The following is a 95,424-nucleotide window of genomic DNA, read 5'->3' on the forward strand; positions in this document are numbered from 1 at the left end:
AATATATCGTACAAGGAATCTTTGCGCTAGCAGGAATCGTCTCCCTGCTGGCGTCATTGCTGAACTGGGACTGGTTCTTTACAACGCGCAACGCACAAACCATTGTCCGGAATGTAGGACGCAACCGGGCAAGACTCTTCTATGGGATACTGGGAATTATCATCATTGGAATGGCTATATTCTTCTTTGTGGAAACACGGAAAGCCATCACTCTTTGACACATTTTTTTTAGACAAAAGAACATAAGTACAAAAGACTACAAAAATATGTTCTTTTGTTCTTATGTCTAAAGCAACTGTCGTGACTTCATCTCCAGATACTTATTAATCACATCAATTGAAAGATTCTCCGGTGTAGTTAATAAAGAATAGATGCCATGTTGTTTCAAAGTAGATACAATCAGCCGCTTCTCGTAAGCGAACTTTTCTGCAATCACGTGCCGATAATACCCTTCCGTATCTTTTGCCGGTTGGGCGATATATTCCTTCAAATCGACATCTTCAAAAAAGACTACGAGCAAACGGTGCTGGCGGTTTAGTTGTTTCAGGTAAGATAATTGACGGTTCATTCCTCCTATGCTCGAGAAGTTAGTATATAGTACCAGCAGGCTACGTTTACTGACATGTTTGTTCAAATGAACGCAAAGAGCCGAGAAGTCTGTCTCCCCAAAAGTGGTCTGCTGGCTATAAAGACTTTCCAGCAATGTCTGCATATATCCCGATTGCTTGGAAGCAGGCACAAAAGTATCGAAGTGTTCATCGAAAGTCACTAATCCGGCTTTATCTTCTTTCCGCATGGCAACATACGAAAGCACCAGCGAAGCATTAATTGCATAATCCAGCAAGGTCATTCCACAGAAAGCTTGCTGCATCACTCTACCTTTATCGATCACATTATAAATCTGCTGTGAGCGTTCGTCCTGATACACATTCACCATAAGTTCATGCCGACGGGCACTTGCTTTCCAGTTAATCGTACGGTAATCATCCCCCTTTACATACTCTTTAATCTGCTCAAACTCCGTATGATGCCCAACCCGGCGAATACGTTTTATTCCCAGTTCTGTCAGATTATCACTTATTGCCAACAATTCATATTGATGGAGCATCAGATATGACGGGTACACTTTGATATCCAAAGGTTCTGCACAAGTATAGCGCCGGGATATAAAGCCGATTTTTCCGGTCACAAAAACTCTAATATGACCGAAAGAGTAAACACCACGATGAGTAGGTCGAAGACGATAGGTAACTGTTTTTCCCTCGTTTGCTCCAAGCTTCACCTGAAAGTCGACATCACGTTTCTGAAAGATAAAAGGGATCTCATCTATGATTTCTAAAGATACAGGATGCGGATAACTACTTTCTACCCGAATACTTACTTCATTTTCGTCGCCATTAGAGAAACGGTCGGCACACTGGCGGAAAGCATGGATTCCACGAATACGATAAAGAGAATATACGTCTGCCAGTACCACCAAAAGCAAGACAAAGAGTGCCCACTGCCCGATAACAAAGAACGGAGCAAAAACATATCCGCTACCCAACAACAGGATAACCAGGACAAGGGCAATATAGAAACGACGAGTTAGAAACAAATGATTTATGAATTATGAATTATGATTTATGATTTATAATTTCTTCAACTTACAATTTACAATTTACGTACAGTTTATAATTTACGATTTATGATTTCTTCGATTTATGTTATGAATAGGGTCAGACATCCAACGCGCAGCCCAAATCATAAATCAGAATTCATAAATCATAAATCTTTTCATTTTGGTACTTCCACTTTATCAATTAAGCGTTGCGTCACTTTCACTGGAGAATAGCCTTCCATTTCAGCTTCGGCAGTCAGGATCAGACGGTGCTGAAGTACATAAGGAGCTACAAACTTGATATCTTCCGGTGTCACAAAATCACGTCCCTGCAAAAGAGCATACGCTTTCGACGATTGCAGCATGGCTACAGATGCACGTGGAGAAGCTCCCAAATATACAGCTTTGCTGGTACGGGTCTGCTGTACAATCAATGCGATATATTGAAGTAACGTGCGGTCTACAAATACCTGATTCATAAAAGCACGAAGCGACAGCAGTTCTTCTTTGGTAATAGCGGGAACGATGTCGTCCAACTTCACCAATGCGGCATTGGTATGATGACGTTCCAAGATATTCACTTCCTCTTCCAATGAAGGATAATCCATCGTTATCTTCATCAGAAAACGGTCGAGCTGTGCTTCGGGAAGTTTGTATGTTCCCTCCTGCTCTACCGGATTCTGGGTAGCCAAAATCGTATAAAGATCTCCCATCCGGTGAGTCGTTCCATCAATACTGATCTGGCGCTCTTCCATTACCTCAAACAAGGCAGCCTGTGTCTTGGCAGGAGCACGGTTGATTTCATCGACCAATACAATATCTGCAAAAATCGGTCCCTGATGAAAATCAAAACCATTGGTTTTCATATTAAACACAGTCGTACCTAATACGTCACTCGGCATTAAGTCCGGAGTGAACTGGACACGACTGAAGTCTGCATCAATCAGACGAGCTGTCAAACGGGCCAACAGTGTCTTCGCAACTCCCGGAACACCTTCTATCAATACGTGTCCATTAGCCAAAATCGCTGTCAGTACCAAATCGACTGTCTGCTCCTGCCCAACTATGACGGAAGCAATCCGGTCTTTCAACTCTTGTATCTTCTCGGAAAAGAGAGTTAAATCTACTCGCTGTTCTGTATTCTCTTCCATAAATTTCTTCTTTAGATATGATTGATTATTTCATTCATTTTATCGATATATACCTTCATCTGCTCCGCATCAATAACACGTCCTCCGTAAATCACGGGTCTGACTTCGCGGATAAATTTAGCAATCTCTCCGGCATCCATTCCGGTTTTCCGGGCAATCCGGTGAAAAGAGCGTTCATCGTCGGCCACTTCTTCAATATCCACCTGAATCTCTCTCCGAAGTTCTTCGGCTAAATAGGAAAACTTCTTGCGAACTAAATCCGCATGGTCTTTCTTCTGAAAGTAAAGCGTGCCTATCAGTTCGGTAAATTCAAGAGATTTATTGGCCGGCTCGTGAACAACAGGGATCACCCGTTGCCGCCTCTTCGCTGTGAATATCATAAAGAGTATGATGGTAATCATCGTCAGATACAAAGCCCAACGAAGCGGTTCATGTGCAAGAAAATAACGGAAAGGTGATTGCTGCACCTGTGCAGTTTCTTTCATGTACCCCTCCGTGCGAACGATGGGAAGCTTCCCCATCTGCGACAACAAACGGAAGATATAGGTTGCATTTTTGCCGTCCAACATTCCGTAATTGGTAAAAATCAAAGGAGTGGAAACTAAAATAACTTCTCCTTTCCCCCACCGACGGGACATCGCTACAGGCATATAAACAAGACTATCCGTTGTCAACGAGTCCGCCTCTGTTTCATACCGGAACTCATTCGACTCAAAAACTCTTTGTGCCAACACCCTTTCCGGAAGTGAATCTCCCCAAAAATAAGAGGAGCACAACTGGGGATAAAAATAGAAAGTCTGACGGGGATAAACCGTCGAATCTCCTATCCAATGCAAGCTATCTTTTTTCAAAAATGAAGTTGCATATTTCTTCAAAGCCATCGGACTGAAGTAAGAATAGTAAGACCTGAACTGTAAGGTATCTTCCAAATATCTGCCGAACAAGGTACTCACCAACATGACCTTATCTCCGCGTTCCGCCATTTTCAACAGAGCGTTTACATCGACGTCCGACAATCGCAAATTATCAGAGATAACCAATATACCTCTGCGTTGCGTCGTATCTTCCTGCTCCAATTGATAGAGACTTTTCCTCGAAAAAGTGTAGCCCTGTGGCAAAGAAGAAGACAATACACTATCGAATACTGCACATCCGAAAGGTTGCTCATCATGATGTCCGAAAGTGGGCTTCCACACAAAATTCTTCGGCAAATGATATTCTATTGCAAACATGATGAATAGAAAAGCGACAATAAAGACAATGAACCAGCGACTTCCTTTCATGAGACGCCTCCTTTCCCTATTTCTTCCTGCAAGGTCTGCATTGTCCGGAAGAGTTCTTCCGTCGCCTCAAAGTTGCCATAACGTACCCGCAGGAAATGATTGGTCAGTTGCCTGAAAGCCGGTAGCCGGACTTCATTGATATACTGGGTAGGCGTTTTATAAAGTTGCCAGTCAATACGTTCAGCGTCACTAAGTTGTTTCAAAGTTTGCAGATAGAGCAAACGTACTGCTTCCCGGTAATTCTGACGGGAAAGCGCTTCCGCAATCCCTCCCGGAAAATCTACTCCGTAAATGGTGTCTTCTTCAACTGTATAAGGCAACGCATTTTTATGCGAGACCATAAACAATTCCGGGCGTTTCCGATAGACGAACCAAACAATCAGCAACAAAAGAAGAATGGCAATACATACCAGGATAAGCCCTGAATACTCTTCAGCAAAATGACTGCCGAATATCTTACGCATCAATTCCCCAAACTGTCGGCTGATCCACTCAAAGACATTCATCTCCGGAGTAATCAGTTCACGGTTATAGTTGTATGCCGGATCAGACTGCCAGAGGGCAATCTGCGCCGTATCACAGACTAGTGTATCAGCCGGGGAAGTGAGATTCATCTAGTGGAGATTTGGTTTAGAGTTTATCAAAATTGTCAATATCACTTTCTACCGTTATGCTGTCCACCACTTCCGATGCATGACCATACTGATAAACCAGACCGACGATACCGAATATAGCCGATAAGTAAGAACCATACAACATCAGGATAGAGAACAAATACTGCGCAAAGTTCAGTCCGACTGATGAAGAGGTGGCACCTCCGTCACTCATCGTAAAGATCATTTTTACAATATAGATCACATACCAGGGTATAGAAACGATTCCTTGTAACACACTGGCAATAATCCCCATCACAATTAAAATTAGAAAGACGCCTCCCCAGGTAGCAAATCCCAACCGGAATGTTTTTGCAAATGCCTCACCCAACGAAATGTCTTCAAATAAGTAGATGGGAGCCATTAATGCCAAAGGAACCATAAACGCGAATAAAAGCGGGATGGTCAGAATGAGTGTGAAAGGTGTCAATACAGCCAATAAAACAATAAAGATCACCGCAAAGATGAATAAAAAGCTGCAGGCGATCCCCATCAAAAACAGTCTTTTAATATTACGGAGCAACAACGATTTTATATCGCCGAATACAACCCCGTTCAGGCGTTCTTCCCGTTCATTATACAATCGTACCATCGCATAAATCAAGGAAGTCATCAACAAAGCTCCCAAACATGAAAAAAAGATAACTCCTGCATAATTCAGTGCAAATGAAGGTCCCAGAGCAGCTAAAGGATTATCACTTATTCCTCCGGACGCCTGCATAGCAGTAATATCTGTCATACTTCCCATTAAACCGCTAAAGTTTGCGGCTTGAATTAAGCATATAGGGAGTATCAGATAAGTTGAATACTTAAACAATTGTTTCCAATTCTCTTTTATAAAATCAAAAGAAGCGTTCAACTTCTCACCGAAAGGACGTTTCACGTACATCGCAATCTTAGGTTTCTGTGATTCCATGTTTTTTTCTATTTGGTAAATAAATATAGTAGAATATAATAAATGCCAGAGAAGTGAATATCACGCCAAGCCTCAACACATCGGGAAGCTCTGTGTGCCGGGTAAGAAAACCTTCTATAAAGCCTGCCATAATGAACACCGGAACAGTGCCGATCACTATTTTCAAGCCTCGCTTCGCTCCTCTTCTGAAAGATTCCAAGCGGGAATAGGTGCCGGGGAACAACCAGCCGTTGCCCAAAGCCAATCCGGCGGCACCGGCCACGATAATTGCCCAAATCTCAAGCGTTCCGTGCAACCAGATGGCTAGACTGGATTCCCACAACAAATCGTGTTGATAAAAGAATGTTTGAAAAGCTCCTACCATGATACCATTGGAGAGAAGCATATACCCTGTTCCAAAACTAGTCAGCAATCCCATTGCAAAGCAGTTGAAAGAGACCATCACGTTATTAAGTGTAATGCCCAAGAACATCGGCACTTCGGAAGAACCATTATATACGGCCATCGGCTCCCCATTGGCAATATTGTCGAGTGTCATATCCACATAACCGTTTCCCAATATCAGCCGGACAAAATCCGGGTCATTCGCTGCTGATAATACGCCGATTAATGCGCTGGCAACAAAAATCAAAAAGGAGGTCAGTAATTCGCGCCGTGCATCGTGCATGGTTCGTGGCACTTCCTGTGTCCAGAAGGTAATAATCCGTGTCCACTTCTCGCGTTTATTGCGGTAGATTTCGTTGTGCAACGCTGAAGCCAGATTATTCAGATAAATAGTAATACGGGAAGTTGGGAAATGTGTTTGGGCAAATGCCAGGTCAGCTGTCAAGTCCGTATACGTATCGGCTAGTTGGTCGGGGGACAGACTTGCCGCCCGCTCCACAACTTTCTCTGTCTCCTTCCATTTTTCAATGTTCCGACGAATAAACGTTACTTCTTTCATGCTTTTCAATAGATTTCGGATAAGTTTTGTCCGAAACCGGAAGCAAAAATAAGAGAATTATGATATATTTGCAACGGAATCCTAAAAATGTTTAACCTGAAATGGCAGAATCTACGATAATAACCGGACAATTCGTTCGTATCAGCCAAACGCCCGCCAGTATCGGCGAACGACTGATGGCTTTAATCATCGATTATTTTCTGATCGGGCTTTACATCTTGTCCACTATTACGCTCTTGTCTAAATTAAGTTTACCGTCAGGATTCAGTTTGTTCTTTTTTCTGTGCGTCGTTTATTTACCGATTCTCGGTTATTCTTTTCTTTGCGAGATGTTCAATCACGGACAGAGCTTTGGCAAAAAACTCATCAATATCCGTGTCGTAAAAGTAGACGGTTCTACTCCAAGCATCGGCTCTTATCTGTTACGATGGCTTCTTTTCCCAATTGATGGTCCCATCACAAGTGGCCTTGGACTTCTGGTCGTTTTATTGAATAAGAACAACCAACGATTAGGGGATCTAGCTGCCGGCACTATGGTAATTAAAGAGAAAAACTATCGTAAGATACATGTCAGCCTGGATGAATTCGACTATCTGACCCAAAATTATCATCCGGTATATCCCCAGTCGGCTGATTTATCTCTCGAACAAGTGAATGTAATTACCCGGACTTTGGAATCCAGCGAAAAAGACCGGGCAAGACGTATCACGGCACTTGCCAAAAAAGTACAGGAATTACTTTCCGTTACTCCTCGTGAGGGTAATCAGGAAAAATTTCTTCAGACGATACTTCGCGATTATCAGTATTATGCATTGGAAGAAATATAACCAGAATACGCTGTTTCAGACTATTCAGGCAAGGGATTATTCTCACTGTAGTGAGAATTAATTCTCATAGCAATGAGTATTTTTTCTCATTATAGTGAGAACTTTTTCTCATAACATAAAACTGTTTGAGAAAAAGCCCGCAAAAAAAAAGGGGTATACTCACAGAGCACACCCCTTATCTTAATTTTATCTGCAATGAGACCGGACGTCGTTTAGTCCACCTGTCCCAGAGAGTTTCCGTATTCCATTTCTCCCTGAACCACAAAGAGGACTTCTTCAGGATCGTATTCCCCTATTTCATCCTTTTTGGCTTCTTTTACAATGTAAGCCACAACCTCTTCCAAATCGATGTTGACATAGCCGTCTTCATCGGGTTGAGCGTCGAGAATGCCACTTTCAGAGTAATACTCGTCGATTAAATCGAGAAAATAATACAATTCATCGTCCGAGAACTTCTCTTTCAGTTCTTGAGGCAGATAGTTTTTGATAAACTCGATGGTCTTTTCGTCATCGGCATCTGCTAATAAAAAATCGTCTTCCAGTCCCATTTTTTTAAGTATTAAGTGATAAGTATTAAGTATTATCGACTATAAAAGCTTCTTCACCTTTTCTGCGAATACCGGTTTGCCAACTGCACCTACCTGTTTGTCTACTATTTCACCGTTCTTGAAAAACAATACAGTAGGAATATTACGGATACCATATTCAGCAGCCATATCACCATTTTCGTCTACATCGCACTTACCGATGATTACTTGTCCTTCAAACTCCGCAGCCAATTCTTCAATGATAGGAGCCACCATCTTGCATGGGCCACACCAAGGAGCCCAAAAATCTACAACAACCGGTTTTCCTTCTGCAAGAACCTCTTTATAGTTGCTGTCTGTAATTTCTAAAGCCATTTTTTTAAGTATTAATTATTAAATGTTATTTCGTTAGCTTATTCTCGCCACAAATATAATCAATTTATCCTATTATGATAGACTTTAATTGGAAGTTTTATAATAATCATTGAGAATCATCCATTTACTGGAAAAGTCTAATTTCACCCCTAAAAATGAACCTTAAATAATTAACTATTATGGTAAATATGAAGCAATGACAAGCATATCATTCAGATATCAGCCAACTATCACTGAAATAATAAATCAATCCTTTCTACAACAACTCCCTTATTCTTCTGATTTCCGATATTGTACAATTCCTCTCGAAGTGAAACTTGAACAAATTCGATAATCTTCCAATCCAACGCAATACCATTATTCTCTTGTGCAGAAGCCGGATACCAATAAGGATTCACTCCCGGCCAATCCTGCGGTAACATAGCCGCCTTAGTCGGTACAAGGTCGGATACCGGAATCAGAATATCCGATGCTTCAGCTTTCAAATTAAACGCAGCACCATATCCTCTTCCCTCTTTATCTACAAAATTGCAAATGGCTTTATCAGTATTGTTCAATCCATAAGCGCGAATACGAATATATGCAGGAGCCGTCTTACCTTTACTCCGACAAGTTATCCGATCACCTATATAATGGGAAAAAGTCACATCACAAGGAGCTATATAATCTCCCTTTTTCTCCAAATCAGGAACAGAAAGCTGAAAGGCAGGCAGCAATTCCGGTCCTGATATTACCGAGCTGAATTGTGATTCAGGGCTCCTGAACGTGCGTGTACGACGGATATGCTTCCAATTGTCCTGTGGTCCTAAAAGAGACAAAGGAGTTGTTTCGTTTATCAGACGCATGGCGTAAGTAGCTTGTTCATAATAGTCCCACCGTTCGGGAGTGCAATACGTCTTTTCCGGAAACAAGATTGTATCATCTCCCGTATCTATGCCAAAATGATACTCATAATCCCCCTTAGCAAGCCAGCTTATATCGGCTTTCGCCGTATAGAAGAAGCCGTCTTCCGCTGTCATCGGTATGCGCTTGCATCCCCAAGGTTTCAGCATCAGATAAACATCTACCTGTTGAGGACGTTTGGGGCCGAACACCTCACACCGGAATGTCACCTCTTTATCAGCTGTAAACTCCGCCCATGTATGATTGGCTATTTTCCACTCTTTCATCGGAGTCTGATAGAAATCTTTGGCAGGAAGTTCTTCCCTGCTAACTATCTTTCCATCTGACAGCAGATATTTTCCGGGCAATACAATCATTTCAGTTTCCAGACCGGGAAGCTTTATTTGAATGTTCCGTTCATTGTACGCTGATTTTCTTGACACCCTGTGTTTATTCAGCATTTTATAAGGATCATCTATATCCATTATATCAGGGTAGATTTCCAGTTGCCAAGTATTATTATCCTGTTTGTCAAGAAAATAAATACCTGTTCCCGAGTAACGGACTACCGGAGAAGAGCCGACTCCGGCAATATGCTTCAATGCTGCCAGATTTTTGGGACGGGTAGACGTAGTATTTGAATAATAGAACATATCTCCGGAATTTAATTCGCTCAACTGCTCATCGTAATTCACCCGGAAATCACCGAAAGTTCTGTTGTCCGGATAATACCCGAAGTGTTTGCCACGCGGGATACGACGCATCACTTCAGCGGCAATCATGCTGCTTACCGCCTTTGAAGGAGTAAAGACCATATTGAAAAAATGAGTCTGCCAACCTAAATTCATCGGGGCTGTACGCAGCATATCATAAGAAAAGATGGCAGCAAACTGGATACCGCCCCTACGGAACTCACGCACCATAGCCGGGAACATAAAACCGGAAGCCATATCCGTTGCATCAAATTCATAAACAATTTTTGCTTTTCCGCGTAAATCAGGATGAAGCATTTGCTCGTAACGGTCAACGAACAACAAACCGTTTCCTTCAATGGAATAATTGTTATTCAACGCACTCGGATACCAAGCGTGAGTAGAACCTTGTATATCCGATTTCCGAATAGCAGGAGCCACACGGAAGTCTTGACTGACATTATAGAAAGTCAGCTTCTTACAACCGGTACTCCGGATTGCCTTGCACATCCGGTTGATATAACGCACCATACCTGGAATGTCTTCCGGAAATTGGGTAGGTTCGTTGATAAGCTCAACAAACAATATGTTCGGCTCATCCTTCAGGGAGCGACCAGTATAAGGATTACGATGATTGAGCAGTTGCTTCATGTAGTTTTCCTGTGCACGAATAGCTTGCTCATCGTGTATAAGTGTATTTTTAGGATAATATTTAGCCAGACCGATATTTGTCGTATCACTCATTTCCGGCCATTGTGAATTATAGGTCACGATAGGGCTAAGCAACATATAAATATCCCGTTTATCCGCTTCGGCAATCAGATAGTCCAACAGATGCAAATGTTCGTTCTCTTGCAGATTACCCTCACGATCCGTATTCTGATAGTCTCCCCAAAAGCAGAGACGTAATCCGTCCCAGTTCATTCGCTTGAAATGTTCCAGGTCTTCCACAATCATTTGCTTACGTTCACCGCCAACATAACCTGCCGCACGAAAATCGCAAGCAGAAGGCAGGCAATAATTGGCACCGAATAAGGCTACTTCCTTTTTATTCTCCGTCCAACGTATCACGCCCTGCTTGTCCATATATACCTTCTCGGCACAATATCCCATTGTGCCGAGAAGAGTTATTAATAATGTAAATAAGCTTTTCCTCATGATATTTATGATTATGATACTAATTTCAGGGCTACAAACCCATTACAAATTGTTCTCCCCAATGCATTAACAGATTATGACCGGCGTTATTAAGATGAGCATTGTCATCTTTCCCTTGAAAATAGCGTGACCGGAAAACCGGGTCATTGGGATTGATACCACTAGTATATGCAGCATTTAAAACTTTGACGTCATTTTTACGGCATATTTCCTCTATGATGTTTATTGTCACCGGAAATCCTTCATAGGCTACATTCCAGGGAGTGACCCAACCAATTTTGGCACCGGAATACTTCCTTTTCAACCCTTTCAGCAGTTCATCCAAACGTTGGCACAACACTTTTTGCCGATCAATATCTCCGTTTACCAAATATGCATCATTATGACCGGCAATGATGAGTATATAGTCAGCGTTTTCCGGAATAATACTGTATCGCTTATATAATGGTGCTCCATATATACTGTCACGCTCGAATGCGATACTGTTGCCGTTTTGTCCGAGATTCTGATACTTCATGCCATGCTTTGTTGCCAGTTTATAATGCCAAGTCTCTGAAACAGGACAACCATGGTTATACACATAACTATCTCCAATAACGCACATCGTTTTTCCTTCAAGCGTTTTTTCCTTCATATAACTCACTGCGACCGGTGCTCCATAAGGATTGATATCAATAGTAAGATAATCCCCCCGATATGATACTTGAAGGTTTTTGCCGCCCTGAACAGCTTTCATGCATCGATTCTTTTCCATTCCGGCAACCTTCAAGGTGAGTGGCATACGGAATATTTTGCTATCAAGACTCAAGACTGGAGTAATTATAAAGGTGTTATTACACCAACGAGTTGTTAGAGTGACAGCATTCCGTTCTTTCACATAAGCTTGAATATTCGAGAAAGTATCAACCCATACCGAGTCTTTCTTGAAAGCAAGTTCACGAAAAAAACTCCATAGAACCCACGGCTCATTCCACTGATCCCACGCTGTATAAATCCCGTGGGCCATGGTCACCCCCCACCGCCGATCATGAATAAGTTGACGTAACCAAGTATCTATTGATGCCGCAGTGCAACCTGAATTCCGTTGTCCGAGACCGAACTGTTCAAGGCGTGCCCCCACCTTCCCTTCCTCGCAGACAGCTCTCACTTGAGGTGTCATTGCATTGAAAGGGTAAAGAATGCTTGTGGGTTTTACTCCTGTCTCGGCCTCAATAATGGAATCATTCTTTCTAATTTCCATTAAAAGAGTACGCCTGTCTATAGCTGTCAAGTTAGGATGACTCCATGAATGGTTACATATCTCGTGACCGTCAGCCACCATGCGCCTACATTCTTCCCAAGTGAGTCGAGGGGCAAAATGGTCATCAATATCCCCCATAAATTTGCCATTTATCCCGAACGTGCCCCGAAGTGCATACCGATTCAAATGGGGAGCTACTAAAGTATAATGTTCCTGGATACCATCATCAAAAGTAAGGCTCACTGCGGCTTGACGATCACCCAAGAAATCAGCAACACTTACTGTTTGTGACTTGACAGAAAGAGACAAAAAAAGAAAAAAGATTGTCATGCAGAAAAACTGCTTATTTCTTGTTATCAAGTACTCCGTTCTACAATCTGGCATATCGCTGCACATTTTTTTGATTTTCATGATTGGATACGAATCAGTAGTTGAAAGTTCGGTTTCGATTTACATTCAACTACTGATTCACATGAACTATTTATTTATCTCCACTTGATATTGAGGAATAATCTCCACGTTCTTAATTTCAAGCACCTGGTTATTTCCTTTAAAATCAGGAATAGCAGACTGGGGCAAATCTTGCAGACAAGTAGCATCCGAACGCAAAGGACGGAAGTAGAACGACATAGCTTCTTTGTTCATCATCTCTTTATGGCGGTTAAGACCAATCATCCATGGTTGGGCATGCCAGAATTCATCCTGTACCATCTTTCCGCCGAGGAAGGCCATTGCCACATCACCCGTGTAATCTATCTTCATGAAGTATTCATTCACTTGCGGGGTATGAACGGTATCACTGAAAGCTACGGTAATACGACGAGTGGTTATCTTCTCTACACGACATTCGGGGCTGACAGGCTGAACCTGTACTGTTTGTGATTGCCATCCTTTTGCCGAAGGGTACAAAATATAATCAAAGGCGTTATTTCCAAGTTGTTGCAGGGTGATACCTTCTGCCGTCGGTAATACGGTAGCTGTCGTTATCAATAGTTGCCCGTCCACCTTGATGGCATTAAGTGCCTGTTCATGATTCAGTGTCGTTATTTTTATTTTCTTACCGTTACGGGGTGTGACAGTAATAGTACTTTTCAGACCGCTTGTGACGGTGTATTTAGCCTTACCTTTGACGGTGCGGGCATCAAAACAATACTCCGGTTTCATACCTTCCGGGGCGAAGAAAATATAATGGTCGATACCGTTATCATTGATTTTCATCAGAGGTTGTGCCGTAGCATAACGAAGTCTGGCACTTCCGAGCATCAAGTTAAATGGCAGAATCATGCTTTCATCTTTCGGCAATGTAAAAGTTCCCTGTTCAGGTATGCGTAGTGTTTCATTCCGAAGATTCAGTTGCAGTTGCAGACCGTCCATATCATGCCGCAATGTGTCATGGTCCTGAAAGTTTATCATGAAAATGAATCCGCTGTCGTCTTTCATCCGGGCAGCATAACGCAAGTCATCACGATTTTCGGGTGTCATTTTATCCCAACCTTCCGGTAATACGGTTTCCATGGGAGCAAGATTACTGCCGAAATCGGCAAGAAACGAATGGATGGTGCGCAGGTAACGATAAGACGGATGTTCCAGTCCGAATTCGCCAAGAGGAGCCTGGAAATCATAGGAGATTTTGGGCATCCCCATCGGTTCGTCCTGATAACTTCCTATATTATCCTGACGTAGTGGAGTGCTTCCTCCGTGATACATATAATATCCGATGCCGTTGCTTCCGCTACCGAGCGTACGAATCATCAACGCCTGTGCTGCACGTGCCGTAACGATAGGTCTGCGTCGATAAATCATCTGTATTCCTGCACCCATTTCCGCACAGAACGAGGGGAATCGTTCCGCATCATAACGCACCGGAGCATAATCAGGCACACGGTGTATATCTTTGAACATACAGAAAGGCGACATTCTCGGTTCTTCCCAAAAAGGATAGGTGTAGGCGGATGTCACAGGAATTGCTTCATTGTCAATAACAGCTGCGTTTCCCCAGCCGGTGGCTGTATAGAACGGAGTGATAATACCTTCTTCCTGTGCCATTCTTTTAAGGGTACGCATGTGTTCCTCCCCAAGTTCGGCGGTAGTGACTTTCTTATCCATTACACTTACGCCAATCATAGCATAGTCAATGTCATAACTTGCCACAGTAAAATCCAACGGTTCACCGGGATAATTCACTCCCCAAGGAGATGCAGAATGCTGCATCTCATTTTCCAACTGGCAACCGATGATCGGACCGCCATCCTTATAATACAATCCTTGCAGTTGCCGGCCTATCTCGCCATAAAGTCTTTTTACGTAAGAGAGGTATAGAGGCTGATTGCTGCGTACATCCACCGGACGGGCGAAAAGCCAGTCGGGTATGGAGCCGTTACGTATTTCACCGTGACAGAAAGGGCCGATACGTACGATGACCGGCATGTCATGCTTCTTGCAAAGTTCTATGAAATGGCGTAGGTCTTTATTGCCGCTCCAGCAGAACTTGCCTTCCTCTTCCTCATGTAATCCCCAGAAAATATAGGTTGGCAATACATTCACCCCACCGGCTTTCATCTTTACAATCTCCTGTTCCCACTGTGCACGGGGATAACGGGTAAAATGGAACTCTCCCATAACAGGTATCACAGGCTTTCCGTCGATAGACATATAATAGCTGTTTACGGAAATATTTCCACCCGACGGGTTACTGCCCCCCATCTTGAGGTGTCCCGTATATATAGTCTTCTCTTTCACCGGAGCGGAAAGCTCATAAATCTGCTGTGCATGAAAAGTGGTTGCATATAGAGCAAACGCTAAAGCTGCATAAATTTTCTTCTTCATAATATGTGTTTTTAATGATGTAATTCTTATTTAATCAGAGTCAATACTTGATTCGCAATTGTTTCCATTCCTTTTACAGTAGGATGCCCGCTTTCTTTCTCGATTCCTTGCAGTTGTACGTATTTTATTCCGTAATGTTCGCAAACAACCTTGGTCGATTCCACAATCTCCGTTTTCAAGTCATCACTGATGATAAAGTAAAGCGTCACATTGGGATAATGCTCTTGAGCCAACTCTATCAATTTAGCCAATGCAGGACGATAGGTATACAGATCGGCACGCTTGAAATCTTCATATTTGTACTCACCGATAGGAGTGTTTGCCCAATTGTCATTGATTCCACCGAAGATGAGGATGATATCAGGATTCCCCAAACGGGGAACCCTTGTAATAAATGAACGGTCGGCATAGTCCTCGTCATTATATCCCGAATAGGATACAGTAGCCCCGCTATAGGAGTCGTTTGCTCCCAACTTGAAACCGGCTTTCTTGATGACCTGCCACCACCACGTCTGTTTCACATTCACTACCCCTGTCTTAGACCAATCGGTAGTTGTGTAATACGTTTTATTGGTGTCCGGTATATACTTCTCAAAGGTAGAATATGAATCGCCCAAGACCGCAACAGTCGGTCTGATACTTTGCGCTACCGCATTTACCGTAAACAGGCAGGCAAGGATATATAAGAATATATATTTCATGGTTTATCTACTTACTACTATTTACTATCTATCATAATTATTTTGCTTGATAGCCCCTTTGGACTCATCAATGAAACTCTGCGGAATCCAGAAACGGTTGTGTCCTTCGTGTACATTGAAGTAGCCGCGTCCTTCGGATTTATTAATGGCATCAATGCGGTTATTGGCATATTCCACATACTTTCCAAAGCGAATCAAATCTTGACGGCGAAGCCCTTCGAGATAGAACTCATGACCGCGTTCCAGAAGGATGGCTTCATTGAAGGCTTCACCGGAAGCTGTTTGAGCGTCATCCAGTTCCGACAATCCGGCACGCTTGCGTACACGGTTTACCAAACCAATGGCTTCCGTTGTAGGACTGCCCTCATTACGGTTGATACACTCGGCAAGTGTCAACAGCACATCAGCGTAACGATAGATAACCACGTCAATGCCGCTTTGCCCGTCTTTCATATCCGGATCCATACCGTATTTCAAGGGTAGTGCACCCTTTGCCAACTGACTGCTATTTGAGCGGTCTATCTTTTCTCCATTTTTATTCGTATAAGCAGTCACTACGTTTTTCAGACGCAAATCGCCTTCTTCAAATGTGTCATAAAAATCCCAAGGCATTACATAGCCACCCCAACCGGTTGCCTTTTCAGCCCAAGGATAATCGGCGGGAAGCACTTCGGCAGTCATGTAGTTGGAGTACCAACTGGCGGTATTGTTGCAAGCCAGTTGCAGAATCACTTCATTGTTACCTATTCCCTCTTTGGAGAAGATATAGTTATAATCAGGTTGCAGGCTATACACACGTCCTTCCATCTCCAACAATTCGCGGGCTAAAGTTTCCGCTTTATCAAAGTAGCCTTTTATCATGTAATATTTCAACAGAATCATACGTGCCGCCCCTTTCGTCATACGTCCGCGTGCCTCCGCCACTTCGGGTAAATCACGGATTGCATCGCGCAAGTCCGCTTCCATCATCGCGTCATATTCTTCTTCTGTCAGACGGGGAAGATAGACAAAAGTCTGCGGGTCGTCCAACACCTCATCCGAAGCCACCGGCACAGGACCGAACATATCATAAAGGTAAAGCCCCATCCATCCGCGCAAAGCCTTCGCCTCACCCGAATAAAGCGTTTTTGCGTCTTCACTTACCGGAGAGTTTTCAATACGACGAATGGTATTACGTGCTTTCGAAAGAAAATTATAACGCTCGAAATTTGAATAAGCATGATTCTGAATACTGCCTCCCACAGTAGCATACCACTGCTGGAAATAAAGTTCATCCGACTCCCACGCCCAGCAACACCAAAGCACATCTGTCGTCATATCACCTATTACTTGATATCCCATATAATCCGCCGAATAAACAGCCTTGAAATCACCGGGATTAAAATCATAGTAAAGCGAGTTTACCGCCAGTTTCAAGTCTGTCTCCGTCTTAAAGAAGTTTTCTGGAGAGATTTCGGTATAGTCCAAGCGTTCCAGTTCACAGGAAGTCATCGATAACAGCATCAAGGCTGTTGCTATATATTTCATTGTTTTCATACCCAGTATATATTAGAATTTCACATCCAGACCAATAGCAAATGAAGACTGATTCGGATAAGCTCCGATACCGTTTCCGGTTTCAGGATCCATTCCCTTATAAGGAGTAAATACGGCTAGATTGCGCCCCGCGGCATACAGCCTGACTGAACGAATCTTATTCTTAAACCATTGGGCAGGGAAAGTATAACCGATTGACACATTATCCAAACGCAGATACCAAGCCTTTTCGAGGAAAAAGTCACTTTTCTTGGGGTCAACGCCCGAAGAAGCCTCCGCCACACCCGGCAATGTACCCATAGGATTGGCAGGCGACCAACGGTTCTTCACCTCATCCAAAACATTGACGCCATACGTTATGTCTTCGATACCATAGATGGACTGTAACTTAATGTCGTTCACCTTCCATCCATTCAGCGAACCATAGATGTAGATGTTGGCATCCCAGTTTTTCCAGCGGAAAGTATTATTGATACTGAAAGGAATCGGGGTACTATTTGCCAATACCACCATGTCAGCTTCGTCGAGCACGCCATCCTCTCCCGCTGTTCGGATATAACGTCCTTCACTATCTCGCATCTTTTCGCCCTTCTCATCGAGTTGGTAACCATTCAAATCCTGATACAGAATAGCTCCGGCGCCGGATTTCTGCAGATGGTTATAAGTCCGGTCCATCTGAATCAGGCCATTCGTCCTGTATCCGTAGATGTTGTCCCATCTTTCCACATAATCCTGATAGACAGCAGGAATGAAGTCCGGGTCACGTTTCGTTGTGTGATTGCGGTAATAGGAGAAATTGATGTCGGTAGTCCAGTCAAAGTTCTTATTATCGAAATTTACACTGTGGATACCGATATCTATACCACGGGCACGGTAAACGGTCGCTGAATTGTAATCTATCGTCTTCACTTCCTGATAGGACATCAAATTTTTCTCTAAAATGACATCCTTACGCAGACGTTGGTAGAGGTCGACAGACCCGGACAGACGGTTGTTGAAGAAACCGAAATCAATACCGAAGTTATAGTCGGTCAGTGTCTCCCATTTCAATTTATCATTGCCCAGTTTGGAGATAGCCATACCGTTTACCAAGCTTCCGTTAGGTGCAAATGCGCCTTGTGAAACTTTATAATAAGTATTGATACCGGTGAGGTTGCCTGCATTACCGGTTTGTCCCACACCTGCACGGAGTTTCAGGTTGCTCAACCAACCGATATCCTTCAGCCAGTTTTCTTCATTCATACGCCAGGCTGCCGATACTCCCGGGAAAGTGCCCCATTGATGCTCCTTTGAGAAGTTGGACGAACCGTCTATGCGGAGATTGACAGTCAAGATATATTTAGATGCCAGCGAATAATTCAAACGTGCAAGGAATGAAGCCATTTCACTAGCTCCCTTATACGAGCTGATAGTCGGTTTTTCCTGCTCACTTGTCCCGATATTGTTCATCAAAGAGCCGTCGTATGGGAATTGTGAAGCGACGATACCCATCCCTTCCCAAGACGACTTCTTGTATTCAAAACCAGCCATCAGGTTCACGTCATGTATTTCATTGAACACTTTCGTGTAATTGGCAATCACATTGAACAGGTTCATTTGCGATTTCGCATTTTGCTTGGAAGCCTGACCGTCCACACTATATCCCTTTTTGGTCGTGGTGGGAATATATTGGTCGGCCTGCACATCTTTCATATCGAAACCGACAGTAGCCTTTATCAGCAAATCTTTGATTGGTCGGAATTCCAGATAACCACTGACAAAAAGGTCGCGGCTCACTGTCTGGTCGGTAATATCCAATAATGAAACCGGATTCGGATAGATGTCACGAATCGGATTTACGGAATATTTACCCTCTTCATCACGTACCGGTACGGTAGGAATAAATGTCATAGCCGAATATATCAGCGCTGAATTATCCTGCCGTCCATCCCCCAACGGTACGTCATGATACTTTATCTGCGAGAAAGTGGAATTAATGCCGGCTTTCAACATACGGTTGATAGTTTGGTCAACATTCAAACGCCCAGTGATACGATTCATCGAGTTATTCTTGGCAATTCCCTGATGGTCATAATAACTCAATGAGAACAAGTATTTCGTGGCGTCCGTACCGGCAGAAACCGAAAGATTATGTTCATCAACGATACCTACACGGGTTACTTCATCCATCCAGTCTGTTCCGTCGCCTACGAAATTAGCAATCTGCCTATCAGTATATTTCTTTTCATCCCCACGCCCCAGTTCATCAAACACTTTATTCTGTTCAATCATAAAATCACGCGCATTCAGGAAATCCGGTGCATCCTTGATATACTGGAAAGCAACCGAACCGGAATAAGAGATGTCGGGCTTACCTGTTTTTCCTCGTTTAGTGGTAATCAGAATCACACCACCCGAAGCATCCGAACCGTAAATAGCCGCTGCTGATGCATCTTTCAGAATATCAATCGTCTCAATGTCATTGGGATTGAGGTTAATCAGAGCATTGTCTTTCTCACCACCACTATATGCCGTTCCTGTTGTCACTGTTTTTGTTGACAACTGCGGCACACCGTCAATGACAATCAACGGACTTTGTCCTGAAAGTCCACCACGAATGGAGATATTCATCGAACCACCCGGATTGGCACTGTTTTGTGTGATATTCATTCCTGACGAACGTCCACGCAGCATGGAACCTACCGAAGCTGATGCAGCCGTCGGTAATTCATCAGCTTTTACGGAAGCCACCGCACCAGAGATACTGCTCTTTTTAGTCGTACCATAACCGACTACTACAATTTCATCCAATGTTTTAGCGTCTTCTTTCAGAATAAACTCCATGGGTGTAGCGGATACTTTCTTCTCTTGAGAGAGGTAACCGATATAAGAAACGGTAATCGTTGCTCCCGAAGGTACGTCAGACAGACTGAACTTACCGTCCAAATCCGTAATGGAGCCGTTGGTAGTACCTTTCACCACTACACTCGCACCAATAATAGCTTCACCAGCCGGGTCTTTCACCAGTCCCTTCACTTGGATATTTTGTGCCATCAGTGAAGTTGCCAACAACAGGAAGGTAAAAAAGAATCCTGTCCTCACACATATTGAATATATTGTTTTCATAGTTGCTCTCTTTTTATTCTGTTATTTTCTTGATTGTAGCCCAAAGAATAGCTGTATCGAAGGTGATTTGCACCACACCGTCATAATCGCTTGCATAGCTTGCCACTCCACCACCTGCGCTTGTGGTATCTTCCCACCAGCCGCATCCAGTCGCATCACCCCAATAGCGGAGAACATATCCCCAGTCGGACACACGGGCTGCATAGTATTGGCGCGTACTTGAATAACTGCCGATTTGATGCAAGGTAGAAGTATAACGATATCCATTGCGCGCCATCTCTGTAGCAGGCGTACCCCAATCGGCAAAATCACTGAAGCCACAGCCGGACACGGTGAGCGATCCTGTATAGGTTGTCGCTGAAGGTTCCAGTTTCCACATGCTATAAGTATGTGCCTGTAAATCAATCCAAACACCATAATAGCCTGACTCAGCAACCGTAGCAGGCACCACATAACCATTGTTATTCATCAGTTTTGAATTAACGTAAGGACTTACACCGAAAAGGTCACCGTCCATCGTCTTCTCCGCCGTAAAGTAGATTTGGAAGTTCGCCTTGTCTGCATAAATTTTTCCTTCATATTGGTACTCTCCCTTGCGGGTCATCGGTGCATAGTAGCCGTCGAGGTAGTCGTCAGCTTTCTCGGAAGCATTAACCACCCACATTACAGAGTAATCTTCGAATGGATCTTCCTCCTCTGCTAGCATAACAACAACCGTAGTAGTGACAACAGTTTCATTGCCTCCGGCATCCGTTATAGTCAAAGTGACAGGAAATTCTCCCGTAGTAAAATCAATAGTACGTTTCAATTCTCCATTACGCCCGGTTACTTTTACCGTCTCATCTATTTGCATACTAGGGATTTGAAGACGAACATCTTTCAACTCGCGATCATCGGTGAACTTCACATTCAAATTCCAGCTTCCTTTATTTGCAACCGCGTCAAAATCCACTGCTATCCGCGACGGAAGTTGGGTTTGCATAATCGGGCTCTCCATATCCGCTACATAAGTCAGCAACACATTCTTCTTGCTTTCCCGACCGTCTACGTCACGGATAGTAATCAATAAATATTCTTCAAAACTAGCGTTTTTCGGTACAATGAGTTGATAATCATAATTAAAGACTTTAGGCTTCTGCCCGCCCAATTCATATACTTTATGAATCCCCCATTGTTCACAACTTAATGTGACGCTTTCCAATCCTACATAATTAGATGCGGTTCCTGATACCAAAACGGTGTCACCGGGAAACGTCTCTATCTCATCACTCATTACATAAAGACCGGGAGCCACATCTTCCTTATCATCATCGCAACCGACAACAAAATACATAAGTGCCAGCAACAAACTGATTTTTCCGAATCTACTTAAAATATTCTTCATGGTATCTTCCTTTTAGTTGTTATATTTGAATGCATCCAATACTTCCAATCTATTTCCTTCATAACCAAACAAGGTGGTATTGCTCACATAATTCTTGGCACCCAGTTCCCATCCCATGCCTTCTACTTCGATAAAGATAGGATCCCAATAAAGAAAACCAAGTATGCGGCAGTCTTTCGCTTGCTTTATTTCTTTTATTTGTTCAAGCATGAAGTTTTTCTGTCCAAGCGGGGAAAAATCCAAATACGGCCCGTTGTCCGACAGTTGCCCCTGAGTTCCGTCAGGCAAAGTCTTGTCCCAGCTATATCCAGTTTCCATAATTAAAATATCCTTATCAAATTTAGCTGTGATATAATCCGCCCATTCACGCATTTGTGCTACCGTATTTTTCGTCCAGAAAGGATAATAAGAAGTACCGATTATATCATATTTCGTATTTCTTTTTTTCAGTTCACCATAATACCAGTTATACAAGTCTTTATCTCCGGCACCTGCCGAGTGAATAATGACCTTTGAATCCGGTGATACAGCTTTCACCGCATCATAACCTGTATTGAATAGTTCGGAAAGCTGCGCAAAATTGTCACAACTTCCATCCGGATATAACATGCCGGCTTGTACTTCATTACCCAACGAGACAAATTCGGGAGTCGTCCCCTGTGCTTTCATCTTATTCATGAAATCAAAGGTAAAATCGTAGAGTGCTTTTTTCAGTCCATCAAAGTCGAGCCCTTCCCATTCGTGCGGTTTGTTCTGGTCTTCTCCATTTGTCCAGTAATCACTATAATGGAAAGTCAACTGTATCTGCATACCGGCTTGTTTAGCTCTTTTTGCCAGCCGCAAAACATCTTCCGGTCCTGAAATACCTGCAGGCAAACGGTTGGAAGGAGAATAGTCCGGATTTCCCGGATCATTGTACAGACGGAGACGAACAATGTTGAAACCATTATTCTTCAAGATTTCGATGCAGTCTTTTTCTTCACCGTTTTCATAGAATTTGCCACCCATCTGCTCCACGTAAGTCAGTTGTGAGATATCACCGCCTTTCAGCAGATTAAATTCCTTTTCTGTTTTCTTCAAACGCAGTCCGTCAAAGCGGCTCCAGTTTGCTTCAGCCGATTCGCTATGGATTTCAATATCACATTTACCGCCTTCCACTTTTATCCCGCGCACATAGGAGCGAATCCAGGTAGAAGGAGATGCTTGTAATGAAGTCATTTTCTTAGTATCGGTGCCGGCTGCCACATAACAAGAGGCTTGTCCTCCGGTACTCTTATAATAAAATTCAAGGTCATAAATACCATCTTCCAAACCGTTGACAGTTTGACAGGTGGATACCGTATATGACGAAGTTGCTCCATAATGTAAAGCATAGTTGCCTTCACATCCCCCTTGTACCACTTTTGCGGCAGAATAGTCCCCGCTTACTGTCCAGCCTTTAGGAGAAGCTGTTTCGGCAGCGTCTTCTTCAAAACTTCCGTTAGGTACTTTCACCACTGTAACAGCAGGGTCGAGGTTAGCGACTGCTGCCGGATCATCCGAACATGCAGCCGTACTGCACATAACGGAAAAGCCAATTGCAATAAAGCCTGTAATTTTCATGATTAAACTGTTTTTAATATTTCTCATGTCATTGTTATTTAAGGTTTATGTAAAAAGGAGCTTGTGACGATGCTTAAAATTAAACATCGCCACTAAGTTGTCCTACCCTATCAGGCTTCTAAAAGCCTGAATCCCCTGATGATTAATATCCAATCTTTCTACCTCACTTAATAACCGGACGGATTTCTCCTTCTGGTTCAGTCCCCAATATCCTAATGCCATCATATATTTGCAGTGAATTACGTTCCTTATCGTCAAGTCATCCTCCCAAATCAACAAGTCGGGTAGCGACACTGCAAAATAATCCATTTTAATCTTGTCAAACAAGTGTTTTTCTCCATAAGAAGTCAATTTATGAAAGCGGCCGTTAGCCTCATCCATACGCCCGAGCTTCAATAATGCCAGACCTTGATAGAATATCTTATCGGGTTTCGCATCGTTGTAGTACATGGCGGCAGCCGGCTCGGTAGGTCCGATGATTGCCTGTTCCCAACATTCCACAGCCTTGTCATGTCGTCCCAATCCTTCATAAGCGCAACCCAGGAAGTAGTAAAAGTCGTTTTCCTGTGCACCATACAATTTGCCTTCACCAAGATGATGGGGATATTCCAGACATTCTTCCAATAATGATATTGCTTCTTTATTCTCACCGGCAGTTAATGCTTTCTTTGCCAATTCCACACGAGCCAGTTGATATTGGGCAGGCACTTTTCCTTCGCCACCCTCCCAGGGATGGAAGTTGTGTGCATCCAATACCGCTTTCGCCTTTTCGTACTCTCCTGTCTGATTCAACAAGGTGATTTCTTCCAGTATCAGGTCATCACGCTGCTTAATAAGTTCAGGATATTGTTGCAGGAAAGCTAGGCGCTCTTTGTGCGAACGACGGACACGCTTGTAAAGTTGATCGAGTTCCATCAAGATACGTGCATCGGTTGTGTCAAGGCGGAAAGCACGTTCCATACATTCGATGGCTTTCGCTTCCTCATTTTTCTTGTTGAAGAATGCCAAAGCCAGGTTACGCCATACGGTCGGAAAGCTACCGTCCAGTCTTGCGGAAGTTTCCCATGCTTCCATAGCCAGGTCGTACTGGCGCTTGTCGTAATACAGATTACCCAAATAGTAAGGAGCTCTTGCATCGTCCGGATTCTGTACCATGGCACATTGCAAGGCAAGAATTGCTTCCAAACGGTTGGGAAAACAGTAGTCGGGGCAAGCTTTGACTGCATCGGCAAATGCCTGTTTCACTCCGGAAAGTCCCCCCTGGTGCAGGCACCAACCCAAGTAATAGTAAGTCATCGGAGTAACAATACCCTCGGCAATGGCTATATTCCATAAGGAAGCAGCTTCCTGCCAGCAACCTGCGGCACAATAGTCGAGAGCTATTTCATCATAGTTGTGAGGTTCGCCACGCATCATCTCTTTCATGACAGACAATTCGTCGGCTACGTTCGTAATCAGGTACTTCTCGTAACGACAGCCAAAGTTGAATTTATCAATAGCCAATGAATCTTCAATCAGTTGCAGAGCTTCTTCGGTGTTGTCCATCCGGCGGAGAATTGCAGTTTTTAAAGCACGGGCTTTATGATTATGCCAGTTGCGGATAAGCGAGCGGTCTATTTCGTCCAGTGCATCCTCCAAACGATTCTGCAGGATAGAAATCTGCGCGCAGGCAAAGTACCCCGCATCCTGCCAGGCGGCATTCCAACAAGATTTATAGAAACGGTCGTAAGCCTCATTGTATCGTCCCTGGTATTTCAAGGCAAGACCGAGATTATAGATCGGTTCTCCGTCGTATGGATTCGGATTACGTTTCTGTAAGGTCTTTACGGCTGTAAGCAAGTATTGCTCCGCTTTATGGAAACGGCCTTTACGGATATACCACAGACCAAGCGCATTGTTATTACGCACATCAATCGGATCACGGCGCAATGCTTCTTCGTAGTATTCTACGGGATTGTATGTGGCATGTCTGTACTGTTCCAAGTGTAAGCCGGTCAGATAAAGCTGTTCAGTAGTCTTTATTTCTTCCGGGAGCAGGGCTGTTTCAGCAGCGTCGGGAATAGGTTTCACTTCTTCCGGTTCTGCATGCCAATAAAGTAATTCCCTTCCGTTTGCCGTGATTTCAAGAATCAGTTTGTCGAGCTTCTCACCATTCACATTTACCGTTTCATCCAGCAATTCTTCCGGAGTGATAGTCACTTCCTTGCTATAATATATTTTCCCGTCTTCACCTTTCAAGACAACATTTACCGTTTGGCACGAAGTAGCAAATATCTTGAAGCGAACGCTGTCCTCCCCTTCCGGTTCAATATTCATCAGCAAATCCCTGCTGGCATTCTTCACCACTCCCAATTCCCGGTAAGGCAGGAAATATTGAACGAAGCTCTTTTCTTCGTAAGGTTGGAGCCAGGTAAAGTCCGGTTGATTTTCGGTATAGACACCTGCCATCAGTTCAATGTACGGCCCGTCTTCGTCCGTCAGGTTGCGGTCCCATGCGCGGCCAAAGTCGCCGTTTCCCCACGTCCACTGTTTCTTGCCCGGAGAAATGTGGTGGTTCGCTACATGAAGCATACCGGCACGAGTATCATTCTCATATCCACCCTCAAAGTTAAAGCGGGAGTTGACAGCCATATAGGAAGTAGGAACCTTGATATTCTTATAGTTCGAGATATCTACTCCGGCAGAATAATCCATCTTGTAGTAAGTACCCGTTGCGATGGGGAAACTGGATACGGCACGCTTTCCATGGTCGAAAACGGCATTGATATCGGGCGGAAATACGCTCTGATAGTAGTCGTTCACCGCTACGGCAGGGTTTGCCCACCACAGGAAGGTCTGCGGTACTTCAGTACGATTGTAAAGTACTCCCTTGATTTCAAGAAAAGCATGTCCCGGACGAAGCGTAAAACCTGCCATTCCTTTCTGATGAAACATACGTTCCATTTCATTCACCCATACTGTAACACTGCCGTCGGCATTTTCTTCAATAGTAGTATCTACGGGCATGTAGGTGCTGGGGCGGTGATGTTGAGGCCAGTTAAACTCAATGCCACCTGAAATCCACGGTCCGGCAAGCCCTACCAAAGCAGGCTTTATCACATGATTATAATAAATGAAATGACGTTCTCTAATTTTATCATAAGCCATCTGTACACGTCCGCCTAATTCGGGCAGAATCATGACCTTAATGTATTCATTTTCGATAAAAATAGCATTGTATTCCTTATCCACTTTCTCATTGGACATCGATTCAATCACAGGATAAGGATAAACTACCCCGCTGCTGCCTTGATACACACGCTTCTCCAAGAAGATCGGATTCTTCTCCGGTTTGCCTACTTCATAAGTAGGGATAACCAACTTTTCTTTCCATGCTTTTACCATCGTATTATTGATTATAAATTTGTTTTTTTATTCGTTGACAAAGAGATCAAGAGACAAAGAGGGTCAGGGGCAGGGAGATTTTACATTCTCCCTGCCTGATTGATGATGTTATCCAATACCTATTTACTTACTTGCTAATTTGCCAAACTGTTATTTTTTTATTTGATTAAATCCTTTTCCAATGCTTCCAGTGATTTGCCTTTCGTTTCGGGCAACGCACGGAAGAAGAACAAATAGCCGACAGCACAAATGACTGCATAAATCCAGAATGTACCACTGCTTCCCAAGAAATTATTCAGTAACGGGAAAGTGTATGTCAGCGTGAAACTACCTACCCACAAAGCAAATGTACAGGTTGCCATTGCAACGGCACGCACCCGGTTCGGGAAGATTTCGGCAAGCAGCACCCAAGTGATAGGCCCCAGGGACATTGCATAGCAAGCGATAGCCAGCACAACAAGTACCACCATAAAGAATCCGCTTACCTCGAAGAAATAGCAAGTGCCGAGAATGAGATAAATGCCAGCCAGCCCTCCGGCACCGAAAAGCATCAGAGCGCGACGTCCCAAGCGTTCGACTGTATAGATAGCCACAAAAGTAAAAACTACATTCGCCACACCTGTCACCACAATATTAAAGAGAACATCTCCCAACGAATACCCTGCAGACTGGAATATCTCCTGCGCATAATTGAAGATTACATTCGTACCGCACCATTGCTGGAATACAGCCACAATAATGCCTAAAACAAGTACCTTGCGGAACGGACGGCTAAACAATAACCGCAATCCTCCTTCCGACTTCGAAGAACCGGTTTCTTCCACCAAGCGAAGTTCCTGATCGGCATAATCATCACCACCCATTTTACTAAGCACATTCCATGCTTTCTCTTCTTTTCCTTTCATCGCCAGCCAGCGGGGACTTTCGGGGATGAAACATGCCAACAACAAGAATATCGCAGCAGGGAAGGCAGCCGCCCAAAACATCCATCGCCATCCCATCTGCCCGTTCCATGAAGCACAAATATCCACAGGAGAAAAGTCTGCAGGAATAGGTTCTGCAATCAGCCAGTTAGTGATTTGAGCGCCCAGGATACCGAGTACAATCGTCAATTGATTCAGCGAAACGAGTTTTCCCCTAATTGACGTAGGAGCTACTTCGGCAATATACATGGGAGAAAGTCCCGAAGCAATTCCGATTCCGATGCCACCTAAAAAACGGGCTGCCAAAAACCAACTAAATGCGGAAAACGCTCCGGTAGCATAAGCTGAAGACAAGAATATGAAAGCAGAAATTATCAGGAGAGGCTTACGTCCATAACGGTCTGCCATCATGCCTGCCACCATAGCGCCAATCAAACAACCGAGCAAAGCCACGCTCATGGCAAGTCCCTGCATGGCGGGTACATCGGCAATATCGAAATAGAGTTCATAGAAAGGCTTCGCTCCCCCTATCACCACCCAGTCGTAGCCAAAGAGAAGTCCGCCCATCGCAGAGACTAAACATATAAAATAGACAAACTTTTTATTATAACTTTTCATACCATTAGAAGATTGATTAATTGATACTGCAAAGATAGAGCATGTCAAGAGCATAAAAAATAGAATTTCATTCGATAAAGATGGACAATCTTATTTTTTGCAGTTTATTTGATAGATAAGATACATTGTTATATATTTGCGCAGAACAGTCGAATCATATACTATGAGATTATGGTAAAGTTGAAAGATGGATTTACCGGAGAAAGAGCTTTAGTGCTTCCCCGCATTATCGTTGACAAAATGGAAGAAGACCCTCTTACCTCCATGCTACACATTACTGACATCGGATATTATCCGAAAGCCAAGCATCACTTCCGGGAACGGAAAGAGCCTATCAACCAGTATGTATTCATCTATTGCATAGACGGGGCCGGATGGTATCGCATCGGCAATCAGGAATATACCGTATCCGCCAACCAGTATTTTATCCTCCCTGCGGGAGTTCCCCATGCCTATGCTTCCGACAAATCGTATCCATGGACTATTTACTGGATACACTTTAAAGGTATTCTCGCTCCCTTTTACGCTCAAGAGGCAAGCCGCCCAATGGATATCCAACCTGAATCGCATTCACGCATCAGTACACGAATCAATTTATTTGAAGAGATATTCAATACTTTGAAGAATGGTTATAGTAATGAGAACCTGCGTTATGCATTCTCTATGTTTCATTTTTATTTGGGAACATTGCGATATATACAACAATTTCGCAATGCAACTGCAAATAATGATGCAGCAGAAGATGAAAATGTAAGCGAACTGGCTATTCATTATATGAAAGAGAATATGGAAAAGCATCTTAGCCTACAAGATATAGCCGATCAGATCGGATATTCTCCTTCCCACTTCTCCCTGTTGTTCAAAAAGAAAACAGGCCATAGTCCTTTGACCTATTTCAACTTATTAAAGATACAGCAATCCTGCCAGCTACTCGACACTACTGATATGAAAATTAATCAGATATGCTATAAAATAGGTATAGAAGATACCTATTATTTCTCCCGGTTATTCAGCAAAATCATGGGGATGTCTCCACGTGAGTATCGTAAATCGAAAAAAGGATAACAAAGATTGAAAAAATAGCACACAACTATATAAATAAAAAGAGACTATGTTTTCTACAACATTGTCTCTTTTATTATTTTTCTAAATTTTAAATTAACCTCCTTATCTTTGTTCCATAAAGAAATAGACAAAGCAAAATTCTTATTTCAAAACGCCATAAATCACCAATAATCAATTTATATGAAATCCCAGTTCCGGACGTTCCTTTAAATATGTTATTAAATCCCGCCCCACCGAAAGCTTAATCGGACGGGAAATCAAATCAATTGACATGTGGCTTACATCGGCATCATCCGTCACTTTAAAATACAATTCCGTATTTCCCGGATGTTCCTTAGTCAGAGTGGCAAGTTCAGTAACCAAAGCCGAGTTCAAGACCGACAGAGGAATGATAATCGTGATCTTCTGCACCAGTTCTTCTTTCACATCGGGAAGAAGCTCCATAGAGGTGATTTTCACTTCCAATTCATCCTGCCGCCATTGTTTGGCTTGACAGCGAGCCTTGATATACAAGAACGTTCCTTCATTGAGATATCCCTGATAAGTCACCCAGTCGTTTCCCCAGAATGGAATCTCGGTAGAACCGGAATAGTCCTCAATCTTGGCAATACCATACGGATTTCCGTTCTTGCTAACTCCACGACGAACACTGGTCACAATTCCTCCCATCGTTATTTCACGACCAACAAGTGCAGCTTTATCTTCCAAATCCGCCATCCGTGTATTGCAGACATGTTCCAATACGATAGAAAATTCATCCAACGGATGAGCAGAAAGATAGATACCGACCAAATCACGCTCACGATTCAGACGATCAAGATCACTCCAACGTTCTACACCTTGAGGAATTTCAGGAGTTGCAACATCAATAACGTTTTCACCACCGAACAAAGAATTGACAGCAGCTGCCTTATCTGCCTGATAGCGGTTACCATAACGCATCAATGTCTCCAGGAACACTTCCCCTTTAGAGTTTACAGCAAAATATTGTTCCCGTTTCAGTTCCGGGAAACTATCAAATCCTCCGGCCAATGCCAGACATTCCATATTCTTCTTGTTGCAGGCATTCAGGTTGACACGTTGCACAAAGTCGAATATACCGAGGAAAGGACCATTTTTACGCCGTTCCTCCATTATGCTTTGTACAGCAGCTTCACCTACACCTTTGACAGCACCAAGTCCGAAACGAATATCACCGTCATGGTTTACGGTAAACTTCAGGTTACTTTCATTCACATCCGGTCCCAGCGTCTGAATACCCATTGCTTTACATTCGTCCATCAGTTTCGTGATATCGGTAATGTTAGACAAACTTCGGCTCATGACAGCTGCCATATATTCAGGAGGGTAATTTGCTTTTAGATAGGCTGTTTGGTAAGCTACCCACGAATAACAAGTAGCATGTGATTTATTGAAAGCATAAGACGCGAATTTTTCCCAGTCTGTCCAAATCTTCTCAAGCACTTTCGGGTCGTGTCCATTCTTACGCCCACCTTCAATAAATTTAGGTTTCATGTGATCCAACTTGTCACGCAACTTCTTACCCATCGCTTTACGGAGCGCATCAGACTCACCACGAGTAAAGTCTGCCAATAAACGTGACAGAAGCATCACCTGTTCCTGATAGACCGTAATTCCATACGTATCCTTCAAGTACTTTTCCATTACAGGAATATCATACTCAATCGGCTTGCGTCCATGTTTACGATCAATAAAATCAGGGATATAATCCATCGGTCCCGGACGATAAAGGGCATTCATGGCAATCAAATCTTCGAATGTAGAAGGCTGCAATTCGCGCAGGTACTTCTGCATACCGGCAGATTCAAACTGGAATGTACCAATCGTACGTCCGTCACTATATAATTTATAAGTAGCCGGATCAGAAATATCTATCGCATCGACATCCACTTCAACATTACGACTTAAACGGATATTTTCAACAGCTTCTTTGATGATAGACAAAGTTTTCAGACCGAGGAAGTCCATCTTAATCAACCCAGTATCTTCAATCACCGAGCCTTCATACTGGGTAACAAGCATCTTTTCGCCCGTTTCCTTATCATCAGCAGTGCTGACAGGTACCCAGTCAGTAATATCATCACGGCAAATAATCGTACCGCAAGCATGTACACCTGTACCACGCACGTTGCCTTCAAGCATTTTGGCATACTTGATCGTATCCCGCAATAGAGGATCAGATGACGCTTCCGCTGCTTGCAATTCGGGAACATAAGCAATGGCATTCGGCAAATTAAGTTTCTTGTCAGGAATCTTGTCAGGAACCAGTTTACACAAACGATCGGATTCTGACAAAGGTAGCTTTTGTACACGCGCGACATCCTTGATAGCCATCTTTGTCGCCATAGTACCATACGTAATAATATGAGCAACTTTTTCCTGACCATATTTATTTGTCACCCAACGAAGTACCTCACCACGACCGTCATCATCAAAGTCCACATCAATATCGGGCAAGGAAATACGGTCTGGATTCAAGAAACGTTCAAACAGCAAATCATATTGGATAGGGTCTATCTTCGTAATACCCAAACAATAAGCCACTGCTGAACCTGCTGCCGAACCACGTCCCGGACCTACCGACACACCCAGTTCCTTACGTGCCGCATTGATAAAGTCCTGTACAATCAAGAAGTATCCGGGGAAACCCATCGTTTTCATGATGTACAATTCGAAGTTCATTCGTTCTTTGACTTCTTCCGTTAGAGGTTCACCATAAATTCTTTTAGCTCCGTCAAAAGCCAGTTTTGCCAAATAATCTCCTTCAAGTTTTATACGATAAAGTTTATCATAACCACCCAAGCGTTTAATTTTTGCTTTCGCATCCTCTTCACTTAATACCACATTACCATGTTCATCTTGAGTAAACTCGTCGAACAAGTCTTTTTCTGTAAACTTCGCCCGATACCCCTCCTCTGTTCCGAAATCTTCGGGAATGGCGAAAGTCGGCATGATAGGTGCATGGTCGATCGAGTAGTATTCTACCTTATCAAGAATCTCCAGTGTATTGCTCAATGCTTCGGGCACGTCGGCAAAGAGTTCGTTCATCTCTTCGCGTGTCTTCATCCATTCTTGTTTGGTGTAAAGCATACGGGTAGGATCATCCAAATCCTTACCGGTACTCAAACAGATCAAACGGTCGTGCGCTTCCGCATTCTCTTCATCTACAAAGTGAACATCATTCGTACAAATCAGTTTGACATTGAATTTCTTAGCATATTCTATCAAATGTTTGTTCACATTCACCTGCAACGGATAACACTCATGATTGGCACGGGGAACAGTCGCTTTATGGCGTTGTAACTCCAGATAGTAGTCATCGCCAAACAAATTCTTATACCATTGTATTGCTTCCTCCGCTTCGGCAAATTGCCCGGCAGTAATCCGCTTCGGCACCTCACCACCGAGACAGGCTGAACAAATAATAAGTCCTTCGTGATATTTTTCGAGTTCGCTACGGTCAGTACGCGGACGCATATAATAACCGCGCGTCCACGCGTGCGATACTAATTTAATAAGGTTGTGATAACCTGTTTCATTCTTAGCCAATACGATCAGGTGATAACCACTCTGGTCGGGCTTGCCTTCTTTCAGGTCCATGGTACGGCGTGCCACATACATTTCACAACCGATGATCGGTTTGAATAGTTTGTTTTCCGCTTCCACGATCTTAGCTTTGCAAGCAGCAATCTCCGCCTCTTTATCCTCGCACTCTATCGTGCCGGCCTCAATTCCTGCAATTCGCTTCTTCAGGTCCTTGACTTCACCTTTCGGACCGCTGTTCTTCTTATTGACGTAGTTCGTAAATTCCTTGATACCGAACATATTTCCATGATCGGTCACGGCTATACCCTTCATCCCATTCTTCATGGCTTTATCAACCAGACGAGCTACGCTAGCCTGACCATCCAACAAAGAATATTGAGTATGGACATGTAAATGAACGAAATCCTGCATAATGATAAGTAGTTAATTTGAAGGCATAAAATTACTACCTCCCGGGTTATAAACAAAAATAATCCTCAAAAAGTTATCAACATTCGCATTTCTATGCTCATTTACTTGCTGAATTTTTAAATTAAGTATATTTTTGCAGACAATATCATTAAACAGCATTCATGGGCCGACTAAAGAAATTGAAGAAAATACGTATTCACCGCGAAGGAACACATATATTATGGGCTAGCTTCTTGCTATTGCTATTGATTAATGCGGCTCTTTATTGGGGGATCGATTGCAAAATACCATTTTATGTGGTAGCAGTAGCGAGTATAGCAGTCTATCTGCTGATGGTGAATTTCTTTCGATGTCCGATCCGTCTCTTCGGACAGGACACTGAAAAGATTGTCGTAGCACCCGCCGATGGAAAAATCGTCGTTATCGAGGAAGTCGATGAAAACGAATATTTCCATGACCGCCGGTTAATGATATCCATCTTCATGAGCATTGTGAATGTACATGCCAACTGGTATCCGGTGGACGGTACCATTAAAAAGGTAGCACATCATAATGGAAACTTCATGAAAGCATGGCTGCCGAAAGCCAGCACAGAAAACGAACGTTCTACGGTAGTAATCGAAACTCCGGAAGGAGTGGAAGTACTCACCCGGCAAATTGCCGGAGCAGTGGCACGCCGTATTGTCACCTACGCTGAAGTAGGAGAAGAATGTTATATTGACGAACACATGGGATTTATCAAATTCGGTTCCCGTGTGGATGTGTATTTACCCATTGGCACAGAAGTATGTGTCAGCATGGGACAATTAACGACCGGTAACCAAACGGTTATCGCCAAACTTAAATAATTCTGTCACAATGACAAACGTTATTAAAAACAGTATTCCGAATACCGTAACCTGCCTGAACCTTTTCTCCGGTTGTATTGCCTGCGTCATGGCTTTTGAAGCCAAATATGAGCTGGCACTACTTTTCATTGCTTTAAGTTCCATTTTCGATTTCTTCGACGGATTGTTGGCTCGTATGCTCAACGCACATTCCATTATCGGAAAAGACTTGGACTCATTGGCAGATGATGTCAGTTTTGGAGTTGCTCCTTCACTGATCGTATTCTCTCTGTTCAAAGAAATGTATTATCCGGCAAGTATGGAGTTCATCGCTCCTTACCTACCTTATTTGGCATTCTTGATTTCTGTTTTTTCAGCATTGCGCCTGGCTAAATTCAATAATGACACGCGACAGACCAGTTCTTTTGTGGGACTTCCGGTTCCCGCCAACGCTCTGTTCTGGGGTTCTTTAGTGGCGGGTGCACATGACTTCCTGATATCAGACAACTGCCATCCTGTCTACCTTCTTATACTTGTCTGTCTGTTTTCCGGACTGCTGGTATCAGAAATACCGATGTTTTCGCTGAAATTTAAAAATCTGTCATGGAATGACAACAAAATCAGTTTTATATTCCTGATTATCTGCATTCCTCTTCTTATATTTCTTGGAATCAGTAGCTTTGCCGCCATCATTGTATGGTATATTTTACTTTCACTTTTTACAAGAAAAAGTAAATAAACAATCTCTTGGCACGTTTGTTGTACTATGAGTTTTATCGAAGTAACAACATAAAAATCATAGCCCGATGCATATACTTTTATTCATACTCATTTTTATTATTGCCATTTTCGTATTTGGCCTTTCTATTATCGGCTTCATACTAAGAACGATTTTCGGATTAGGACGTGGTTCTTCTTCATCACGCCCGAAACAAACGGAATCGGGACGTACAAGCCAACAGGACTATGGCCAAAGAGATCGCCGTTCAAATGATGATGAAGAGGAAATATATTCCGAGAATGTTCCGGAGAAAAGACATAAAAAAATATTCACCCAGGACGATGGTGAATATGTAGATTTTGAGGAAATCAAATAAAACAGGATACTGCTTTTATTTTCGTTTCGCAGCAAAGAACTCTTTCATTAATGTAGCGCATTCGTCAGCCATTACCCCTTTTACAACCACCGTTTTAGGATGTAGAGCCGAACCGGCATATTTCTGATAGCCGCGTTTTTCATCTTCAGCGCCAAATACAAGTTTACCAGTCTGTGCCCAAGCAATAGCTCCGGCACACATTACGCAAGGTTCAACCGTGACATACAGGGTACATTCGTTCAAGTACTTGCCACCAAGCACATTGGCAGCAGCTGTAATAGCCTGCATCTCGGCATGAGCCGTTACATCATTCAATGTTTCTGTGAGATTATGGGCACGTGCGATAATCCGCTCCTTACAAACCACGACAGCTCCAACGGGAACTTCCCCCCGCTCGGCAGCCTTTCCTGCCTCTATCAAAGCTTGTTTCATGAAGTAAATATCGTCCAGCATTCCACCCTTTAATTTTGAATCTATTATTTTTATTATCCCCCTATCGTCTCATGTCGTGTTCACCAAAAAGGGTTGGATAATCTTCTTCCATATTCTTATGAATAAACATGAGAATCGTTTCACGAAGCCAACGTGACTTGTTCGTTATCTTATATTTCTCAAGATAACGATCTACAATCAGCTGTTCTTCGTCGCTCAATAAAATGCTCATCCGTCGTTCCCTTTTGGTACACTCGACATGCATTTTCAGGCACTTCTTACTCCTTTTTCTCATATCTTCTGCAAAATTACTTTTACTTCTGTAAATACAAAGAATAAAAGCAGTAAATTTGCAAAAAAAGATGGCTAAACATAATGATTTAGGAAAAGCCGGAGAAAATGCCGCCGTAGCTTATCTTGAACAGAAGGGGTATCTCATCCGTAACCGGAACTGGAGAAAAGGACATTTCGAACTGGACATTGTAGCAGCAAAGGATAATGAACTGATTGTAATAGAAGTGAAAACCCGCAGTAATACTCTGTTTGCAGAGCCGGAAGATGCTGTTGATTTACCTAAAATAAGACGTACGGTACGCGCAGCGGATACCTATATCAGATTGTTTCAGATTGACTCTCCTGTACGCTTTGATATCATTACGATAGTAGGCGATGAGATAAATTTCAAGGTTGAACACATAGAGGAAGCATTTTATCCTCCTTTATATTAAAGTTCACTACAGAAGATGCAGAATACATAGAGTTATTATATAATCGAATCATTATGAACGTAGAAACTGTCAGAGAATACTGCCTCAACAAGAAAGGAGTTACCGAGTCTTTCCCTTTCGATGATGTATCACTTGTTGTCAAGGTGATGAACAAAATGTTTGCTCTCATCGATTTGGAAGAAGCCAATCACATCGCATTGAAATGTGATCCGGAAAAAGCGATCGAACTACGCGAACATTATTCAGGAATTGAAGGAGCTTATCATTTTAATAAAAAATACTGGAACAGTGTTCGTTTTGAGAGTGACGTAGACGATAAACTGATGAAAGAACTTATCGATCACTCTTATGATGAGGTAATCAAGAAATTTACTAAAAAGTTACGCGCAGAATATGATGCCCTCCCCTGATATATTCCCGGTTCCATTGATTCATATCAGCGAGACTAATTCTACCAACAACTATCTGCAGTCTCTCTGTTCTAAACAAAAAGTGGAAGAACTCACTGTCGTAGTCGCCGACTTTCAGACTTCCGGTCGTGGACAACGCGGCAACTCTTGGGAATCAGATTCCGGTAAGAATCTTCTTTTCAGCATCGTCATCTTCCCTGAATTCCTGGAAGCACGACGCCAGTTTCTCATTTCACAGATTATTTCTTTGGCTATTAAGGAAGAACTGGATACCTATACCACCGATATCTCTATCAAATGGCCGAACGATATTTATTGGAAAGAAAAGAAAATATGTGGAATGTTGATAGAAAACGATCTGATGGGACGGAACATCAGTCAAAGTATAGCAGGGATTGGAATCAATATTAATCAGGAAACGTTTCACAGTTTTGCCCCTAATCCTGTTTCACTGCGACAAATTACAGGAAAAGAGTTCGATCTATTTGAAATACTGAAGAGCATCGTATTGCGTATCCAATCTTATTATAGTTTACTTAAAAAAGGCAATACGGAATCAATAGTCTGCCAATATGAAATGTCTCTTTTCAAAAAGGAAGGAATGCATCGTTTTAAAGATGCCAACGGTGAATTTCTTGCACGAATCATTTGTGTAGAACCCGAAGGAAGATTAATACTGGAAGATGAAATACTAAACAAAAGAGGCTATATGTTTAAGGAGGTGGAATATTTACTGAAATAATCATCACTTAACAAACTATTATTGCTACATTGTGTTGAAAAAATAAATATATTTGTAAATTAGCAACCTTATAAAAAATGAGAAAAATGACGAAAGCTCAATTCGGCCTACATATATGGATAGGAATATTCCTTTGTTTATTTAGCGTGTCTTGTTCAGATGATGATACAGATTCGATAAAAGGAGACGATGATGATACGGATCTTAGCATAAATCATTGGATAGAGAAAAAATTGCGTAACGATTATTTATGGTATAATGAGTTACCAGCAACTAACAAAATAGATTACACAGCCGACCCTGAAACTTTCTTTTATTCATTGCTCAGTCTGAACGATGGCAAAACAAGGAATGGAAAACACCTCTACTACTATTCTTACATGGAGAAGAATAAAGATTATAAAACACGTACCAGTATTGATGCAGACAAGACCTATGGAATGGAATTTACATTGTTTAATATAGTAGATGGAAATAACAAACCTTTAGGATATTATTATGCCCGAGTAGTGTATATTCTACCCAATAGCCCTGCACATGCAGCCGGTTTGGAACGAGGAGATTGGATTATAGGTATAGATGGAAAAAATAATATAAAAGAAGGAAATTACAAGGCCCTATTGAATGGTTCTGCTTCTCAATGGATTATAAAACACAATTCAGAAACTAAGACAATTGCCATAGGAGCTTCTACGGCAGTCGAAGATAATCCGTTATATTATCATGACGTACTTACGTTTGGAGATAAGAAAATAGGCTATCTGGTTTACAACCATTTCACTCCGGGGCCAACGGGCGTAGATGATCGTACTTATGATGAAGAAATGAAAACCATATTTGCCGATTTCCAATCAAAAGGAGTGAACGAATTTGTATTAGATTTGCGCTATAACGGGGGCGGTTATGAACATTCGGCCAATATGCTAGCAGGACTTTTGATTTCCGAAGAGTACAAAGATAAAGTCTTTGGTATTTTTTCCAACAACAAAGGGAAAGTGACACACACCAGATATTTCAATACGGAAACTGGAGGAACGACAGGCTATTTGAAGCTTAATTCTAATCGCATTTATATCTTAACAAGTGAAAATACCGCATCATCCTCAGAATTGGTTATCAGCAGTTTGGAACCCTTCATGAATATCATACTCATCGGTGAATTAACAGAAGGGAAAAATGTCGGAATGCAGAAGTATTCAGATGATCAATATGAATGGGCGTATTGGCCTATTACTACAAAAGTTACCAATGCTGTACATTCAGACTATAGTGCCGGATTTACCCCCGATTACGATTGGAACGAGTTTAATTTAGCCCAAAATCCAGAAGACACTTTGCTCCCTTTAGGCAGCTCTGATGAGTTTATGTTAAACAAGGCCATTACTCTGATAACGGGAACCAATCGGAATACAAGAAACATAACAATGTCGTCTCAAACAATACAAAGAAGCCAACCTATATATCAATCGATAGATCGCCATACTACTGGTGGAGTGCTACTTTGTCCGATTGAGATGGAATAAAAATACCTTGAGAATAGAAAAAGAGGTGAACCACCTAGCGATTCACCTCTTTTTCTATTCTCAATATCTTATCCAATGTCTTTTGAGCTTCTGTCGATGGAAAACGTAGAACAACTTTCTGTAAAGAGTTACGCGCTTTCTCATACCGGGTAGTAAACAACTTCGATAATCCATCCCGATAGCGGGCATACTGCATTTTAGTGGGAGAAGGAAGTTTTTTGTAATCCGTTTCTAACTTTTTCTTCTCCTGCTCTGCCATCAAATAATAATAGTTTCCTAAAAAGATATTAGCAGCCAGATTATCCGCATCGAGTTGCAATATTTTTTCGTACATACGCAAAGCATCTTTTTCTTGTCCGCGGCACACTTGCATTTCCGCACATGTTTCCAAACAATCTACATTATTTGGGTCCTTTTGCAGCAACTCTTTGTAGAACAAATAAGCTTTGTCGTAATTCCGTTTCTTTTTATAGGCGAGAGCTAATTCAGTAGCCAGTTTGGAGCTAATTTCACTATTCTTGTCCACATTCGTCCAATAATACATTTCCGTACGGTCTATATTCAGAGGAATAGTCTGTCGGAAATAGCTCACAGCCTGTCCATTCTGCCCAGCCTCAATGGCGGCAGATACTTTCTGCAACATCTCATCAACCGACTGTGCATTCAGCGCCAGCGGCAGTGAGAATAAAGAGATAAGAAAAATAGTTAAGGTCCTCATAATCCATCTGATTGCTATTTAGTTCGTGATTCACAAAGATACAACAAAAAAAATAAAAAATGTACCTTTGTGGACGAAAAGAACAATCAATTTGATAAAAGTGTTTCTATAAAATGATAGATAAAAAACAATCCTCCGAAAACAGACGAATATTACGGATAGCCATACCATCGATTATATCAAATATTACCGTCCCGCTACTGGGACTTATCGATGTTACCATCGTAGGACACCTCGGTTCTCCGGCCTACATTGGAGCCATCGCTGTAGGGGGAATGTTGTTTAATATTATCTATTGGATTTTCGGATTCCTACGCATGGGGACGAGTGGCATGACCTCACAAGCGTATGGGCAGCATGATCTAAATGAAATCACCCGGTTACTGTTACGTTCCGTTGGCGTAGGATTGTTTATAGCTCTTTGCCTGTTGATACTCCAATACCCCATCCTGAAATTGGCATTCACTCTGATACAAACCACACCGGAAGTCGAGCAACTGGCAACTACTTATTTCTATATCTGTATCTGGGGAGCTCCCGCCACATTAGGACTTTATGGATTCGCCGGTTGGTTTATCGGAATGCAGAATTCACGCTTTCCCATGTATATCGCTATTACTCAAAACATTGTCAATATTGTAGCCAGCCTATCCTTTGTCTACTTGCTGGATATGAAAGTGGCAGGAGTGGCAACAGGAACTTTAATAGCCCAATATGCAGGTTTCTTCATGGCCATATTGCTATATATGCGCTATTATAGTGCACTAAGAAAGCGGATCGTATGGAAAGAAATTATACAGAAACAAGCCATGTACCGTTTCTTCCAAGTCAACCGGGACATCTTCTTCCGTACCCTTTGCCTGGTTGTAGTCACCATGTTTTTCACCTCTGCAGGAGCCGCCCAAGGAGAAATTGTATTAGCCGTAAACACCTTGCTCATGCAACTATTCACTCTGTTTTCTTACATCATGGACGGATTTGCTTATGCCGGTGAAGCACTGGCCGGCCGTTACATAGGTGCCAAGAATCAAACAGCCTTACGCAACACTGTACATCACCTTTTCTATTGGGGATTGGGTCTTTCATTGATATTCACCATCCTTTATGCAATCGGTGGAAAAGAATTTCTTGGCCTACTAACCAATGACACTTCAGTAATCAACGCTTCAGACACTTATTTTTACTGGGCACTTATCATTCCACTAGCTGGCTTTTCCGCTTTCCTGTGGGATGGAGTATTTATTGGTGCCACCGCTACCCGTCAGATGCTTTACTCCATGTTAGTCGCTTCCGCCAGCTTCTTCGGAGTATATTACGCTTTCCATCCTCTCCTGGGAAATCACGCCCTGTGGCTGGCTTTTCTCATTTATCTTTCCCTGCGAGGGGTTGTACAAACCTTTTTGGGAAGGCAAATAATAAAAAAAGTAATCGCATCCCAGTGAGGCTATCCGATAAATTATCTCTATATTTGCGGCAAACAATAAAAAGCAAAAGGTATGGCAAAGTATAAAAGAATCTTACTAAAGCTCAGTGGAGAGAGCTTGATGGGCGAAAAGCAATACGGCATTGACGAAAAAAGACTGGCAGAATATGCTCAACAAATCAAAGAAATCCACGAACAAGGGGCACAGATTGGTATCGTCATCGGAGGAGGTAATATATTCCGCGGATTAAGCGGAGCCAATAAAGGTTTTGACCGTGTGAAAGGTGACCAAATGGGAATGTTGGCTACCGTTATCAATAGCCTCGCTCTAAGTTCTGCTCTTGTGGCTACCGGTGTAAAAGCACGTGTATTGACAGCAGTACGGATGGAACCTATCGGTGAATTCTACAGTAAATGGAAAGCCATCGAATGTATGGAAAACGGTGAAGTGGTCATCATGTCTGCAGGAACAGGAAATCCTTTCTTTACTACAGATACCGGTTCTTCACTTAGAGGAATAGAAATCGAAGCAGACGTTATGCTGAAAGGTACTCGCGTAGATGGCATTTACACAGCTGATCCTGAAAAAGATCCTACCGCAACCAAATTCGATGATATTACGTATGATGAAGTGTTGAAACGTGGTCTGAAAGTTATGGATTTAACTGCGACTTGTATGTGCAAAGAAAATAACCTGCCTATCGTCGTATTTGATATGGACACAGTAGGTAACTTAAAGAAAGTAATCAGCGGAGAAGAGATAGGTACGTTAGTACACAACTAATCAGAAAATAAAAAGTGTGAATTTCGCTGTATAGCTTTGATAAAAACTACTATTGCAAAATTCGCACTTTGCCTTTCTTTTCAAATATTATATCGAAACGAATACCTATTTATCAAAATACTGGATCAAATCATACGCATTAAAATTCAATTCGCGGGCAAAGAAAGATAAATAAGGAAACAACTGATAAGAGTTATCATAAAGACCCTTATTGGCAGGTTTCGACGAATTATCCGTACCATCATCATCCTGATATTTAAACCAATGCCATCCGATACAATTCTTAGCCTCAAGCAATCCTAATGTAAAATGCTGATAAGCATAAGCCCTCTCATTTTGTGTAGGAACAGAATACCCGGCTCCCGACTGGTTATTCAGATCGGAATCCTCCACCCCTTTCGTATAAAACTCACTTACAAGAAACGGCTTATCCGCCCAACTTGCCCAGTCTGCAATCGCTGTTGTCAGTTCGGGACTCCAACGGCTATAATAGTTGATAGAAATGACATCACAATATTTTCCGGCAGCTCTCATCACTCCCTCCATATATTTAGGAGTTCCATGCAATCGAGTCCCCAGATAAAGCAGCTTATCATCTACTTTCATCACTGCCTCTTTCACTGCTTTATAATATTTCTCTGCTACGATACCTGCAAACTCATTATTCAAGGCATCCGTCACACTTTGCACGCCCTTGGAATCCATAAAGCCTTTTGCCGCAACATAAGCCGGATCATTCGAACTGTTGATAGCCAAGAAACGATCCAAAATCCGGGAACTGTTTGAAGAGAAGTTTATCTCATTATCCGAAAAGAACCCCAAGACATTAGGATCACGCAAATAATCTGCGAAAGCACTACCTGCCAAATATGAATCACACCATTCGGCCCATCCATTATAAAACACAAGACCTGCAGCATTATCATCGCTTCCTCCGGGATAATTATAAGACTTCTCACTCTTGAACTGGCTTAGAAAAGCAAATGAAGGCGCCAAAGTCAACGGACTGCCCGGATTAGAAGCATTATGAATCTGAATCAGTGAATAAGTACCTGTACAAAAGGCACCTGTACCATGAAAGCCAATCTCGCTCAATTCACGTTGAGTAGTAGACAGCCATTTCTCATCAGTTCCAAACCTACTATTCCAAGCCGCTTTATTACGACTGGAAGTCCCCTTACGCAAAGAAGTCGCACTGCGTTCCAGATGTAAACAACCTTCCGGATCAACCAACCACCAACGTCCATCTATCTTCTTCGTATAAAACCTGCCCGTAGCTGCTTGTTTCGGAAGCGTTGTCGAACTTCCATATTTATTCACCGACTCCTGATACGCTTTCAATGTCTTAATAGCCGGTTTATATCCATCCATATAAGCAATAATACGTGTATTCCCCGTTGTCCAACTGGATATGGGAGGATAAGCACTGGAATACTTGACACTGATAGGGCGATACATATTGGCATTTAATGACGGAGCATATACCACAGAGGCTCCAGGAACGGGTAAATCTTCCGGGTATTCCGACTCCACATCTCCCCCACCCATCACTATATCAGGAGGCATAAAATTAGGGTCCTTATCATCATCATCCGTACAAGAAACCATAGGAATAGAAGTTATAAACAGTAAAGCTCCCAGTATAAATATTTTTTTCATGGTATGTATTTTATTGATTGTTATTTGATTGTTGATCGAACCAGTCGGCTAAACGATAGGCATTGATATTCAATTCTTTCATAGCATCGGCCAACGGTTTATAAAGATTGTATTCATTATCTATCAGTCCCTTGTTAGAGTCCAGGTTCGAAGGATCTGCCCCTTTTGCTGTCGGATCATTATCCTGATAACGAAACCAGTGCCATCCGACACAATTTCCACTTTCCAATAATCCTAAAACAAAATGCTGATAGGCATATCCACGCTCCTGTTGAGTTTGAACGGTAAAACCTGCTCCTGTCGTATTCGCCAGTCCGGAATCCATTCCTTTCGTATAAAATTCCGTAATGATGAAAGGCTTTTGAGCCCATTCTCCCCAATGTTTCATGGTCTTTTCACTCGGCGTCCACGCTCCATAGTAGTTAATTGCAACAACATCACAATACCTGCCTGCCGCTTCCACAATCTGGCGGATAAACTTCGGTTTTCCATGTAAACGACTGCCTAGATAGAGATGATTGGGATCATACTTCCGAATCGCTTCCGATACTACTTTATAATATCGTTCAGCTACCACCCCTGCAAACTCCTCCCGGTGCTCATCGGTTATTTGCTGCAAAGTAATTCCCTGCTTTTTCAACCAGGATTCCGCATACACTCTTCCCGGATCACCAGGGTTCTGTAAAGTCAGATAACCTTCCAGATTCTTGGGTCCGAACGGAAGTTCATTATCCGAAAAATAACCAATGATGTTTTTATCCATTTTATTCGCAACCAGTTTTTGTGCCATCTCATCGCAATAAGTCTCGAATTCCGGGTCAAAAACGAAAATACACTGATTAGGATATCCCGTGTTACCAGGCAACTGATAAGTTCCTCCCCGTTTCTTACCATATCCGCTCATCAAGTTGAGAATGATTGAGCGGGTCAAGACCTCCTTGTGGGATGCATTGTAAGAAGCAATCGCCTCTTCGTTACTCCAAGAGCCCGTACCGGAAAAGCCCAGTGAATGAATCATCTGTGCTGTTCTTTCGATCCATTTTTCTTCCGTACCAAATTTGTCCAGCATCGCTTGTTTATTGCGTTCGGAAGTCCCCAAACGTACTCCAACCACCACTTTCTGCAAATGCCGATATCCGTCGGGATCAATCATCCACCAACGATTTCCAATACGTTCTACTCTAAAAAATCCAGTAGCCCGGTGTTTCGGAGCATCCCAATCACTTCCATACTCATTTACATGCACTTTATCAGTAGCTTTAAAACCATCCAATTGAGCAATGGTACGGGTATCATACTCCTTCCATGGAAGATCTTTCTGTCCTTTCACCCACGGACGGGCAGTGACCTTAAATGTACGTCCCTGCCCATAACCCAACTGGGATAACAGCAGTAAAAACAATATAACTATACTATTTTTCATCTTCTAATATTCTTTTACGATTCGTATTGCATTTAAAATAGGCACAGACTCTACCGCTCCAAAACGAACGACAAGCCCTTTTCCCTGTGAAACCGGAACAATATACTTTTTAATGACCGCACGTTCGGAACCGTATTCTTCTGCAATATTCATTTGCCCGGCAACAGATACCCCATTTATATCCACAGAAAATACCCGGTTTGCATACTCCTCTTTCACCACATCATTTCCTAAATTATACACCAAAGCCTCTCTCTTATTTTCAGAAGTAAGTTCCGTCCAATACAAATATACAGCATAGACACCATCCGGCACATCCGCTTTAAAGGCCTCAATACCTACCCGTTGCGTCTGAAAGATAGGATCCTGATCCGTTCCCAGTATATCAGTGTCGCTGGCAGGCAAAGAACCGTAACGAGTCTTGTTCGGAGCCACTTCTCCGCCAATATATCCCCATGAGCCTTTTTCATAAGCCTGTTCCGGTATCCAACACAGTTCTGCTGTCCGATCCTCGAAATAACGTTGAGCACCCAGTAATACATTGACTTCCGTAAAGCCGTTCTTCACATTGACACATTGGAAATTGCAAACATACTGGTCACGATATTCGCGTCCCTCTTTTTCAATTACAGCATCTACCACATTTTCTCCGTTGATAAAAGGAATATCCACAGAAACGACCTTATCCGATACCGGATATACTCCCAAACTCTTTCCATTTAAAAAGACTTCCACCTTATCTGCATTGGTATACACCTTCAAAGGTTGCGTACAGCTCTTTCCATCCCGACTGGCTCCTGCCCTGTTCTTCCACGATTTAGAAGCAATGTGCAGGACAGGTGCCTCTTTCAGATAAGCCTGATAAAGATAATATCCATCTTTACGTTCTCTATCCATACTTACCAACCCTTTATTGTTCACATGAGGCATAGCGTTTCTTCTGGCTTCGGAATAAAAATCATTCAAGTTCCAAACCATAGCTCCCACGATATAATCCCTCTTTAGAATTTCAGGCAAGTAATGTTCGTGGTAGATGGAACCAAATTCACAACTAAAATCAAACCGCATCGGCGAAAAAGAGTGAATACGAGTATCCACATCCGCCCCATATTCGGTAATGAGCAACGGTTTGTGAGGAAACTCCCTGTGAAGTTCTTCCAGTTTCTCTTCAAATCCACTCAAGCTACCACCATACCATCCATTATAAAGATTAAAACCCAATAGCATCGGTAATTCTGCAATTCCTGCTTCCTGATAGATTTGAGAAGTAGAATGACAAGGCAACATGGTATAGCGTTCCGAATCCAGACTTCTGATCTGCGCCTCAATCGCCGAAGCTATTTGATGAAGGAATGTCATGTAGTCCGCCCGTTCCGTCCTATTTTCCGGATTAAAAGGAGGACGCAAAAGCACTTCATTCATATAAGCCCAAATAATAACAGATGGATAATTATAGTTCTGACAAACCATCTCTGTCACCTGTTCCACGCAATTATCCATAAATGCCTTACTTTGAGTGATGGCATTCACTACTGGAATTTCAACCGAAGTCAATAGTCCTAACTTATCACACATCTGCATCACAACCGGATCTTGCGGATAATGAGCCACTCGCAGGAAATTACTTCCCATATCCTTACTCAACTGTACATCCCGGATATGCATTTCATCCCGCAAAGCATTTCCCATTCCTTTGTAATCCTGATGCCGACTGGTACCAATCAATTTCCGATATTTCCCATTCAAGAAAAAACCTTTCTCCGCATCAAAACGATATTCACGAATTCCCAGCGGATTGACAACACAATCGAGCACCTCCTCTTTTTTATTCTTCAGACGGCTATATACCTTATACATATAAGGAGAGTCTACATCCCAACGTTTAGGCTGCGTAATAGCCATGAGCGATTCAAAAGCTACATTCTTTTCTTCTGCCTTCACATTTACTTTCTTTTGTGAAAGTGCTACTCTATTACCATCTGCATCCAAAATCTCCGTTTCAAGAATCAATGATTGATTACTCTTCAAAGCATTAGACAAGAATGTCTTTACTGAAATATCTGCTTGCAAATCCGTAATCTTCGATGCTTTGAGATACACCCCACTAGAAGCGTAATGAGTAGTAGACAGTTGCACAGGAGAAGTATACACCAGATAAACATCCCGATAGATTCCCCCGAAGAAAGTAAAGTCCGCTGAAAGAGGAGCAATATCCGGATTATGCGAGTTGTCAACGCTCACAGCTATCAGATTGCGTCCGGCATGAACATAATCAGTCACGTCAAACGTAAAAGCGGAATAACCACCTTTATGATTTCCAACAAACGTTCCATTCACAAACACATTCGTTTCCTGATTGGCTCCCTCAAAACTAAGATAGACTCTTTGTTCGGGGATCAGTTCCTCCACAGCCACCACTTTCCTGTACCAGCCTTTTCCCCGGAAATAACCGGGAATTTCATCATCTGCATCTTTTGCATTCCACGTATGAGGAATGGAAACGTCAGTCCAACCGGAAATATCAAAGTCAGCAGTAGAGGCATCTCCCTCAAAGAGGGAGAACTTCCAACCGTCATTAATCGTTTGCGTCACACGCTGACTATAAACCGTGCCGGTCATAACCAGTAACAAACAGGCTAAAATTATTTTTGGATATACCTTATACATACTTAATACCATTATTTCGAGATTGAACGGACTGCACGAACAAATCTTTTACCGTCTTTTTTAGCATTCGATTTATCCCAGGCAAGCGGTTTTCCAAAACGTACATAAAATGCGCTTGTACCGCTCGATGTTTCACGACTAGCCCAATAGGAATCTCCGGTAGCAGATGCTGCTGCCGTATTCATGATAGTTCCTCCCGCACCAGTAATCACTTGATCCCAAGCTGTACGGTTTGCTTTCTCAAAATCGGTAATCGCATCCGGGTTATTCTCCGTTGCATCTGCCACTGCAGTCCCATTATAAGTTTCAAACATCTGTTCCAAATCCGTTCTCGTAGGCCAATACCATCCGGAACCTTTATCCATACAATATTTAAGAGCGGGCATTTCTGCTGCATTCGGCAATGCTGCCAACGCAGTAGTATTTGCCAGGCCATTGTCATTGGATAAAGTTAAACCGGTAGAAGCCGGAGAGCTTGCCGTAGACCATGCCAGATTCTCTCTGTCCAACGACATAATCTTAGCCTTACCACGATTAGTGCCATCTACCCAGAACACAATGCCTCCTTTTAACGAACCATTATCCGCAATCACCTGTCCCACCGCAAACTCGGAACTTAAAAGCCCTCTTTGTGTAATAGTAACTTCTTGTTTAGGTGCATTCGCTCCGCTTCCGGCTATTACCGTAGCAGTCGTTACCCGGTTAGAACTATTCAAATTAGGCGATAATGTCCAGAAATAAAGAGTTTTACTTGTTATATCAACATACGCTTTCACCCAAGACTCATCAGTTATATTTACTGTAAATTCTGTTTCATCAGAAATCATCGTTATTCCTTCTGATTTCGTCACAGCATCAGGAGTAATAGTCACGGCATTTGTGCTTAATTCGAGAGAAGCGCCTCCTTCAGCCGCAACATTCTGATTCACCGTTACCTCCACCGACTTAGCGGCTGTGCCAGTACCGGCTGTAACCGTAGCAACAGTCGTACGAACATCGCCAGTGGTATTTTTAGATTTTGCCTTGAACGTAACTGTTGTGCCCGAAATAGTATACGAAAGCCAGGAATCATTTGCCAAAGCCACACTAAATACCGTTTTATTGGATGTCAATGTCACATTTGCTTCCGCTTCATTAGCTCCTTCCAATGTCACAGGATTTGGATTAACCGTCAATGTTGCCGGTTCTTCAGGATAAGTATAATCACCGATTGTACGCATACATCTTACAAAACGGTTGGTAGCTGTTTTATTTCCTGCATCAGCTCCCGATTTACCGAAACGTACCCAATAAGCTTGATTACCTGCTGCGTTTTCCGTACTCGACCAATAGCTTTCGCCATTGCCCGAACCGGCAGCTTCGTTCATCACATCACCTTGTAAATCAGTCAACATCTTATCAAATGCAGCACGTGCCGCCTTCTCTACTTCCGTCAGTTTATCAGGTACGGCTGAAACAAAATCCGGATCAGCATGTCCAACACCATTATAGGCATCAAACAATTCCCATAATTCATCGCGGGCAGGCAGATACCACCCGTCACCCAATGACTGGCAATATGCTACCGCATCATTTGCCGACGGAGAAGTGAACAAGGCAGAATTAGCATATCCGTTGACAGTGGAAAATGCACTATGAGGCATCACAGAAGCCTCAAAAGGATTCCCTCCCTGACGTTTCACTGAAACCGCTTTTCCTACCATATTATCCGAAGGATCCACCCAGAAAATCATACCGATACCCTCATCCACACTTTGTCCTATCTTCAAAGAAAGATCCGGTTCTTTAGAATCCTGGGTAACCGTCACTTCTACTGTATATGAGCCGCAAGTCAGTTTCACGACAGCCGTTCTTGCATCTTCACCATCATTTTGTGTCAAGGCCGTGTAGACAACACTTTTTGAACTTACATCTACAGAAAGCCATTCTGCTTCGTACTGTGCAACAACCTGACCGACATTGGTATATAACAGCGACGTAACAGAAGAACCCGCCGCTTTCGCCAAATTTACTTTTGTATCTTTACAATTAAATTCAGGCATCACGCGTACCGATGCATCATCGACACAGGAAAGTAACCCCAGATTTAAAATCAATAAGAAGTATATTATTTTTTTCATATTCATTCATGTTTTACAGATAATCAATCGCTTAATACCAGTTCTCATTCTGTGGGAAATTCTCTTTCCCCATCAAGTCAATCTGTTCCTGTGGAATAGGCCAACATTCGTGCTTTCCAACCACAAAACTGGTACGGCATTCCGCATAATCTTTATCCAGATAAGGGTTTTCAGCCTTCGTCTCGCCATAATGCGCTTTCACTCTTTCGCCCAAGAGTCCCAAACGTTTCAACAAAGGCCAGCGAACGCCTTCAAAATTCAACTCACGGGCATATTCATCCAAAAGTATATCCTGTGTCAGAGGACCTGCAAATTTATCATTTCCCGCACGTTCCCATGTTTTATTGTAACAGCGCAAAGCATCTGTACTCATACCTCCGTCACGACGCATATATGCCTCTGCCGCCATTAAGTAAGTTTCTGCCAGTCGATAGACAATCAGATCCTTGAAACCCGTTGTCCGGTCCGGATTATCAGCCATCGTCCATTGGTCAAAGTATTTTTTCGACATAAAATGCAGTGTTTCACAATAGCTGGAACTCTGTGTAAGAGGAATCAATTCTCCATATTTAGGAGAAGTAGGGTCATTGTATTTGAAACGGTGAACAAACAACTCATTATATCGCGTATCTTTTGCTTGATCGTACAGACTCAACAGATAGGTATTCGGATAAATACGTCCCCAACCATATCCACCCTGATCGGCCGTATTGATACAACCTGAAATTTTATTGATTCGGGTAGTGGTTTGAATAGAGACACGATGTCCGGCAACCGGAGTTCCGGAACCACCTCCACCCAAGTTTTGTGAATATTGGAAACTCCATAACACTTCCGGAGATTTCAAATCTGCCCCATTAAATACATTCTCGGCTTTCTTTTCCATCGAGTAGATGCCTTCCTGCTTAAAGATATCCTCACATTCCTCAATGGCTGTATCCCAATCTGACTCCCACATGGCAACCTGTGCACGAACATGCTTGGCAGTAGCTTTTGTTACCCGTCCATACAATACATTTCCATTATTTTGAGGAAGCGACCAGTCCAGCCCTTTCATGGCATCGTCCAAGTCAGTTGTAATCAGCGTCATCAGTTCTTCGTGAGAAGCAGGTTTGTATTCCCGTTTCAGATTGTCGACGGTGGTCGGGGTGATATTCAGATAAAGACGGTCAAAGCGTTTCCAGAGTTCAAAATAGCTCCGTCCTCTGAAGAATTTCGCTTCACTCCATGCATGGAGCACATCGCTGTCATCCAGTCCCAGGGCTTCTGCGGCTACAATAATTTCATTTGCTTTTCCAATAATACCATAGTGATGTTTCCAGAACTTATTGACATCCCCAGTACTTGGAGTAAAACTCGTGTTCAAACGTCCGATTGAAGTAGAAACACCTGCTCTAAGTATCGCAATATCCGTATTAAAGTCACACATAGTAACGATGTACAGATTGGATTCATTATTATCCGCTCCACCCGGCAATTCACGAGCTAGGGAGTACAGACCTGTAACAGCTGTATTCAACCCTTCGGGAGTAGTGAACAGATAATTGTTCGTCACGTCTGTCTTTGATTCCAGATTTAATAAATCCGAGCAGGAAGCGGTCAACATTCCGCAGATGACAAAGGCTGTATATATTAACTTTTTCATAAGGATTCTTTATTTTAGAATGAAACATTGACACCAAATACATATTGTCTGGACTCCGGATAAGACCCGGGAGTCAGTTCGGGACTATAAGACTTAAATTCCGTAAATGTCAGCAAGTTAGTAGCAGTTGCATACAGACGTAATTTATGAATCGGAGTATTCTTCAATAGTCTGGCCGGGAAAGTATATCCCAATTGTAAGGTGCGTAAACGGATATAAGATGCATCCTGAATAGCGATGGCACTCAAATAAGCAGGGTCTGCGCTATAAGAAGGACGCGGGAATTCGTTCGACGGATTGAACGGAGTCCAATAATCCACCTTCACTCCATTCAGTTTTCCACGCAAAGAACCTCCGGAATTATAGTCATACAAATAACTATTCTTTATCTTTCTGCCGGAAACTCCATACCAATCCATGAACAAGTCAAATCCTTTCCAGTTCCATGTGGAAGAAAGAGAGACGGTAAATTTCGGATCTTTCCGGATAGGCACTCTGTCATCTGCCGTGATCTTTCCGTCTCCATTGTTATCACGTACCTTAACCATACCCGGTTCAATAGCGCCGCCGTAATCAATCGGGCTGTCGGCTATACCGTCATTGTTACTGTCATAGGTGTTTTTCAGCGTATATACCAGATTACCTGTACCATCACGAGTAATATCAAAATCATCATACTGAAAAATTCCGTCTACCAGATAATCATAATATACATTGATCGGTTCTCCGATAATCCATCCCTGTGCTACCTGACTGGCGGGTTTACCATTTTCATCGAGCGTATCGTCAATACGGACAATTTCATTCTTATACATACTGAAATTAGTTCCAAGCGACCAGGCAAACTCTTTCGTACGTATCACATCACCATTTAAAGAAAGATCGATACCACTGGATTTTGTCTTTCCCAGATTATCCAGCATAGTGGTATATCCAAGTGATGCATTCAAAGAGCGTTCCACCAATAAATCTTTCGTATGCGTATTGTAATATTCCACCGTACCATTCAGGCGACCATTGAAGAAACTAAAATCAACACCTAAATTAGCCGTTGCAGACTGTTCCCATTTCAGGTTCGGGTTAGAAAGCTCCTTACCCGGCAAATATCCCATCTGGAAAGTATCTCCAAACTCATATCCTTTATTATCTGCCAGCCCCAAAGTAGTGTAATTGCCGATACCGTTCTGATTACCAACAATACCATAACTGACACGTAGTTTCAGGTTATCAATCCACGACACATCTTTCAGGAAATTCTCCTGATTGACACGCCAGGCAAAAGCAGCTGACGGGAATGTACCCCATTTATTTTCTTTTCCGAAACGGCTGGAACCGTCGCGACGAACAGCCACATTCAACAGATAACGGTCTAAAAGCGAATACTGTGCACGAGCCATGAACGACACCAGATTATTTTCATTAAACTGACGACGGGGCTTGCCTGTAAACTCACCTTGAGAAATGAAATTCCAATCTTTATCTACCGGAAGATTCTCTACTGAATAGCCGATAGACTTCGAGCCATTATGGTCGACAGACTGCACACCGGTCAACGTCAACTGATGTTTCTTATTGCGGATAGGCACTTTATAAGTCACAATATTCTCAACCAGCCAGTTCTGCGTGCGTGATTCGTCGAGCACAGCTGTTCCTCCGCCTCCCGGATATTGGGAATCTTTATAGGAACCGTCTTCAGATGTCTGATTATAAACGGAAGTATTCAGACGATAATTGAATCCCTTGAAAGGCTTCACATCCATAAAAAAGTTCAGGCGGTAATTATCACGAGAAACTTCACGTCCGTAATGTTGAGCACGGTACAAAGGATTATAATTTCCTTCCGAGTTGATATACTTTGTATATTTACCATCCACATCATATATTTCCGCCAATGGGGAACTGGTAATAAAATCATTAAAGTTACCATCCTCACGATCCTGTTTAGTCATCGCATAAGAAGAATTGATGCCAAAACTAATCCACTTTGATATTTCAAAGTCCAGATTCAACCTTAAAGAAAACTTCTGGTATCCCGATCCGGTAACCACCATTCCCTGTTGGTCAAAATAGTTGGCACCTGCCGATACTTTGATTTTCTCTGTTCCTCCACGTACACTGACATCATGATTATGGTAAATTGCATTTCTGAACATTTCTTTTTCCCAGTCGATAAACTTTCCGCTGGCCCATACCCGCTGCATAACCTCGTCTTCCAATGCCTCGGCTATCGAAATCTCACGTGCATCAACAATTCCCTTATCATGTGCCTTCGCTTCACGGCGAAGCTGCATATATTCTTCGGGAGAATAGAAATCAAAATTCCTCCAGAGAGACTGGATACCCAGATAACCATTATAACTGACTTCCACCTTTCCGGCTTTACCGCGCTTGGTAGTTACCAATACCACACCGTCACTGGCACGTGCCCCATAAATAGCCTGCGACGCAGCATCCTTCAGAATTTCAACCGACTCAATATCGTCCGCACTCAACGTGCTAAACTCCGTTGCACTGGAAGGAGAACCATCTATGATATATAAAGGAGCATTGTCCGCACTGATAGAACGGGAACCGCGAATGGTAATCGAAGGAGTCGATCCCGGACGTCCGGAACTACTCGTTACATTCACACCTGCGGCACGTCCACGCAGCATATCAGCCACATTGCCGGCAGGAAAGGTTTTCATTTCATCCGCTTTGACCGAGGCTACCGAAGTTGCCACGTCACTTTTACGCTGAACGCCATAGCCGACAACGACTAATTCATCGAGCATTTTCGACTCTTCTACCATATCCACATTCAGTACCGTTTTCGTACCGACACGTATCTTCTGTTCCTTATATCCTATACAAGAGAAAACAAGGGTAGATTTTGCAGATACACTGATTGAATATTTTCCATTTACATCCGTCACTGTACCGTTAGTAGTCCCCTCCTCCATAATATTAGCTCCGGGGATTGGTCCAAGTGCGTCTGTCACAACTCCAGAAACTCTGACGTTTTGAGCACTAACCTCTAAAGAGATAAGAAAGGCTGTCAGGAACACAGCCCATTTAATTACGATGTTTTTCATACTATGTAATAATTTGAATGATTACAGCGCAAAAATCCAAATAATTAGTGATTTCGAATAATAGAATCGTCCGTATAAAAGTTCAAATAGTACAATTCTCACCAGGAGACAAATACATAAGACGCTATATATTAAGCGTTTGTGTATTTCCTCCGGTAAGCAGCCGGAGTAATATCATAAGCATTCTTAAAACATCGGATAAAATAACTTGGATTAGAAAAACCGTAATCAAATGCTATATCAGCAATCAGGGCATTGGGATCATTGATTAATTTTTCTGTTGCCTTTTTCAGTCTCAAAGATAAAATAAAGTCATTCGGGGTCTGTCCGGTCAATGCTTTCAGTTTGGTGAAAAGCAAAGTTCTGCTCATGCACATCTCACGTGCAAAAGTGGCTACGTCAAAGTCTGCGTTATCAATATAAGATTCCACAATCGCCGTAGCATCCATCAGCATCTTTTTATCGATCGGATTAAACGGAAGGTCTTCCACTTTAGGTTCATCATTCCGGGCAAACCGCTGCTGGAGCAGTTTACGAGTCTGGATGATATTGTTGCAACGGGCCACCAATATCTTGATATTGAAAGGTTTGGAGATATAATCATCCGCTCCCGTCTGCAAGCCCTCTAAGGTATGTTCTTCCCGGTTGCGGGCAGTCAGCAATACCACAGGAATATGGCTGGTCTGCAAATTGCTTTTCAACTTCTCGCACATCTCCAGGCCGGACATAACGGGCATCATAATATCACTCACAATCATCTGTGGTTGTAGTGAAGAAGCCTGCTCCAATCCTTCCTGCCCGTCGGCAGCCGTATATACATCATATATTTGTTCAAAAATCTGTGCCAACACCTTACGCATCTCCGGGTTATCCTCCACAATCAGTATTTTCACCGTTTTATCCGGCTTCACCATTTCCGAGATTTCTTGAGGCTCTATTACATAATGTCCGGCAACGCGTTCATCTGCAGAGGAAGATGCTTCCACATTCACATTTGCATCCCGGTGAAGAGTAACGATAAAAGACGTTATTCCATTCGGCTCACTTTCCACTCCGATAGTTCCCTGATGCAATTCCACAATTCCTTTCGCCATTGCCAACCCGATACCCGATCCTTTGACTGTCTGTGTAGTTGTTGCCGAGTCATCCTGCCAAAACCGTTCAAATACATGTTTGATCTTGGACTTTTCGATACCGACACCTAGATTATTGACTGAAATCACAATGTCATTCTCTCCTTCCGCTACCAATTCTACAGAAATCCAGTCACCGGGCTTCGTATATTTAAAAGCATTGGACAATAGATTATAGAATACTTTCTCTATCTGCGTCTTGTCAATATACAAATCCGCTTCTTTCAAAGTGGAAGAAAAGCGGAGATCGATCTTATTCAGCTGCGCATAACTATAGAAAGAACAACAAATCTCCTCTATCACCGCAACAATATTCTCTTTGGAAATTTTCAATTTCAGATATCCCTGATCCTGCTTACGGATATCAATCACTTCATCCACCAGATTATTCATCCGGCGGGAGTTCTTATAAATCTCCAAAATTTTATTATACACCTCGGGGATCATGTCTTTATGCATCAGGAGCATCTCAAGCTGACTGGATATAAGCGTTAACGGAGTACGGAACTCATGCGATACATTGGTAAAGAAACGTAGTTTGGACTGATTCACATTTTCGATATACTCTTTTTCCCGTTTCTCGGCCAATAGAGAATGTTGCAAGGTTTTCCGTATCCAGAACATACGGATAATATAACCTGCAATAAGGATACCTGCCAATATCATCAGCAAAATAAACCATGCTCGTTGATAAACGGGAGCCTCCACTATCAGCTCAAAACTGGCAGAAGGTGCTTCCTGGTCGTGAATGCGCAACTGGTCGCCACGAACATGAAAAGTATAACGCCCCGGATGAAGATTGGTATAAGTAACCATCGTATTATCTCCCGCCTTCATATATTCGTTATCAAATCCTTCAAGTTTATATTCCAGACCGATATTGGAAATATTATTCAGGGTATTGCTCGCTATCTCAAAAGTGACGGAAGAATACCTGGGCGGCAATACTAATTGATGTTCATACAATACCGTTTCCTTGATAAGTCCCAACGAATCAAGTGGTTGTATTTCCGTATTATCCACAAGCACTCGTTTTACGAACACATTATAATCCACAGACTGCTTGTTCAGTTTCTCCTGGGCTATGGAAACGATACCTGCCAGTCCACAGACATAAATATCGTGGTCGGACGTAATGTACAGCCCTCCGTCATTCACGTTATTCAAGGGAAAATCACTCTGCCTGTTATAGTTCTCGAATGTAGTAGTGGCTAGATTGAATTTAGAGAAACCGCCATTCGTTGCCACATAAATGGAACCGTCCAGCGGACTCTCTACCAATCCGGTGATAAATCCATTCTCCAATCCCTGCTTCGCTCCGTATCCAACAAAGGTGTCTTTCTTCTTATCGAATAGATAAATTCCCGATCCCGTCGATCCCAGCCATATACGTCCTTTTCTATCACATAGAATATGATTAATGTGGTGCTGTGCCGTGCTCTGCGCTATTTGGGAGAAAGGATAACTACGGGAAGTACCCGCTTTCAAATTGACCCGTATCAAATCAAAAGAAGTGGTCAGCCATAAATCCCCTTCTTTATCAAACGTCATATCCCAAACCTGCGACAAATGTCTGGAAGCTAAAGAAGGATGTTCGAAATGATGTAACCGGAGATGTTTTTTATCCAATACAAGCAGCCCACCCTTGGCTGCTATCAATAAGGAATCATGACCGGCAAACTCTATCATTTTTACCAGATTATAGGCCCTGTCGACTGTTTTTCCTTCCGGAGTATCGATATTTTCCGTAATAGATTCTATATGTCCGGTCGACAGGTTAATCCGATTGATGCCCTGATAAAGCGAAGCTACCCAAAGATAATCCGGTTCTTTCTCATAATACAAAGACTTCACAATCTTAAAAGACAGCTCTTGAGCATATAAATGTTTAAGCGGAAAAAAGCGTTTGGCATATTTATCATAGTAGTTCAATCCACTTCCTTCACTTGCAAACCAGATCCGCCCGGAACAGTCTTCGGCAATGGAACTGATGATATAGGAATTCAAATGCCCGCCAACAGCCGTAGACGAACGGTAAAAGTGATAAGCATCATTCGCTACATTATAATATTGTATTCCCTGATAGAAAGTGCCCAGCCATAAAGTTCCCGAAGTGTCGTAATGCATCGAAATGATGGAACGTATATCGGCTGCCTCCACATTCAAGTCATATTCATAATCCGTAAACTCTCCGGTAGAGAGATTTAAAGTCTGCAAACCGGCGTAAGTTCCGATATACAGAAGACTATCATTGGCTTGTGTCACATGACGCACATTATCATGGTTGATTGTATTATCAGCCACTTTATTATATCTGTAATGAGTAAGCTCCCCATTTGCCTCCAACCGGGTAAGTCCCCGATTTCTGGTAGCTATCCAGATGCTCCCGTCTCTGTCTTCCGTAATCGAATTAACAGCCCCCACATCAATATGACGGGTGATATGAGCAGCCTGATCGATACAGTAAATACCCTTGGAAGAAGTACCCACCACCACGGTTTGATTCTGACGAACCATTAGACTGTTCATCAATATATCCTCTCCGTCCGAAGGGAATGAAAAGAATAACTCGGGCACTTGGTTGAGATCACGATAACGGTAGATTTCTTTTCCGGTAGCTATCCACAATGCGTCGTGCGCATAGCAGATTCCTGCAACTTCTCCTTCACGCAACACCTTAAAGCGGTTCAAACGCATGTCATAAAGAGTCACACTCTGCAAACTACGGATAAAAAGCAATCCTTCCTTGTTTCCGCAAACCTGCCGGATATTATTTATATTGATTGAATAGGGATTGGCGTTATCCGGTTTGAAGACTTCAAATTTACGACCGTCAAAGCGGTTCAGTCCGTCTTGAGTACCAATCCATAAAAATCCGAATTCATCCTGATAGAAACAATTGACCGTTTGATGCGAAAGTCCTTGCCTCACGTCTTTAAAACGCATATTGATATCCTTTGTCACATTTGCCATGCAACAAAGTCCCGATATAAACAGGCAATAAATAACAAGAAAGTTAGCTTTGGTCATCTGTGTTTTTCGATAATTCGGATACAATATTCGGGAAAATCCAAGATATATGCAAGTGTTTATGCAAAAACCTGATTGACTATTGCCTGTTAATTATTCCTCAGACTGCGTATAACTAATCTCCCGATCGAATAAAATTAGTCGTCTGACAGTTGATTCTTTTTCGTCTGACAGTTGTCAGACGAAAGTTCAACAGTAGTCAGACGCAAGTTTAACAATTGTCAGACGATTAATTTTATGCATAAACAAGATTAGTATCCTCTTCACTAAGAAATAGTTTTTAGCATACGAAAGATTAAATTATACTACCAACCGCCTAAACGCTTGTTTATCATTGGTGAACTGCGTACTTTTGCACGCCATTAAAAAAAAGCAAAACAATGACCAACAAAACCAAAGGTTTTATCTATGGAGCGATTGCCGCTGCCAGCTACGGTATGAATCCTCTTTTTGCACTTCCGCTCTATGCAGCCGGAATGAATGTCGATACCGTTTTATTCTACCGGTACTTCTTTGCGACAATCGTATTGGGTATTCTGATGAAAATGCAGCACCAGTCTTTTGCGCTTCATAAGGCAGACGTCTTGCCCTTAGTCATTATGGGATTGCTATTCTCTTTTTCATCACTACTTTTGTTTATGAGCTATAATTATATGGATGCCGGTATTGCTTCTACCATTCTCTTTGTCTATCCGGTGATGGTAGCAGTCATTATGGGGATATTCTTCAAAGAAAAGATTTCCGCAATTACCGTTTTTTCCATCCTGCTGGCACTTTCTGGTATCGCCTTGCTCTATCAGGGAGACGGAAACAAACCGCTGTCGACTTTGGGAATTATCTTTGTTCTGCTGTCCTCACTCTCTTATGCTATATATATAGTAGGTGTGAACCGTTCGACGCTGAAAAACCTGCCGACCACCAAGCTCACATTCTATGCCATTTTGTTCGGACTATCGGTTTATATCGTCCGTTTAAATTTTTGTACGGAACTGCAAATAATACCGTCAGCCTGGCTCTGGGCCGACGTGCTGACACTAGCCATTCTGCCAACTGCCGTATCTCTGATCTGTACCGCACTCGCCATCCATTATATAGGCTCTACCTCAACAGCCATATTGGGTGCTCTGGAACCGGTGACAGCTCTATTTTTCGGTGTTCTCCTGTTTCACGAAAAACTGACTCCCCGGTTAATGGTAGGTATTTTAATGATTATCACCGCTGTTACCTTGATTATCATCGGTAAGTCGCTCATAAAAAAGATGGGAATGCTGTTGCAGATGAACAAAAAATAATATACTTTTGCTACTTAATCAATCAAAATGCAATTTTAAATCTCAAAAAATATGGTAGACGTAAAGACTTGCCTTGACAATGCACAAGAAAAAATGGATATGGCCATCATGTATCTGGAAGAAGCACTGGCACATATCCGCGCTGGAAAAGCGAGTGCCCGCTTATTAGATGGTATCCGCGTAGATTCTTACGGAAGTATGGTGCCTATCAGCAATGTAGCAGCAATTACTACTCCGGACGCCCGCAGTATCGTAATCAAGCCGTGGGATAAAAGCATGTTCCGTGTCATCGAAAAAGCAATCATCGACTCTGACCTCGGTATCATGCCTGAAAACAATGGTGAAATGATCCGTATCGGTATTCCTCCTTTGACGGAAGAACGTCGTAAACAACTGGCAAAACAGTGTAAAGGAGAAGGTGAAACGGCTAAAGTTAGTGTACGTAACGCTCGTCGTGACGGTATCGACGCACTGAAGAAAGCTGTAAAAGACGGATTGGCAGAAGACGAACAGAAGAATGCGGAAGCCAAACTGCAAAAAATCCATGATAAGTATATCAAGCAAATCGATGATATGCTGGCTGAAAAGGATAAAGAAATTATGACTGTTTAATTAGTTGAGAATTGATAGTTGAGAGTTGATAGTTACTATGCAGTTACTGGATAATGCAACCAATTCTCAACTATCAACTATTAACTATCAACTAAATAAATGAAGGGATTAGTAATCAAAAACACGGGTAGTTGGTATCAGGTGAAAACCGATGACGGACAATCTATCGAATGTAAAATCAAAGGTAATTTCCGACTGAAAGGGATTCGCAGCACTAATCCTGTAGCAGTAGGCGATCGTGTTCAGATTATACTTAATCAGGAAGGCACTGCTTTTATCAGCGAAATAGAAGATAGAAAGAACTACATCGTTCGCCGTTCTTCCAATCTTTCCAAACAATCCCACATCCTTGCCGCCAATCTCGATCAGTGTATGCTGGTGGTAACGATCAATTATCCCGAAACTTCCACTATTTTTATTGATCGATTCCTCGCATCCGCAGAGGCCTATCGTGTTCCCGTCAAACTGGTATTTAATAAGGTAGATGCTTACGACGAGGACGAACTCCGCTATCTGGACGCACTCATCAACTTATATACACAGATTGGCTATCCCTGCTTCAAAGTTTCCGCAAAGAACGGTAATGGAGTGGAGGAAATCAAGAAAGCTCTGGAAAGCAAAATCACCTTATTCTCCGGACATTCGGGAGTCGGCAAATCAACTCTTATCAATTCCATACTGCCGGGCATAGAAACCAGAACCGGCGAGATTTCTTCTTACCATAACAAAGGAATGCATACCACCACTTTCTCCGAGATGTTTCCCGTAGAAGGGAACGGTTATATTATCGACACTCCGGGCATCAAAGGCTTCGGCACATTCGATATGGAGGAAGAAGAGATCGGACACTATTTTCCTGAAATATTCAAAATTTCTGCCGACTGCAAATATGGTAACTGCACCCACCGTCATGAACCGGGATGTGCCGTACGCAAAGCAGTGGAAGAACATCTCATCAGCGAATCCCGCTATACCTCTTATCTAAATATGTTGGAAGATAAAGAGGAAGGGAAATACCGGGCTGCCTACTGATTAACTCTTTTTTACTTTTTTCTTCTTTAAACCTTTCCCTTTGGGAGAAGTCTAATCTTTGATGACATATAATATAATTGCTATATACAATACTAAACCATGAATAAGAAGACTAAGTGGGGCATCATTATTCTTGTTGGTGCCGGAATCATCGGTGGAGGAATCTACTCACAATTACCGAAAAAAAACGACGAACTAGCAGCCGCCGACAAAGTAATGAGCGGCAATCAGAAAAGAGGGAAACAAGTACTAAATGTAAATGCCAAGGTCATAAAACCGCAATCCCTGACAGATGAGTTTACCACTACCGGTGTGCTTCTGCCCGACGAAGAAGTGGATTTATCTTTCGAGACTTCGGGAAAAATTGTAGAAATCAACTTCGAAGAAGGAACAGCCGTAAAGAAAGGTCAATTACTAGCCAAGGTAAACGACCGACAGTTGCAGGCGCAATTGCAAAGATTGATTTCACAATTGAAACTGGCAGAAGACCGTGTATTCCGTCAGGACGCTTTGTTGAAACGGGATGCTGTCAGTAAAGAAGCCTACGAACAGGTTAAGACGGATTTAGCTACCCTGAACGCCGACATAGAAATTATAAAAACCAATATCGAACTGACTGAACTTCGCGCTCCGTTTGACGGAATTATCGGACTTCGACAAGTCAGTGTCGGTACGTATGCCTCTCCGACTACAGTGGTTGCCAAACTGACTAAAATCGCTCCATTGAAAGTGGAATTCTCCGTACCGGAACGTTATGCCAAGCAAATCAAGAAGGGAACTAACCTCAACTTCAGTGTGGAAGGAACGTTGGATGCTTTCGGCGCACAAGTATACGCTGTAGAATCGGCTATCGACCCGAATCTGCATCAATTTACCGCTCGTGCATTATACTCGAATGTTCATCATACCTTACTTCCCGGCCGTTACGCAAGCGTATTATTGAAAAAAGAAGAAATTCCTAATGCGATAGCCATCCCTACAGAAGCAATCGTGCCGGAAATGGGTAAGGATAAAGTCTATCTGTATAAATCAGGAAAAGCCGAACCGGTGGATATTATTACCGGCATCCGCACGGCATCTGAAGTACAGGCAATAAGAGGGCTGCACATAGGAGATACAATCATTACTTCAGGAACACTACAGCTCCGCACCGGACTTGCAGTCACACTTGACAATATTGATTAATAATACCAGCGCCCTATGAATATATCCGAATTAAGTATACGTCGCCCGGTATTAGCCACAGTATTAACGATCATTATCCTCCTTTTCGGATTCATCGGATACAACTATCTGGGTGTCCGCGAATATCCGTCAGTGGATAATCCGATCATTTCTGTCAGTTGCTCTTATCCGGGAGCTAATGCCGATGTTATCGAGAATCAGATAACCGAACCGTTGGAACAGAATATCAACGGTATTCCCGGTATCCGTTCTTTGTCCAGTGTGAGTCAACAGGGACAAAGCCGTATTACAGTAGAATTTGAGTTGTCCGTCGATTTGGAAACAGCAGCCAACGACGTGCGTGACAAGGTTTCACGTGCCCAACGTTATCTGCCTCGCGACTGTGACCCTCCGACTGTCTCAAAAGCGGATGCCGATGCCCAACCGATCCTGATGGTTGCTCTTCAAAGTGATAAACGTTCCCTGTTGGAATTAAGTGAAATAGCGGACTTGACTGTAAAAGAACAGTTACAGACCATTTCCGATGTAAGTAGTGTATCTATCTGGGGAGAAAAGCGTTACTCCATGCGTCTCTGGCTCGACCCGGTTAAAATGGCCGGCTACGGAATCACTCCTATCGACGTTAAAAACGCCGTAGACAATGAGAATGTGGAACTTCCTTCCGGTAGTATCGAAGGAAATACCACCGAGCTGACTATCCGAACACTGGGATTGATGCATACCGCAGATGAATTCAATGATTTGATTATCAAAGAAGAGAATAACCGTATTGTCCGTTTCAGCGATATCGGACGTGCCGAACTGGGACCTGCCGACATCAAGAGTTATATGAAAATGAACGGTGTTCCGATGGTAGGTGTCGTTGTTATTCCACAGCCGGGAGCCAACCATATTGAGATTGCGGATGCGGTATACCAGCGTATGGAACAGATGAAAAAGGACTTGCCGGAAGACGTACACTATAACTACGGTTTTGATAATACCAAGTTTATCCGTGCGTCTATCAATGAGGTAAAGTCAACGGTGTATGAGGCTTTTGTACTCGTAATTATCATTATCTTCCTCTTCCTGCGTGACTGGCGCGTTACATTGGTGCCTTGTATCGTAATTCCTGTCTCCCTTATCGGTGCATTCTTCGTCATGTATCTGGCCGGATTCTCCATCAATGTGCTTTCCATGCTCGCCATCGTACTATCGGTGGGACTGGTGGTAGATGATGCCATCGTTATGACGGAAAATATATACATCCGTATTGAGAAAGGAATGGCTCCGAAAGAAGCGGGCATAGAAGGAGCCAAAGAAATTTTCTTTGCCGTTATTTCAACGACTATCACACTGGTAGCGGTATTCTTCCCGATCGTCTTTATGGACGGAATGACGGGACGACTGTTCCGTGAGTTCAGTATCGTAATTTCCGGTTCGGTTATTATTTCCTCATTTGCCGCATTGACTTTCACACCGATGCTGGCAACGAAATTGCTCATAAAACGGGAAAAGCAGAGTTGGTTCTATGCCAAAACAGAACCATTCTTTGAAGGAATGAACCGGCTATACAGTCGGTCACTTGCCGCTTTCCTCGGCAAACGCTGGATCGCTCTCCCATTTACTTTCATCACGATTTGCCTGATTGGTATTCTATGGAATGCAGTTCCTGCGGAAATGGCTCCACTTGAAGACCGTTCGCAAATCAGTATCAATACACGAGGAGCAGAAGGTGTCACTTATGAATATATCCGGGATTATACGGAAGATATCAATCAGCTGGTAGACTCCATTCTTCCTGATGCGGAATCAGTGACTGCCCGTGTATCTAGTGGTAGCGGAAACGTGCGTATCACATTGCATGACATGAAAGACCGTAACTACACACAGATGGAAGTTGCCGAGAAGATTTCGAAAGCGGTGCAGAAGAAAACGATGGCGCGTTCATTCGTGCAACAACAGTCTTCTTTTGGTGGACGTCGTGGAAGTATGCCTGTTCAATATGTACTTCAGGCTACCAATTTGGAAAAGTTGGAAGAAGTACTGCCTAAGTTTATGGCTAAAGTATATGAGAATCCTGTCTTCCAGATGGCGGACGTCGATTTGAAGTTCAGTAAGCCGGAAGCACGTATCCAGATCAACCGCGACAAGTCCAGTATTATGGGAGTAAGTACCAAAAATATTGCTCAAACGCTGCAATATGGATTGAGCGGTCAGCGTATGGGATATTTCTATATGAACGGTAAGCAATATGAGATTCTTGGTGAAATCAACCGCCAGCAACGAAACAAGCCGGCTGACTTGAAAGCAATTTACGTTCGTAGCAACAGTGGGGATATGATTCAGTTGGATAACTTGATTGAGTTGGAAAGCGGTATTGCTCCTCCAAAGTTATATCGCTATAACCGTTTTGTGTCAGCTACGATTTCTGCAGGATTGGCAGATGGAAAAACAATCGGGCAAGGTTTGGACGAGATGGATAAGATTGCCAAGGAAACACTGGACGATACTTTCCGCACTGCCCTGTCGGGAGACTCGAAAGAATATCGTGAAAGTTCCTCCAGTCTGATGTTCGCCTTTATCCTGGCTATCCTTTTGATTTACCTGATTCTGGCAGCCCAGTTTGAAAGTTTCAAAGATCCATTGATTATCATGTTGACAGTGCCGCTGGCTATTGCCGGAGCTTTGGTCTTCATGTATTTCGGAGATATTACGATGAATATTTTCAGTCAGATCGGTATTATCATGCTGATCGGTCTGGTGGCGAAGAACGGTATTCTTATTGTAGAATTTGCCAATCAGAAACAGGAAGCCGGAGAGGATAAAATGAGCGCCATCAAAGATGCTGCCCTTCAACGCCTCCGTCCGATTCTGATGACAAGTGCCTCTACGGTTTTGGGACTTATCCCGCTGGCATTTGCCACCGGAGAAGGTTGTAACCAGCGTATTGCCATGGGTACGGCGGTAGTGGGTGGTATGGTCGTATCCACTCTGCTTACGATGTACATTGTACCGGCTATTTACAGTTACATTTCGACTAACCGAATCAAAAAACTACAAGAATGAAACAGAAAGGAATTTGCATGAAACGCATCATTTATATCACCATTGCATGTGCCTTCTTATCAGTCTCTTTTGCAAAGGCACAAGTTCTCACTCTCAAGGAGTGTCTGGAAGAAGGATTGCAAAACAATTACTCTTTACGTATCATCCATAACGAAGAGCAGATCAGCAAAAACAACGCAACGTTGGGAAATGCAGGTTACCTGCCTACACTGGACTTCTCTGCCGGATATACCGGAAACCTGGACAATATTGAGACCAAGGCGCGTGCTACCGGAGAAATAACAAAGAACAACGGAGTCTACGATCAGACAGTTAATGTCGGTCTTAACCTCAACTGGACTATTTTCGACGGATTCAATATCAGTACCACCTACAAACAGTTGAAAGAGCTGGAACGTCAGGGGGAAACCAACACGCGTATTGCCATTGAAGATTTTATCGCTGCCCTGACTTCCGAATACTATAATTTTATCCAGCAGAAGATTCGTCTGAAAAACTTTCATTATGCAATGTCACTTTCCAAAGAGCGCTTGCGCATAGCCGAGGCTAGTCACCTGGTCGGTAAGTTTTCAGGGCTGGATTATCAGCAGGCAAAGGTGGATTTCAATGCAGACAGTGCCCAATACATCAAACAACAGGAATTGCTACATTCTTCACGCATCCAGTTGAATGAACTGATGGCTAACAACAATGTCAATCAAAACATTATTATCAAAGACTCCACTATCGACGTACACAGCGACTTGCAATTTGATGATTTGTGGAATTCTACGTTAGCAACCAATGCTTCTTTGCTCAAGGCCGATCAAAACACAGTACTTGCCCAATTGGACTACAAGAAAATAAACTCACGCAACTATCCATATCTCAAATTAAATACCGGATATGGATATACGTTCAACAAGTATGACATCAATGCAAACAGCAGAAGAGGTGAACTGGGCTTCAATGCCGGAATAACTGTCGGTTTTAATATCTTCGACGGTAATCGTCGCCGCGAAAAGAGAAATGCAAGTCTGGCTTTCAAGAATCGTCGCCTGGAACGACAGGACTTGGAATTAGCACTTCGCTCTGATCTCAGTAACCTATGGCAAGCCTATCGCAACAATCTTCAATTGCTGAATCTGGAACGTCAAAACCTGATAACCGCCAAAGATAATCACGATATTGCCATGGACCGTTATATACAGGGAGACCTCTCCGGTTTTGAAGTGCGTGAAGCACAAAAAAGTTTGTTAGATGCAGAGGAACGCATCCTCTCTGCTGAATATAATACGAAACTTTGCGAAATATCCCTGTTACAAATCAGCGGAAAGATTACGAAATATCTGGAATAAGGAAGTAGTTTCCATTTATTTTTTGATTGGGTTAATCTTCTTATCGGGAGGGTTAACCCAATTTTTACTCTATAAAAAACAGTTATTACATATCAGTATTTTTCTTTCTTCATACATTTGCATACTATAAAAACATTAAATAATAAAGCCATGAGAAAACCAGGTCTTTTCTTACTGCTACTTTTTATCCTGACAAACGCCTCAGCCCAAAAAGCAACAGACTACAGAAAACAACAAAATTACAAAGAATGGGTACACATCGCTCCTAAATTTGACGACGATTTCTTCAAGACGGAAGAAGCCCAACGCATTGGTGACAACGTGTTACTGTATCAGCAAATCACCGGAGGATGGCCAAAAAATATCTATATGCCGGCAGAACTGACAGAACAGGAATATAAAGCGGCACTAAAAGCCAAAGAGGATATCAACCAAAGCACAATCGACAACAATGCCACCACGACAGAAATAGAATATCTGGCACGACTTTATCTGGCTACACAGAAAGAGAAATATAAAGAAGGAGTGCTGAACGGTATTCAATATCTGCTCAAATCGCAGTATGAAAACGGAGGATGGCCTCAATTTTATCCACGTCCCAAAGGTTATTATGTACAAATCACCTACAATGACAATGCAATGGTAAGAGTCATGAATCAACTTCGGAGCATATACGAAAAGAAAGCTCCATATACTTTTCTTCCTGACAATATCTGCGAACAAGCACGCAATGCATTCAACAAAGGTATAGAGTGTATACTCAAAACGCAGGTGTGCCAAAATGGTGAATTAACAGTATGGTGCGCCCAACACGACCGTGTCACTTTGGAACCCTGCAAAGCACGTGCTTATGAACTTCCGTCACTAAGCGGACAAGAGTCGGACAATATTGTATTGCTGTTGATGTCACTTCCTAATCCATCCACAGACATTGTAAAATCCATAGAAGGAGCAATCAAATGGTTCCAAAAGTCTAAAATAAAAGGAATACAGAAGGAATATTTCACTAACGGTGAAGGTAAAAAAGACTATCGTATGGTTCCCTGTGAAGACTGTCCAACTCTCTGGGCACGTTTTTATGAACTGGAAACGAATCGGCCTTTTTTCTGCGACCGTGACGGCATTAAAAAATATGATATATCGGAAATCGGGCATGAGCGCCGGAATGGTTATAGTTGGTATAACAAAGATGGTAGTAAGGTATTGAAGAGATATGAAAAATGGAAAAAAGAACAGAACAAGTAATCACAAATGATGAAAGGCTGATATCTACACTACAAAAATAAATATCCGGAAAGTCTTTAAGTCCTCAAAAGATGAAATCCCCTCACTACATTGCAGAGTGAGGGGATTTTATAAATTCAGGGCATTTAGCCTCTTCTTAAAGTTTTATCCCAACAGGTTAAAACCGGTTATTTTGTGCAATTCCACGGTTTCAACTGTTTGAAGAAGTCATTACCCTTATCATCCACCAAGATAAATGCAGGGAAGTTTTCTACTTCAATTTTCCAGATGGCTTCCATACCCAATTCCGGATATTCCACACATTCGATGCTCTTGATGTTATTCTGTGCAAGGATAGCTGCCGGACCTCCGATAGAGCCAAGATAGAAACCACCATATTTCTTACAAGCATCTGTCACTTGCTGGCTACGGTTACCTTTTGCCAACATGACCATGCTGCCGCCATGACTTTGGAACAGTTCTACATAAGAGTCCATACGTCCTGCTGTAGTAGGACCCATAGAACCACAAGCCATGCCTTCCGGAGTTTTTGCCGGACCTGCATAATAAATAGGATGATCCTTAATATATTGTGGCAAGTCTTCGCCGCGATCCAAACGTTCTTTCAGTTTAGCATGGGCGATGTCACGACCTACGATGATCGTTCCGTTCAATGACAGACGAGTAGCTACCGGATATTTAGTCAGCTCTTTCAGGATTTCAGGCATCGGACGGTTCAGGTCGATCTTTACAACATCACCTTCACCTGCTTGACGCAGTTCTACAGGAATAAGTTCGCCCGGATTTGAATCCAGTTTCTCAATCCAGATACCTTCCTTATTGATTTTACATTTGATGTTACGGTCGGCAGAGCAAGATACTCCCAAGCCTACCGGACAAGAAGCACCGTGACGAGGCAAACGGATGATGCGTACGTCATGAGCAAGATATTTACCTCCGAATTGCGCGCCCAATCCAATTTTGTGAGCTTCTGCCAAAACTTCTTTTTCCAGTTCGATGTCGCGGAATGCACGGCCATATTCGTTTCCAGTAGTCGGCAAGTTATCATAGAAATGAGTAGAAGCCAGCTTCACTGTCAATAAGTTCTTTTCAGCAGAAGTTCCACCGATCACGAAAGCGATATGATAAGGAGGGCAAGCGGCTGTTCCCAATGTTTTCATTTTTTCAACCAGGAATGGAACCAGTGTACCGGGATTCAGGATCGCTTTTGTTTCCTGATACAAATATGTCTTGTTGGCAGAACCACCACCTTTTGTTACGCAAAGGAATTCGTATTCCATACCTTCGGTAGCTTCGATGTCAATCTGTGCAGGGAGGTTACATTTTGTATTTACCTCATCATACATATTCAAAGGCGCATTCTGTGAATAACGCAAGTTCTCTTCAGTGTATGTTTTATATACGCCCAGTGAAAGCGCTTCTTCATCAGAATATCCAGTCCATACCTGCTGTCCTTTTTCACCATGGATAATAGCAGTACCAGTGTCCTGACAGAAAGGAAGTACACCTTTTGAAGCAACTTCCGCGTTACGCAGGAAAGTCAATGCCACATACTTATCGTTTTCACTTGCTTCCGGATCACTCAGAATCTTAGCAACTTGTTCGTTGTGCGAACGACGAAGCATGAATGATACATCACGAAAAGCTGCATTAGCCATCGCAGTCAAACCTTCTTTCTCAATTTTCAGGATAGGATTTCCTTCAAACTCGCTTACTGATACATAGTCTTTTGTAAGCAGATAATACTCAGTTGTATCTTTTCCCTTTTCAAACATGGGCTGATACTTAAACGGAGGTGTTGCCATAAGTTTCTTATTTTATTACGTAATGTTAGTTAGTGTGGCAAAGGTAGTAATTAAGAATGAAGAATGGCGAATGATGAATGAAGAATTAAGAATGAATAACGGAGAAAAGCAGGAACAGCAAAAGACAATCATAAACAATAAACAACGAGCGGTAAACAAGCTATGCCATTCATTGACATCTGCCGTTCACCACTCACTATTTTATTTACAGTTTGCTATTTATCATATCCTGTTTATCATCCACAGTTCGCCATCTGCCACTCCTATTATGATTCGATTGCTTCAATCCGTTTGATTAACTCGTTTCCAAGAGCTGTTTTATCTTCAATATGTTTCAAGACGGCAGTCACAAAGGTATTACTTTCGAAATCACCGCGTACTTGCTCAAAATCCTGCTTCATTTCGTCGTGGGAGCCGTCAGCACCAAATCCGGTCATGGAAGACAACGAAAATTCTTTCTTGGCATCCTCATATACCATCTTATCCAATCCGACAACAGCTTGCTGCCACGCTTTCACAATACCGATGATATCTTGTGCCGTAATCGTTTCCGGATCTAAGCCATAGAATTCCTGAATCTTATGATAAGCCCATGTCCATTCATAGGTATAATAATTCTCGTGCATTTCCGCGAAACTTGCATTGATGGATTTCAAACGATTGACTGTTCCATTCTCAATACCATCCAACAATCGGTCGATTTCACTCTTGGGAGCAATCAGTCCGGAAACATCCACCCATTCGCCAAGTCCGATTTCCGTGTCAGGTTTCAGTCGCTGACGGATTTCTTCATTGGTCTGGAAATTAATACCCTCCAATCGTTTTATGATGGAGTTTCCCAAGAACTTGTGAATGGCGATTTCATAAAAACGAATTCCGTTATTCAGAGAAGAGTTCTTGATTTTAGCACTCTGGTAGGAGTAGATCTCTGAAGTTTCACCGGATACACGTTTCAATTCTTTCAAAATGGAACGTCCTTTAAACATCTTCTGAATGGTATAAGGACTCAGCAGGTTATAATTGATATAATCCAGCCGGTTCGGATCTTTTCGCTTATCACGCTTTGGCCATTTCTGTGCGTCACGGATAGTACCTACACTTCTCAAATTAACTCCCGGAACCAGATAAGTGGTATTCCGCTGCTCTATCAGGTAAGAGAAAGGAAGATTGGAAGTATCGGCATGATTAACATGACGTCCCATTACCAAAGAGAAAGCCCCGACACGTGCCGGCCACAGGATATATGAATCGGAAGTGGTCTTCGCTCCTCTCTCCATCGTTCCCTGATGGATAGGACCTAACTTATACATGTGATTACTCTGATTGGACCCCGAACCCGCATTCATAAACGAGAACATACCGGCAATCAATAAAGTAGATTTATGGTGTGTCACAGTGAAAGGACCTGCAAAAATAGCACATGCCTCACCGTTCTCTCCCTGACAATTACTGAAGAATAAAGAATCGGAAGCGGAATAATTGTGTCCCAGTTTACAGGATTGTCCGACGAAACAACGAGTCAACATCGTGCCGTCATCCACTTTAGAGCCGGAAGAGATGATAAAGTCATCACAGATTACACCATGTCCGATATGTACAGGTGCCGTCACATTACTATTGACGCTGCCATTGGATAAGCGGCAGGTCCCACAGATATGGCAGTAATCACCAATCCGGACATTCTTGATCGAGCCCGTATTGAGAATCATCACATGATTGCCAATACTGCCGACAGCAGAAGCATGTTTATTGGAATAATAATCCGCAATAGATTTCATACGGTTTATCAGCTCGGGACGATGGCGGTACAGTGCAAGAATATATGCCTGGTGCGCAGACAATTTATCGTTCATCAACACCTCACGGCCTCCTGTTTCATTCAAGACAGCCACTTCTACCCCATTACCAAAAGTGCTTAACCTATCCACTAAAATAATATCTACATTCTCAATGAAGGTGTCACTGCCAATCTCATAATTAGCAATATAGTTCTGTATATTCTCAATACAGCAGTTATCGCCCACCGACACATTGTGCAACGTCACATGACGTAATCCCGAATGTTTCTTGATTCCCCCCGGCAATGTAAATTCAGCTTCGAATACCCCCAGTTTTACTTCACCCGAGAAACGGGTATGATGGACGTACTCACAATTAAAACCCTCTGCCACTGATACATTTCCCCAATCATCGGCCAGACATGACTGGCTCTTCAACTGAAGTATCTCATCTTCAGTCAATCTACGATAGTCTTTCATCTTAATAATGTGTTAATGTGCCCATATGCCAATGTGCCAATTCTGATGCAGTATGCGCAACCAATTGGCACATCAGCACATTAGCATATTGATTATTCTTCCTCTTCTTCGTAGGTCTGATAAAGAAAATCGTTATAGGGATATTTCTGAACGTGTAATTCTTTCACTCGCTGATAAACTACATTTTTCAGTTCGTCTATATTGATTCGTTCGCGGGCGGAAATAAAGAGGCAGTTATCCTCCATTTTTGCCATCCACGTCTTCATCAGTTCTTCGAGTGTTAAGTTTTCCTTTGTTCGGGGGGTAAGGTCGTCCGGCGCTTTCTCCACGTAGGTGTAAGCGTCTATTTTATTAAATACAAGTATCATAGGTTTGCCACTGCCTCCAATCTCTGCCAGGGTCTTGTTCACCACCTCAATCTGTTCCTCAAATCCGGGGTGGGAAATATCGACTACGTGCACAAGCAAATCTGCTTCACGTACCTCATCCAGGGTAGATTTAAAAGATTCTACCAAGTCGGTAGGTAACTTGCGAATAAACCCTACTGTATCTGACAACAGGAACGGTAGATTATCGATAATCACTTTGCGCACAGTAGTGTCTAAAGTAGCGAACAGTTTGTTTTCCGCAAACACTTCACTCTTGGAGAGAAGATTCATCATGGTTGATTTTCCCACATTGGTATAACCAACCAGTGCAACACGTATCATGCGTCCGCGATTCTTGCGTTGGGTAGCTTTCTGCTTGTCAATCTCCGCCAGACGTTCTTTCAGCAATGACATACGGTTCAGGATGATACGGCGGTCCATCTCAAGCTGTGTTTCACCCGGACCACGAAGTCCCACGGAACCTTTGCCACCACCGGCACCGGAACCACCTCCCTGGCGTTCCAAGTGAGTCCAAAGCCGCTGCAAACGCGGCAACATATATTTATACTGTGCCAGTTCTACCTGTGTCTTCGCATTGGCTGTCTGCGCACGCATGGCAAATATATCAAGAATCAGTGAAGTACGGTCCAGTATCTTCACTTTCAGTTCAGCTTCAATATTACGAATCTGTTTCGCAGAAAGCTCATCATCAAAGATGACCATTCCTACTTCACGTTCTGCTTCCTCTTCGTCATGGATATATTGTCTGATTTCTTCCAACTTTCCTTTTCCAACATAAGTCACAGAGTTAGCCGTCGGCAACTTCTGTGTAAATCGTTTCACAACTTCCGCCCCAGCCGTCTCGGCAAGGAAAGCCAGTTCATCCAGATACTCGTTTGTTTTACGCTCATCCTGCGTCTGTGTGATGAGTCCTACAAGCACTGCTGTTTCTACTTTGGCTTCGGATATTACAAATTCTTTCATTCTTTACTTCTATTATATATAATAATGTGGGCGCAAATATAACAAAAAAAAAGAGGACAATGTTTTATTGTCCTCTTTTTCGTATCATTTATGGTAATTCAATTATAAATCAAACCATAGTTTTTCCCAGATTTTCGGAGATTCTTTCGGTGCATTAATATTAGCTGTCATTTCTTCAGGACTATATTCCCATCTTCTGATCAATTCTTTTGAAGTTGCATCTTCCGGGACTTGCAATGTCGGGACCTCGTTTCCGGCAGTACCAGATCGCCTCCATTGTACAAACTCCTCAAACGGACGATCCATCAAATCAATCCATTGCTGCATATGAATCTCATACAGAGCTTTTTCCTGGGTCATCGTTGTCAATTCCGGTAAACCTGTAACATATGTATCAATATCGGATTCCGCAACTCCATAAAAAGCACATGCTTCACGAATTCCTTTCAGGTACAGTTCATTAGCTTTCGACAGATTTTGAGCAACTCCTAATCCGCGCGCATAAGCTTCTGCTTCCAAAAGTAGCTGTTCTTGACAAGAATAAATCAATTCCGGAGCGTCTCTTCTGAAAAGGTAGTTGCTTACAACAGATGACAGTAGATTTTCTTCATCATCCGTCTTTGCAGCCTCTCTATTACCCAACCCCCGGTATACACCATCCGCACCCGGTTCAAAATAACAGGGAATACGGGGATCATTACGTTCTTGCATCGGTTTCAACATATAATTGCTGGCAAAGAACAATATTTGTGTCCCCCCAACCAATTCTATAAGTTCATATTTAGGGTTCTGGTTACCCGGATCTGTAGAGTAAGGAAATACCAAATTGTCCGCTGCTGATGCAACCATTCCTCCAGCCTGCAGCAACGTACCAATAGCAGCAGCCTTAGAAGGGTCTTTATCTACCATAACCATCAATGTTCTGAATTTTAAAGACTTTGCCAAAGTCATCCATTTGTTCATATCACCTTTGTAATAGATATCGTACTCATCAATTGCATTAGCATCATTCAGATCTATAAGCTGTAATGCCTCATCAAGTAATGACAAAACACCATTCAATACACTTTCCTGAGAATCAAATTTCGGATATTTAATTGTTCCGTTCCAGGATTCTGTGAAAGGAATATCTCCCCACAACATCGTTGCCTCATACATATGCTCAGCCAAAAGAATCTTACACTGCGCAATAGCATTGTGATTCACCGGTTCTGACTCTTCTGCATTTTTAATAGCTAACATCAAATTATTGCCACCTACAGAATAATAATGTTTCCAGACATTCCCTGTACTATAAGGAGAAATAGTATATACAGATTCATCCCAGCCACCGTAATCAAGTCCACCATCAACTTGACACTGCGAACTCATAGATAAAGGAATATAAAAGTCACCACCAGTGCGTGTTCCAGCCCAGTTTACAGCTACATAGTTAAACAAATACCCGGGATCAACTTTCTCGGCAGTATTGGGATCATGGTTAATATCGAGCCAATCGCTACATGAAGTTAAACATGCCAAAGCGCTCAATGCGTATGTTAATATTTTCTTTTTCATTATCATATTCGTTTAAATCTTACAATGTTAATCTGACATTAAATCCAAAACTTCTGGTAGAAGGTATGCTGTTAAACTCTACACCACCCCCAATCTGAGAAGGACCGAAGAAGTTAGCTTCCGGATCAATATGTGGCACATGATCTTTAATAATCCATAAGTTACGTGCCTCAAAACCTAAATCCAATGATTTAACAAAAAAGCTCTTGAACCATTTGCGTGGGAAGCTATAAGACAACTGTACCTCTCTGAGTTTTACAAATGATGCATTATAGATATTCCCTTCATTATTACTAGAATTGGATATATGCTGCCAATAATCCTGCATACTTTTCACAGGAACATCATTAGGTCTATATGTTCCATCATCCTGAAGGATTACACCCGGCTCAATAAAGGAAGCATCTTCACGGTGAGCTATTGTTTCAGCAGCCAAACCGCTACTTCTTAAATTAGCTACAGTCTCTGAATACAAAGAACCTCCATGACGGATATCAATCAAGAAACTCAAGGTAACTCCCTTATAAGTAAATGTATTGTTGATTCCCATCGTAAAATCAGGATATACATCTCCTAAACGCACGTTATTAACAGTTTCTCTCAAACCTGTTTTAGAATTAATCACATAATTTCCTTGGTCATCACGTTTCCAACCCGTGCCATACAAGCCAAACGAATCTCCTTTAGCAGCCTTAATTTGTAAACCGCTCAGTCCACTCGTTAACGTATATTCATCAAGTCCTTCAGCTAACTCCTCCACTGTCTGCTTATTTGAAGCAAATGTTGCATCCAGGTCCCATTTAAAATCACGTGTTTCCACAGGAGTCAACCCCAAAGTTACTTCAACACCTTTATTGGCAATCTTCCCGGCATTAATATTATTGGCAAAGTAGCCTGTTGACAATGGGACATCAATACTTACAATCTGATTCTTTGTAATATTGCTATAATAAGTCATATCTAACCTAATTTTTCCACCGAAGAAACGCAAATCAGCTCCAACTTCAAAAGAACTTTGATTTTGCGGCTTCAAATTCTCATTTGGTAAGACACGAGGTCCCGTAAAGCCAACTAATCCCATATGGGGGAAAGTGTTAACATTACCCAGATATTGCAAAAAGTAAGTACTAGCGGGAGTATATTTAAATGCCAAATTGTACGGATCTTCATCACTACCCACATTAGCATAACTCAAACGAACCTTACCAAAATTCAGAATATCTTTGTTTTCCATCAACTCCGTAAAAATAAAACTACCACTTATGGAAGGATAGAAATAGGAACGATTATTGATCGGTAGAGTAGACGACCAGTCATTACGTCCTGTTACATTTACGAAAAGCATATCTTTGTATCCCAAACTAATATCTCCATATAAACCAACAAGACGTTTCTTTTCATAATAATTTACCGGAGTAGTAGACTTCGCATTAGTATATGTGTATAGCCCATCAACAACCAGATTCTGCGCCTGCACATTTTCATTCTTCCATTCCTCCTGATAGAGATTATGCCCCATCATTACCTTAAAATGATAGTCATTTGCAAAAGTCTTCTCGTAAGAAACCATTAAGTCATTATTTATAATTCTTTTATACAAATTCCAAGTCTGGAACTTTCCGTTCAAGGCTCCTACAGTACCTTTTGCATATACCTTACGCCTTCCTTCTGTGTAAAAATCTGTTCCGGCATTATTGGTGATAGTCAGTCCTTCAATCGGTTTATAAGTCAATGTGATATTACCAATCATACGATCTAAATTATTGGTAAACTTATTCTTATTAATAATCCAATATGGATTATTACTTTTACCTTCCGGATCTAATGTGATTTGCTTTCCATTCTCATCCACCCAATTCTTTTGAATATCATGTATATCAATAGTTCTCGGCAATCCATTAATCAATGGAATCAGTAGGTTACTATCATTTGCACCTTGCGCTGGACGACCTTCAGAGTCGGAACGTATATATTGAGCAGAAATACGACCTGTGAAGTTCTTAGTAAAATTCATACCCGCATTGACAGAAAAAGCGTATTTATTATAGTCAGATCCAGGTACAACACCAGTCTGATTAGTAGAAGTAAAGCTCAAACGGAAGTCCGCCTTTTCACCACCCCCCGCAACTGATACATTATTAATATAACTCATTCCCGTTTCATAGAAATCCTTTACATTATCAGGATTTGCCTTCAAAGTCACTTTATCACCTTTGTAATCTGTAAACTGCTGATCTTGTACCGATGAGATCTTCGGTCCCCAACCATTCAACATTTTCACATTATATACACCATAACTGCCTTGTGCATATTCATTTTGAAAGTCAGGTAACTTTAGTACATTTTCAAATCGTGTAGAAGAGTTTACTGTTACAAACACCGGTGAGTTCTTCTTTCCCTTCTTAGTAGTAATAACGATAGCACCATCCTTTGCACGCGCTCCATACAATGCTGTTGCAGCTGCTCCCTTCAATACATTGATAGATTCAATATCATCTGAATTAATATCCCCTGCACGATTACCGACATCAACTATACCATTAGTTCTGTCAGGGTTATAGGAACCATTGTCAATTGGAAGCCCGTCAATAATAAATAAAGGAGAAGAAACGGTACCAATAGACGAAGCTCCACGAATCTGTATACTTGAACTACCACCTACCGTACCAGATGATTGGGCTATTTGCAGTCCCGCAATCTTACCAGACAATGAATTAAGTACATTACTTTCACGTGCTTTAGTTATTTCATCTCCCTTCACACTAGATACGGCATAACCTAGGGATTTTTCCGATCGCTTAATCCCCATAGCTGTCACTACAACCTCATCTAGATTTTGGGAATCAGACTTTAGCACAACTTTTAAAGTTGGTTTGATCACCACTTCTTGTGTCTGCATACCAATATACGAAATCTGCAAAGTCTTTGCAGAACTTGGTACATTCGACAAATTAAAATTACCATCTACATCTGTGATTGTACCCAGAGTGGTACCTTTTACCAACACAGAAGCGCCAACAACTGGCTGCCCGTCTTCTTCAGAAATCACAACGCCTGTGACCTTTTGAGTCTGGGCAGTTACTAGGCCTATGCCCACAAAAAGGCATGCCAATAACAGCATTAATTTTCTTTTCATAAATTCTCTCTTAAAGTTTAACTTTACATTATTTGTATCTTTACTCTAACAATTTGCAAATATATTAATAAAACTGAAACTAGCAATTATATTAATAAAAAAAGGTTGCAAATATAACATTTTGTTATTTTATAAGCTGTATTTATGCCGATAAGCATATTTTTTTCAACCAAAAGCTTTGATTGCTAAAACAGCAATTGACACTTTGCATAAGCAAAATGCCTCTTTTAATATTTCTTTTACTCGTTTTTAGTCATAAAACACCTTTAAAAGCCATTCTTTTTGCTTTTTTCGTGAAAAAGCGAATAAAAAAGTGGCATTTAATTTAAAGTTTTGTGAATACCAAGTGATTTGAAGATTTATTTTTTAGAGATATTAATGCTTATTCGCCTCTGATATAGCACAGAATTACGTCTAATTTGTTCTATTATTAATTAAAAAATGAAAGTATGGAAAAGATCAGTTACAACCTTGTGTTTAACAGAAAGAAGAGATTGAATAAAAGAGGAATGGCATTAGTTCAGGTAGAAGCCTATCTGAACAGGAAAAAGATGTATTTCTCCACCAAAATATATCTCAAACCGGAACAGTGGGATGCCAAACGAAAAATGGTGAAGAATCATCCTAATGCGAATGTTTTGAATCGTATGTTATATGAAAATATAGCAGCTATTGAGCAAACAGAACTTGGACTATGGCAACAGGGAAAGTCCATATCGTTAGATTTATTAAAAAATTCTATTGATAAACCTCTAAGCAATGGAAGGTCATTTTTGACTTTTTTTAAAGAGGAGATAGCCAATTCTTCTTTGAAAGAAAGTACCCGTCAAAATCACCTTTCCACGCTTGAATTACTTCAGGAGTTCAAGAAAGAGGTATTATTTACCGATTTGACATTTGAGTTTGTGTCTTCATTTGATAATTACCTGCAATCTAAAGGTTATCACCTTAATACTATTGCCAAGCACATGAAGCATCTGAAACGATATATTAATGTTGCAATAAATAAGGAGTATATGGATATACAGAAGTATGCCTTTAGAAAATATAAAATTAAAAGTATAGAAGGAAGCCATACACACTTAGCTCCGGAAGAGTTACACAAATTTGAGAATTTGCAGCTGACTGGAAGATATACGAGACTGCAAAAAACAAAAGATGCTTTTTTATTTTGCTGTTATGCTGGATTACGATATTCTGATTTCACTAATCTGACCTCTGCAAATATTGTTGAGTTCCATCAGGAGACTTGGATAATATACAAATCTGTCAAAACAGGTATGGAGGTACGCCTTCCTTTATATTTATTATTTGAGGGTAAAGGAATCCAGATATTACAACGCTATAAAGATGACCTCAATAGTTTTTTCAAGTTGAAAGACAATTCTAATATTAATAAGGAATTAAACATATTGGCAGGCTTGGCTAAAATTGATAAACGTGTATCGTTTCACACCGCCCGTCATACAAATGCTACCTTATTATTATATAATGGTGCCAATATAACTACTGTACAAAAACTGTTAGGACATAAAAGTGTAAAGACCACGCAGGTATATGCGAATATAATGGATATTACAGTGGTGCGTGATCTTGAGAAAACTGCCTCATCAAAAAAATAATAATAAGCACAAAAACTAAACGAAAGTGTTCTGTTTTTAAGATTTGGTTATAGAAATGGAAGGTATAATTTTCTCTAATAGAAGAAAGTGTGTATAATTAAATGAAAGAATATGCAATATAAGTTCCGAAAACGCATATATATAATCTAAAGATACATCATAATTACGAATATTATCACTCGTCCCATTTAAAGGAATAAAGCGTTCCTTTAAAAGGAACGAGTCATTGGTCGTAGAGAAGCCCTTGCTTTCTTTAAAAGGAAAGGATTAAAAGCTAATTTATAAACTTGACAGCCTCTAATAGCTATTAAAATCCGGCATTTGGGGTTCTTTCATTTTAGCATCAGATAAATGATAAATACCTCTTTTTGCATAATTAGATGTAATTACACAATCTCTTTGATACAGAAAAAGCATATAACCATCCAATATAAATATTCATCAATCATATTCTCTGCGATTTTGGAGGATATTTGAATCCACCCCTGCATATTTTAAAATATACAGTAATAAAATATGCATTTTTTCATCTGGAGTTTTTCTTTTTCTTAGATTACCGTTTGCTAATGAATATATTATTATAGTCAATAATTATTGGATATAATTTAGAACAAGAAAACCATCTTCAACAGTTAAGATGGAAATAAGTTTTAGCTTATATCATATAAGATAAGAACTTAAATAATTAATTAATAGATGGTTATGCCCTATTTTTGATAGAAATCTGGTATCATAAATCAGTAAACTAATATGTTTGGTAGGTGCTTAATATATTGATAATCTGCATAATAACTACAACAAAAAAATATTTCCAAAGGAAAGCAAACATCATATATATTGTTAGTAATCAACATATTATAGTTGTATTTAGTTCTGCAAAGACTTTGCAGATTTCGTATATCGGAATGCAAACACAAGAGGTAGTTATTAAGCCAAATTTGAGAGTTGTATTAAAGGCTGACGCCCAAAAGCTAGACGAAGTAGTAGTTACCGCTATGGGTATTTCACGTGAGAAGAAAGCATTGGGATATGCCGTACAAGACGTCAAATCGGATGCGTTGACACGTGCTGCTAATACAGATTTAGCGGGAGCCTTACAAGGAAAAGTATCAGGTATTGACATCACCCCATCATCAGGTATGCCGGGTGCTTCTTCAAAGATCACGATTCGCGGTTCTCGTTCTTTCACTGGAGACAATACTCCATTGTATGTAATTGATGGTATGCCTATCGCTTCTACCGCAGATGTGAGTACTTCTCTTACCGATGGAGCGTATGGAACGGACTATGCTAACCGTGCTGTCGACATTGACCCTAATGATATAGAAAGTATCAATATATTAAAGGGACAAGCCGCTTCTGCTTTGTATGGTATGAGAGCTTCCAATGGTGTTATCGTTATCACCACCAAAAGTGGTAAAGGAGCAGATAAAGGAAAACCGACTATTACTTTCAGTACTAACCTTTCCTTTGATAAGATTTCAACTCTTCCGGAACTGCAACAAGAATATGCACAAGGTTCAGGCGGTACTTTCGATCCGTCATCTCCTTTCGCATGGGGTCCTAAGATTTCCGAATTAGCTAACGACCCTACCTACGGAGGAAATACAGACAACAGTTACACCAGCCAATATGGTAAACAGTCCGGAAAATACTATGTTCCTCAACTTGCAGCTGCCGGCATGAATCCGTGGGCTACTCCACAAGCATATAACAACATGAAGGACTTTTTTGAAACAGGTGTATCTTGGAGCAATAACGTCAATGTAGCCCAGAGATTCGACAAAGGTAACTACTCCTTTTCTTTGGGTAACACCACCAGTAATGGTATCGTTCCATCAACCGGTATGGATAGATATAACGTGAAAATGTCCGCCGAAGCACAACTCCATCCTAACTGGACTACCGGATTTAATGGAAACTTTGTGACTTCAAAAATCTCCAAACAGTCTACAGCCAACACCAGTGTGGTTGCTACGATCTATAATGCACCCGTCAGCTATAATATGGCCGGTATTCCTTCTCACATAGAAGGCGACCCTTACACACAAAATACATATCGAGACAGCTGGATCGACGATGCATATTGGGCAGTTGACAATAACCAGTTCTCCGAACGTTCACAACGTTTCTTCGGAAATGCTTTCGTGAAATATACTACTAAATTTGGAACAGACAACCACAAACTGGATATTAAATACCAGATCGGTGATGACGCTTACACTACCAACTATTCAGAAATCTACGGATATGGAAGTACTTGGGCACCTACAGGTGAAGATTCAGAGTACCATTACACTGTTAATGAATTAAACTCACTGTTAACTGCCGCTTACACATGGAATATCAACGAAGAATGGACCTTGGATGCATTGATTGGTAATGAGTTTGTGGATAAAAAGACAAAATATGAATACGCATATAGCATGAATTTCAATTTCCCCGGATGGAATCATCTGAATAATGCTTCTGTATTCTCCAACGAAAGCCAATACAACAAGAAACGGACGGTAGGTAATTTCGCCAACTTGTCAGTAGCATGGAAAAACATGCTCTATCTAAGTGGAAGTATACGTAACGATATTGTTTCAAGCATGCCACGTGACAACCGTTCTTTCACTTATCCTTCAGTGTCATTAGGATTCATCTTCACCGAACTGGCTCCCCTGAAGAATAACATATTGACTTTCGGTAAGATACGTGCTTCTTATGCAGAAGTTGGTATGGCCGGTGATTATACTCAAAGTTATTATTATACTCCGTCTTATGGTGGCGGCTTCTATATGGGAAATCCTATTGTTTATCCAATTAATGGAGCAATGGCTTACATTCCATATTATAAGGTATATGACCCTAACTTAAAACCACAAAATACAAAATCATACGAACTGGGAGCAGATCTTACTTTCTTAAACGGACTGGTAACCTTGAATTATACCTATTCACGTCAGAATGTGAAAGATCAGATATTCGAAGTTCCTTTGGCAGGTTCAACCGGAGCCTCAAGTATGATAATGAATGGAGGTAAAATCCACACAAATACCCACGAGTTGACATTGGGCGTATCTCCGGTAGATACCAAAAACTTCAAACTCGACTTCGCTTTCAACTTCTCCAAAATCGACAATTACGTAGACGAATTGGCTCCAGGAGTAGAAAGTATTATGTTAGGAGGATTTGTAACTCCGCAGGTACGTGCCGGAATTGGTGACAAGTTCCCTGTGATCTATGGAAAAAGCTATATGCGTAATGACGAAGGCAAGATTGTAGTAGACAAAAACGGACTTCCCATGCAGGGAGAAGATGCGGTTATCGGAACTGTATCTCCTGACTTCCGTTTAGGTTTCAATACAAATATCGAATTGTACAAGTTCCGTATTTCTGCAGTATTCGACTGGAAACAAGGAGGACAGATGTATAGTGGTACCGCAGGTGAAATGAACTATTACGGTGTGAGCAAATTATCTGGTGATATGCGTAATACCGAATTCATTGTGGAAAACTCCGTTAAAGAAACAGGAAAAGATGCGGATGGTAATTCAATCTATGCCCCCAATGATATAAAAGTAACAGATGCTCAAGCATATTTCACCAGAAGAAGATCAATTGACGAATCTTACATTTATGATAATTCTTATATCAAATTGCGTGAATTATCTGTAAGTTATCCGGTTTTCTCAAAGAAATGGCTGAATGTGAACGTTAATGTTTTTGCCCGCAACATTTTGGTTTGGTCTGAAATGAAAGGTTTCGATCCGGAAGCTTCACAAGGTAATGACAACATGGGAGGTGCATTCGAACGTTTCTCTCTTCCGGGAACAGCCAGCTATGGTTTTGGATTTAATGTAAAATTCTAATTAGCTAAAAAGAAAGATGAAAACATATAATATAATTAAAGGTATTTTTGCCGCTACTGTTTTATCAGTTGTTTTTTCCGGATGCTCGGAAGATGCAATGGATAGAATCAACAAGGACCACGGCCATACGCAAAGCGTAGCCGCAAGATTCATTCTGACAGATGTGATAACCTCTACTGCATTTTCCAATGCAGGAGGTGATTTCAATACTTATCTATCTGCTTACATTGAATATGAAGTAGGTGTTGACAACCAATTGTATTATGCAGAAACCAGAGAGAGCGAACCGACCTCATCTTCCACTTTCAACAATACATGGAATGGTCTGTATTCAACATTGAAATCCGCCCGTATCATTATCAATCAATGCAGCGAGGGAGGCATAGACCATGGGAATTATGTAACCAAGGGTATGGCTGAAGTGTTGGCTGCTTATAATTGCGCATTGATAGCCGATATGTTTGGAGATGCTCCATGTAGTCAGGCTGCATTAATTGACGAAAACGGTTCTCCTGTTTACCTAACTCCTAAAATGGATAAGCAAGAAGAAATCTATACCCAAGCAATGCAATATCTGGATGATGCCATTGCAGACTTACAGAAAGAAGATCTGATAGACCCGGAAGCTCAAGATTTGCTGTACCAGGGTGATGCTGAAAAATGGCTTAAGTTAGCATATGGTCTGAAAGCACGCTACACGATGCATCTTCTTAAAAGATCTGCCAACAAAGACGCGGATATGGAGAAGGTGTTGGAATATGTAAATAACTCTTTCGAAAGCGCAGAAGAACAAGCAGCATTCGACGTATATGACGCTAATAACATAAATCCGCTTTATGGTTTCTTTGTGGCACGTGCCGGATTAGGTGCAAGCGAAAGCATGAGAAGCAAACTGGCAGAATACAATGACCCACGTCTGTCCAGAGCTTTCATCACTAAACAGGGTACCTCCGGAAAAGAACAAGCTCCGGGAACCGCAGACAACGCCGTATATGCGCCTAACGGTACACCAGAACAAGGCACTTCCAAATATGGAACTTCTTTATTTATGTATTCTATATCAGCACCAACACTGTTGTTGAGTTATCATGAATTAAAATTCCTGGAAGCAGAAGCTCTGTGCAGATTGGAACGTGATGCTAAAAGTGCATTAAAAGATGCAGTAGTGGCTGGACTGTTAAATGCGGAAAACAGCTTTACTATTTCAAGAAAAGAGTTGGGCAAAACACTCATCAATGCAGCAAGCAGTATTACGGAAGCTGAAGCCGAAAGTTACTTTGACAATACGATAGAGGCCAAATATACAGCTGAACCTTTGAAAACAACAATGACTCAAAAATACTTCGCATTATGGGGAGCTTCAGGTGAAGCGACAGAATCTTACAATGATGTTCGCAGAATGAAAGGACTAGGCGAAAACTTTATTGAGCTAAAAAATCCAAACTCTTTCCCATTACGTTGTCCTTATGGCAATAGCGACACAACAACGAATGCCGAAGTGAAAGCAGCATACGGAAACGGACAATATGTGTATAGTGAAAATGTTTGGTGGGCAGGCGGAAGCAGATAATCCATTGACTTGAATCATATAAATGAGACTGAATTCTCCAGGGGAAAGGTGGGAATTCAGTCTCATTTCTTTATATTATAATAATAAAAGCCTTTATTATTTATACAAAAATCCCACTCTCCCCCTTTCTTATTTCATGTAATTTCATAGAGCATACTCTTTTCATTCATCCTGCCGACCAACACATTTTCTCTATAAAAGTAATTCAAAATAAAAAATGTTCCTTATATTTGCCAATGGTTTACGGGTTTATTTACATATACTTTTTAAATATAAAGAGTATTTATTTTCGTCTATAAACAAAGTAGCTTTTGAATGATAACTCTTTAAACTTCCTCTGAAAAGGATTGAAGACACTAAATATATGGATCATTTTTTAGAGAAAATAGACACACACACTTTATCACTCCTACAACAAGGTGACGAAAAGGCTTTCGACACTATTTTCTGGAAATATAATCCCCGTGTATTTCATTTTATTCATTCCCTTCTATATGATAAAATACTAGCAGAGGACCTCACTCAAAATGTATTTCTGAAGATCTGGGAAAGACATCAGGATATCAAACCGGAAGAAGGCTTTGAAGCGTATCTTTTCACAATAGCACGCAACATGGTATATAAGGAAACAGAAAAACGGCTACTTTCGGAACGTTTTCTGGATTCAATCAAACAAACTGATGCCGACAAGCACTTTGAAATAGATGTTGACACCGACTCCCTACAAGAATATATAGACGAGCTGGTAGAACAGCTACCCTCTTCCCGGAAGAAAATCTACCTCATGAGCAAGAAACAACATCTGACAAATAAAGAAATAGCCGCCCAACTATCTTTGTCAGAAAAAACAGTTGAAACGCAATTATATCGTGCCCTTCATTTCTTACGTTCTAAATTAGCCAATGAAATTGTAGCTTTGGCTCTATTTTTTCTTTCTTCTAATTTTAAATAGTGTTAAATACAGAGTAAAATCTTTGCACCCTGTAAGGATTCTTGGCTCCATGGAGATATACATAATAAAAGCCCATGGAGAAGAATACGAATATATTATTATTAGAATGTTTTATGCGGGGAGAAACCTCTCCGGATGAAGAACAAATACTATCTGACTGGCTCCACAGTCAGGAAGCAAAAGAGCAGTTATCCAACTATTATCAGGAAACCTGGAAAGGCTCTAATAACAAGCTCATTGCCGAAGTACAATGTCCGTTATTTAAAACTGCGTAATCTGGAATTTGGTTACACCTTCCCCAAAGAGTGGCTGCAAAAATGCAGAATTAACAGTCTAAGGTTATATCTTGCCGGACAGAACCTGTTTACACTCACCAATGTACCTATCGATCCGGAAGTTTCAGCCGGTAACGGAACAGCTTACCCGAGTATGCGAATTATCAATCTGGGTTTAACACTTAAATTCTAAAAGCAATGAAATATATAAAAGGATACCTGTTATTGGGTTTAACTTTGATATTAGGATCTTGTTCTGATTTTTTAGATCGTGATCCCGATCAGATATTGACAAATGACCAGATCTTCAGCGATGCTAAAATGATAAACTCCGTATTGGCCGGTTTTTATGGAGATACAGAGAATTGGGGACAAAGTTTTGCCACTCCCGCCAGCTTTACTAAAGTGGACGACGGTTGCGTGACTGATGGTGGCCGTGATAACATGCAGGAATACAGTGACAATCAATGGCGAGTTTATCCATATAAATATATTCGTAATTTAAATCAGTTCCTGGCGGGATTAAGAGCTACAACCGTACTTGAATCTACAGAGAAATTGCGATATGAAGGCGAAATTCGCTTCTTACGCGCCTGGGCATATTTTAGTATGTGCAGAGGTTTAGGCGGTGTACCTATTGTGAATGATAACGTATACGAATATGAGGCAGGGAGGGATGTTTCAGGTTTGGCTGTTCCCCGTTCCAAAGAATCAGAAGTCTACGATTATATCATCAATGAATGTGCCACTATCGCAGATTACCTGCCTACAAAGCCCACCACCAATGCCGCCCGTGCCACACGTTGGGCTGCCCTGATGTTAAAGGCACGTGCTGCCGTTTATGCAGGATCATTGGCCAACTACAATAATAAGATGGTTGCTCCTATACGCACAGAAGGAAATGAAGTCGGTATTCCGGCGGAAATGGCTACCCCATATTACGAAACAGCATTGGAAGCAGCCAAAGAAGTGATAACTCAAGCTTCTGCCTATTATAACCTGGACATAACGATTCGTAATGATCTGGGACAGAATTTTTATAATGCAGTCTGTGTCAAAGAGAATAATCATGAAGTGATCTGGGCCAAAGATTATGCATATCCAGGAGCCACCCATGGATTCACACAAAAGAATATTCCCGCTTCTCTAGCAGAAGATCAGGAACGTTGTTATTCCGGCGCAGTATTAAATCTGGTAGAAGCATTTGAATACAAAGACAACCGCGACGGCACAATCAAAGTTAAGGATGAATCCGGAAATTACATCATGTACAGTCGGCCGGAAGATGCCTTTGCCAATAAAGATGCCCGGTTGTGGGGAACCGTACTTTATCCGGGAGCCAAATTCAGAGGTAGTGAAGTAGTGTTGCAAGCCGGTCAGAAAGTGCCCGACGGAAACGGAAATTGGAAAGAAATCATAGGTAAAGCCGATTCTTACGATGACAATAACCGCCTGATAACTTCTATCAACGGACCAATGGAATCAAATGAAATCCGTATAAACAAAACAGGTTTCTTCTTCCGCAAATTCCTGGACGAAACCATCGGTGCTTCTACCAATTCGAAGATGAGTACCATGTGGTATCCTCGTTTCCGTATTTCAGAAGCATATATGATAGCTTGTGAGGCTGCTTATGAGCTCAATAAAACCGGAGAAGATGATCCGCTGAACTACATCAATCCTGTTCGTACACGCGCCGGCATCAGCGAACTGGAATCAATCACATTTGAAGATATTGTCCGCGAATATCGGGTGGAATTTGCATTGGAAGATCATCGTTACTGGGATCTGAAACGCTGGCGCCTGGCTCACGAAATCTGGGATGGTAATTCGGAAAATCCGGATGCACAGCTCTACGAACTATTCCCTTATCAGGTTAATGATCCGGGTAGCGCCAATGACAAGATGTGGGTATTCGACAAAAAGAAAGCCTACATGGTTCCTTACCCCCGCTATTTCCAGATGAAGAACTATTATAACTTCTTCGATAACAGCTGGCTCAACAAGAACCCGTTATTAGTGAAAAATCCCTATCAGTAAAACATAAAACTGTAAAACAATGAAAAAAATAAGAACTATATTTTCTTTGCTTTCACTTTCCCTGCTTGCCATAAGTTGCGGTTTAGACAATTACGACGAACCAGAATCATTTCTGGAAGGGAAAATCACGTATAAGGGAAAACAACTCGGTTTGAAAGGTACAAACGGAGGTATTCAACTACAATTGTATCAGGATGGTTATGCCAACCATGATCCTATCACCGTGTATGCCACACAGGACGGAACTTTCTCTGCAGTACTTTTCGATGGTCCGTACAAACTGGTAACTAAAGACAAAAACGGTCCCTGGGTGAATAACCGCGATACCATATATGTGGAAGTAAAAGGAAAAACACAATGTGAAGTAAAAGTCACCCCTTATTTTACAATATCAGACGAAAATATCACATTAGATAACAACATCGTATCCGGCACGTGCAATATACAGCAAATAGTACAGGATGCCAAGATAAGCCAGGCAATGCTACTCGTCAGCAAAACAACTTTTGTTGACGAGAACACGAATATAGCCCGGCAAAATTTATCCAATATAAATCCCGGAGTAACAAATATTTCGCTGGATATTACGAGTAACCAGAATGTACAGTCAGCCAAAGCCCTATTCGCCCGCATCGGTGTAAAAGCGAACGGAGCGGACCAAGCTGTCTATTCAGAAATTTTCAGACTGAAATAATTCATCTAAGAAATAATTTGTCAGTATATTTATTTAATAAATATACTGACAAAAAAAATAAAACAAAATTATATGACAAACAAAAACATGTTATTAATGGGAACTGCATCCTTACTGTCCCTACATGCAGCAGCCCAGAATGACCCAAAGCCCAACATTGTTTTAATCATGGTGGACGATATGGGATATTCCGATCTAGGGTGCTACGGAGGAGAAATTCCTACGCCCAATCTGGATAATCTGGCAAAAAAAGGAGTACGCTTTACCCATTTCTGCAACACAGGACGCTCCTGCCCTTCCCGTGCCAGTCTACTGACCGGACTTTATCCCCAACAGGCAGGTATCGGAATGATGTCCGAAGATCCTCACTCTGCCGAAGATCACGGAGTGCATGGATATATGGGATATTTGAACCGTAATTCAGTCACCATAGCAGAAGTGCTGAAAGAAGCCGGTTATCACACCTATATGTCGGGAAAATGGCATGTCGGTATGCACGGACAGGAAAAATGGCCGTTGCAACGTGGCTTTGATCATTTTTATGGTATCTTGTCAGGAGCTTGCAGTTATCTGCAACCTCATGGAGATCGCAATCTGACTTTAGACAATCAACAGTTGCCTCCACCGGAACAACCTTATTACACTACTGACGCATTTACTGATTATGCGATTAAATTTGTCGACGAACGCCCCAAAGATGACAATCCGTTCTTCCTTTACCTGGCATACAACGCTCCCCATTGGTCGTTACATGCTAAACAGGAGGATATAGACAAATTTGTAGGCAAGTACCGGAAAGGTTGGCAGAAAGTACGTGAAGCCCGTTTGAAACGTATGATTAAAATGGGATTGGTAGACAAAAATTGGGATCTTGCTCAATGGGAGGGTCGCCAATGGTCCGAACTGACCGAAGATGAACAAATAGAACTGGATAGAAGAATGTCAGTATATGCGGCACAAGTTCATTGCATGGATTATAATGTGGGACGGTTAATAAAGTACCTGGAAGAAAAAGGGGAGCTGAATAACACCTTACTTATTTTCTTGTCGGATAATGGTGCATGTGCCGAGCCTCATCGTGAGAAAGGTTTCGGAACCATCGATATGATTAACAATCCGGATGAATGGGTAAATCCATCCTATGGCCTGCCATGGGCACAGGTTAGCAATACTCCATACCGTAAGTATAAAGTAAGAGCGTATGAAGGCGGGACCTCCACTCCATTGATTATTTCCTGGCCCGACAAGTATGCAAAATACAATGGCGAGATAAGACACAACAGAGCTTTCCTGCCCGACATTATGGCAACCTTCATCGATGCAGCGGAAACGACCTATCCGAAGACTTATCATGGAGGAAATGAGATCATTCCTTTGGAAGGCGCAAGCATGCTACCGATACTAACCAATACAGACACCGAATTGCACGAATATATTTTTGGTGAACACTTTGACAACTGTGTAGTATGGTGGAAAAACTGGAAAGCCGTTAAAGACCAGAACTCTAAAGTATGGGAACTTTTCAACTTGGAGAAAGACCGTACAGAACGTGTTGATTTATCCAGAGAAAATCCCAAGATTCTAAAACAACTGGTAGACGAATGGAACAAATGGGCAAATACACATTATGTATATCCCAAAGGAAAATAGCCACAGAAAGGTCACATAAAGACATGCTAAATGTCTAAAAACCATATCTTAAAGCACTTGCCCCTGCTACAAATCTTTTTGTAACAGGGGCAAGTTTCATTATAGGGACTCTCCGTCCCTCATATTCTTATTCATCAAGGAATCATTCCTTCTCTCACAATATCCACCAGAATCGGCTTCAATCCGCTAACGAAACATTCCACTGCAATCACCATCAAAATCAGTCCCATAAGACGCATCATCACATTATTACCCGTTTCACCCAAGACTTTTACCAATTTCGTGGAAGCACGAAGAATAAAGAAAGTCAGCAGATAAATCAGGGCGATAGTACCGATCAATATCCCCTTCATTTCATAAGAATGCGCATCCTGCATCAAAACGATTGCATTGGCAATCGCTCCGGGACCGCATAACATAGGAATACCGAGAGGAGTAATAGAGATATCATCCGCATACGTTTTGATTTCTTCGTCCTTCAACTTCATCGGTGTATAGCGGGCTTGAAGCATATCAAAGCCTATCTTGAAGATAATCACCCCACCGGCAATACGGAAACCATTGGTAGAGATACCGAAGAACTTGAAAAGAAACTGCCCGGCAAAGACAAATACCATCAATGTAATAAACGACACAATAGTAGCACGACGTACGATAGACTGACGTTCTTTATCCGTCATACCATGAGTCATGGTAAGAAAGACAGGCATCGTTCCCAACGGGTTGGTCAACGTGAAGAATGAAGTGAAACAAAGTAAGGCGAAAGGCAGAAGCGTACTATCCATGATTATATCGTATTTTATGCAAAACTAAAACGCAACAAAAATACGACTTAATCCAGAAAACCTATAATAAATCCATTAATTCTTTCAAGGAATGGATGTGATAAGTAGGGAGGAAAGGGAAAGCTGTCCGTTCTGTCACATTGTAGAAAACCTGATGCATCCCTACTCCGTGCGCTCCGGTTATATCCGCTTCCCAACTATCACCAATCATTAAGGATTCGCGCAACTCGGATTGAGTAGCAGACAAAGCAAAATTGAATATCTCCGGCCAAGGCTTCAGCACTCCGAGATCTTCCGAGAGAATCACCTTTCTGAAATACCCGTCCACTCCTGCCGAACGCATCTTACGTGATTGCAATTCACGAAACCCATTGGAAAGGATATAGAGGTTATATTTGGGAGCAAGATACTCCAATACCTCCTTTGCATGAGGCATTAAAACACTTTTAGTAGGGATAATAGCGAAAAAATCTCTCGAAAACCGTTCAGCGAGCGCTTCATCTTTCACTCCCACGGCCTGTAAAGGATAAAAGAAACGTTGGCTGTTCAATTCATCCTTCGTTATCTTTCCTTCACCGTACTCAACCCAGAGTTCGGTATTTCTTTGTTGATAAAGAGTATAATAATGATTGAATGAATCAAAATAGCGGTCGAACGAATATTTCTGATATACTTCCTCAAAGGTGTTACGAGCATTTTGAGAAAAAGCCCAGATGGTATCATCAAGATCAAAAAAAAGATTTTTATATTTCATCAGTAGTTATATAATAAGAAACAAAAAAGCCAATGTGCTAATTTCTTGAATCCAGGAATCAGCACATTGGCAATTCAAAAAGGGATGTCTACCTTATTTTACCTGGATAACCAAGTATCTGGATACACTCCAGAATTCAGTAGGATTAGTAATCTTCAATGTCAACTGGCCTTTGTCATCTTTAACCAATTCATAAGAACCGGACGGATGAGTAGTCAGTAACTCAGCACGTTTAGAGTACAACTTGATTTCTTTGGTTGTACGGATATCGATTTGAGTGAAATAATCCTTATTGAAATCAGCGCTCTTCAATACGTCTCCGCTCTGAAGAATCTTTTGAGCTTTCAATTCAGATTTTGTACCGAATACGAACCAGGCAGCATTCAGGCTCTTTTCCTGTTCAGCAACGGTTTTAGCTTTCGCTTCGTTTTCTGCAGCCAACGTTTCTTTAGCAGCAGACAAGTCGCTGACAGCAGCATCCAATTCCTGGATACGGATATTCTTGGAAGCCAGTTCTGTTTGAAGTTCTTCGATACGTTGTTGTTTAGCGTTCAATTCAGCAGTCAAAGCGGCAACAGCTTTTTTCATCTGTGCAGAATTGTAATTGCTGTTCTTCAACTGTGCCTGCAACTTTGCAATCTGCGCTTTGTTTTCTTCCATCTGTTTAGAGATGAATTCGATGTCAGAAGCAATCTGTTGCTTGGCGCTGGCAGAGTTTTCAGTGATGGTTCCACGTTGCAAGTCAACACGGCTTTCGGCAGCATTGATCTTACGGAAACCTTCCTGAACTTCATTGAAAGTACCCATCATATCATCCAGTTCAGCATTGCGCTGGTTCAGTTCCATCAAAAGAGAATCATTTTCAGCTTTCAGGTCTTTACTTCCACCTTTAAAGCTATCACACGAAGCTAACATGGCTACGCATACAAATAAAACAGCTAACTTTTTCATACGTTTACGTTTTACGTTTTTTAATGAAATTATTTAATCATCTATTCCTGCTAATACTATCACAATCTCGCCCCGGGGTTCGGTAGCGGTAAAGTGTTCTATCAATTCAGCCAAACTGCCCCGAACTGTTTCTTCGTGGAGCTTGGATATTTCACGCGACACGGTTGCCTGACGTTCAGCACCGAAATATTCGGCAAACTGTGTTAACGTCTTCAACAGACGGTGGGGTGATTCATAAAACACCATCGTACGGTGTTCTTCCGCCAATGTCTTCAGTCGTGTCTGCCGTCCTTTCTTCTGGGGGAGAAACCCCTCGAAGCAGAACTTCTCGTTCGGCAATCCCGATGCAACGAGTGCCGGAACAAAAGCGGTTGCTCCCGGCAAGCACTGCACTTCAATGCCGTTGCGTACACACTCACGAACAACCAGAAATCCGGGATCGGAAATTCCAGGCGTTCCGGCATCCGAAATTAGTGCCACCGTTTCACCTGCCTTTATTCTATTAACAACACTTTCCACCGTTTTATGTTCATTAAATTTGTGGTGGGATTGCATTGCATTCTTTATTTCAAAGTGTTTCAGCAAAATACCGGAAGTACGTGTATCCTCCGCCAAAATCAGATCGACCTCTTTCAGGACTTTGATAGCCCGAAAAGTCATGTCCTCCAGATTCCCTACCGGCGTAGGCACTACATATAGCTTTCCCATCTTGTTTTTGTTTTATACTGATTGATTAAAATATTTCTTTAGTAGCTCCAGAAAGTCGTTCACCGCCTCCTTTTCTTCATTCAATTCGACTTTCGAGGACAGAAATGCGACTGCAGTCTTGTAGGAACTCATTACTGATATCTGTTCGATAACCCGATTCATCAAATCAGTGTTGCCTCCGAACAGTTCACGAGAAAAACGGAAAGAATCATTCAAGCTGATAGCATGTCGCAAGCCGGCAGACAGTTTGAGACTTTCTCCCAACACAGCCGATTTAGGTTCTTCCTCTTTCACAACAGTTTCAACGACAGGTTCCTCAACAATTGCCGGTTCCTCTTTTTTCCCTTCTTCTTCTTCTTCTTCTTCTTCTTCTTCTGCTGCTGCTGCTTCTGCTTCTTCTTCTTCTTCTGCTGCTGTCTCTGCAGCTGCCGCTATTACGACAGGTTTCTCTTCCGCAACAATGGCTTCTCCTTCCTCATCTTCTTTCACAACAACCGATTCGAGAGATTGTATAATCACGGGGGAATCCTCTTCAGACCCGGCAACTTCATCCTCCTCTTCCGCTGTCTCTTCCACAGCTGACGGAGAAATTACCTGAACAGCATCCACCTCCTGCTGCAGTTCTTCCAAACGCCCCTGCATCCGTGTAATGCTCCGCTTCAACAGTTCAGACAAAGTCGGAGTCGGCTCCTTGGTAAATGAATCCATGAGATACTTCAACTCATGAACATCCAACTCAATATCTGTTAATAGCTTCTGTTTCATGTCAGTCCATTGTTTATACGGTGCGAATGTAGGAATAATTTATGCAATAACTTAAAATAAACAGATAGCTAAAAAGTAAATTTGAGAAAAGCGTAGCGATTCAACTGAAAGAGTGGTCGTTACGCTTTTGCTTTTGAT

66 protein-coding genes and 1 pseudogene (1 of these 67 running past the window's edge) are annotated in these 95,424 nt (G+C 41.9%); 28 read left to right on the forward strand and 39 right to left on the reverse strand.

What is annotated here, in order from left to right; genetic code table 11:
- A protein-coding gene (locus KQP79_RS04630; protein WP_004307942.1) for an immunity 17 family protein crosses the window boundary here: on the forward strand, positions 1-218 show its 3' portion. The gene continues 10 nt to the left of window position 1, outside the view; only the last 218 of its 228 coding nucleotides appear in the window; its start codon lies beyond the left edge, outside the window; the stop codon is at positions 216-218.
- Between the two features lie 68 nt (positions 219-286).
- On the opposite strand, the gene KQP79_RS04635 is transcribed toward KQP79_RS04630, so the two are convergent.
- From KQP79_RS04635 to KQP79_RS04660, 6 genes are all read right to left on the reverse strand, one after another.
- Positions 287-1,597, reverse strand: a complete 1,311-nt coding sequence (locus tag KQP79_RS04635; RefSeq protein WP_061447769.1) for a DUF58 domain-containing protein — start codon at positions 1,595-1,597, stop codon at positions 287-289.
- Positions 1,598-1,776: 179 nt separating this feature from the next.
- Positions 1,777-2,751, reverse strand: a complete 975-nt coding sequence (locus KQP79_RS04640) for an AAA family ATPase (RefSeq protein ID WP_015531362.1) — start codon at positions 2,749-2,751, stop codon at positions 1,777-1,779.
- 11 nt (positions 2,752-2,762) lie between these two features.
- Complete coding sequence (locus KQP79_RS04645; protein ID WP_061447768.1) at positions 2,763-4,034, reverse strand: DUF4350 domain-containing protein; 1,272 nt, start codon at positions 4,032-4,034, stop codon at positions 2,763-2,765.
- Positions 4,031-4,648 (reverse strand): DUF4129 domain-containing protein, encoded by a 618-nt coding sequence (locus KQP79_RS04650; RefSeq protein ID WP_061447767.1) that lies wholly within the window; start codon positions 4,646-4,648, stop codon positions 4,031-4,033. Before KQP79_RS04650 ends, KQP79_RS04645 begins: the two co-directional genes overlap by 4 nt.
- A 16-nt stretch (positions 4,649-4,664) precedes the next feature.
- Positions 4,665-5,603 carry a hypothetical protein gene (locus KQP79_RS04655; RefSeq protein ID WP_004326239.1) on the reverse strand — a complete coding sequence of 313 codons (939 nt, stop codon included), beginning with the start codon at positions 5,601-5,603 and terminating at the stop codon, positions 4,665-4,667.
- On the reverse strand, positions 5,584-6,546 hold the full coding sequence (locus KQP79_RS04660) for a stage II sporulation protein M (protein WP_055235680.1): 963 nt from the start codon (positions 6,544-6,546) through the stop codon (positions 5,584-5,586). Before KQP79_RS04660 ends, KQP79_RS04655 begins: the two co-directional genes overlap by 20 nt.
- A 101-nt stretch (positions 6,547-6,647) precedes the next feature.
- Here KQP79_RS04660 and KQP79_RS04665 point away from each other — a divergent pair, with 101 nt between their 5' ends.
- Complete coding sequence (locus tag KQP79_RS04665) at positions 6,648-7,373, forward strand: RDD family protein (RefSeq protein WP_008025064.1); 726 nt, start codon at positions 6,648-6,650, stop codon at positions 7,371-7,373.
- 212 nt (positions 7,374-7,585) lie between these two features.
- Here KQP79_RS04665 and KQP79_RS04670 read toward each other — a convergent pair whose 3' ends face one another.
- From KQP79_RS04670 to KQP79_RS04725, 12 genes are all read right to left on the reverse strand, one after another.
- Positions 7,586-7,921: a hypothetical protein gene (locus tag KQP79_RS04670; RefSeq protein WP_004306577.1), complete on the reverse strand. Its 336-nt coding sequence runs from the start codon at positions 7,919-7,921 to the stop codon at positions 7,586-7,588.
- Between the two features lie 39 nt (positions 7,922-7,960).
- Positions 7,961-8,275, reverse strand: a complete 315-nt coding sequence (trxA, locus tag KQP79_RS04675; RefSeq protein WP_004306576.1) for a thioredoxin — start codon at positions 8,273-8,275, stop codon at positions 7,961-7,963.
- Between the two features lie 230 nt (positions 8,276-8,505).
- Positions 8,506-11,007, reverse strand: coding sequence for a hypothetical protein (locus KQP79_RS04680; RefSeq protein WP_061447766.1), 2,502 nt, complete (start codon positions 11,005-11,007; stop codon positions 8,506-8,508).
- A gap of 31 nt (positions 11,008-11,038) precedes the next feature.
- Positions 11,039-12,577 (reverse strand): polysaccharide deacetylase family protein, encoded by a 1,539-nt coding sequence (locus KQP79_RS04685; RefSeq protein WP_061447765.1) that lies wholly within the window; start codon positions 12,575-12,577, stop codon positions 11,039-11,041.
- A 147-nt stretch (positions 12,578-12,724) separates the two neighbouring features.
- Positions 12,725-15,073 carry a beta-galactosidase gene (locus tag KQP79_RS04690; RefSeq protein ID WP_061447764.1) on the reverse strand — a complete coding sequence of 783 codons (2,349 nt, stop codon included), beginning with the start codon at positions 15,071-15,073 and terminating at the stop codon, positions 12,725-12,727.
- 26 nt (positions 15,074-15,099) lie between these two features.
- The gene (locus KQP79_RS04695) at positions 15,100-15,774 is read right to left on the reverse strand and encodes an SGNH/GDSL hydrolase family protein (protein ID WP_004307934.1); all 675 of its coding nucleotides are present in this window, start codon (positions 15,772-15,774) and stop codon (positions 15,100-15,102) included.
- Positions 15,775-15,798: 24 nt separating this feature from the next.
- Complete coding sequence (locus KQP79_RS04700) at positions 15,799-17,310, reverse strand: RagB/SusD family nutrient uptake outer membrane protein (RefSeq protein WP_061447763.1); 1,512 nt, start codon at positions 17,308-17,310, stop codon at positions 15,799-15,801.
- 12 nt (positions 17,311-17,322) lie between these two features.
- Positions 17,323-20,415, reverse strand: coding sequence for a SusC/RagA family TonB-linked outer membrane protein (locus KQP79_RS04705; RefSeq protein WP_264386620.1), 3,093 nt, complete (start codon positions 20,413-20,415; stop codon positions 17,323-17,325).
- A gap of 13 nt (positions 20,416-20,428) precedes the next feature.
- Positions 20,429-21,799: a hypothetical protein gene (locus tag KQP79_RS04710; protein ID WP_061447761.1), complete on the reverse strand. Its 1,371-nt coding sequence runs from the start codon at positions 21,797-21,799 to the stop codon at positions 20,429-20,431.
- A gap of 12 nt (positions 21,800-21,811) precedes the next feature.
- Positions 21,812-23,428 (reverse strand): arabinogalactan endo-beta-1,4-galactanase, encoded by a 1,617-nt coding sequence (locus KQP79_RS04715; RefSeq protein WP_032855776.1) that lies wholly within the window; start codon positions 23,426-23,428, stop codon positions 21,812-21,814.
- 75 nt (positions 23,429-23,503) lie between these two features.
- Positions 23,504-26,785 carry a DUF5107 domain-containing protein gene (locus KQP79_RS04720; protein WP_061447760.1) on the reverse strand — a complete coding sequence of 1,094 codons (3,282 nt, stop codon included), beginning with the start codon at positions 26,783-26,785 and terminating at the stop codon, positions 23,504-23,506.
- Between the two features lie 158 nt (positions 26,786-26,943).
- Positions 26,944-28,326: a sugar porter family MFS transporter gene (locus KQP79_RS04725; protein ID WP_061447759.1), complete on the reverse strand. Its 1,383-nt coding sequence runs from the start codon at positions 28,324-28,326 to the stop codon at positions 26,944-26,946.
- Positions 28,327-28,497: 171 nt separating this feature from the next.
- Between KQP79_RS04725 and KQP79_RS04730 the strand changes: the two genes are divergently transcribed.
- Positions 28,498-29,391, forward strand: coding sequence for an AraC family transcriptional regulator (locus KQP79_RS04730; protein WP_004306566.1), 894 nt, complete (start codon positions 28,498-28,500; stop codon positions 29,389-29,391).
- 171 nt (positions 29,392-29,562) lie between these two features.
- Here KQP79_RS04730 and dnaE read toward each other — a convergent pair whose 3' ends face one another.
- A complete protein-coding gene (dnaE, locus tag KQP79_RS04735; protein WP_004307927.1) occupies positions 29,563-33,369 on the reverse strand; it encodes a DNA polymerase III subunit alpha in 3,807 nt (1,268 codons plus the stop codon).
- Positions 33,370-33,530: 161 nt separating this feature from the next.
- Between dnaE and KQP79_RS04740 the strand changes: the two genes are divergently transcribed.
- The 3 genes from KQP79_RS04740 (at position 33,531) to KQP79_RS04750 (ending at position 35,293) form a co-directional block, all read left to right on the forward strand.
- Entirely contained in the window at positions 33,531-34,217 is a 687-nt protein-coding gene (locus KQP79_RS04740; protein ID WP_004299219.1) for a phosphatidylserine decarboxylase family protein, read from the forward strand.
- A 10-nt stretch (positions 34,218-34,227) separates the two neighbouring features.
- Entirely contained in the window at positions 34,228-34,935 is a 708-nt protein-coding gene (gene pssA, locus KQP79_RS04745; protein ID WP_004306563.1) for a CDP-diacylglycerol--serine O-phosphatidyltransferase, read from the forward strand.
- A gap of 67 nt (positions 34,936-35,002) precedes the next feature.
- A complete protein-coding gene (locus KQP79_RS04750; RefSeq protein WP_004306562.1) occupies positions 35,003-35,293 on the forward strand; it encodes a DUF4834 family protein in 291 nt (96 codons plus the stop codon).
- A 15-nt stretch (positions 35,294-35,308) separates the two neighbouring features.
- On the opposite strand, the gene KQP79_RS04755 is transcribed toward KQP79_RS04750, so the two are convergent.
- Positions 35,309-35,746 (reverse strand): nucleoside deaminase, encoded by a 438-nt coding sequence (locus KQP79_RS04755; protein ID WP_004299216.1) that lies wholly within the window; start codon positions 35,744-35,746, stop codon positions 35,309-35,311.
- Positions 35,747-35,786: 40 nt separating this feature from the next.
- Entirely contained in the window at positions 35,787-36,020 is a 234-nt protein-coding gene (locus tag KQP79_RS04760) for a hypothetical protein (RefSeq protein WP_004299215.1), read from the reverse strand.
- A 67-nt stretch (positions 36,021-36,087) separates the two neighbouring features.
- Here KQP79_RS04760 and KQP79_RS04765 point away from each other — a divergent pair, with 67 nt between their 5' ends.
- From KQP79_RS04765 to KQP79_RS04780, 4 genes are all read left to right on the forward strand, one after another.
- Entirely contained in the window at positions 36,088-36,453 is a 366-nt protein-coding gene (locus KQP79_RS04765) for a YraN family protein (protein WP_004326250.1), read from the forward strand.
- 53 nt (positions 36,454-36,506) lie between these two features.
- Positions 36,507-36,863, forward strand: a complete 357-nt coding sequence (locus KQP79_RS04770; RefSeq protein ID WP_004307924.1) for an MmcQ/YjbR family DNA-binding protein — start codon at positions 36,507-36,509, stop codon at positions 36,861-36,863.
- Positions 36,847-37,605, forward strand: a complete 759-nt coding sequence (locus tag KQP79_RS04775; RefSeq protein WP_022199266.1) for a biotin--[acetyl-CoA-carboxylase] ligase — start codon at positions 36,847-36,849, stop codon at positions 37,603-37,605. Before KQP79_RS04770 ends, KQP79_RS04775 begins: the two co-directional genes overlap by 17 nt.
- A gap of 86 nt (positions 37,606-37,691) precedes the next feature.
- Positions 37,692-39,128 (forward strand): S41 family peptidase, encoded by a 1,437-nt coding sequence (locus KQP79_RS04780; RefSeq protein WP_004307922.1) that lies wholly within the window; start codon positions 37,692-37,694, stop codon positions 39,126-39,128.
- A 34-nt stretch (positions 39,129-39,162) separates the two neighbouring features.
- On the opposite strand, the gene KQP79_RS04785 is transcribed toward KQP79_RS04780, so the two are convergent.
- The gene (locus tag KQP79_RS04785) at positions 39,163-39,846 is read right to left on the reverse strand and encodes a tetratricopeptide repeat protein (protein WP_004306554.1); all 684 of its coding nucleotides are present in this window, start codon (positions 39,844-39,846) and stop codon (positions 39,163-39,165) included.
- A 113-nt stretch (positions 39,847-39,959) separates the two neighbouring features.
- Between KQP79_RS04785 and KQP79_RS04790 the strand changes: the two genes are divergently transcribed.
- Together KQP79_RS04790 and pyrH are read left to right on the forward strand one after the other, a co-directional pair.
- The gene (locus KQP79_RS04790; protein WP_004307921.1) at positions 39,960-41,288 is read left to right on the forward strand and encodes an MATE family efflux transporter; all 1,329 of its coding nucleotides are present in this window, start codon (positions 39,960-39,962) and stop codon (positions 41,286-41,288) included.
- A gap of 54 nt (positions 41,289-41,342) precedes the next feature.
- Positions 41,343-42,053, forward strand: coding sequence for a UMP kinase (gene pyrH / locus KQP79_RS04795; RefSeq protein ID WP_004307920.1), 711 nt, complete (start codon positions 41,343-41,345; stop codon positions 42,051-42,053).
- A 105-nt stretch (positions 42,054-42,158) separates the two neighbouring features.
- On the opposite strand, the gene KQP79_RS04800 is transcribed toward pyrH, so the two are convergent.
- From KQP79_RS04800 to KQP79_RS04830, 7 genes are all read right to left on the reverse strand, one after another.
- Positions 42,159-43,712: a hypothetical protein gene (locus tag KQP79_RS04800; protein WP_061447758.1), complete on the reverse strand. Its 1,554-nt coding sequence runs from the start codon at positions 43,710-43,712 to the stop codon at positions 42,159-42,161.
- A 10-nt stretch (positions 43,713-43,722) separates the two neighbouring features.
- Entirely contained in the window at positions 43,723-45,135 is a 1,413-nt protein-coding gene (locus tag KQP79_RS04805) for a hypothetical protein (protein WP_008998947.1), read from the reverse strand.
- Positions 45,136-45,138: 3 nt separating this feature from the next.
- Positions 45,139-47,802, reverse strand: a complete 2,664-nt coding sequence (locus KQP79_RS04810) for a glycoside hydrolase family 2 TIM barrel-domain containing protein (RefSeq protein ID WP_061447791.1) — start codon at positions 47,800-47,802, stop codon at positions 45,139-45,141.
- A gap of 11 nt (positions 47,803-47,813) precedes the next feature.
- Positions 47,814-49,928 (reverse strand): BACON domain-containing protein, encoded by a 2,115-nt coding sequence (locus tag KQP79_RS04815; RefSeq protein ID WP_061447757.1) that lies wholly within the window; start codon positions 49,926-49,928, stop codon positions 47,814-47,816.
- Between the two features lie 25 nt (positions 49,929-49,953).
- Positions 49,954-51,567 carry a RagB/SusD family nutrient uptake outer membrane protein gene (locus KQP79_RS04820; RefSeq protein ID WP_004306542.1) on the reverse strand — a complete coding sequence of 538 codons (1,614 nt, stop codon included), beginning with the start codon at positions 51,565-51,567 and terminating at the stop codon, positions 49,954-49,956.
- 14 nt (positions 51,568-51,581) lie between these two features.
- Positions 51,582-54,641: a SusC/RagA family TonB-linked outer membrane protein gene (locus KQP79_RS04825; protein ID WP_061447756.1), complete on the reverse strand. Its 3,060-nt coding sequence runs from the start codon at positions 54,639-54,641 to the stop codon at positions 51,582-51,584.
- Between the two features lie 131 nt (positions 54,642-54,772).
- Complete coding sequence (locus KQP79_RS04830; RefSeq protein WP_061447755.1) at positions 54,773-58,804, reverse strand: hybrid sensor histidine kinase/response regulator transcription factor; 4,032 nt, start codon at positions 58,802-58,804, stop codon at positions 54,773-54,775.
- Positions 58,805-59,184: 380 nt separating this feature from the next.
- Between KQP79_RS04830 and KQP79_RS04835 the strand changes: the two genes are divergently transcribed.
- From KQP79_RS04835 to pelA, 7 genes are all read left to right on the forward strand, one after another.
- Entirely contained in the window at positions 59,185-60,096 is a 912-nt protein-coding gene (locus KQP79_RS04835) for an EamA family transporter (RefSeq protein WP_008998952.1), read from the forward strand.
- 51 nt (positions 60,097-60,147) lie between these two features.
- Positions 60,148-60,708, forward strand: a complete 561-nt coding sequence (frr, locus tag KQP79_RS04840) for a ribosome recycling factor (RefSeq protein WP_004299198.1) — start codon at positions 60,148-60,150, stop codon at positions 60,706-60,708.
- Between the two features lie 99 nt (positions 60,709-60,807).
- Positions 60,808-61,740: a ribosome small subunit-dependent GTPase A gene (rsgA, locus tag KQP79_RS04845; RefSeq protein WP_004306535.1), complete on the forward strand. Its 933-nt coding sequence runs from the start codon at positions 60,808-60,810 to the stop codon at positions 61,738-61,740.
- Positions 61,741-61,839: 99 nt separating this feature from the next.
- Positions 61,840-62,925: an efflux RND transporter periplasmic adaptor subunit gene (locus tag KQP79_RS04850; protein ID WP_061447754.1), complete on the forward strand. Its 1,086-nt coding sequence runs from the start codon at positions 61,840-61,842 to the stop codon at positions 62,923-62,925.
- A gap of 15 nt (positions 62,926-62,940) precedes the next feature.
- Positions 62,941-65,973: an efflux RND transporter permease subunit gene (locus KQP79_RS04855; protein WP_004326257.1), complete on the forward strand. Its 3,033-nt coding sequence runs from the start codon at positions 62,941-62,943 to the stop codon at positions 65,971-65,973.
- Positions 65,970-67,310, forward strand: coding sequence for a TolC family protein (locus KQP79_RS04860; protein ID WP_004306530.1), 1,341 nt, complete (start codon positions 65,970-65,972; stop codon positions 67,308-67,310). Before KQP79_RS04855 ends, KQP79_RS04860 begins: the two co-directional genes overlap by 4 nt.
- Before the next feature lie 150 nt (positions 67,311-67,460).
- Complete coding sequence (pelA, locus tag KQP79_RS04865; protein ID WP_074705865.1) at positions 67,461-68,555, forward strand: pectate lyase; 1,095 nt, start codon at positions 67,461-67,463, stop codon at positions 68,553-68,555.
- A 167-nt stretch (positions 68,556-68,722) separates the two neighbouring features.
- Here the strand turns inward: pelA and KQP79_RS04870 are convergent, their stop codons facing one another.
- Positions 68,723-70,360: a fumarate hydratase gene (locus KQP79_RS04870; RefSeq protein WP_004299191.1), complete on the reverse strand. Its 1,638-nt coding sequence runs from the start codon at positions 70,358-70,360 to the stop codon at positions 68,723-68,725.
- Between the two features lie 34 nt (positions 70,361-70,394).
- Between KQP79_RS04870 and KQP79_RS04875 the strand changes: the two genes are divergently transcribed.
- Entirely contained in the window at positions 70,395-70,655 is a 261-nt protein-coding gene (locus KQP79_RS04875) for a hypothetical protein (RefSeq protein ID WP_225449858.1), read from the forward strand.
- Here the strand turns inward: KQP79_RS04875 and KQP79_RS04880 are convergent.
- The 4 genes from KQP79_RS04880 to KQP79_RS04895 form a co-directional block, all read right to left on the reverse strand.
- Positions 70,627-72,618: a DUF4954 family protein gene (locus KQP79_RS04880; RefSeq protein ID WP_008777231.1), complete on the reverse strand. Its 1,992-nt coding sequence runs from the start codon at positions 72,616-72,618 to the stop codon at positions 70,627-70,629. The genes KQP79_RS04875 and KQP79_RS04880 overlap by 29 nt on opposite strands.
- A gap of 92 nt (positions 72,619-72,710) precedes the next feature.
- On the reverse strand, positions 72,711-73,970 hold the full coding sequence (gene hflX, locus KQP79_RS04885) for a GTPase HflX (RefSeq protein ID WP_004299188.1): 1,260 nt from the start codon (positions 73,968-73,970) through the stop codon (positions 72,711-72,713).
- Positions 73,971-74,072: 102 nt separating this feature from the next.
- Positions 74,073-75,533: a SusD/RagB family nutrient-binding outer membrane lipoprotein gene (locus tag KQP79_RS04890; protein ID WP_004299187.1), complete on the reverse strand. Its 1,461-nt coding sequence runs from the start codon at positions 75,531-75,533 to the stop codon at positions 74,073-74,075.
- 13 nt (positions 75,534-75,546) lie between these two features.
- Positions 75,547-78,663 (reverse strand): SusC/RagA family TonB-linked outer membrane protein, encoded by a 3,117-nt coding sequence (locus KQP79_RS04895; protein WP_004299186.1) that lies wholly within the window; start codon positions 78,661-78,663, stop codon positions 75,547-75,549.
- 449 nt (positions 78,664-79,112) lie between these two features.
- On the opposite strand from KQP79_RS04895, the gene KQP79_RS04900 reads away from it, so the two are divergent.
- The 8 genes and pseudogenes from KQP79_RS04900 (at position 79,113) to KQP79_RS04935 (ending at position 91,323) form a co-directional block, all read left to right on the forward strand.
- Positions 79,113-80,285: a site-specific integrase gene (locus KQP79_RS04900; protein ID WP_004326266.1), complete on the forward strand. Its 1,173-nt coding sequence runs from the start codon at positions 79,113-79,115 to the stop codon at positions 80,283-80,285.
- A gap of 857 nt (positions 80,286-81,142) precedes the next feature.
- Positions 81,143-84,142 (forward strand): SusC/RagA family TonB-linked outer membrane protein, encoded by a 3,000-nt coding sequence (locus tag KQP79_RS04905; protein ID WP_259025182.1) that lies wholly within the window; start codon positions 81,143-81,145, stop codon positions 84,140-84,142.
- A 16-nt stretch (positions 84,143-84,158) separates the two neighbouring features.
- On the forward strand, positions 84,159-85,712 hold the full coding sequence (locus KQP79_RS04910; RefSeq protein ID WP_004306509.1) for a SusD/RagB family nutrient-binding outer membrane lipoprotein: 1,554 nt from the start codon (positions 84,159-84,161) through the stop codon (positions 85,710-85,712).
- 364 nt (positions 85,713-86,076) lie between these two features.
- Positions 86,077-86,664 carry an RNA polymerase sigma-70 factor gene (locus tag KQP79_RS04915; protein ID WP_004326269.1) on the forward strand — a complete coding sequence of 196 codons (588 nt, stop codon included), beginning with the start codon at positions 86,077-86,079 and terminating at the stop codon, positions 86,662-86,664.
- Positions 86,665-86,895: 231 nt separating this feature from the next.
- A pseudogene (locus KQP79_RS04920) lies at positions 86,896-87,132 on the forward strand (hypothetical protein); the annotation flags it as partial.
- Positions 87,133-87,137: 5 nt separating this feature from the next.
- Positions 87,138-88,979, forward strand: coding sequence for a RagB/SusD family nutrient uptake outer membrane protein (locus KQP79_RS04925; protein ID WP_061448222.1), 1,842 nt, complete (start codon positions 87,138-87,140; stop codon positions 88,977-88,979).
- 19 nt (positions 88,980-88,998) lie between these two features.
- The gene (locus tag KQP79_RS04930) at positions 88,999-89,673 is read left to right on the forward strand and encodes a DUF3823 domain-containing protein (protein WP_061448223.1); all 675 of its coding nucleotides are present in this window, start codon (positions 88,999-89,001) and stop codon (positions 89,671-89,673) included.
- Between the two features lie 72 nt (positions 89,674-89,745).
- Positions 89,746-91,323, forward strand: a complete 1,578-nt coding sequence (locus tag KQP79_RS04935; RefSeq protein ID WP_061448224.1) for an arylsulfatase — start codon at positions 89,746-89,748, stop codon at positions 91,321-91,323.
- Between the two features lie 134 nt (positions 91,324-91,457).
- Here KQP79_RS04935 and KQP79_RS04940 read toward each other — a convergent pair whose 3' ends face one another.
- From KQP79_RS04940 to KQP79_RS04960, 5 genes are all read right to left on the reverse strand, one after another.
- Positions 91,458-92,108 (reverse strand): MarC family protein, encoded by a 651-nt coding sequence (locus KQP79_RS04940; protein WP_004306500.1) that lies wholly within the window; start codon positions 92,106-92,108, stop codon positions 91,458-91,460.
- Positions 92,109-92,169: 61 nt separating this feature from the next.
- Positions 92,170-92,862 carry a YjjG family noncanonical pyrimidine nucleotidase gene (locus KQP79_RS04945; protein WP_008777220.1) on the reverse strand — a complete coding sequence of 231 codons (693 nt, stop codon included), beginning with the start codon at positions 92,860-92,862 and terminating at the stop codon, positions 92,170-92,172.
- A gap of 93 nt (positions 92,863-92,955) precedes the next feature.
- Positions 92,956-93,813 (reverse strand): hypothetical protein, encoded by an 858-nt coding sequence (locus KQP79_RS04950; RefSeq protein ID WP_004299178.1) that lies wholly within the window; start codon positions 93,811-93,813, stop codon positions 92,956-92,958.
- Between the two features lie 33 nt (positions 93,814-93,846).
- Positions 93,847-94,521: a 16S rRNA (cytidine(1402)-2'-O)-methyltransferase gene (rsmI, locus tag KQP79_RS04955; RefSeq protein ID WP_004299177.1), complete on the reverse strand. Its 675-nt coding sequence runs from the start codon at positions 94,519-94,521 to the stop codon at positions 93,847-93,849.
- Between the two features lie 12 nt (positions 94,522-94,533).
- Positions 94,534-95,286 (reverse strand): hypothetical protein, encoded by a 753-nt coding sequence (locus KQP79_RS04960; protein WP_264386621.1) that lies wholly within the window; start codon positions 95,284-95,286, stop codon positions 94,534-94,536.
- Between the last annotated feature and the right edge of the window lie 138 nt (positions 95,287-95,424).

This window comes from Bacteroides sp. DH3716P (assembly GCF_025914115.1).
Lineage (GTDB): Bacteria > Bacteroidota > Bacteroidia > Bacteroidales > Bacteroidaceae > Bacteroides > Bacteroides ovatus.

Excerpts from the sequence above, each read along its gene's own strand:
- KQP79_RS04640 (WP_015531362.1), bottom strand. The coding sequence starts at position 2,751 with ATGGAAGAGAATACAGAACAGCGAGTAGATTTAACTCTCTTTTCCGAG.
- KQP79_RS04645 (WP_061447768.1), bottom strand. The coding sequence starts at position 4,034 with ATGAAAGGAAGTCGCTGGTTCATTGTCTTTATTGTCGCTTTTCTATTC.
- KQP79_RS04650 (WP_061447767.1), bottom strand. The coding sequence starts at position 4,648 with ATGAATCTCACTTCCCCGGCTGATACACTAGTCTGTGATACGGCGCAG.
- KQP79_RS04655 (WP_004326239.1), bottom strand. The coding sequence starts at position 5,603 with ATGGAATCACAGAAACCTAAGATTGCGATGTACGTGAAACGTCCTTTC.
- KQP79_RS04660 (WP_055235680.1), bottom strand. The coding sequence starts at position 6,546 with ATGAAAGAAGTAACGTTTATTCGTCGGAACATTGAAAAATGGAAGGAG.
- KQP79_RS04665 (WP_008025064.1), top strand. The coding sequence starts at position 6,648 with ATGGCAGAATCTACGATAATAACCGGACAATTCGTTCGTATCAGCCAA.
- KQP79_RS04670 (WP_004306577.1), bottom strand. The coding sequence starts at position 7,921 with ATGGGACTGGAAGACGATTTTTTATTAGCAGATGCCGATGACGAAAAG.
- trxA (WP_004306576.1), bottom strand. The coding sequence starts at position 8,275 with ATGGCTTTAGAAATTACAGACAGCAACTATAAAGAGGTTCTTGCAGAA.
- KQP79_RS04680 (WP_061447766.1), bottom strand. The coding sequence starts at position 11,007 with ATGAGGAAAAGCTTATTTACATTATTAATAACTCTTCTCGGCACAATG.
- KQP79_RS04685 (WP_061447765.1), bottom strand. The coding sequence starts at position 12,577 with ATGACAATCTTTTTTCTTTTTTTGTCTCTTTCTGTCAAGTCACAAACA.
- KQP79_RS04690 (WP_061447764.1), bottom strand. The coding sequence starts at position 15,073 with ATGAAGAAGAAAATTTATGCAGCTTTAGCGTTTGCTCTATATGCAACC.
- KQP79_RS04695 (WP_004307934.1), bottom strand. The coding sequence starts at position 15,774 with ATGAAATATATATTCTTATATATCCTTGCCTGCCTGTTTACGGTAAAT.
- KQP79_RS04700 (WP_061447763.1), bottom strand. The coding sequence starts at position 17,310 with ATGAAAACAATGAAATATATAGCAACAGCCTTGATGCTGTTATCGATG.
- KQP79_RS04705 (WP_264386620.1), bottom strand. The coding sequence starts at position 20,415 with ATGAAAACAATATATTCAATATGTGTGAGGACAGGATTCTTTTTTACC.
- KQP79_RS04710 (WP_061447761.1), bottom strand. The coding sequence starts at position 21,799 with ATGAAGAATATTTTAAGTAGATTCGGAAAAATCAGTTTGTTGCTGGCA.
- KQP79_RS04715 (WP_032855776.1), bottom strand. The coding sequence starts at position 23,428 with ATGAGAAATATTAAAAACAGTTTAATCATGAAAATTACAGGCTTTATT.
- KQP79_RS04720 (WP_061447760.1), bottom strand. The coding sequence starts at position 26,785 with ATGGTAAAAGCATGGAAAGAAAAGTTGGTTATCCCTACTTATGAAGTA.
- KQP79_RS04725 (WP_061447759.1), bottom strand. The coding sequence starts at position 28,326 with ATGAAAAGTTATAATAAAAAGTTTGTCTATTTTATATGTTTAGTCTCT.
- KQP79_RS04730 (WP_004306566.1), top strand. The coding sequence starts at position 28,498 with ATGGTAAAGTTGAAAGATGGATTTACCGGAGAAAGAGCTTTAGTGCTT.
- dnaE (WP_004307927.1), bottom strand. The coding sequence starts at position 33,369 with ATGCAGGATTTCGTTCATTTACATGTCCATACTCAATATTCTTTGTTG.
- KQP79_RS04740 (WP_004299219.1), top strand. The coding sequence starts at position 33,531 with ATGGGCCGACTAAAGAAATTGAAGAAAATACGTATTCACCGCGAAGGA.
- pssA (WP_004306563.1), top strand. The coding sequence starts at position 34,228 with ATGACAAACGTTATTAAAAACAGTATTCCGAATACCGTAACCTGCCTG.
- KQP79_RS04750 (WP_004306562.1), top strand. The coding sequence starts at position 35,003 with ATGCATATACTTTTATTCATACTCATTTTTATTATTGCCATTTTCGTA.
- KQP79_RS04755 (WP_004299216.1), bottom strand. The coding sequence starts at position 35,746 with ATGCTGGACGATATTTACTTCATGAAACAAGCTTTGATAGAGGCAGGA.
- KQP79_RS04760 (WP_004299215.1), bottom strand. The coding sequence starts at position 36,020 with ATGAGAAAAAGGAGTAAGAAGTGCCTGAAAATGCATGTCGAGTGTACC.
- KQP79_RS04765 (WP_004326250.1), top strand. The coding sequence starts at position 36,088 with ATGGCTAAACATAATGATTTAGGAAAAGCCGGAGAAAATGCCGCCGTA.
- KQP79_RS04770 (WP_004307924.1), top strand. The coding sequence starts at position 36,507 with ATGAACGTAGAAACTGTCAGAGAATACTGCCTCAACAAGAAAGGAGTT.
- KQP79_RS04775 (WP_022199266.1), top strand. The coding sequence starts at position 36,847 with ATGATGCCCTCCCCTGATATATTCCCGGTTCCATTGATTCATATCAGC.
- KQP79_RS04780 (WP_004307922.1), top strand. The coding sequence starts at position 37,692 with ATGACGAAAGCTCAATTCGGCCTACATATATGGATAGGAATATTCCTT.
- KQP79_RS04785 (WP_004306554.1), bottom strand. The coding sequence starts at position 39,846 with ATGAGGACCTTAACTATTTTTCTTATCTCTTTATTCTCACTGCCGCTG.
- KQP79_RS04790 (WP_004307921.1), top strand. The coding sequence starts at position 39,960 with ATGATAGATAAAAAACAATCCTCCGAAAACAGACGAATATTACGGATA.
- pyrH (WP_004307920.1), top strand. The coding sequence starts at position 41,343 with ATGGCAAAGTATAAAAGAATCTTACTAAAGCTCAGTGGAGAGAGCTTG.
- KQP79_RS04800 (WP_061447758.1), bottom strand. The coding sequence starts at position 43,712 with ATGAAAAAAATATTTATACTGGGAGCTTTACTGTTTATAACTTCTATT.
- KQP79_RS04805 (WP_008998947.1), bottom strand. The coding sequence starts at position 45,135 with ATGAAAAATAGTATAGTTATATTGTTTTTACTGCTGTTATCCCAGTTG.
- KQP79_RS04810 (WP_061447791.1), bottom strand. The coding sequence starts at position 47,802 with ATGTATAAGGTATATCCAAAAATAATTTTAGCCTGTTTGTTACTGGTT.
- KQP79_RS04815 (WP_061447757.1), bottom strand. The coding sequence starts at position 49,928 with ATGAATATGAAAAAAATAATATACTTCTTATTGATTTTAAATCTGGGG.
- KQP79_RS04820 (WP_004306542.1), bottom strand. The coding sequence starts at position 51,567 with ATGAAAAAGTTAATATATACAGCCTTTGTCATCTGCGGAATGTTGACC.
- KQP79_RS04825 (WP_061447756.1), bottom strand. The coding sequence starts at position 54,641 with ATGAAAAACATCGTAATTAAATGGGCTGTGTTCCTGACAGCCTTTCTT.
- KQP79_RS04830 (WP_061447755.1), bottom strand. The coding sequence starts at position 58,804 with ATGACCAAAGCTAACTTTCTTGTTATTTATTGCCTGTTTATATCGGGA.
- KQP79_RS04835 (WP_008998952.1), top strand. The coding sequence starts at position 59,185 with ATGACCAACAAAACCAAAGGTTTTATCTATGGAGCGATTGCCGCTGCC.
- frr (WP_004299198.1), top strand. The coding sequence starts at position 60,148 with ATGGTAGACGTAAAGACTTGCCTTGACAATGCACAAGAAAAAATGGAT.
- rsgA (WP_004306535.1), top strand. The coding sequence starts at position 60,808 with ATGAAGGGATTAGTAATCAAAAACACGGGTAGTTGGTATCAGGTGAAA.
- KQP79_RS04850 (WP_061447754.1), top strand. The coding sequence starts at position 61,840 with ATGAATAAGAAGACTAAGTGGGGCATCATTATTCTTGTTGGTGCCGGA.
- KQP79_RS04855 (WP_004326257.1), top strand. The coding sequence starts at position 62,941 with ATGAATATATCCGAATTAAGTATACGTCGCCCGGTATTAGCCACAGTA.
- KQP79_RS04860 (WP_004306530.1), top strand. The coding sequence starts at position 65,970 with ATGAAACAGAAAGGAATTTGCATGAAACGCATCATTTATATCACCATT.
- pelA (WP_074705865.1), top strand. The coding sequence starts at position 67,461 with ATGAGAAAACCAGGTCTTTTCTTACTGCTACTTTTTATCCTGACAAAC.
- KQP79_RS04870 (WP_004299191.1), bottom strand. The coding sequence starts at position 70,360 with ATGGCAACACCTCCGTTTAAGTATCAGCCCATGTTTGAAAAGGGAAAA.
- KQP79_RS04880 (WP_008777231.1), bottom strand. The coding sequence starts at position 72,618 with ATGAAAGACTATCGTAGATTGACTGAAGATGAGATACTTCAGTTGAAG.
- hflX (WP_004299188.1), bottom strand. The coding sequence starts at position 73,970 with ATGAAAGAATTTGTAATATCCGAAGCCAAAGTAGAAACAGCAGTGCTT.
- KQP79_RS04890 (WP_004299187.1), bottom strand. The coding sequence starts at position 75,533 with ATGATAATGAAAAAGAAAATATTAACATACGCATTGAGCGCTTTGGCA.
- KQP79_RS04895 (WP_004299186.1), bottom strand. The coding sequence starts at position 78,663 with ATGAAAAGAAAATTAATGCTGTTATTGGCATGCCTTTTTGTGGGCATA.
- KQP79_RS04900 (WP_004326266.1), top strand. The coding sequence starts at position 79,113 with ATGGAAAAGATCAGTTACAACCTTGTGTTTAACAGAAAGAAGAGATTG.
- KQP79_RS04910 (WP_004306509.1), top strand. The coding sequence starts at position 84,159 with ATGAAAACATATAATATAATTAAAGGTATTTTTGCCGCTACTGTTTTA.
- KQP79_RS04915 (WP_004326269.1), top strand. The coding sequence starts at position 86,077 with ATGGATCATTTTTTAGAGAAAATAGACACACACACTTTATCACTCCTA.
- KQP79_RS04925 (WP_061448222.1), top strand. The coding sequence starts at position 87,138 with ATGAAATATATAAAAGGATACCTGTTATTGGGTTTAACTTTGATATTA.
- KQP79_RS04930 (WP_061448223.1), top strand. The coding sequence starts at position 88,999 with ATGAAAAAAATAAGAACTATATTTTCTTTGCTTTCACTTTCCCTGCTT.
- KQP79_RS04935 (WP_061448224.1), top strand. The coding sequence starts at position 89,746 with ATGACAAACAAAAACATGTTATTAATGGGAACTGCATCCTTACTGTCC.
- KQP79_RS04940 (WP_004306500.1), bottom strand. The coding sequence starts at position 92,108 with ATGGATAGTACGCTTCTGCCTTTCGCCTTACTTTGTTTCACTTCATTC.
- KQP79_RS04945 (WP_008777220.1), bottom strand. The coding sequence starts at position 92,862 with ATGAAATATAAAAATCTTTTTTTTGATCTTGATGATACCATCTGGGCT.
- KQP79_RS04950 (WP_004299178.1), bottom strand. The coding sequence starts at position 93,813 with ATGAAAAAGTTAGCTGTTTTATTTGTATGCGTAGCCATGTTAGCTTCG.
- rsmI (WP_004299177.1), bottom strand. The coding sequence starts at position 94,521 with ATGGGAAAGCTATATGTAGTGCCTACGCCGGTAGGGAATCTGGAGGAC.
- KQP79_RS04960 (WP_264386621.1), bottom strand. The coding sequence starts at position 95,286 with ATGAAACAGAAGCTATTAACAGATATTGAGTTGGATGTTCATGAGTTG.